Raw genomic sequence first — 85,816 nt, forward strand, 5'->3', positions numbered from 1 at the left:
CATCAGTGCGAAAACGAAGCGTATTGTTGTAGACAAACCGAGCGCAACCGAACGACTGAGCAAGAAGTATTTTCTGCTCAGGTGTCGGATAGAATCGGTATTTATAGGCTCGCTTAGTCATGCTTACGGTTTACAATGAAAGCTGTAAATATAGCAAGTATTTTGCATAGGCAGTCTTTCAGACTGCGAACTATCCATCCCCGAACTAGAAGTACGGGGCTTTCCGCTCAATTTGGTAAGAATGTTCAAGCTCTGTCGACTCACAAAAGCAGAAACCACACCGAACAAAAAACCTGTAACGTGATCGTAATTGCGGAAGATCTCCAGCCCCGCCCCTGCGGGAAGACCTGCAAGAATTCTCAATCTCTGTCGACTCATAAAAGCAGATACCATACCGGGCAACGAATCTGTGTCGAGACAGTGGTTGGGGAAGATGGCCAGCAAAGGCGATGTGGAAGGACCTGCAAAAATATCGTAGCCCTATCGGATCATAAGCGAAGAGAACATTCAGGACAAAAAATCTGTGACTTCACCGTGGTCGGGGAGGATGGACAGCTGCAGCCATGCGGGACAGCCTGCAAGAATGCTCAAGCCCTGACGTACCACAGAAACAGAGAGCACACCGGGCAACAAACCTGTAATTTAAACGTGGTCGGGGAAGATGGCCAGCTGCGGCCATGCGGAAGAGTCTACAAGAATTCCAGATCCCTATGGGATCACAAAAGAAGCATGCACAGCGGGGAAAAAATCTGTGAAGTGACTATGGTCGGGGAGGATGGCCTGCCGCGAGCATGCGGGAAGGTCTGCAAAAATATCAAAGCCCTGCTGGATCACAAAAGAAGGTGCCACACCGGGCAGCAAGCCTGCAACGAGACCGTGGTCACAGAAGATGGCCTGCTGCGGCCATGCGGGAGGGTCTGCAAGAATATCAGGGCCCTGATGGATCACAAAAGAAATCATCGGAAACGCAAGCCTGTTGATGTAAACCAAAAATGATGGCCCCAGTCCTGAAAAAGCTAAATTGAGCAAGTAACAATCTGACCCGGTACGTGACTTCAATGACGTTTTTCCCGGTGCTACCTTCAGTTTTTAGCAAAAGATCTTTGATAGAAAACAGACTTATTTTCTTGATCTATCCTTCCTCTCCATCCACCAAAATGCAAGGATAGAATTATTAGACACTCACTCTTCGCAGCACCGCTGTTGCCGCTAACGCTTTTGCTGATATCGTTGCCAGTTGTCTGTCAGGCCGAACTTTTGACAGAACGCTTTATTGTCGAGTTTGAACACAATGCAGTGTTTTCAAACCAGAACTTTTCTGTAAAGCGCGATCGGCATACACCGACAAAAAAAAACGCCCGATATAGCCAACACAAACGACTATGAAGGATCGGATTCACCGCCCCATGAGAAACGACAGAGACCGGGCGATTATGGGGTAAAAACGACCATTATTGAGTCGATTTCGTGGCAATGGTTTTACGCCACGCGTCTGCTGATGGGTTACGAACTTTTCCTGGCGACCGAAGAAACCCTTTTCAGCTCCAAATCTTATTCATGGCTACCTGTAGAAGTAGTAGTTGTTGTCGTTATCTGGCTTTTGAAAAGTTATTGGAAGCATGACTCACTGTCATTTAAATCGATCAGACAACATTCAGCAGCATCAATGCTGACAAGGGGGGATCACCCGTTTGCTACCATCACTATGGAGCCTGGCTCTGAACACAGCCAGCAACCACATCCGCTATTAGTATCATCCGGCGAGCAAGTCTCGGGAGCAACGACCCAACTCACGGGCACTTTCAACCGCCAGCTGTGTTCTTACTATGGCCGCGGTAACGGAGGCCCTCAACAGCCCCTCAACATACTTTAGGTTTAAATTGTTTCGTCTTTCCCTGTCATGGTGCTTGTGGTTTCCGATCCTCATCCATTAGCAACGAGCCTGATGAATGGACGCTGAATGCTACAGAAAGTTCAACAGACAACTTTACACACTCAATAATTGCAGGGACAGTCTATGCGACTGACCCTGCCGGAACACCCAATTATGATGTAACAATCGAGAGAAATTTGCCAACCAACCCTGATGACTGGGTTATAATCAACGGGTTACTCAAGTTGCATAATCACAGTCACCCCGAAGAAACCGGGATTGCCTCTGCACCTGTTATCCATTTGGAACGTACAATAGGGACTCCGCCTTCGGGCTGTCTTCCTTTGGCAGAAGCTCCCCATAGCCAGCAAGCTCTGTTGGATCCCAGAAGCAGGTGCCATATCAAGCCAAAAATCTGTCAAGTAAACGTAGTCGAAGAGGATGGCCGGTCACGGCCATGCGGCGGGGTCTTCAGGAGTGCAAGAAGCCTGTCGTCTCACAAAAGCAGCCAGCATAGCGGGCAACAAAGCTGTAAGGTGACTGTAGTTGGGCAGGATAGAAAGCCGAGGCCATGCGGGAAGGTCTGCAAGAGTCTCTGCAGCCTGATGGAACACAGATACAGAGATCACACCGGACAACAAACCTGTGACGTGCCTGTGGTCGGGGAGGATGACCAGCTGCAGCCATGCGGGACGGTCTGCATCAATATCAGAGCCCTGTGGAATCACAGAAGCAAAGCGCACACGGGGCAACAAACCTGTGACATAATAGTGGACGGGAGGGATGGTCGACCACGTCCGTGCGGAAAGGTCTATCAGAGTGCTCAAGCCCTGGGGTCTCACAAAAGCAGATACCACACTGGGCAAAAAACCTGTAACGTAACAGTGATTGGAGAAGATGGCCAGCGGCGACCATGTGGGATAGTTCACAAAAACGCTCGAACACTGTCGTATCACAAAACCAGACACCATTCCACGCAACAAACCTGCAACGTAATGGTTATCGGAGAGGATGGCCAACAGCGGCCATGCGGCAAAATATTCAAGACTATTCATACCCTGTCGGATCACAGAAGAGTACATCGAAAGCGTAAGCCTGTTGGTGAGCACCAGAACGATGATCTCAATCCCTGATCTGACAACTGCCCCTTCATAAAGTTTATCCCAGTGCCAGTAAACCCTGACAGATCACAAAAGAAAATACCGAAAACGCAAGCCTGTTGATGCGGATCAGGACGATAACCTCAGTCGTTGATCTGACACCCGCCTTTTCATGAGGTGATCTATCCTTCCTCTCTATAAATTAGAATGCACGGATAGAATGCTTAAAAACTCACCCTTTGAGACACTGCTGTTGCTGATATTATTGTTATCTGTCGTCTGTCAGGCCAAACCGTGGACAGAACGTTTTATTGTCGAGCCTGAACATAAGGCAGTGTTTACAGACCAGAGCTTTTCTATAAAGGATGTCCAGCATACCTTGCCGGTCAACCCGTCAGATATTGTCGATACAAACGGCTGCGCAGCACAGGATTTGCCGCCTGATGATCAATCATTTTACGGGATAAAAGCGACCATTATTGAATCGATTTCGTGGCGATCAATCTACACCACTCATCTGCTTTTAGGTTACGAACTGCCCCTAAACATCGAAGAAGCCCCTCTGAGTAACACGCTTCATTCATGGCTTCCTCTGGAAGTGGTTATCGCTGTCGGTTGGTTTTTAAAAAGCTATTGGCTCCTATATTCCTCGTCGTTTAATACGATTAAACAAAAAGAAGCAACATCTAAGCTGACACAGGGGGATCATCTGTTTGCTACCATCATTATGGTGCCTGGCTCTGGACATAATCAACAACCATACCCGCTATCAGAATCATCCGACGAGCAAGTCTCTGGAGTGACAACTCAACTTGCAGGCACCGTCAGCAGATCCCTGCATTCTGACTCTGGCGGCGGTAACAGAGGCCCTCAACAACCCCCGCATACTTTGGGTTTAAATTGTTTCGTCTTTCCCTGTCGTGGCGTTTGTATCTTTCGATCATCATCTAATAGCAGATGGCCCGCTAAATGGCCGCTGAATTCCGAAGAGAGTTCGGCAGGCAACCTTGCAAATTCAATCAGTTCAGGCACAGTCTACGCAACAGACTCAGCCGGACCCAATTATGCTACGACAATGCACAGGAATTTGCCTATCACCCCTGAAGACTGGATTATAATCGATGGGTTACTCAACCTGCGTAGCTGTAATCTTCCAGAAGCAATCTGGATTTCCTGTTCGGCTACCCATTTCGAACGCCCAGTGGCAACATCAACTCCGGGCTACCTCCCTTCCGAAGGCCCTGGCCATTATCAACAAGCCCACTCGAATCAAAAGAGAAGAGACCATACCGGGCCACAAACCTGTGACGCAAACGTAATCGGGAAGAATGGCCAGCCGCGGCCATGCGGAAGAACCTGCAAAAGTCCTCATGCTCTGTCGGATCACAAAAACAAATACCACAGTGGGCAAAAAATCTGCCAGACAACGACAGTCGGGGAGGATGGCCAGCCGCGACCATGCGGAAAGATTTGCAAAAACACTCAAGTTTTATCCGATCACAGAAGAAGAGACCATAGCGGACAAAAAAGCTGTGACCGCACAGTATTCGGGAAGGATGGCCGGCCGCAGCCATGTGGGAAAATCTACAAGAATGCTAAAGCCCTGTCCGATCACAAAAGAAAGAGCCACAGCGGGCAAAAAATCTGTGACGTGACCGTGGTCAGTGACATTGGTCAGCTGCGGCCATGTGGGGTGGTCTGCATCAGTTCGCAAGCCCTGTTTAATCACAAAAGAAGTCATCGAAAACGCAAGCTTGTTGATACGGATCAGAACGTTGACCTCAGTCATTGATCTGACACCCAATCTTTCTTGAAGTGATCTATCCTTCCTGTCTATAAATCAGAACGCAGGGATAGAACGATTAAACACTCACTCTTTACCGAAATGCTGTTTCTGATATTATTGTCCTCTGTCGTCTGTCAGGCCGAACCGTGGAAAGAATACTTTATTGTCGATTTTGAACAAAAGTCAGTGTTTCCAAACCAGAACTTTTCTATAAAGCTTAGCCAGCATATCTTGCCGGGCAACTCGTCAGACATTGCAGCCACAAGCGGCCAGACAAGACTGGATTCGACGCCTGATGAAACACGAGATTACAGGGCAAAGACAACCATCATTGACTCAATATCATGGCTGTCGCTTTCCGCCACTCATCTGCCCTCGAGCTACGAACTGACCCTCACCACCAAAGACGCCTCTGCGAGTACCAACCCTTATTCATGGTTACCTGCAGAAGTGTTTATCGCAGTCGGTTGGCTTTTAAAAAACTATTGGAGCTATTCACCGTCGTTTAACCCGATCGAACAACAGGAAGTGAGTCAGGATCACCCATTTGCCTCCATCACCGTAGTACCTGGCCCCACAAATAACCAACCATCGTACCAGTCATCAGAATCATCGTGGCAGCAAACCCCGAAAACCACCTCCCAACCTTCAGGCTCTTTCACTAGCCTCCACCAGTGTGCTGGCACTGGCGACGGTAAAAGAGGCCCTCAACAACCTCTGCATAGTCTGGGTTTACATTGTTTCGTCCTTCCCTGTCGTGGCATTTGTGCCTTCCGACCCTTATCCGATAGCAGAGGGCCCACTGAATGGCTGCTGAATTCAGCAGAAAGTTCGGCAAGCAATCCTACACTCTCAATGAGTGCAGAAGCAGTCTTTACAAATGGTCCTACCGAGCTACTCAAGGATAATGTAACAAAGCAAGGGAATGTGCCTTTCACGGCTGACGACTGGTTAATAGTCAATGGGTTACTCAATCTAAGTGGCCAAAGCCTTATCAAAGGAATCGGGATTTCCCCTACACCTACCCATTTGACATGCCCTGTGGAGACTTCACCTTCGGGTTATCTTCCTTCCGGAAGGGCTGCTTATTACCAACACACCCTGACGAGTCACAAAAAAAAAGACCGCATCAGACAAAAAATCTGTGACGTAACCGTGGATGGAAAGGATGGTCAGCAGCGACCATGCGAGAAGGTTTACAAAAGTGTTCGAGCTTTGGAGGATCACAAAAGAAGAGACCACGCCACCGGGCAAAAAACCTGCAACGTCGCAGTGTTCACAGAGAATGGCCAGTTGCGGTCATGCGGGCAGGTCTGCAGGAGTACTAAAGCCCTGTCTGATCACAGAAACAGAGCTCACAGTGGGCAACAAATCTGCGACGTGACCGTGGTCACAGAGGACCACCAGCAGCGACCATGCGGCACGGTCTGCAAGAATACTAAAGCTCTGTGGTCTCACAAAAGCAGAGAACACTCCGGGCAAAAAAACTGTGACGTAACCCTGGTCGGGGAGGATGGCCGGACGCAGCCATGCGGGACGGTCTGCAAAAATGCTCACGCCCTGAGGATTCACAAAAATAAAGTCCACGGTCAACAACAAACCTGTGACGCAACCATCATCGGGGCGGATGGCCAACCGCGGCCATGCGGTAAGGTCTGCAAGAATGCTGAATCCTTCTCGTCTCACAAAAGCAAATACCACAGCGGGCAAAAAACCTGTGATATGTCCGTACTGGGGAAGGATGGTCAGCAGCGTGCGTGCGGAGCGGTTTGCAAGCATGCAAGAGCCCTGTTAACTCACAAAAGGCGTCATCGAAAACGCAAGCCTGTTGATGAGGATCAAAAAGTTGACCTCAGTCGCTGATCTGAAACCCGCCTTTTAATGAGCTGATCTATCCTTCCTCCCTATAAATTAGATTACATGGATAGAATGATTAAACACTCACTCATTGTGGCGCGGATTTTTCCGATATTATTGCTGGCTGTCGTTTGTCAGGGCGAACCGCAGAGAGAACGTTTTATTGTTGAGCTTGAACAGAAGACAGTGTTTCCAAATCAGAGCTTTTTTATAAGGCGTGACCAGCATAGATTGCCAGTCAACCCATCAGGCATCGCAGACACATACGGCTATGCAAGACTGGCTTCACCGCCTGATAAAGAACCTGATTACCGAGCAAAAACAACCATCATTGAGTCAATTTCATGGTGTTTGCTTTACGCCAAACAATTGTACGTGGGCTACGAACTGACCCCGACTTCCAAAGACGCCGCTCTGAGCTCTACCCCTTATTCATGGCTACCTGTAGAAATGGTTATCATAATCGGTTGGCTTTTAAAAAACTATTGCCCCCCCTATTCAGCGTCGTTTAACGCGATCGAACAACAAGAAGTGAGTCAGGATCACCTGTTTGTCTCCATCACTATGGTGCCTGACTCTGGAGATAACCGACCACTTAACCTGCCATCAGAATCATCGGGACAGCGTATCCCGGAAAACGCCTTCCACCTTGCTGGCTCTTTCACTGGCCTCATGTATTCTGGCTCTGGCAGTGGTAACGGAGGCCCTCAACCATCCCTACATACTCTGGGTTTAAATTGTTTCGTCCTTCCCTGTCATGGCTTTTGTACTTTCCGACCTTCATCCGATGACAGAGGAACCACTGAATGGCCGCTGAACCCGGCAGAAAGTTCGACAGGCAAACCTGCACTCTCAATGAGTGCAGAAGCTGGCCCTATCACTGACTCTGCAGAGCGAATCAATAATGATGTGACAGCGCACGGGAATTTGCCTTTCACCGCTAACGACTGGTTTATAGTCAATTGTTTACTCAATCTGCGTGGTCACAGCCTTCCCGAAGAAATGGGGCTTTCCAGTACGCATTCCAATTTGACACGTCCAATGGAGAGTTCATCTTCAGGCTACCCTCCTTCCGAAGGGGCTACCCATTACCAACATGACCTGTCGAATCATAGGAGAAAAAACGACATCGGACGAAAAGACTGTGACGTGAGCCTGGTTAGGGAAGATGGCCTGAAGCGACCATCTGGAAGAGTCTGCAAGAATACTGAAGCCCTATTGGTTCACAAAAGCTCATACCACACCGGGCAAAAAACCTGTGAAGTACCTCTGGTCAGGAATGACGGTCAGCAGCGACGGTGCGGGATCGTCTGTAAGAATGCTAAAACCCTGTGGTATCACAAGAGAAAATTCCACAGCAAGCAACAAAACTGCAACGTAACAGTGGTCAGTGAGGATGGTCAGCTGCGACCTTGCGGGGCGGTCTTCAAAAATGTTCAAGATTTGTCGCTTCACAAAAGCAGAAATCATGCAGGACAAAAATCTTGTGACGTGACCGTGTTTGGAGAGGATGGCCAGCCGCGACCATGCGGGAAGATCAGCAAGAATGCTCAAGCCCTATCGTCTCACAAAAGCGGATACCACTCCGGACAAAAAAACTGTGACATGGCGGTGATAGGAAAGGATGGCCAGCCCCGACCATGCGGGAAGGTCTGTAATAATGCTCAGGCCTTGTCTAATCACAAAAAAAGAGACCATTGCGGGCCACAAACCTGTGACGCAGGAGTGATCGGGGAAGATGGTCTGCTGCGGCCATGCGGAAAGGTCTGCAATGATACCAAATCACTGTCTAGTCACAAAAGAATTCATCGAAAACGCAAGCCTGTTGATGTAACCCGGAATGATGACCCCAGTCCTGAAAAAGCTAAATTGAATAAGTAACGATCTGATCCGGTACGTGACTTCAATGACATTTTTCTCGGTGCCACCTTTGGCTTTTAACAAACGATTTTTGATAGAAAACAGACTTATTTTCTTGATCTATCCTCCCTCTCTAGCCACCAGAATGCATGGATAGAATGATTAGACAGTCACTCTTCGCAACACCGCTGTTGCTGATAATGCTGTTGTTGATATTGTTGCCCGTCGTCTGTCAGGCCGAACCGTTGAGTGAACATTTTATTGTCGAGCTTGAACACAACGCAGTGTTTCTAAACCAGAACTTTTTTATATTACCTGACCGACATACTCTGCCAGGAAAACCGTCAGATACTGGCAACGCAAACGGCTATTCAGAAATGGATTCACTTCATGATGACCAAGCAGTTTACAGGGAAAAAACGAACCTTATTGGGTCGATTTCGTGGCAATGGCTTTATACCACTCATCTGTTGGTGGGTTACGAACAGATCCTGACCACCAAAGACGCCCCTCTGAGCGCCAACTCTTTTTCATGGCTACCTGCAGAAGTGGTTCTTGCCGTTGGCTGGCTCTTAAAAAGTTATATTAAAAAAAAACCAATGTCGTATATTATGATCTGCCAGCAAGAAGCAACATCCATACTGACGCTGGGGGATGAGCCGTTTGCCTGCATCACTATGGTGCTTGGCTCTGGACGCAACCAACAATCACACTCCCTATCAGAATCAACCGGCGAGCAAGTCTCAGGAGCAATGCCACAACTTACAGGCATTTTCACCAGTCTCGTGCACACTGACTCTGGCAGTGGTAACAGAGGCCCTCAACAACCTCAACATACTTTGGATTTAAATTGTTTTGTCTCTCCCTGTCATGGCGTTTGCAATTTCCGACCATCTTCCTATAGCAGAGAATCCGCTGAATGTCCGTTGAACGCCGGAGAATGTTCAACAGGCAACTCTCCGCTCTCAATGAGCGCAAAGGCAGCCTGCACAAATGACTCTGCCGGGCCAATCAACAATGACGTAACAAGCCGCCTGAATTTGCCTGCCACCTCTGATGAGTGGATTATAATCGATGGCTTACTCAATCTGCGTGGCCATCATCGCCCCGAAGAAACTACGATTGCCTGTATGCCTACCCATTTGACACGCCCAATGGAGATTTTACCATCGGATTGTCTTCCTTCCGCAGAGGCTACCCATTGCCATGGAGCCCTGTCGAATCACAAAAAAAGAGACCACATCGAGCAACAAAGCTGTGACGTGACCGTGGTCGGGGAGAATGGCCAGCGGCAACCATGCAGAAAAGTCTGCAGAAATGCTCGGGCCCTATCGGTTCACAAAAGCTCATACCACACCGGGCAAAAAACCTGTGGTTTGACTGTGGTCAGGGAGGATGGTCAGCTACAGCCGTGCGGGATGGTCTTGAAGAATGCTCGATTCCTGGCGGAGCACAAAAGAAAAGTCCACAGCGGGCAAAAAAACTGCGACTTGACCGTGTTCACAAAGGATGGTCAGCAGCGATCATGCGGGAGGATCTGCAAGAATAGTTATGACCTGTTATCTCACAAAAAAAGAGAGCACACTGGACAACAAACCTGTCAGATAACAGTCGTCGGGAAAGATGGTCAGCAACGGCCATGCGGAAAAGTTTCCGGGAATGCTTTAGCCCTGTCGGTTCACAAAAGTTCATACCATACCGGGCAAAAAACCTGCCATGTAACCATGACCGGAGAGGATGGGAAGCAGCGACCGTGCGGGACGGTATACAAGAATGCCCGATTCCTGGCGGATCACAAACGAAAAGCCCATAGCGGGCAACAAACCTGCAATGTGACCGTGGTCACAGAGGATGGTCAACGGCGACCATGCGGGATAATCTGCAAGAGTACCCAAGCCCTGTCGGGTCACAAAAGCAGAGACCACACTGGGCAACAAGCCTGTGACGTAACCGTCGTAGGGGAGGATGGTCAGCCGCGGCCATGCGGGATCTTATGCAAAAATGTTACCACTCTGTCATCTCACAAAAGCGGACAACACAGCGGGCAAAAAACCTGTGACGCAACCGTGATTGGGGAAGATGGCCAGCCGCAGCCATGCGGGAAGATTTGCACAAATGCTCAAGCTTTGTCGAATCACAAAAGAAGCAACCACAGCAAACAACAGACCTGTAGCCGTACCCTGGTTGGGGATGATGGGCTGCAGCGGTCATGTGGGAAGATCTTCAAGAATACTAAAGCCCTGTCGGCTCACAAAAGATGTCATCGAAAACGCAAGCCTGTTGATGTGAACCAGAATAATGACCGCAGTCCTAAAAAAGGTAAATCAAATAATTAACACCCGACTTTTCATGACGTTTTGCCCCGTAGCAACCTTTGGCTTTTTAAGAAGGTCTTTGTCAGGAAAACAGACTGATTATCCTGATCTATCCTTCCTGTCTACCCAACAGAATGCAAGGATAGAATGTTTAGGCACTCACTCTTTACGGCACTGCTGCTGATATTGTTGTTAATACTGTTGCTGTCATTGTTGTTGTCTGTCGTTTGTCAGGCAGAACCCTGGACAGAACATTTTATTGTCGAGATTGAACAGAAGGCAGCTTTTCCAAACCAGAGCTTTTCTATAAAACGGGCCCGGCATACTTTAACGGGCAACCCGTCAGACATTGCAGATCCAAACAACTATGCAGGAATAGATTCGACGCCTGATGATCAATCAGGTTATGGGGTAAAAAAGAACCTTATTGTGTCGATTTCGTGGCAATGGCTTTATGCCACACATCTTCTGATGGGTTACGAACTGATCCTGACTAACAAAGACGCCCCTCTGAGCGCCAAACCTTATTCATGGCTAATTGCTGAAGTGCTTGTCTCTGTCGGCTGGCTTTTAAAAAGCTATTATAAAAATCTACTGTCGTTTAGTTCGTTCGGCCGACAAGAGGCAACATCCATGCTGACACGGAGGGATAATCCTTTTACCTACATCAATATGGTGCTTGGCTCTGGACATAACCAACAATCACAATCGCTATCAGAATCATTCGGCAAGCGAGTCTCAGGGGCAAAACCCCAACTTACAGGCACTTTCATCAGCCCTATGCACTCTGACTCAGCCGATGGTAACAGGAGCCCTCAACAACCTCAGCATACTTTGGATTTAAATTGTTTTATTTCTCCCTGTCGTGGCGTTTGTTGTTTCCGATCACCAATCGTTGACAGAGAGCTCGCTGAATGGCCGCTAAATTCCGAAGAAAGTTCGACAGACAACCCCACACGCTCAATAAGTGCAGAGGCAGTCTATACAACTGAACCACCCGGCCCTCACAATTATGCTGTGACAATGCACAGAAATTTGCCAATCACCTCTGATGACTGGATTATAATCCACGGGTTGCTCAATCTACATAAACAGCGTCTTCCAGAAGAAACAGAAACTTCCTTTTCACATACCCATTTCACACCCATAATGGGGACTTCACCTCTCGTCTGCCTCGCTTCCAGAAGGGGTACCCTTTGCCAAAAAGTCCTGTCGAATCTCAATAGAGGAGGCCACACCGGGGAACAAACCTGTGACGAGAAAGTGGTCGGGGAGGATGGCCAAAAGCAGTCATGTAGCAGGGTCTGCAAGAATGTTAATGCTCTGTTGTATCACAAAAGAAAAGAGCACACCGGGCCACAAACCTGCGACCTGACATTGGTCACAAAGGATGGTCAGCAGCTACCATGCGAGAAGGTTTACAAAAGTGTTCGAGCTTTGGAGGATCACAAAAGAAGAGACCACGCCACCGGGCAAAAAACCTGCAACGTCGCAGTGTTCACAGAGAATGGCCAGTTGCGGTCATGCGGGCAGGTCTGCAGGAGTACTAAAGCCCTGTCTGATCACAGAAACAGAACTCACAGTGGGCAACAAACCTGTGACGTGACCGTGGTCACAGAGGACCACCAGCAGCGACCATGCGGCACGGTCTGCAAGAATACTAAAGCTCTGTGGTCTCACAAAAGCAGAGAACACTCCGGGCAAAAAAACTGTGACATAACCTTGGTCGGGGAGGATGGCCGGACGCAACCATGCGGGACGGTCTGCAAAAGTGCTCACGCCCTGAGGATTCACAAAAATAAAGTCCACGGTCAACAACAGACCTGTAACGCAACCATCATCGGGGCGGATGGCCAACCGCGGCCATGCGGTCAGGTCTGCAACAGCATTCCAAACCTGTCGGTCCACAAAAGCAGATACCACAGCGGACAAAAAATCTGTGACGTAACCGTGGTCGGGGAGGATGGTCTGCAGCGGCCTTGCGGGAAAGTCTGCAACAATGCTCAAGTCCTATACAATCACAAGAGATATCATCAAAAACGCAAGCCTGTTGATGTGGTTCAGGACGATGACTCCGGCCTTTGATCTGATCCCCACTCTTTCACGAGCAGAATATAACGTTCACATGCTGGTTTACTTTGAGCAACATGAAAAGATGGAGTCGGCCATTATCCGCGAAAAACAGCTGGAGAAATGAAGCGTTTACGCCTGGAGTCGATTTCGATACCGCGCCCCATAGTTCGGGCAATACGGGACAGGTTGACTGAATCCATCTGGAAGAGGCCAAAAATGACCAGCGCAACAAGGCCAATACGCTATGGATGCCAGCCAAGAGGTTTTAAGATGCTTTGCCAGTGATTGGGTGATTCCCTGGCTAGTTCGACAGGCAATCCTGCATAACCAATGAGCATGGAAGCATAGGGACTTATGCTTCGGGCTGTCTTTTATCTGCTTGACCTATCATTCCTCTGGATAAACAAGAATGTAAGAATAAAATGATTAAAAAACCACTCTCTTTTGCGCTGCTTTTACTGATATTTTTGTTTTCTGTCATCTGTCAGGCCGAACCGTCGACAGAACGTTTTATTGTCGAGCTTAAACAGAGTGCACTGTTTCCAAACGAGAGCATTTCCATAAAGTATGACCAGCATACACTCCCCAACAACCCGCCAGATATTGCTGATACAGAAGGCTGTGCAAGACAGGATTCGCCGTCTGATGACCAACCAGTTTACGGGTTAAAAACGACCATAATTGAATCGATTTCGTGTCAGTGGCTTTACGACACTTACCTGCTGGTGGGTTACGAACTGATCCTGACCTCCAAAGATAGTCCACTCATTTCCCCCCCTTATTCATTGCAACATTCGAAAGCCGTTGTTACAGTCGGTTGGCTTTTAAAAAGCTTTTGGAACCCTGATTCAACGCCGTTCAAACCGATCGAACAAAAAGAGGTGCATCAGGTTAACCCGTTTGCCATCAACGCTATGAAGCCTGGCTCGGGTAATAACCAGCAGTCACACCAGCCATCAGAATCAACCAGCCAACAAGCCCCTGAAGCCACCCATCAACCTAAAGGTTATTTTACTAACCTCCTGTATTCTGACTATGCCGGAGGTAACGAAGGCCCTCCTCAACTTCTACATACTTTGAGTGAAAATTGTTTCGTCTTTCCCTGTCATGGCGTTTGTAGTTTCCGACCATCATCAGATAACAGGGGAGTCACAGACTGGACGGTGAATTCCCGGGAAAGTTCGACAGCTAACCCTTCACACTCAATGAATGCAGAAGCAGCCTGTGCAACTGCCCCTGCCGGGACAAACAATGATGAAGTACCAATGCAACGGAATTTACCTGTCAGCCCTAACGACTCAGTTATAATCACTGCTTTACTCAGTCTCAGTAGTCACAGTCTTCCCGAAAAGAGCGAGATTTCCTTTACACCTAATCATTTCACTCCTCCATTGGAGACTTCATCTTTGGGTTGTCTCCCCTCCAAAGGGGGTAACCAGCGCCAACAGACCCTGTCGAAGCACAAAAGAAGAGACCACTTCAGCCAAAGAACCTGTGACGTGACCGTGATCGGTAAGGGTGGTCAGCAGCAAACATGCGGAAAAGTCTTCAAGAGTACTAAATCCCTGTCGGATCACAAAAGAGGCACTCACAGCGGACAACAATCCTGTGCCGTGACAGTGGTCGGGAAGGATGGCAAGCCACGGCCATGCGGGGTAGTCTGCAAGAATGCAGGAACCCTTTCGGCACACAAAACCGGATACCACACAGGGCAAAAAAACTGTGACGTAATGGTCAGCTGGGAAGGTGAACAACCGCGGCCGTGCGGGATATTATTTGAGAATGCCAGAGCCCTGTCAGATCACAAAAGAAGAGCGCATACCGTGCAGAAAGCCTGTGACTTAAAAGTGGTCGGGGAGGATGGCGAGCCGCAGCCATGCGGGATGCTCTGCAAGAATGCCGGAGCCCTGTCGGCTCACAAAAGCAAGATCCACAGCAAACCACAAACTTGCGACAAAACAGTGACCGGGGAGGACGGTCAGCCGCGGCCATGTGGGATAGTCTGCAAGAATGCCGGAGTCCTGTCGTCTCACAAAAGCGGATATCATAGGGGGCAAAAAACCTGTAACGCACCGGTGATCGGGGAAGATGGCCAGCCGCGGTCATGCGGGTTGGTGTTTGAGAATGCTGATGCCATTACGAAGCACAAAAGAAAAGCACACAGCGGTCAATGTACCTGTGATTTTCCAGTGATCGAAAAAGATGGTCGGCAGCGGCGATGTGGAAAAGTCTGCTGGAATGCTCATGACCTGACGCAACATAAAAGGATACATCGAAAACGCAAGCATGTTGATATAAACCAGAGCGGTAACCTCGATCCTTGATCTGACACTCGCCTTATCATGAGTTGATCTATTCTTCCTCTCTATAAATTAGAATGCAGGGATAGAATGATTAAACACTCATCCATTGCAGCTCTGATGTTGCTGATATCGATATTGTCTGTCGCCTTTCAGGCCGAAGCGTTAACAGAGCGTTTTATTGTCGAGATTCAAAAGAATGAATTGTTTCCAAAACAGAGCTTTTCTATAAAGCCTGGCTTGCGAATATTGTCGGCCCCGCCAGGCATAGCTAACCCAAACGGATGCACTGATTCAGATTCACCGCCTTATGACAAACGACACCAAGTTAACAGTTACGGGATAAAAACACGCCTTATTGAATCGATTTCATGGCAGCTACTTTACGCCTCTCACCTGCTGGTGGGTTACAAACTGACCCTGAACACCAATGTTAAGCCACTAAAATCCAACCTTTATTCATGGCTACCTTTAGCAGCAGCTATCACTGTCCTTTGGCTTTTTAAAAACTCTCATAACCTCGATTTACCGTTGTTTAACCCAACCGAGCAAAAAGAGATAACTTCTATGCTGGGAGAGGGGTTTGCCATCACTATGGTGGCTGGCTCTGAACATAACCAACAATCACACCAGCCACCAGAATCACCCGGCCAGCAGGCTCCCGAAGTCACCCACGCACCCAGAGGTTATTTTACTAACCTCCTGTATTCTGTTTATGGCGGCGGTGACGGAGAACCTCATTCACTTCTGCATACTTTGGGTTTCAATTGTTTCATCTTTCCCTGTTTTGGCGTTTGTAGTTTCCGACCAGCATCGGATAGCAGGGGAGCCTCAAAAGGGACGATGATTTCCGTGGCAAGTCCAACAGCTAACCCTACACATTCAATGAGTGCAGAAGCAGCCGGTACAACTCACCCCGCCGGGTCACTCAATGAGTGTGTCACAGAGCATCGAAAATTGACTGTCTCCGCTAATGACTCGATTATCGTCCACGGTTTACTCAGCCTGAGTCATCATAACCTTCCAGAAGAAAACGGGACTTCCTCTTCGCACAGCCATTCCAAACGCCCAATAGAGACTTCAGCTTCAGGTTGTCTTCCTTCCGGAGGGGCTATCCATTGCCAACAAGCCCTGTCAAATTACAAAAGAGGAGACCGCGACAGTCAACGAACCTGTGTCGAGACAATGGCCGGGAAGGATGGCCAGGAACGGCAATGCGGGAAGGTCTATAAGAATACCAGGGCCCTTGCTAATCATAAGAGAACCTACCACACTGGGCAAAAAACCTGTGACTTAACAGTGGTTGGGAAGGATGGCCAGCCACGACCATGCAGGAAGGTTTACAAGAACGCTGGAACTCTGTCATATCACAAAAAAAGAGACCACACCGGGCAACAAACTTGTGACGTAACATTAGTTCGAGAGGATGATAGCCAGCTCTGGCCATGCGGGAAGATCTGCAAGAACGCTCAAAGCCTGTCGTATCACAAAATAAGAGACCACACCGCGCAACAAACCTGCGAGATAACAGTAGTTGGAAAGGACGGCCAGCCAAGGCCATGCGGGAAGGTCTGCAAGAATGCTCACGCTCTGACGGATCACAGAAGAATACATCGAAAGCGCAAACCTTTTTAATGAAGAGCGGAACTAAGTCTCAATCCTCTCCTGGGGACATCTTCAGCTGTTTTTCGCGGACAATGGCCGACTCCATCGTTTTATTCTGCTCAAGGTAATCTTCAGCTTGTGTCAATAAGCTTGCAGTTATACCTGCTGGCGAGTACACACTCTCACTTTTATATCAAGATTCGTTACGAAATTGCCCCCTACAGAGGTCTCAACTCTTGAACTGAAAGTCACAAATTCATAGGTTTTACCCGATAAAACCTTTAGTTTTAACAGAAGTTCTCTTACAGAAAACACTGTTATTTTTTTTGCTCTATCCTTCCTTTCTATCGATCAGAATCCAGAGATAAAATGATTAAAAACTCACTATTTTTGGTGCCGCTATTGCTGATACTGTTGTCGACTGTCGTTTGTCAGGCCCAACCCTTGACGGAACGAGATATTGTCGCACTTATACAGTATGTGAATTTTTCAAACCAGAGCTTTTCTATAAAGTCTGGAATGCATACTTTTCCAGGAACCTGGCAAGACATTGCCGACACAAACAGCTATGCAGAACTTGATTCTACGGTTGATGACAAACGACACAGTTTTAACATTTACGGGTTAAAGACGACCATTATTGAATCAAATTTTTGGCGATCGCTCTACGCCAATCATCTGTTGATAGATTACGAACTATTTCTGACCAGTAAAGGACCCCCTCTATGTACCAAGCCTTCTTCATGGCTACCTGTAGAAGTGCTTGTCTCTGTCGGTTGGCTGTTAAAAAGTTATTGGCACCTAAACTCACCGTCGTTTAACACGATTGACCAAAAAGAGGCAACTTCTACTGAGAGACAGGGGGATAATCAGTTTACCACCATGGCTATGACGCATGGCTCTGGAGATGACCAACTACCATACCTGTCATCAAAATCATCAGAGCAGCAAGTCAAGAGAACTACCTCCCAACCCACAAACTGCTTCACCAACCTCATGTATTTTGGCTATGGCGACGGTAGCAGAGACCCTTATCAACCTCTGCATACACTGGGTTTAAATTGTTTCATTTTTCCCTGTTTTGGCGTTTGTTGTTTCCGACCATCACCGGATATCAGGGGCGCCGCAGAATGGACGATGAATTCATTAGAAAATTCAGCAGGCAACCCTACACTCTCAATGAGTGCAGAAGCAGCCTGTGCAACTGTCTCTGCCGGGTCATTCAATGATGATCTGATAATGCACGAAAATTTGACTCTCAACGCTGATGACTCCATTGTAACCAACGAGTTACTCAGTCTGATTAATCATGATCTCCCAGAAGAAAATGGGACTTCACCTCCGGTCTGTTTTACTTCCGGAGGGATCACCCATTACCAACAAGGCCTGTCGAATCACAAGAGAAAAAACAACACCGAACTACGAAACTGTGTCGTAAACGTGGTCGGGAAGGATCGCCTGACGCGGCCATGTGGGAAGGTCTTCAAGAATGCCAAATCTCTGTCATCTCACAAAAGCAAATACCACTCCGGGCAAGAAACCTGCAACGTTATAATGGTCGGTAGGGATGGTCGGCAGTGGTCGTGCGGGACGGTCTGCAAGAGTCTTCGATCTCTGTCAACTCATAAAAGAAGAATCCACTGCGGGCAACAAACCTGTGATGTAACAGTGGTTGGAGAGGACGGTTTGCACCAGCCATGCGGGACGGTGTGCAAGAATCCTAATGCCCTGTCGGAGCACAAAAGCAGAAAACACAGCGGACAAAAAAAATGTAGTGTGACCGTCGCCGGAGAGGATGGCCAGTTGCGGGAATGCGGGAAGGTCTGCAAAGATGCTGAAGCCCTGACAAATCACAAGACAAGAAACCACACCGCACAACGAATCTGTTTGGAAACAGTGGTCGGGGAGGATGGCCAGCTGCGGACATGCGGAAAAGTCTCCAAAAATGCCAGGAACCAGGCGTATCACAAAAGAAGAGAGCACAGTGGGCGACAAATCTGTGACGCAACAGTGGTCGGGGAGAATGGCCTGCCGCGGCCATGCGGGAAAGTCTGCAAGAATGCTGGAAACCTTTCAGTACACAAACGTGGATACCACACAGGGCAAAAAACCTGTGACGTGACGGTGAGTGGGAAAGATGGCCAGCCTCAGCCATGTAAGTTGGTTTGTGAGAATTCAAAAGCCCTGGCTGATCATAGAAGAAGAACCCATACCGGGAAAAAAACCTGTGACGTTACAGTGGTTGGGGAGGATGGTCAGCTGCGACCATGCGGGAAGGTTTTCAAGAACACTGGAACATTGTCTTATCACAAAAGAAGAGAACACACCGGGCAACAAATCTGCTGCATGACATTAGTTGGAGAAGATGGCCGGCCCCGGCCCTGCGGGAAGATCTGCAAGAACGCTCAAACTCTGTACTATCACAAAATAAAAGACCACACCACGCAACAAACCTGTGACCTGACAGTGGTTGGAAAGGATGGCCAGCCTCGGCCATGCGGGAAGATCTGCAAGAATGCACCCGCTATGACGTATCACAGAATAATGCATCGAAAGCGCAAACCTGTTAACAAGGACCGGAACTCAGACCTCAACCCTTGAGCTGACAACTACACGTTCATAAGGTTTTGCCCGATATAATCTTGAGTTTTTTAACAGAAAATTCTCAACTGAAAAAACAGTTATTTTTTTGCTCTATCCTTCCTCCCTATCGCTCAGAACCCAAGGATAGAATGATTAAACACTTACTCGTTATGGCACTGCCATTACAATTATTGTTGCTGCCTGTCATCTCTCAGGCCAAAGCGTTGACAGAACGTTTTATTATCGAACTTCTACAAAATTCGTTTTTTCCAGAACAGGTTTTTTCTATAAAGCCTGGCCTGCCTGCATTACCGATCAGCCCACCAGACATTGCCGACACAAATAGCTATGCAGGACCAAATTCGCCGCCTGATGAAAAAACACACAGACCTGGCCTTTACGGGATAAAAACGCCCCTTATTGAATCGATTTCGTGGCAATTACTTTATGCCACTCACCGGCTGGTTGGCTACGAATTGATCCTGAACACCAAAGATGCCTCTCTACTCTCCAACCCTTATTCATGGCTGCCAGCAGAAGTGGGTTTCGCAGTCGGCTGGCTTTTAAAAAGCTACTGGAACTGCTATTCACCGTCGTTTAACCCCATCGCACAACAAGAAGCAACATCTATGCTGACAGAGGGGTTTGCCACCATCACTATGTTGGCTGGCTCTGAACATAACCAACAACCACACTCTCTATCAGAATCATCCGGCGAGCAAGCTTCAGGAGGAACGACCCAAGTGACAGGTACTTTCACCAGCCCCCTGTATTTTAACTCTGCCGACGGTAACCGAGACCCTCAACAACTTCCGCATACTTTGGATTTAAACTGTTTCGTCCATCCCTGTCGTGGCGTTTGTAAATTTCGATCATCATCCGGTAGCGTAGAGCCCGCTGAATGGCCACTGAATTCCTCAGAATATTTGACAGGTCACACAGGGGCAGCGCCCGGACAAAGCTCATACTCCCACAGGGCTGATGAACACTGCTTTCGTTTCATTGGTCATCTTGATGCTAAAAATGCCAGACTTTCAATATGTCCAGGGGCATTCTATTCAGCTGATTCAGTCGGCCCCGCCAATGATGATCTGACAATGCACGGGAAGTTGCCTACTACCTCTGAAGACTCGATTATAATCGATGGGTTGCTCAAACTACGCGCTCATAATTACCCTGAAGAAACCGGGATTTCCTGTACACCTGAACATTGCCAACAAGTCCTGTCGACTCACTGGGGCAGGGAGCACATCGGGCAACCGGCCTGTGACGCAAGCGTGGTCGGCAGGGACAACCAGCTGCGGTCATCCGGCATGGTCTGTAAGAATGCTCAAGCACTGGCGGATCAAGAAGGAATACACCACACCGAGCAACAAACCTGTGACGTCACAGTGGTCGGGAACGATGGTCAGCAGCGGTCATGCGGAAAGATCTGCAAGAATGCGCAGTCTCTGTCGTCTCACAAAAGCCAATATCACAGCGGACACAGAACCTGTGAAGTGTTGGTAGTCGGGAAGGATGGTCAACAACGACCATGCTGGAGGGCCTGCGAGAATGCTCGCTCCCTATCGGTTCACAAAAGAAGAGAGCACAGTGGACAACAAGTCTGTGACGTGAAAGTGATCGGACAGGATGGCCAGAAGCGTCCATGCGGTACTGTCTGCAAGAATGCTCTGAACCTGTCGTATCACAAAAGCAAATATCACGGCGGACAACATATTTGTAATTTGCCATTGGTCGGGGAGGATGGCCAGCCTCGACCATGCGGAAAGGTCTTCAGGAATGCCAGAGCCCGGTTTGATCACAAGAAAAGGGACCACAGCGGGCAACAAACCTGCGTCGAGGCATTGCTCGGAGAAGATGGTCAGCTTCGGCCATGCGGGAAAGTCTTCAGAAATGATCGAGCCCTGCTTGATCACAAAAGAAAAATCCACAGCGGGCAACGGACCTGTCACATAACCGTAGTGGAGGATAACGAACTGCGGTTATGCAGGAAGGTCTGTAAGAATGCTCGATCCCTGGCGGATCACAAAAAAAGACACCACACCGAACAACAAATCTGTAATGTTATAGTGGTCGGAGAGGATGGTCAGCATCGGTCATGCGGAACGCTCTGCAAGAATGCTCAGTCTCTGTCGTCTCATAAAACCAGATACCACACCGTGCATAAAATCTGTGAAGTGATAGTAGTCGGGGAGGATGGCCAGCAGCGGCCATGCGGTGCTGTCTGCAAAAGTGTTCTGGCTCTGTCAGACCATAGAGGCAGATATCACAGCGAGCAACAAATCTGTAACCTGCCAATAGTCGGGGAAGATGGCCAGTCGCGACCATGCGGGACGGTCTGTAAGAGTCGCAAAGCCCTGTCGGATCACAAAACAAATCATCGAAAACGCAAACGTGCTGATGTGAATCAGTAACGATCTGACCGACGTCATGCTTTGCTCAGTGCCGCCTTTGGTTTTAACAGGAATGTCTTTGACAAAAAAGCTCGCTTATTTTCTTGATCTATCCTTCCTCTCTAACTTACAGAATGCCGGGATAGAATCATTAAAAACTTATTCTTTTGGGCACTGCTGTTGCTGATATTATTATCTGTCTCCAGTCAGGCCGAACCATTAAGAGAACGTTTTATCGTCGAGCTTCAACAAAATTCAGTTTTTCCCAACCAGAGCTTTTCTGTAAAGCGTGTCCTGACTGCCTTAGCGTGCAATCCGCCAGACATTGCCGGCAAAGGCGGCTATGCGGGATCATATTTGCTTCCTGATGAAAAACCACGCAGATCTGAAAATTACGGGGTAAAAACGCCCCTTATTGAATCGATTGTGTGGCAATTGTTTTACGCCACTCAAATGCTGGTTGGCGGCTACGAACTGATCCTGACCACCAAAGTGAGTTATCTGTTCTCCAAACCTTATTCATGGCTTCCTCCTCAAGTGGTTGTCGCTGTATGCTGGCTTGTGAAAAGCTATTGGAACCCTAGTTCACCGTCGTTTAACCCAATCGTACAACAAGAGGCAAACTCTACGCTTAAACAGGGTTTTATCACCATCGCTATGGTACCTGGCTCTGAACATAATCAACCACACCCGCTATCAGAATCATCCGATGGGCATACTTCAGGAGCAACGAACGAACTTACAGGGACTTTCACCAGCCCCCTGTATTCTACGTTTGGCGGCGGTAACCGAGGCCCTCAACAACTTCTGCATACTTTGGGTTTAAATTGCTTTGTCCATCCCTGTCGTGGCGTTTGTATATTTCGATCATCAACCTACAGCAGAGTACCCGCTGAATGGCCGTTGAATTCCGCAGAAAATTCGACAGTCCATACAGGGACAACACCCGGACAAAGCTCACACCCCCACATGGCTAATGGGCTCTGCGTTCGTTGCACCGGTCATTTTGATGCTGATAATGCCAGATTCTCGATAATTGCAGGGGCAGCCTATGCAACTGACCCAGCCGGGCCCGTCAATAATGATGTGACAATGCCCCAAAACTTGCTTGTCACCTCTGATGACTGGATTATAATCAATGGGTTGCTCAAACTACACGATCATACACATCCTGAAGAAACAGGGATTTTCTGTACGCCTTCCCATGACCAACAAGCTCTGTCGAATCACAAAAGAAGAGACCGCACCGGGCAACAGACCTGTGACGAGACAGTGGTTGGGAAGTATGGCCAACAGCGGCCATGCGGTACTGTCTGCAAGAATACTCAAACTCTGTCGTTTCACAAAATCAGAGAGCACTCCGGGCAAAAAACTTGTGATGAGACAGTAGTCGGTGCGGACAGTCAACTGCGGCCATGTGGGAAACTCTATAGGAATGCTAAAGCCCTGTCGGAACACAAAAGAAAGATCCACAGCGGGCAAAAAGTCTGTTACATAACAGTAATCGCGGAGGATGGTCAACCGCGACAATGCAGTGCAGTCTGCAAGAATGCTAAAGGCCTGACGGATCACAAAAGAAAAGTCCACAGCGGGCAACAAACCTGTAATGTAACCGTGATCGGAGAGGATGGTCAGCAGCGCCCGTGCGGCACGGTCTGCGAAAGTGCCTTGGACCTATCTGCTCATAAAAGCAGAGAGCACTCCGGACAACAAATCTGTTACATGACAGTGGTAGGGGAGGATAGTCAGCTGCGGCCATGCGGGACGGTCTGCAAAAATGCTCAAGTTCTGTCATCTCACAAAAGCAGAGAGCACTCCGGACAAAAAACCTGTGAAGTGACCGTGGTCCACGAGGATGGGCAGCTGCGGCCATGCGGGAAGGTCTTTAAAAATGCCAGAGCCCGGTCTGATCATAAAAGAACTGATCACACCGGGCAACAAATCTGCGACGTCGCCGTGGTTGGAGAAGGTGGTCGGCTGCGGCCATGCGGGAAGACCTACAAGAATGTCAAAACCCTGACGGATCACAAAAGAAACCATCGAAAGCGCAAGCATCTTGATGTGAACCAGGATGATGCCCCCTGTCTGAAAAAGGTTAACTGAATAAGTCCCTTCCTTTCATGAGGTTTTCACTGTACCGCCCTTGTTTTTTAACAAAAGGTCTTTGACAGAAAACAGACTTATTTTCTTGATCTATCCTTTCTCCTTACACACTAGAATGCAAGGATAGAATTATTAGACACTCACTCTTGTCAGTACTATTATCGCCGATATTTTTGTTTTCTGTCGTCTGTCAGGCAGTACCATTGACAGAACGCTTTATTGTCGAGCTTAAACAAAATTCGGTTTTTCCAAACCATAGCTTTTCTATAAAGCGACACCTGCCTGTATTTCCTGGACATCTACCGCGCATTACCGACACAAATATCTATGCAGAATCAGATTCGCCGCCATATAACAAACGACACAGGTTTGTCAGTTACAGAGTCAAAAGGAGCATTATAAAATCGATTTCGTGGCAGTTTCTTTACCTCTCTCATTTACTGGCTGGATACGAGCTGACCGTGATCACCAAAGAGCTGTCGCTATGCTCCACCCCTTATTCATGGCTACCTGTAGAAGTAATGTTTGGCTCTGGACATACCCAACAACCGAGTCGGCTATCAGAATCATCCGGCGAGCAAGCCTCAGGCGCAACGAACGAACATACAGGCATGTTCAGAAGCCCCCTGCATTCTGACTCAGGCGATGGTAACAGGGGCCCTCATCAACCTCAGCATACTTTAGATTTAAATTGTTTTATCTCTCCCTGCCTTGGCGTTTGTAGTCTTCGACCATCATCACGCAGCAGAGAGTCTGCTGAATGGCCGTTGAACTTCATTGAAAGTTCAAAAAACCCTTCACACTCAGTAAGTTCAGGGGCAGTCAATGCAACTGATCCAGACGGATCAACCAATTGTGATGAGACCATGCAAAGGAATTTTCCTACCCCTCCTGATGACTGGATTATAATCAATGGACTACTCAAGCTAGCTGGTCATAATCAAGCCAAAGAAACAGGGATTTCCTGTACACCTGCTCATTTGACCAACCCAGCGGGGACTTCATCTTCAGGCTGCCTTCCTTCCGGAGAGGCCACCCATCGCGAAAAAGCCCGGTCGAATCACATGAGAAGAGACCGCACCGGGCCAAAAATCTGCAGTCTGACATTAGTCGGGCAGAATGGTCAGCAACGACCGTGTGGGAAGGCTTGCAAAAATACACGAGCGCTGGCAGACCACAGAAGAATAACCCATAGCAGTGAACAAACCTGTTACACTACCGTGGCCCGAGAGGATAGACGGCAGCGGCAATGCAGGAAGGTCTTTAAGAATTCTAAATCCCTGTCTTCTCACAAAAGCAGAGAGCACTCCGGGCAACAAACCTGTGCTGTAACAGTGATTGGGGATGAAGGCCAGCCGCAACAATGCGGGACGGTCTGCAAGAATGCCAAGGGCCTGTCGTTTCACAAAAGAAGAGAACACTCGGTGCAAAAAACCTGTAGCGTGGCCGTGGTCGGGGAGGATGGTCAGCAGCGGCCATGTGGGAAGGTCTGTAAGAACCCACAATCTCTGTCTTCTCACAAAAGCAGAGAGCACTCCGGACCGCAAATCTGCAACATACCTATAGTTGGGGAGGATGACCAGCCTCTACCATGCAGGACAGTTTGCAAGAATGCCAGTATCCTGTCAGATCACAAAAGAAGAGAGCACAGTGGGCAACAAACCTGTGACCTGAACGTGATCGGGGAGGATGGTCAGCTGCGACCATGCGGGACGGTCCGCAAGAATATCAGATCCTTGGCAGATCACAAAAGAAGGGCCCACAGCGAACAACAAACCTGCGACTTGATCATAGACGGAGAGGATGGACAGCTGCTTCCATGCGGGAAGGTCTGCAAGAATCGCCTAGCCCTGGCGGATCACAAAAGAAGATATCGAAAACACAAGTCTTGTGATCTCACCCAGAGTGGTGACCCAAGCCCTAGAAAAGGTAAATTGAATGACTAAAGATCTGATACTCCTTTCGTGAGTTTTTTCCCGTTGCTACCTTAGGCTTTTATAAAAGGTCTTTGACAGAAAACAGACTCATTATCTTGATCTATCCTTGCTCTCTAGTCACCAGAATACAGGGATAGAATTATTAAATACCCAATCTTTGAGACAACACTGTTTTCGGCATCGCTCTTACTATTGCAGTTTTTTTCTGTCGTTTGTCAAGCCGAACTGTGGACAGAATATGTTATGGTCGAGCTTGAACAAAATGCAGTGTCGCCAGACCAGAGCTTTTCTGTAAAGCGATGTCTGCAAACATTGCCAGGCGACCCGTCAGACATTGCCGACACAAGAGATTATGAAGAACTTGAATCGCTGCCCGATAACAAACGACACATTTTTTACAGTTACGGGGTAAAAATGATCCTTATTGGATCTATTTCGTGGCAGTGGCTTTACACCACTCATATGCAATTGAGTTACGAACTGATCCCGGACACCAAAGACGCTTCTCCCGGCCCTAACTCTTATTCATGGATACCCGTAGAAGTGGTTGTTACCTTCGGCTGGCTTTTAAAAAACTATTGGAATATATATTTTCTGTTGTTTAAACCGATCGAACAACAAAAAGCAACAACTATGCTGACACAGGGAGGGCATCCAGTTGCCTCCTTCACTGTAGTGCCTGGCTCTGGACATAACCAACAACGACACCATCCATCAGAATCATCAAGCCAGCATGCCTCTCAAGCGGGCACCCAGCCTACAGACTCTTTCACCACTATCCCGGATTCTGACTCTGCCGACGGTGACGGAGATCCTCAACAATACCTTCATACTTTGGGTCTAAACTGCTTTGTTCGTCCCTGTCATGGCATTTGCCAATTCCGGCCATCATCTGCCAGCAGAGAGCCAGTTGAATGGCCACCCAGTGATGATGCGCCAATGCATGGGAATGCGCCTTCCACCATTAATGATATTACGGTCATTCATGGGTCACTCGATCCATATACTCTTCAACTCGTTACCAATAACCTTGAGGAAAAAACCGTAATTTCTTTTACGCTTACCCAGACAGGCACAGTACAACCTCCGGTAACACCTAAGAAGGTTGCATTCGGAGCAGCACATGATCAAAAAGCCCTATCAGATCGCAAAGGCAACACCCGACAACAAACTTGTGATACAACACTGATTGGGAGCCAACAGCGACTACTCAGTGAGGTCTTCAAGAATACTAAAGCCCTGCCTGATCAAAGAAGAACAAAGCACACCGGGCCACATGCCTGCAACTCAACAGTGATCGGTGAGGACGGTCAGCCGCGAACATGCGGGAAGATTTACAAGAATGCTCATACCCTGACGTCTCACAAAAGTGGATACCACACAGGACAAAAAACCTGTGTCGAGACAGTGATCGACCCGGATGGTCAGATGCGGCCATATGGGAGCGCCTTCAAGAATGCCCGAGCCCTGTCGCATCATAAAAGTAAATTCCACAGAGTAACACTAGCCCGTGATGCAACCGTGGTCGGGGAGGATGGCCAGCAGCAACCATTTGGAAGGGTCTGCAAGAATGCTCAAGCACAGCAGCATCAGACAAGAAAAGGCCAAACCGCACAACACACTGGTGACGTGACTGTGGCCACAGAGTGTGGCCAACCGCGAGCACGCGGGACAGTCTACAAGAATACTAAAGCCCTGAGGGTTCATAGAAGAAAAAAGCAAACCGGGCCACAAACCTGCAACGCAACAGTGGTCGGTAAGGACGGTCAGCCTCGAACATGCGGAAAGATTTACATGCATGCTCATGCCCTGTCGTCTCACAAAAGTGGATACCACACGGGACCAAAAACCTGTGTCGAGATATTGACCGGCCCGGATGGCCAGCCGCGGCCATGCGGGATCACCTTCAAGAATGCTCGAGCCCTGAATGCTCATAAAAGTAAATTCCACATAGGATCACGAACCCGTGACGCAATCGTGGTCGTAAAGGATGGCCAGCAGCAACCATGCGGAAGCATCTGCAAGGATGCTCAAGCACAACAGAGTCAGATAAGAAGAGACCACACTGCACCACAAATCTGTGACGTGATCATGACTACAGAGCATGGCCAGCAGCGAACATGCGAGACGGTCTGCATGAACTCTCGATCTCTGTCGTCTCATATAAGTAGATACCACACCGAGAATAAAAAATGTGACCTTATGGTAGTCGGGGAGGACGGTCAGCATCAGGCATGCAGTACGCTCTGCGAGAACGCTGAAGCTCTAACAAATCACAAAAGAAACCATCCAAAACGAAAGCCTGTTGATGTGAACCAGAATGATGACCCCGGCTCTAAAAAACTCAAACTAAATAACTGACACTAGCAGCCTGTCGGACTTAAGCGTCCGTAGCGAGGACTGCAAGAAATTGAGGATAAAAATTTCTGCTTCTGAGGAGAATAGCGAGCTATTTGACGAAGAAGCAGGAATTTTTAGACCAATTTATTGCAACCGCAGTAGGACAGCCTTAAGTCCGACAGGCTGCTAGCCCTTTCATAAGTTTTTTCCCGGCACCGCCTTCGGCTTTTATCAAAAGGTCTTTGACAGAAAGCAGACTAATTTTCTTGATCTATCATTGCTCTCTAGTCACCAGGATACAGGGATAGAATTATTAAACACTCACTCTTTGCGACATCACTTTTGCTACCACTTTTGCTACTACCGTTTTTTGTCGTTTGTCAGGCAGAACCGCGGACTGAATATTTTATTGTTGAGCTTCAACAAAATAAAATGCTTTCAAACCAGAGCTTTTCTATAAATCCAGTCCTACGTACACTGTCGTTCAGTTCACCTAAAATTGCCGACACAAGCGATAATAAAGAACTCGGTTCACCACCCGAATTCAAACAACACAAGACTTACAGTTACGGTGTAAAAGAGACTCTTGTTGAATCGATTTCGTGGCCATCGCTTTACGCCATTCATCTGCTGGTGCGTTACGAACTAATCCGGAGCACTATGGACGCCCCTCTACGCTCCAACCCTTATTCATGGCTATCTGTAGAAGTGATTCTTACCGTCGGTTGGCTTTTAAAAAGCTATTGGAATTTCGACTCAATGTCGTTTAAACCAAAAGAACAACCAAGAGCAGCAACTATGGTGATACAGCGGGGGCAGCCATTTGCCTATATCACTGTGGTGCCTGGCTCTGGACATAGCCAACAACCGCACAAGCCATCAGAACCATCAAGACAGCAGGCCGCGGGAGTTCAAAGCGACCTTACAGGCTCTTTCACCAAATCTCTGGATACTGACTCTGCCGACAATAACGGAGGCTCTCAGCAAACTCTGCATACTTTGAGTTTAAATTGTTTCGTCTTTCCCTGTCATGGTGTTTGTAGTTTCCGACCATCATCCAATAGCAGAGAGCCCGCTGAATGGCCGCCGGATTCTGAAGAAAGTTCGACAGGCAACTATGGATACTCAATCAGTGTAGATGCAATCTCTACAAATGACCCAGCCGAACCAGCCAATTGTCATATGACAATGCGCAGGAATCAGCCTGCCAACTCTGATGAATGGATTATCGTCCATGGGTTACTCAATCTGGGAAACCATAGCCTTTCAGAAGAAACCGGGATTAGCAACACGCCTGTCTATTTCACCAATCCAATGGTGATTCCATCTCCGGGCAGCCTACCTTCCGGAGGAGCTACCTATTGCCAACAGCCCCTGTCGGATCATACAGGTAAAATTCACAGAGGGCAGCAACAAACCTGTGACGTAATCATAGTCGGGGAAGAAGCCCAGCCGAGACCATGCGCAAAGGTCTGTAAGAATGCTGTAGCCCTATCGGTTCACAAAAGCTCATACCACACCGGGCAAAAAATCTGTAACGTGACCCTGATCGGGGAGAATGGTCAGCCGCGGCCGTGCGGGAGGGTCTTTAAGAATGCTAAATCACTGTCGGGTCACAAAAGCAGAAAGCACGTCAGGCAGCGACAAACCTGTCACATGACCTTGGTCATGAAGGATGGGGAGCTGCGGCCATGCGGGAAGGTCTTCCCGAATACTAAAGCCCTTTGGAAACACAAAAACAACGTCCACAACGGGAAACAAATCTGTGACGTGACCTTGGTCGGGAAGGATGGCCGGCAGCAACCATGCAGAAAGGTCTTCGAGAATGCCAAAGGCCTGTCGGATCACAAAAGAAAAATCCACAGTGGAGAAAAACTCTGTGACGTTACCGTGGTCGGGGAAGATGCTCAGCCTCGATCATGCGGGACGGTCTGCAAGAATGCTAAAGGCTTTTCGGATCACAAAAAAAAAGTCCACAGCAGGCAACAAACCTGCCACATAACCGTGATCGGGCAGGATGGCCAGCGGCGACCATGCGGTAAGGCCTGCAAGAATGAACAAGCCCTGTCGTCTCACAAAACCAGAGATCACACTGGGCAAAAAACCTGTGACGTAATAGTAGTCGGAGAGGATGACCAGCTGCGGTCATGCGGGATGGTCTGCAAGAATGCTCAAACCTTGTCAGAGCACAAAAGCAGAAACCACACCGGGCAAAAAACCTGTGACGTAATAGTAGTCGGGGAAGATGGCCAGCCACGGCAATGCGGGATGATCTGTAAGAATGCTAAAAGCTTTTCAGATCACAAACGAAAAGTCCATAGCGGGCAACAAACCTGTGTCCTTACCTTGGTCGGGGAAGATGGTCTGCAGCGACCATGCGCAAAGGTCTTCAGAAATGCTCAAGCCCTGTCGTCTCACAAATGCAAAGAGCACTCCGAGCAAAAAACCTGTAACGTAACTGTGATCGGAGAGGATGACCAGCCGCGACCATGCAGGATAGTCTGCAAGAATACTCAAACCCTGTCAGTGCACAAAAGCAGATGCCACAGCGGGCAACAAACCTGTGTCGTGAACGTAACCGGGAAGGATGGCCAGCTGCGGCCATGCGGCAGGATCTGCATAAGTGCTAGAGCCCTTTATGAGCACAAAAGAAGAAACCACTCCGGACCAAAAACTTGTGACCTAATTGTGACCGGGGAGGATGGCCAACCGCAGCCGTGCAGGATGGTCTGCAAAAATGTCAGAGTCCTGTCGTATCATAAAAAAAGCCATCGAAAACGTAAGTCTGTTGATCCGGAACACGATGATGGTCGCAATCCTAAACAGGGTAAACAGAATAAGTAACGATTTGATCCAGTACATGGGATCAATGAGGTTTCTCCCAGTGTCACCTTCAGTTTTTTACAAAAGATCCTCTGTAGGAGGACAGTTTCGAGACAAAGCTTGATATGAAAGGGTGAAATTGCCAGAAGAGTCGTTGACTGGGTGGCGCCCGAAGGGAACTGGGTTGTCTGTCTGGATCGCACCAAACGGGACTTTGGCCAGTTCAAAATCAACATCATGATGGTCGCTAAGTAGGAGGTCGTCATTTTCGCAAAGGAGGGAATCATTTAGCTTGAGTTCATAAGCTTGCAGTTATACCTGCAGGCGAGTACCCACTCTCCCTTTTATAACAGGATTCTTTACGAAATTGTCTCCTGCAGAGCAAAAGGTCTTTGACAGAAAGCAGACTTATTTTCTTGATCTATCCTTGCTCTCTAGTCACCAGAACACAGGGATAGAAATATTAAACACCCATTCTTTGCGGCATCACTGTTGCCGCTAATGTTGCTACTACTTTTTAGATCTGTCGTTTGTCAGGCCGAAGCGTGGACAGAACGTTTTATTCTCGAGTTTGAAGAGAATGAAGTGTTTCCAGACCAAAGCTTTTCTATCAAGCGTGGCCTGCTCGCATCGCCGGGCACCCCTTCAGACCTTGTCAACACAAGGAACTATGCAGGAATCAGTTCATCGCCTGATGACAAACGACACAAATTTAACAGTTACGGGGTAAAAACGCTCCTTATTGAATCGATTTCGTGGCAATGGCTTTATGCCACTCACTTGCAGGTGTACGAGACGATCCTGGCCACCAAGGACGTTCCTCTCAGCTCCACCCCCTATTCATGGCTACCTGTAGAAGTGGTTGTTGCCATCGGTTGGCTTTTAAACAGCTATTGGAACCCCGATTCACTGTCGTTTAAGCCGATCGAACAACAAGCAGCAACCACTATGCTGACACTGGAGGGGCACTCATTTGCCGCCATCACGATGGTGCATGGCTCCGGACATAACCAACAGCCCTTCCAGCCATCAGAACCCTCTGGGCAACCAACCGCGGGAACCCCCTGCCACCTTACAGGCTCTTTCACTAACCCTCTGAATACTGACTCTGCCGACGGTAACGGAGGCTCTCAGCAAACTCTACATACTTTGGGTTTGAATTGTTTCATCTTTCCCTGTCATGGCGTTTGTAGTTTCCGATCATCATCTGATAGCAGAGAACCCGCTGAATGGCCGCTGAATTCAGAAAAAAGTATGACTGACAACTATAGAGGCGGCAACTATAAAGGAAGAAACTATAGATACTCAATAAGTGCAGGGGCAACCACTGCAACAGACCCAACCGAACCTGCCATTTATGATGTGACAATGCACAGGAACCAGCCTGCCAACTCCGATGACTGGATTATCATCCACAGTTTACTCAGTCTCAGAAGGCATAGCCTTCCGGAAAAAACCGGCATTAGCTTTACGCCTTCGCATTGCCAACAATCCCTGCGGGGTCACACAGGCGAAATTCACAGCAGCCAGCAACAAACCTGCGACGTAACCGTGTTCGAGGAGGATGGTCAGCCTCGACCATGTGGGAAGATCTGCAAGAATGCTGCTGCCCTATCGGTTCACAAAAGCTCATACCACACTGGGCAAAAGCTCTGTGACGCGACCTTTGTCGGGGAGGATGGTCAGCCACGGCTATGTGGGAAAGTCTGCAAAAATGCTAAAGGCTTATCAGATCACAAAAGAAAAGCCCATAGTGGGCAACAAACCTGTAACTTGCCCGTGGTCGGGGAGAATGGCCAGCAGCAGCCATGCGGGTGGGTCTGCAAAAATGCCAAAGTCTTGTCGGATCACAAAAGCAGAAGGCACCCCAGTGAGCATCAAATCTGTAACATAACCGTGGCCGGGAATGACGGCCAACTGCGGCCATGCGGGATGGTCTACAAGAATGTTGTAGCCTTGTCGGATCACAAACGCAAAACCCATGCCGGACCACAAACCTGTTACGTAAACGTTCTCGGAGTGGATGGTAAGCAGCGACCATGCGGGGCAGTCTACAAGAATGCTAAATCCCTGTCGGTTCACAAAAGCAGCTTACACTCCGGGCAAAAAACCTGTGTTATGGCCGTGGTCGGGGATAATGGCCAGCTGCGATCGTGCGGCACAGTTTGCAAAAATGCCCAAGCCCTGCGGGATCACAGAAGAAGAGATCACTCTGAGCAACAAACCTGTGACGTAACCGTGACCACAGAATATGGCGACCAACGGTCATGCGGGAAGGTCTGCAAGAATGCTCAATCTTTGGCGTCTCACAAATACATATGCCACACCGGGCAGTATAACTGTGAAGTGACCGTGGCTGGGGAAGATGGTCAGCTGCGGCCATGCGGGAAGGTCTGCAAGAATAAAAGAACTCTTTGGGATCACAAAAGAACACATCGGAAACGCATCTCTTATCCTGTGAATCAGGATGGTGAACCCAGCCCTAAAAAAGTAAATTGAATAAATAACACCTTTCTTTTCATTAGAATTTTTTCGATGCTACCCTTGGCTTTTAACAAAAGATCATTGACAGATAAAAGACTTATTTTCTTGATCTACCCTGGCTCTACAGAGACCAGAATACAGGGACAGAATGATTGAACACTCACTCTCTGCGGCGACAATGTTTCTGCTAGTGTTGCTGTCTGTCGTCTGTCAGGCTGAACCATGGACAGAATGTTTTATTATCAAGCTTGAACAGAAGGCAGTGTTTCCAAACCTGAGCGTCTCTATAGAACGTGACAGGCATACCCTGCCGGACAATCTTTCGGAGGTTTTCGACACAAACGACTATGCAGGACTGGATTTTCGGTCTGATGACAAACCGAACAGACCCGGCAGTTACGGAGTTAGGCTGCCTGTAGAAGTGGTTGTTGCAGCCGGTTGGCTTTTAGAAAGCAATTTGACTAACGATTTCATGCTGTTTAATCCAATCCAACAACAAGAGGCAACATCTACGCAGACACAGGGGGATCAACCGTTTGCTACCATCACTATGATGCTTCGCTCTGTAGATGACCAACAATCACATCAGCCATCAGAATCATCCAGCCAGCAAGCGCCGGGAGCCCCACAATCTACAGGCTATTTCGCTAACCTTCTCTATTCTGACTATGGCGGCGGTAACAGAGGTCCTCAACAAGCTCTGCACACCCTGGGTTTCAATTGTTTCGTCTCTCCCTGTCGTGGCGTTTGCAGTTTCCGATTATCATCCGGTAGCAGAGAATCCGCTGAATGGCCGCTGAATTCCGCAGAAAGTTCTACAGCCAGCTGTAGACATTTAATTGGCCCGGGGGCAGTCTCTACAACAGACTCAGCCGAACCACCCAATTATGATGTGACAATGCTCGGGAATTTGCCTGCCAACTCTGATGACTGGATTATAATCCACGGGTTACTCAATCTTCGAAGCCATATCCCTCCAGAAAAAACCGGGATTAACTGTACGCTTACCCATTTCAAACGCCCCATGGTGACTTCACCTTTGGGCTGCCTTCCTTCCGGAGGGGCTACCCGTTGTCAAAAAGTCCTGTCGGATCACAAAAGCAGAGAGCACTTCGGACAGCCAACCTGTGACGTGATCGTGGTCGGGAAAGATGCCCAACAGCGGCCATGCGGCAAGGTCTACAGGAATGCTAATAGCCTGATAGCACACAAAAGAATATTCCACAGCGGACAAAGAATCTGTGTCCAAACCGTAACCGGAGGGGATGGCCAGCATCGACCATGCGGGAAAACCTGCAAGAATACTCAAGCTTTGTGGGATCACAAATTAAAAGATCACAGCGGGCAAAAGACCTGCTACGAAACAGTGGTCGGTGCAGATGGCCAACCGCGACCATGCGGGGAGGTATGCAAGAATGCTAAAACATTGTCGTCTCATAAAAGAAGCATCCACACTGGACAACAAACCTGCCACGAAAGCGTGGTCAGGAAGGATGGCCAACAGCAGCCATGCGGAAAGGTCTGCAAGAGTGCTAAAGCCCTATCGGATCACAATAGAAAAGAACACACCGGCCAAAAAATCTGCAATGCAACAGTGGCTGGAAGGGATGGCCAGCAGCAATGCGGAAAGGTCTGCAAGAACGCTAAAGCCCTGTCAGATCACAAAAGAAGCAACCATTCCGGGCCACGAACATGCAACGAAACAGTGGTCGGGCGGGATGGTCAAAAGAAATCATGCGGAGCGGTCTGCAAGAGTGTGAATGCCCTGACGGATCACAAAAAAAGAAACCATAGTGGGCAAAAAATCTGTAACGCGATTGTGGTCGGGGACGATGGTCAGGGACGACCATGTGAGCGGGTCTTAAAAAATGCTCGTTCTCTGTCATGTCACAAAAGCAAATATCACAGCGGACAAAAAACCTCTGATAAGACAGTGAACGAGGAGAGTGACCAGCGGCTGCCATGCGGACTGGTCTGCAAAAATGCCAACGCCTTGAAAGATCACAAAAAAAGCATCCACAGCGGGCAACAAATCTGTAACCTGCCAGTGATCGGAGAGGATGGTCAGCAGAGGTTATGCAGGGAGGATGGCCTGCTGCGGCCGTTCGGTAAGGCCTTCCAGAATACCCACGCACTGTCCAGGCACAAAAGAACACACCGAAAGCGCAAGTCTTTTTATCCTAACCAGAATGATGGCTCCAGACCTAAAGAAATTAAAGCAAATAGGTAACAACCTACCTCCCTTTCATTAGGCTTGCCCGTTGTAATCATCCGATAGCAGAGGGCCCGATGAATGGTCGCTGAATTCCGTAGAAAGCTCGACAGTTAGCCCTACACACTCAATGATTGCAGAGGCAGTCTGTACAACTGCCCCTACCGTATCACTTAATGATGATGTGCCAATGAACGGGAATTTGCCTCCCACCTATGATGACTTGACTATAATCGACGGCTTGCTCAGGCTGCATAATTATCGCCTTCCAGAAGAAAGCGGGGCTTCCTTAACACTTATCCGTTTCAAAATCCCAAAGGGGCTTCACCTTCGGATTGTCTTCCTTACGGAGAGGCAGCCCGATGCCAAAAAAAACTGTCAAATCACAAGAGAAGAGAGCACAACGGACAACAAACCTGTGTCGAGACATTAGGCATTGAAGATGGCAAGTATCAGCCATGCGGGAAGGTCTTCAAGAATGCCAGAACCCTGTCAGTTCGCAAAAGCAGATACCACACCGGGCCAAGAACCTTTGATATGACAATAATCGGGGAGGGTGTGCAGCTGCAGCAGTGCGGGAAGGTCTGTAAGAATGCTAAAGCCCACTGGGAGCACAAAAGAAGACATAGAAAACGCAAGCCGGTTGATGTGGACCAGGATGATAACCACAACCCTTGATCTGGCACCCTTTTCATAAAGTTATGCCTGTTGCAGCCTTTGGGGTTTAAAGGAGATTTTTTAACAGAAGTTCTCGGAAAGAAAAGCACGCTTATTTTTTTAAACTATCCTTCTTCTCTGTAAACCAGAACGCAAGGATAGAATCATTAAGCACTCACTCTTTGCGGGACTGATGTTGATGTTGCAGTTGCCGTTACTGACGTTGTCTCTCGTCTGTCAGGGTGAACCGCTGACAAGACGACTTGTTTTAGAGCTTGAACAGAAAACAGTTTTTCCAAACCAGAGTTTTTCTATAAGGACTGACCGCCATACATCGCCTGGAAATCCGTCAGGTATTACTAACAAAAACGGCTATGCAGGATCGAATCCTTCGCCTGAAAAAAAACAACAAAGACCTCATATTTACGAGTTAAAAACAACCATTATTGAATTGATTTCATGGAAGTTGCTTTATTCCACTAACCTGATGGTTGATTTAAAACCAATCCTGACAACCAACGATCCCCCCCTAAGCTCCACCTCTTATCCATGGCTATCCATAGAAGTGGTTGTCGCTGTTGGTTTACTTTTGAAAAGCTATTGGAACCCCGATTCACCCTTGTTTAAGCCGATTCAACAACAAGAGACGAGTCAAAATCACCCCTATTCCATCATTACTATGGTGTTGGGCTCTGGAGATAACCAAACACCATACCAGTCACCAAAATCATCGAGGCAGCGTGCAACAGGGGCTACCACCCAGTCTGCAAGTTCTCTCTCTATCCACCTTTATTCTGGCTCTGGCGGCAGTAACGGAGGCTCTCAACAACACTCACATACTTTGGGTTTTAATTGTTTCGCCCATCCCTGTCATGGCGTTTGTCAATTCCGACCATCATCCGATAGCGTAGAGTCCGTTGAACCACCGCTGAATTCCCTACAAAGCCCATCTTTCGAAAAATTGGATGATCTCTCTGACATTGAACTCCGCTGTGTGTGCGGCGTACCATATCTGCAACAGCCACATGACATTGTTGGCAGCAGATTCATTAGCAGCAACTTTATAAACCGGGTCGCCTCATACAGGATCTCTCCAGACGAAGACTCCACAGACGAAGACTCCACAGACGAAGACTCCACAGACGAAGACTCCACAGACGAAGACTCCACAGACGAAGACTCCTCAGACGAAGACTCTACAGACAATGACTCTTCAGATGAGGAATCCCATGGCTCAATGAATGCAGTGGCCACCTTCAAAACTTATCTTAACGAGCAGCGACTAACCTGTGACTTTACAGTGATCGGTAGGGATGGTCAGCCACGTCTATGCGGGATTATCTCCAAGAGTGCCAAAGCCCTGTCGGTTCACAAAAGCAGATATCACACCGGGCAAAGAATCTGTGACGAGACAGTAATCGGGGGAGATGGCCAGCAGCGACCATGCGGGGAGGTCTGCAAAAATGCTAAAAGTCTTTCAGATCACAGAAGCAAATATCACACCGGTCAAAAAACCTGTGACTTGACAGTGATCGGGGAAGACGGCCAATCACGTCCATGCGAAAAAGTCTTTAAAAATGCCAGAAGCCTTTCAAATCACAAAAGAAAAGACCACAGCATGCAACAAGCCTGTCACTTGACAGTAATCGGGGACGACGGCCAATCACGTCCATGCACGACAGTTTGCAAGAATGCTTTATCTCTATCAGCTCACAGAGCCAGATATCACAGCGGACAGAGAGCCTGCGTCGAAACAGTGGTCTCAGAGGATGGCCGGCTGCGAGTTTGCGGGAAGATCTGCAAGAATGCTCAAGCTCTGTCGGATCACAAAAGAGGAAGCCACTCAGGACAAAAAACCTGTGCTGTCACAGTGGTCGGAGAGGATGGCCAGCAGCGACCCTGCGGGATGGTGTGCAAGAATGCCAAAGTCCTGACAGATCACAAAAGGATAGACCACACGGGGCAAAAAACCTGCGATGTAACACTAGTCGGAGGAGATGGCCAGAAGCGACCATGCGGGATGGTCTATAAGAATGCTAAAGCCCTATCGGATCACAAAAGTAAAGGCCACACCGGGCAAAAAACCTGTGACGTGACTTTGGTCGGTGAGGATGGCAATTCGCGGCCATGCGAGACGGTCTGTAAAAATGCCAGAGCCCTGTCGGCTCACAAAAGAAGAAAACATACCCGGCAACAAACCTGTAACATGACCGTGGTCGGAGAGGATGGTCAGCTGCAGCCATGCGGGACGGTCTTCAAGAATTCCAGAGTCCTGTCAGATCACAAAAGATTACATCGCAAACGTAAGCCTTAGATGGATAGAATTTTTAAACACTCACTCTTTGTAGCACTGCTGTTGTTGCTAATGTCGCTGCCTGTCATCTGCCAGGCCAAACCGTTGACAGGACGATTTATTGTCGAGCCTGAAAAGAGAGCAGTTTTTCCAAACCAGAGCTTTTTTAAGAAGCTTGGCCTGCATACCTTGCCGTATAACCCGTCAGACGTTGCCGACACATACGACCATGCAGGATCATATTCACCGCCTGATGACAAACAACACAACCCGGATAGTTATCGAGAAAGAACGACCCTTATTGAGTGGATTTCGTGGCAATGGCTCTTCGCCTCTCGCCTGCTCGTGGGTTACGAACGGATCCTGATCCCCCAAGACGGCTCTTTGAGCCCCGCCCCTTATTCATGGCTACCCAGGGAAGTAGTTGCAGTTGTTGCTGTCGCCTGGCTTTTAAAAAGCTATTGGAACCACAATCCCCCCCTGTTTAAACCGATTGAAGAACAAAAGACTACATCTATGCTGACACAGTGGGATTATCCATTTGTTACCTTCACAATGATGTTGGACTCCGGACATAACCAACAACCAAACTCGTCATCAGAATCATCGGGGCAAAATACCCCACGTGCAACAACTCACCCTGCAAGTTCTTTCACTAGCCTCCTGCGTTCTGGCTCTGCCGGCGGTAACGGAGGCCCCCAAACACACACACATAATTTAGGTTTAAATTGTTTCGTTTTTCCCTGTAATGGCGTTTGTAGTTTCAGATCATCAACCGACAGCAGAGAACCCACTGAATGGTCACTGAATTCCTCAGAAAGCTCATGCCACCATTCGGCGCATGGACTCTGCCTTGGTTGCACTGCTAATTTGAATCCTTCAGACACTGAAGGCCCTCAACAAAGTCCACCTTTCGATATGTTGGATTATCTCTTTGACATTGAAATTCAATGCGTTTCTGACCAACCATTACAACGACAGTCGCATGGCATTGTTGGCAACACAGTCACTAACAGCAACTCTATAGACGGGATCTTCTCAGACAAGACTTCCTCAGATTCAGTGAGTACAGGGGCAACCTGTAAAACCGGCACTACCGGGCAACTAAGCTGTGACGTGATCATTGTCGGAGAGGATAACCGGACGCGTCGATGCGGAAAAATGTGCAAGAGTACCAAAGCCCTCTCGGCTCACAGAAGCAGATATCATACCGGGCAAAAAATCTGTAACGAGATAGTAACCAGAGAAGATAGCCAACCGCATTACTGCGGGACGCTTTGTAAAAATGCTAAAGTCCTGTCGGATCACAGAAGAAGAAGCCACGCCGTACAACGGATCTGTGACGAGACTGTGATTGGGGAGGATGGCCAGCAGATACCTTGCAGAATGGTCTGCAAGAGTGCCGAAAGCCTGTCAGATCACAAAAGAAAAGACCACAGCGCGCAAAAAGCCTGTGACTTGATAGTGATCGGGGAAGATGGCAAACCACGTCCATGCGAAACAGTCTGCAAGAATGCTTTATCCCTGTCGACTCATAGAAGCAGATACCACACCGGGCAAAAAATCTGTGACGTAACGGTGGTCTCAGAGGATGGCCAGCTGCGAGCATGCGGGAAGATCTGCAAGAATAATCAAGCCCTGTCAGATCACAAAAGAAGAGACCACAGCACGCAAAAAACCTGTGGCTTGACAGTGATCGGGGAGGATGGCAAACCACTTCCATGCGGAAGAGTCTGTAAGAATGATTTATCTCTATCGTCTCACAAAAGCAAATACCACACCGGGCAAAAGACCTGTAACTTACCAGTAGTCTCGGAAGATGGCCAACTGCGAGCATGCAGGAAGATCTGCAAGAATGCCCAAGCCCTGTCGGATCACAAAAGAAGAGACCACTCAGGGCAACAAACCTGCGATGTAACAGTGGTCGGGGTGGATGGCCAGCCGCGACCATGCGGGACGGTCTGTAAGACTGCCGTTGCCCTGTCGAATCACAAAAGAAAAAGCCACACCAAGCAACCAACTTGCGCACTGGAAGTAGTCGGGGGGGATAGCCAGCCGCCGCCATGCGAGAAGGTTTACAAGAATGATCAAGCTTTGGAAAACCACAAAAGAAGACATAGAAAGCGCAAGTATGCCTATGTGAACCAGTGATGATGGCCTCTGTAGAGGGACAATTTCGTAACGAATCTTGATATAAAAGGAAGAGTGAGTACTCGCCATATCATCAAGCTCCATGCCACTGCGGGAGAAGAAGCGCTTGAGACGTTTACGCCCGGAGTCGATCTCGGTACCGCGCCCCATAGTTCGGGCAATACGGGACAGGTTGACTGACCCCAAGAGGATGATGGCTTTAGTCCTCAATAGGGTAAAGTCAATAGTTTGCGTTCCAGCCTTTTCATGGACGCTGCCCAGCGTGCAACCATCGGTTTTTAAAAGAAGTTTTTAAAAGAAAAACACTCTTATTTTCTTAATCTATCCTTCCTCTCTGTAAACATGAACGCAAGTATAGAACGATTAAACACTCTCTCTTTATAGCACTGCTGATATTGCTGCTACTAACGTGTTACTTCGTCTGCCAGGCTCACCCATTAACAAGCCGATTTGTTGTCGAGCTTGACCAGAAAACAGGTTCTCCAAACCAGAGCTTTTCTATAAAGCCTGACCAACATAAATTGCCCTGTAACCCGCCAGATGTTGTCGACACAGACGGCTATTCAAAATCAGCCTCGCTGCCTGAAAATAAGCGACATAAACTTTACAGTTACGGGGTAAAAACAACCATTATCGTATCGATTTCATGGCAGTTGCTTTTCGCCACCCACCTGCTGGTGGGTCACAAACTAATCTTGACTGCCAAAGATACCCCTCTATGCCCCTCCTCCTATTCGTGGCTACTTGTAGAAATGGTTGTCATAGTCGGCTGGCTCTTAAAAAACTATTGGCCCCCGGATTCACCGCTCTTTAATCTGATTGAAGAACAAGTGACAACACCTATTCTGACAAAGTGGGATCATGCGGCCATCACCATCATGTTAAACTCTGCAGCTAACCAACAGTCGCAACAGCCATCAGAATCATCGGGGCTTCAGGCCCCAAAGACAACCCCCTCCCTTATAAGCTCTTTCACTGGCCAACTGTATTCTGACTCTGGCGACGGTAACGAAGGCCCTCAACAACAGTCACATACTTTGGGTTTAAATTGTTTCGTCTTTCCATGCAACGGGGTTTGTAGTTTCAGACCGTCACCCGACAGCATAGAGCTCGCTGAATGGTCACTGAATTCCTTAGAAAGCTCATGCCCCCATCTCGCGTATGGACAATGTCTTCGTTGCATTGCTAATTTCGACCCTTCAGACACTGAAGATTCTCAACAAATGCCTTTCGATATGTTGGATTATCTCTTTGGTATGGAACGCCAGTCTGCTTTTGGCGAATTATTTGAGTCACAGTCGCATGGCATTGATGACAACCCGGCCAATCGCCGCAACGCTGTATGCGGAACGGCCTCAGACGGGGTCGCCTCAGACGGGGTCGCCTCAGACGGGGTTGCCTCAGACTCAATGAGTACAGAGACAACCTGTTCAACTGCACCTACCGGGCAACTAATCTGCGACACAACAGTGATCGGCAAGAATGGCCAGCCGCAACGATCCGGAACCGTCTGCGAGAATGCCACAGTCCTGGCGTTTCACAAAATGCCTGCCCACGGCGGGCAAAAAACCTGTGACATGATAGTGATCGGAAAGGATGGTCAACCTCGGCCATGCGGAGCAGTCTTCATAAGTACCAGAACCCTGTCGGTTCACAAAAGAAACATTCACTCAGGGCAAAAAGTCTGTGATGTAACAGTGGTCGGGGATGATGGCAAGCCGCGGCCATGCGGTAAGGTCTTTAAGGGCTCACAGGCCATATCGGATCACAAAAGAAGAAGCCACACCGGGCCACAAGCCTGTGACATGATTGTGGTCGGGGAGGATCACCAGCGGCGGCCATGCGGGATGATCTGCAAGAATATTCGAGCCCTGTCGGATCACAAAAGAAGACATCGAAAACGCAAGCTTTTGGATGAGAGGCGAAAGGATAACCCGAATCCTTAACGTAAAGTGAATAGATATAGATGCAACCTTTTGAAGGGACTTTGCCCGGATGCCCCTATTTGTGTTTTGACAGAAAAACATACTTATTTTCTTGGTCTATCCTTCCTTTCTGTCAACCATAAAACAAGGAAAGAATTATTAAACACTCACTCTTTGCGATACTGATAATGTTGCTGCTATCTTCGCTGTCTGTCGCTTGTCGGGCTCAAACGTTGACTGAACGTTATGTTGTCGAGTTTGAAAAGAATGGTGTTTCTCCAAACCAGAGATTTTTTAGAAAGCGTGAACGACATATACTGTCGGACAACCCGTCAGACATTATCGACACAAACGGCTATACAGGATCCGTTTCGGTTTCTGATACCAAACGACAGAAACCTTACGGTTACACATTAAAAACGACTATTATTAAATCAATTTCGTGGCAATGGCTTTACGCCACTCAACTATTGGTTGGTTTCGAACTGACCCTGACCATCAGAGACAGCCACCTGAATTCCGGCCCTTATTCATGGATACCTGCAGAAGTTGTGGTCGCTGTCGGCTGGCTTCTAAAAAGCTATTGGAGCTTCTATTTTCCGCTTTTAAACCCGATCGAACAACAAGAGGCATCTATAACGACACAAGGGAAGCAACTGTTTGCGGCGATCACTATGGTGTTGGGCTCTGGGCATAACCAAACACCATACCAGTCATCAAAATCTTCGGAGCAGCAAGCCCAACAAGCCCCTTCCCACCTCACAGGCTCTTTCATTAGTCTCCTGGATTCTGACGCTGGCGATGGTGACAGAGGCTCTCAACAACACAAACATACTTTGGGTTTAAATTGTTTCGTCCACCCCTGTAATGGTGTTTGCAATTTACGACAATCGTCTAATAGAAAAAGAGACACTGTGTCTCTCTTCGAGCAGTCCGATACACTGATAGCGACTTCAGGAACAAAGACAGAAATAGAAACCACCCAACCGGGAGCAATACCCATACAAAGCTCATGCACCGATTTAAAGAATGAAAACTGCCTAAGCTGCATAAGCCATTTTGAGCCTGACAAAGCTACACATTCCCCAGACATTTCACTTTTCGAACCATCGAATGAACTGCAATTCTCATTCAGGTCAGACCCGCTATTTGAACCAAAGTCGTGCACCATTAATGACGACCCAGGCAAGGGCGGCATATATAGAGACGGGGTCGCCTTAGACGGGGTCGCCTTAGACGGGGTCGGCTCAAACCCATTAAGTACAGAGGCCGCCAACATAACTGACACTGTCTGGCCACTTAATGAGGATGAGCCAATGTCTGGGAATTGGTCTTCCATCGCTAATGATTTTGCGGATATTAGTGGGTCACTCGATTCGCGCTGTCTTCTCGAAAAAGCCGCTTTTATCCTCTCACTTAACCATTCAGAAACACAACACACAACCACTCAATCATCTCTATCGAGTCAGAGCCAACCATCGCTTTCCCTGACAGCCGCAATGCAGGTCTCAAACAACAGTGGGCAACTAACCTGTGACTATACAGTGGTCGGAGAGCATGGCCAGCCACAACTTTGCGAAAAGGTCTGCAAGAGTGCCAAAGCCCTGTCGGATGACAAAAGCAGAGTCCACACCACACCAAAAACCTGTGACTTAAAAGTGCCCGGGGAGAATGGCCAGCCGCGGCCATGCGGGATGGTCTTCAAGAATGCTCAACTTCTTTCAAATCACAAAAGAAAAGATCACACCGGGCCAAGAATCTGTGATGTGATAGTGATCGGAAAGGATGGTCACCCGCAGCGATGCGGGGCGGTCTGTAAGAATGTTTCAGCTCTGTCGTCTCACAAAAGCGGACGCCATACAGGGCAACGAACCTGTAACATGATCGTGGTCGGTGAGGATGGCATAGCGCAGCCATGCGGGAGGATTTACAAGAATGCTCAGCTTCTGTCGGCTCACAAGGGCGGATACCACACTGGGAAAAAAACCTGCAACCTGACAGTGGTCGGTGAAGATGACCAACAACGACCATGCGGGACGGTCTGCAAGAATGCTCAATCTCTGTCATCTCATAAAACACAAATCCACACCGGACCAAAAATCTGTGACGTGACCATAGTCGGGGAGAATGGCCATCAGAGGTCATGTGGGAAGTTCTGCGAGAATCTCAGAGTCCTGGTGAATCACAAAAGAACACATCGAAAACGCAAGCCTGACGATGTCGACCAGAATCGTGCACTTCGATTTCTAAAGAATAAAAAGAACAAGTAAAACCCGCCCTGTCATGAGGCTTTGTCTGGTAATTCCTCTAGCAGCCTGTCGGACTTAAGGCTGTCCTACTGCGGTTGCAATAAATTGGTCTAAAAATTCCTGCTTCTTCGTCAAATAGCTCGCTATTCTCCTCAGAAGCAGAAATTTTTATCCTCAATTTCTTGCAATCCTCGCTACGGACGCTTAAGTCCGACAGGCTGCTAGTTTTTAACAGAAAATCTTTGACAGAGAAACACACTTATTTTCTTGATCTATCCTTCGTCTCTATCAACTGGAACGCGCGGCTATAATTATTAAACATTCACTCTTTGCGGCACTGCTTTTGCTGACATGTCCTGTCGCCTGTCAGACCGAACCGTTGACAGGACATTATATTGTCGAGCTTGAACAAACTAGAATATTTCCAAACCAGAGCTTTTTTGTAAAGCGTGTTGGAAACCCTTCAGACACTACCAACACAAAAGACTATGCAGGACCAGATTCATCGCCTGATGACAAACCCCGCAGATCTTGGGGCCACGGAGTAGAAACGACCATTATTGAAGCGATTTCCTGGCAATCGGTTTACGCCACTGGCCTGCTGACCCTGACTATCAAAGACGCTCCTCCGGGTGCCGCCGCTTATTCATGGTTACCATTGGAAGTGCTTGTCGATATCATCTGGCTTTTAAAAAGCCACTTAAACATAAAATCATCGTCGTTTGATCTGATCGAACAACAAGAAGCCAGTCAGGATGACCCGTTTGCAACCATCACTATGGTTCTTGGCTCAGGACATAGTCAACAATCATACCAACCATCAAAATCATCAGGTCAGCATGCCACGGAAGCCGCGGCCGATCCTGCAGACTCTTTCGTTAGCCGTCTGTATTCTGGCTCTGGAAGCGGTAACGGGAATCCCCAACAACACCTGCATACTTTGGGTTTAGATTGTTTCATCCATCCCTGTCGTGGCGTTTGTCAATTCCGCCCATCATCAGATAGCAGAGAGCCCTCTGAGCGGCCGTTAGACTCCGGAAAAAGCTCATGTCCCCATTTGGTCAATGGACACTGCTTTAGATGCATGGGTCATTTTGATCCTGTATACATTACATACCCAATGAATGCTGACGCTGACTATACAACTGATGCTGCCGACCAACTCAATTATAATGTGAATTTTCTCTCCAACGCCGTTGGTGTTTCGACCATCAATGAGCTAATCCTTCCACAAAGTCTTCCCGAAGAAGTCGGAATTTGCGATACGCTCGGCCAGTTAACCTCCCTGTTTGAGACTTCAGAAACACATCAAACAACGATAGAATCATCCCAATTGGGTCAGAGTTCATCTCATCTTTACCATACAGTCACAGAACAAGCCCTGTCGGATCACAAGCTTAAATTCCACAGCGGGCAACTGAGCTGTGAGAAAACAGTGATCGGTAAGAATGGTCAGCAACAGTTATGCGGGAAGGTCTGCAAGAGTTATAAAGCCCTTTGGGAACACAAAAAAAGAGCCCACACCGGGCCACAAACCTGTGACGGAATAGTGGTCAGTGAGGATGGCCAGCAGCCATGCGGCATGGTCTGCAAGAACGCTCAAGCCCTGGTAGAACACAAACGCAAATTCCACAGCGGGCAGCGACCAACCTGTGAGGCAACAGTGGTCGGGAAGGATGGTCAACAGCACTCATGCGGGAAGGTCTTCAACAACAGCAGAGCCCTGTGGGACCACAAAAGAAGAGCCCACACAGGACCACAAGCCTGTAACGAAACAGTGGTCGGCGGGGATGGCCAGCAGCAGCCATGCGGCAAGGTCTGCAAGAATACTCAAGCTCTGTTTGATCACAAACGCCTATTCCACAACAAGCATCAGCCAACCTGTGAGGCGACATTGGTCGGGGAAAATGGTCAGCAGCAGTCATGCGGGAAGGTCTGCAAGAATAATAGAGCCCTGTGGCATCACAAAAGAATAGCCCACAGCGGGCCACAAACCTGTGACTTGACAGTGGTCAGGGAGAATGGCCAGCAACAGCCATGCGGGAAGGTCTGCAAGAATGCTCAAGCTCTGTCGCTTCACAAAAGAAAATCGCATTCCAGGCACAAAAGCAACGCTCACTGCGAGCAACAAACCTGTAACGCGACTCTGGTCGGGGAGGACGGCCAACTGCAGCCATGCAGACAGCTATGCAACAGTGCCACAGCTCTGTCGAAACACAAAAGAAGACACCGAAAGCGGAAGCCTGTTGATGTAGATCAGGATAATCACCTCAGCCGTAATTGACGGAAATACGGACTTATTTTATTGATCTATCCTTCCTCTCTATAAACCAGAACGCAGGGCTAGAATTATCCAATACTCACTCTTTGCGGCAGTGTTGTTGCTGAAATTCTCTGTCACCTGTCAGGCCAAACCGTTAACAGAATGTTTTTTTGTTGAGCTTCAAAAAAATGCGGATTATCCAGACCAGAGCTTTTCTTTAAAGCGTGATCGGCGCACATTTCCAGACATTGCCGACACAAACACTTATCCAGGATCAGCTTCACCATTTGATGACAAACAACAAAGATCGTGCAGTTTCGTGGTAAAAATACCCCCTGCTGAATCGATTTCGCGGCATTTACCATACGCCACTGATCTGCTCGTTGGTTACAAACTAATCCTGACCAACAGAGACGCTCTTCTCGATCTCAACCCTTATTCATGGATACCTATAGAAGTGATTGCCGCTGTGTACTGGCTTTTAAAAAACTATTGGAACCCCAGCTCACCGCCGTTTAACCCAATTGAACAAAAAGAGGCGAATCAGGATCATCCGTTTGCCATCGTAACTATGATGCTTGGCTCTGGAGATGGACAACAATCACACCGGCCATCAGAATCATCCAGGCAGCAAACCCATAAAGCCAACACCCATACTGCTGGCTCTTTCAACAGACCACTGAATACTGACTATGGCGCCGGTAACGATGGTCCTCAGCAAGATCTGCATTCTTTGGATTTAAATTGTTTCGTCTTCCCCTGTTATGGCGTTTGCTGTTTCCGACCATCATCTGATAGCAGAAAGCACGATGAATCGCCGCTGAGCTGGGTACAAAGCTCATGTCGCCATTTAGCGAGAGGACAATGCATTAGTTGCATAGACTATTTTGATCTTTCAAGCGAAAGAAACTACTCGCTTTTCAATGCATTGAATGGCCTCCCTGCCACTCAGCTACAATGCGACTCTGACCAACCATCCAAGACACAGACGAGCAGCTGTGATAGTAGCCCGGAATGTCACTGCAACCTTGCATATATAACGAGCGCAGAGGCTGCCTGTGCAGCTAACATTTCCGGGCAACCGACCTGTGACGTTACCGTGATTCAAAAGAATGGCCAACAACGACCATGCGGGAAGGTCTGCAAAAATGCTAAAGCGCTGTCCGTCCACAGAAGCATGGCCCACAGTGGGAAAAAAACCTGTGGCGTATCCGTGGTCAGGGAAGACGGTCTGCTGCGGCCATGCGGTCAGGTCTGCAAGAACGCTTGCGCACTGTCGGATCACAAAAGAAAAGAGCACACCGGACAACAAACCTGTGATGTCATATTAGTCGGGGAGAATGGCCAGCCGCGTCCATGCGGAATTGTCCTAAAGAATGCTCTATCTCTGTCTAGTCACAAGAGCAAGGTTCACAGCGGTCAACGAGCCTGTAGCATGACCGTGGTTGGCGAGAATGGCCAGCCACGACCATGCGGGACGACCTGGAAGAATGTTCTGGACCTGTTGAGTCACAAAAGACGCACCCACAGCAATAAACAAGCCTGTGAAGTAACCGTCATCGGGAAGGATGGCCTGCAGCGGCCATGCGGGAAAATCTGCAGTAATACTCAAGCCCTGTACGATCACAAAAAAACTCATCGAAAACGCAAGGCTCTTGATCTGGATCGGAATGATGGCCTCAGTTCTAAATAACGGAAAAACACGGTTATTATCATGATCTATCTTTTCTCTCTGTAGGCCAGGATGCAAGGATATAATTATTAAGCACTCACTCTTTGCGATATTTTTACTACTACTGCCGTTTGTTATCTGTCGGGGCGAACCGTTGACAGAACGTTATATTGTCGAGCTCGAACAGACCAACCAGCACTTTTATACAGAGCGTGACTGGCAAAAACTGACGCACGACGCGTCAGACATCGCCGAAGCAAACAGCTATGCAGGAACACATTTCTCCCTTGATGATAAACCACACAGACCTGGCGACTATGGAGTAAAAACGACCATAATTGAATCAACTTTGTGGCAATGGCTTTATACTACCCATCTGCGGGTTGGTTACAAACTGATCCTGACCGGCAAAGACTCTCCTCTAAGCCCCGGCCCTTATTCATCGTTACCTGTAGAAGTGATTGTTGCTGTCGGTTGGGTTTTAAAAAGCTATTTGAACCTTGATTCACTTCTGTTTGGCCTGATTCAACAATTAGAGACAGCATCCACGCAGGCGCAGGAAGGCAAACCGGATTTGGCCATCACTATGATGTTTGGCTCTGGACATCATCGGACACTACCACCATCAGAACCATCCGGCCAGAGACCATCAGGGGCAACCACCCACCCTAAAGCCTCTTTCAACAGCCCACTGAATACTGACTATGGCGACGACAAAAGAGGCCCTCAAGAAGACTTGCATACTCTGGATTTAAATTGTTTTGTCTATCCCTGTCGTGGCATTTGTATACTCAGACAATCATCCGATAGTAGTTGGCTTGCTGAATCGTCACTAAATTCCGGACAAAGCTCATGCCCCCATTTGACGAATGCGCAGTGTCTTCGTTGCATTGGCTATTTTGATCCTCTAAACGCCAGCGATTCCTCGCCTTTAAAAACATTGGATGATTTCCCTGCCAATCAACTTCAATGCGTATTTGACCGACTGGTTTATCCACAGCCGCAAGGCATTGATAGCAACCCTGCCTATGGCAGGAACTTTTCAGACGGGGTCGCCTTAGACGGGGTCGCCTTAGACGGGGTCGCCTCAAAATCAATGGATGCCGGGGCAGACTATAAAACTGAAGCTGTCGGGCAAGCGGCCTGTAAGTTGATTGTGATTGGAGAGCATGGCCAGAGACGACCATGCGAGATTGTTTGCAAGAGTGCTACAGCTTTGTCGGTTCACATAAGAAAAGATCACAGCGGGCAACAAACCTGTGATGTGCCTCTGGTTGGAGAGGATGGCCAGCCACGACCATGCGGAAAAGTCTACAAGAATGCTTTGGTCCTGTCGTCTCATAAAAGTAAAGTCCACAGCGGGCTAAAAGCCTGTGACGTGAGCGTGATCGGGGAGGATGGCCGACTGCAGCCATGCGGGACGGTCTGCCAGAATGCGCTAGCCCTGAGGAATCACAAAGGCAGACTCCATACCGGGCAACAAACCTGTGACATGCTGGTGGTCGGTAACGATGGCCAGTCAGGGCCATGCGGGGAGGTTCTCAGGAATGCTATAGAACTGACTTACCACAAAAACAGAGTCCACTCTAGCCAGCAAATCTGTGGTGTGATGTTGATCGCGAAGGATGGCCAGCAACAACCATGCGGAAAGGTCTGCAAGAATAGCTGGAGGCTGTCGGATCACAAAAGAAAAGAGCACAGCGGACAAAAAACCTGTGACATGATCGTAGTCGGAGAGGATGGTCAGCAGCGGCCATGCGGGAAGCTTTGCAAGAGTTCCAAGGCTCTGACGGATCACAAAAGAAACATCCACGGCGGGCAAAAAACCTGTGACGAGATAATGCTCGGGGAGGATGGCCAGCCACAGCCATGCGGGAAGGTCTGCCAGAATCATCAAGCTCTGTCGAATCACAAAAAAAGACATCGAAAACGCAAACTTGCTGATGCGGCCAAGTACAATGACCTCAGTTCTAAATGACAGAAAAGCTCAATTATATTCTTGATCTATCCTTCCTCTCTGTAAATCAGAAGGCAAGAACACAATTATTAAACACTCACCCTTTACGACACCGCTGTTGCTGCTACTGATGTTTTTTGTCGTCTGTCATGCACAACCGTTTACAGGACGATTTGTTACCGAACTTGAACAGAAAACAGCATCTCCAAAACTGAGCTTTTCCATAAAGCCTGACCGGTGTCCCTTTTCAGACATTGCCGATATAAACGGCTTTACAAAATCATCTTTGCCGACTAATAATATACGACAACATTCGTTCATTTACGGGATAAAAACGACCGTTGAGTTAATCTTCTGGCAATGGCATTACATCACTCACCTGCTGGTGGGTTACGAACTGATCCTGTCCACCCCGGACGCCTCCCTGTACTCCACTCCTTACTCATGGGCACTTGCAGAAGTAGTTGTGGCTGTCGGTTGGCTTTTACAAAGTTATTGGCATCCCAACTCCCCACTGTTTAAGCTGATTGAACAGCAGAAGGCAACGTTTATGCTGACCCAGGGGGATCAGACATTTGTCACCATCACTGTGATTCCGGACTCTGGGCATAGCCAACAACAATACCAGGCTTCACAACCATCGGGCCAACAAGCCCCGGGGGCAACCATCCAGCCTGCTGGCTCTTTCACTGGCTTCCTTTATTCAGGCTCCGGTAGCGGAGACGGAGAACCTCTGCAACACCAACATACTTTGGGTTTAAATTGTTATGTCTTTCCCTGCAATGGCGTTTGTAGTTTCCGAGCATCATCCGACAGCAGAGAGTCCGCTGAATGGCCACTGAATTCCTTAGAAATCTCATGCCCCCATTTTCCGCAAGGGCACTGTCTTGGTTGCATAAGTCATTTGAATCCTTTAAACGTTGGAGATTCTACGCTTTCACAAGCATTGGATGATCTCTTTGACACTCAACTCGAATTCGAGTCTGGCCAACTATTTCAGCGGCAAGCGCATCAGCCACAAGCCGGAGGCATTAGCGACAATACAGACAATCACTGCACAGTGAATGCAGGGATCGTCTATGCAACTGATACCACTTGGCCAGCCAATGATGATGTACCAATTTGTCTTCTTCCCGGAGGAGCGCCTCGCGGAAGAACTGCACATTACCCACAAACCCTGGCAAATCATAAAAGCAGCAACCACACCGGACAACTAAACTGTGACGTGACCACAGTCGTTGAGGATGGCGAGCCTCAACCATGCGGGAAGGTCTTCAAGAGTGCTCAATCTCTGTCATCTCACAAAAGCAAATACCACACCGGACAAAAAACCTGTGATGTGACCGTTGTCAGAGAGGATGGCCAGCAGCGATGCGGGATAGTCTTCAAGAGTGCTCAATCTCTGTCATCCCACAAAAGCAAATACCACAGCGGGCAAAAAATCTGTGATGTGACCATGTTCAGGGAGGATGGCCAGCAGCAGCCATGCGGGACCGTCTGCCAGAATGGCTACGCCCTGTCGAATCACAAAAGAAGATACCACACCGGGAAAAAAGCCTGTGACATGACCGTAGTCGGGGAGGATCGTCAACAGCGGCCTTGCGGAAAGATCTGCCGGAATGCTCTGGCTCTCTCTGATCACAAAAAAACTCAACACGGCGGGGAAAAAACCTGTGACGTGACCGTCGTTGGGGAGGATGGTCAGCAGCGACCATGCGGAAAGGTCTGCCAGAATACTCAAGCTCTAACGAATCACAAAAGAAAACATCGAAAACGCAATCCCGATGATGTGAGCCAGAATAATGACCCCAGCTCTAAAGAAGGTAGAGTAAATAAATAACGAGTCGATCTCTGCAGGGGACAATTTTGTAAAGAATCTTGATATAAAAGGGAGAGTGGGTGCTCGCCAGCAGGTATAACTGCAAGCTTATTAACTCAAGCTGAATGATTGCCGCCTTTGAACTGGTCAAACTCCCGGTTGGTGCGATCCGGACAGACAACCCTGTTTCCTTCGGGTACCATCCAGTCAACGACACTTCTGGCAATATCATCAAGCTCCATGTCACTCCGGGCGAAGAAGCGCTTGAGACGTTCACGCCCGGAGTCGATCCCGGTACCGTGCCCCATAGTTCGGGCCGTACGGGACAGGTTGACTGAACCCATCTGGATAAGGCCAATAATAACCAGCGCAATAAGGTCAATACGGGATTGATGCCAGCCAAGAGAGGTTTTAAGATGCTTTGCCAGTGAATGGGGGGTGTTGCACGAAAGGTGACTGCTTGAGGTAATGGGCTTGCAGAATGCCTGCTGTCGGCCACCTATGCACCCTTTGATATCAAGCTTTGTCTCGAAATTATCCCCTTCAGAGCTCTGATTTTTGACAAAAGGCTTTTGACAGAAAACATTCTCATTTTCTTGATCTATCTTTCCCTTCTGTTAACCAGAATACAAGGATAGAATTATTGAGCACTCACTCTTTGCAACACTAATGTTGCTGCTATTGTCGCTTTCTGTCATCTGCCAGGGTGAAACGTTGACAGAACGTATTTTTGTTGAGATTCAACAAAATTCAAACCGGAGCTTCACTATAAAGCGTGACCAGCGAAAATTGTCTGGCAACCCATCACACATTACCGACACAGGGGGCTGTGCAGGAACAGATTTCCTGCCTGATGAAAAACGACAGAAATCGTATGATTACGGAGCAAAAATGCCCCTTATTGAGTCGATTTCGTGGCAGTTGCTATACGCTACTAATCTACTCGTTGGTTTCGAACTGATCCTGAGCACCATAGATACCCCTTTAAGCTCTAACCCACACTCAGGGATGCTCGCAGAAGTGGTTGTCAGTGTCGGTTGGCTTTTAAAATGCTATTGGAACCCTTATTCACGGCTGTTTAGCCCAATTCAATACCAAGTTGAACAACAAGAGTCGAGTCAGGATCGCCTATTTGCCACCATCACTGTCATGTTTGGCTCTGGATGTAACCAACAATCATATCAGCCAACAAAATCATCCAGTCAGCAAGCTCCGCAAAGAAGTACATACCCTTCAGGCTATTTCGCTAGCCTCCTGCATTCTGACTATGAGGACGGTAACGAAGACCCTCAACAACACCCACATACTTTGGGTTTGAATTGTTTCGTCCATCCCTGTCATGGTACCTGTCAACTCCGACCATCATCTGATAACACAGAGCCCTCTGAATGGCCGATGAATTTCGCAGGAAGCTCATGCCTCCATTTGGCCACTGGGTACTGCTTCAGTTGCGTGGGGCATTTGGATCCTTTACAGGTTACGCACCCCCAACAAACCCTGCCTTTCGAAATACGGGATGATATTCTTGCCATTAAACGCCAATACGATTTTGGTCAACGATTTCCGCCACAGGCGCATGGTACTGATGACAACCCAGCCAATAATGGCAACCCTCAAGGCGGGGTCGCTTTAGACTCAATGAGTGCAGGGGTAGTCTCTAAAGGGCAACGAACCTGTGTCGAGATCGTGATAGGTGAGGATGGCCGGCAGCGGCCATGCGGAAGGATTTGGAAAAGTTCCAGAGCCCTGTCGGATCACAAAAGAAGAGACCACAGTGGGCAACAAACCTGTGACGTGCCCCTGATCGGTCAGGATGGCCAGCCGCGGCCATGCGGAAGTATCTGCAGAGGTTCTAAAGCCCTGTCGGAACATAAAAGAAGAGACCACAGTGGGCAACAAACCTGTATCGTGACCGTGATCGGTGAGGATGGCCACCGGCAGCGATGCGGAAAAGTCTTGAGAAGTGCTATATCTCTTACGGCTCACAAAAGCTCATACCACAGCGGGCAAAAAACCTGTGACATGACGGTGGTCGGGGAGGATGGCCAGCTGCACAAATGCGGGATGCTCTGCATAAATGCCAGAAATCTGGCGAGTCACAAAAGAGTTGCTCACACTGGGCAAAAAACCTGTGGCATAACTGTCGTTGGGAAGGATGGCCAGCCGCGGCCATGCGGGATGCTCTGCAAGAATGCCAGAGACCTGTCGTATCACAGGAGAAAAATACACAGCGGGCCAAAAACCTGTGATATGCCCCTGGTCAGCGAGGATGGTCAGCAGCGGCCATGCGGGTTGGTCTGCAAAAGTGCCCCGGCCCTGACGGATCACAAAAAAAGAGACCACACCGGACAACAAACCTGCAACATGACCGTGGTCGGGGAGAACGGCCAACTTCAACGATGCGGTCAGCTCTGCGACAATGCCAGAGCCCTGTTGAATCACAAAAAAAAACATCGAAAAAGCAAGTTTGTTGATGTGGACCAGAATGGAGGCCTCTTTTCTAAATGACAGACAAATAGATATATGCTCTTGATCTATCCTTTCTCTCTGTAAAACACAATGCAAGGATGGATTTATTAAAAACTCTCTCTTTACGGCACTGCTGTTGTTGCTACTGTTGCTACTGTTGCTACTGTTGCTACTGTTGCTACTAAAGCTGTTGTCTGTCGTCTGTCAGGCCGAGCCGTTGACAGAACGTTTTGTTGTCGAGCTTGAACAGAATGCAGTTTTTACAAACCAGAGCTTTTCTGTAAAGGATTACCAGCATAAATGGCCGGACAGCCCGTCAGACATTACCGATACAAACGGCTATGCAAGATCAGATTTACCGCTTGACGAAAAACGACACAAACTTGTCGGTTACGGGGTAAAAACCACCCTTATTGAATCAATTTCATGGCAATGGCTTTGCGCTACTCATCTGCTGGTTCGTTACAAACTGATCTTGACCACCAAAGACTCTCCTCTGTTTTACACCCCTTATTCATGGGTGCCTGTAGAAGATGTTTGGGTGTGAATTGTTTCATCCACCCCTGTTACGGCGTTTGCCAATTCCGATCATCATCTGATGGCAGAGAGCCCGCTCGATCGCAGCTGGATTCCCTGGAAAATTTGACAAGCCACACAGAAGCTATCACCGGACAAAGCTCACGCACCGATTTGGTCAATAGACACGGCCATAGCTACAAAAGTCATTCTGATACTATGCAGAATATATATTCCAATGAAACGTCGCTTTTCGAAATGTCGTTTACCCTGTCCACACCCCCACCAAGAACCTCAGAAACAGAGCAAACAACAGAATCATTCCAATTGGACCAGACCCAGACTAAGATGTTATTGTCGTCTAACAACAGCGTAAAGCACCATGGTCAACATACCTGTGACGTGACCGTCTTCGGGGAGGATAGTCAACCGCGACTCTGCGAGACAGTCTGCAAGAATGCCAGAGTCCTGTCGGATCACAAAAGAAGATTCCACACCGCACAACAGACCTGTGACGAGATGGTATTCGAAGAAGATTGCCAGCAGCGCCCGTGCGGAAAGACGTGCAAGAATATTCGATCTCTTTCGGTTCACAAAAGCAAATACCACACCGGTCAGGCAACCTGTAACGAAATCTTGGCCGAAGAGGATCGCCGACCGCGGAGATGCGGGACGATTTGCAAGAGTGCTAAAGCCCTGACGGAGCATAGAAGCATGCATCGAAAGCGCAAGCGCGTTCAGGTGCACTTCTCCCAATGAACACTAGTTGCCCTCTTCTGCCTGCTCCCTCTCTCCACTGTCGAGCTCAGATGCCAGCCGATAATCATCCCGTCCGCTTTTCTTGGCCACATACATGGCCTGATCAGCAGCCTTGAGCAGAGCTTCGGCATCAGTGCCGGTATCTTCTGATGTCGCAATTCCGATACTGGTGCCTACGTGTCTGGCTTCGCCATTCAGATCGTGGGGTTCACGGATTGTGGTGAGAATCTTCTCAGCAATCAGTTTGGCGTCCGATGCTTCCGCCACATCATCCAGAATGATGGCAAACTCATCCCCCCCTAACCTGGCAACCAGGTCACCTTCACGCACACATTCCTGCAACCTTTGTGACACACTTCTCAGCAGAAGATCTCCGGCATCGTGCCCAAGGGTATCGTTAATTTCCTTGAAGTGATCCAGATCAAGGTACATGACAGCAGTGCTCTTATTCCGCCTCTGACTCCTGGCTAATGAAGCACCCAGAAACTCTTTGAACAGTGTCCGATTAGCCAGCCCTGTCAAACTGTCGTACTTCGCCATCAGCAACAACTGATTTTCCAGCTTCTTGCGCTCGGTAATGTCTTGAAACAATAAAACGCAACCCTGCACTTCCTGCCTGTCATTAACAATAGCCGCCATATTGTATTCAGCATCAAAGTGGCTTCCGGAAAGTGTCCAAAGTTGTCTATCTGATGTATGAAAGACACCTCCAGCGACCATCGTATTCTCAAGTATTTCTGACTCTTGCCACTTTTCCAGAGCCTCTTCCCCTTTAGCGTCGTATACAAACTGACTGATGTGTTTTCCCAACAGATTTTCTTCTGTTCCTCCAAGCATGGCGCAGGCGGTTGGATTGATGAACGAAATCTTGCCATCGGGATCAAGACCGGCGATGCCTTCACCGGCATTATCCAGCAACAACTTATTCTTTCGGCTGATCCAGCGAAGCTCCCTTGAGACTTGCTCTAGCTCAATCCGCTGTTCTTCCAGCTGCAGAAACACCTTAACCTTGCCCAACAAGATATCCGGATTGATGGGTTTTGGCAGATAATCAACCGCACCCGCCTGATAGCCTTTACTGATGTAGGACTGATCCTTGTTTATGGCGGTGACAAAAATGATAGGAATATTGGCTGTCTGCTTGTTGCTGTGCAGCAAAGTCGCCGTCTCAAAACCGTCCATGCCCGGCATCTGCACATCCAGAAGGATCACCGCAAAATGGTGATGAAGCACTTCTGATAAAGCCGCTTCACCAGAGTCCACTTTATGTATTTCGGCTCCCAACGGCTTGAGAAGCTTGTTCATGGCCAGCAGATTCTCAGGACGATCATCCACGACCAGAATTTTGACTTTCGGCTTGTCATCCATGACCGCCCTCCTGACTCATTCATGTCTCAGGTTTGAAATTCTTGGATTTTAAGCAGACAGCCATATCACTCAAGTCCAGCACATGGTCCACACAACCGGTTGCAATGGCTGATTTGGGCATTGTCGGCACCTCGGCTGTTTCGGGATTCTGGACAATGGTTAATCCGCCTGCCTGTTTAACAGCCCTGACACCCTCTGCCCCATCTTTATTGGCGCCCGTTAACAGGACACCCACCACTTGTGTACCAAAAACATCGGCAGCAGATTGAAAGAGGACATCCACCGAAGGTCTGGAATGGCAGACCGGGGCATCAATGCTCAGGCTCAGGGTTTCCCTATCTTCAACCTGCAAGTGGTAACCACCAGGAGCCAGGTAAACATGATTGTCGACCATCTTCTGCTTGTCATAAGCAATACTGACCGGCAGTGGTGATGTTTTCCCCAGAAATTTTGATAAGCCTTCTTCATCACCGGACGCCAGGTGTTTGGTAATAATAACGGGATACGAAAAACAGCTTCCCAGTTCCAGAAGCAGGGATTCCAGTGCTGAAAGCCCTCCGGCTGAGGCTCCGATCACCAATACCCCGTCGCTCATCAATTACCCTTTCTGTAGATGCGCTGGTCCCGATCAGTGACTTCCAGCTGATTACCGATTGAACTGAAGAGAATATTTTCCCGCTTGCCAACACAGAGCACACCTCTGGAACAGAGACTGTCAAATAGCAGTTGCAACACCCGATCCTGTAGCTCCTGATTGAAATAAATGAGTACATTTCGACAAAGAATCAGGTTCATTTCCCCGAATACACCATCCGTCACCAGATTATGATTAGCAAAGGTAATATGATCAGCCAGTCGTCCATTGAACTTCACGGAGTCATATCCTCTGTGAAAGTAGTCTGATAACTCTTTCTTGCCTCCTGTCTTGCGGTAGTTCTCCTCATAGAGAGCCATCTCGGCTTCCGGATAGATACCGCTTTTGGCATGACGCAATGCCTGATCGTTAAAGTCTGTGGCATAGATCTGACAGCGATCCAGCAGACCCTCTTCATCGAGAAGAATAGCCATGGAGTAGGCTTCCTGACCACTGGCGCAGCCCGCATGCCAGATTTTGATAAACGGATAGGTTTTCAGAATCGGGACTATGTTCTCCCGAAGAGACTTGAAGAAATCCGGGTTCCTGAACATCTCTGTCACAACCACCGACATATCTTTAACAAAAACAGCGAAAGCAGACTCGTCATGAAGAAACAATGGAATCAAGTCACTGATGTGCTGAACGCCCGACATCTTCATGTGTCTTTTGACACGGCGGATTAAAGATGCTCTGGCATAGCTGCCAAACTGGTAACCATACTTTTCCTGAACAGCACTCAGAAGTAGCTTCAGTTCAAAATCCTGATACGAATCCCCGGGTTCTGTCATTTGAATAACCAGACCTTCATCATTTCAACCAGTTTGTCGATCTCCACCGGCTTGGTCATATAGTCATTGGCGCCCGCTTCTATACACTTTGCCTTATCATCGGACATGGCCTTGGCTGTCAGTGCAATGACAGGCATACTCTTAAACCGGTCAACTTCACGCATTTTGGTCATGGCTTCATAGCCGTCCATCACCGGCATCATGATGTCCATCAGCACCAGCTCAATACCCTCTTCTTCATCGAGCTTATCGAGGGCGTTTTGTCCATTATCAGCAATGACCACTTCCAACCCAATTCCCTGCAAGCCCTTGGATAATGCAAAGGTGTTGCGAAGATCATCATCCACCAGCAGAATTTTATGACCTTCAAGGGATTTGTTATTCACCGACTTAGCTGCAGGCCTTAATTCGGCAGGAGCCGACTTTTCGATCGAATGAATGAAAAGGCTGATCTCATCCATCACCCTCTCGGAAGCATAATCCCCCTTCATAACCAGAGCACGGGTATATTTCTGCAGCTCTTTCTGGTCTTCTGCCGACAACTTCTTATCGGTATGAATGATGATCGATGGCATGTTGTCGCCCATCTTTTCCTGAAGCTTCTGTAAAAACGCCAGTCCACTGCTGTCTGGTAAATCGACATCCATCACCAGACACTGCCAGTGATTCTCTGACATTGACTGTTCGGCTTCTTCAGCGGATGAAGCCTCGGCGATATTCATCCCTTTTTCTCTCAGCATTTTCGCCAGGTGTGATCGACTCTCTGCATCAATGTCCAATAACAGAGCATGTTGGATATCTTTTGAGAGAGCCGTTTTAAGCGTGCTGAAAACCTTTTCCAGGTCACCTACCGACACCGGCTTGACCAGATAACCAACAGCCCCCTGTCGCTCTGACTCATCAGGATCACGTCCCGAAACGATGTGAACCGGTATATCTTTTGTCATAGCATTCTTCTGCAACTGCCTGAGCACATCTTCACCATCCATATCTGGCAGGCCAAGATCCAGAATAATGGCCATAGGCTGCTCTTCGATCGCCGTCTGAATCCCTTCCTTACCATTGGCGGCCACCAGACATTGATAACCATGACTGCCGGAAAGCTGTTTGACGATATCCGAGAAATGCTGATCATCTTCAATGATCAGAATATTCTTTCCAGCTGTGGACCTTTTCTTTTTGATCGGAGGCTTATCAGCCACAGGAGCCGAGTCAGCTTTAGCTTTTTTTTCAGCAGGAGCGGAAGCGGCTTTTTGATAACCGTCACTGGTAGCGGGTGAATAACTGTCAGCCGTGACTTTTGCGCCATCAATTGAGCAAACGGCATTATCAGGCAGATAAACCGTAAACGTTGTTCCTTCTCCTTCGGCACTCTCTATGCCGATATGACCACCCAACATAGAAGTCAGTTCACGTGAGATTGCCAAACCTAACCCGGTTCCACCGTACTTTCTGCTGGTTGAACCATCCGCCTGCTGGAATGCCTCAAAGATGGCATCCTGCTTTTCTTCCGGAATGCCTATCCCGGTATCCCTGACTGCAAAGGCAACATAGGTTTCGTAGCCATGACCTGCCTTACGGGTTGAGTTGAATACCCGGATATAGACGCCCCCCTGTTCCGTAAACTTAAAGGCATTAGACAGGAAGTTTTTGATAACCTGCATAACCCTTTGGCTATCGGTGAGAATAACTCTGGTCGTCCCGGGATCTATATCCACAGAGAAATCCAGTCCCTTGTTTTCAGCCAGAGGTTTGAACAAAGTCCGCATACTGGAGCACAGCTCTTCAATATCCATATCTTCCAGATTGACACTCATCTTGCCGGCTTCAACCTTGGACAGATCAAGAATATCATTGATCAAATCGAGAAGTTCCTTCCCACCGCTGTAGATCACTTGTGCGGATTCAATCTGGTCTTCGTTAAGGTTACCTTCATCGTTATCTGCCAACATCTGTGCCAGAAGGAGAAGTGAGTTCAAAGGCGTCCGTAATTCATGGGACATATTGGCCAGGAACTCAGACTTGTATTTACTGGCCTGTTCCAGCTCTTCTGCCTTCTCTTCCAGGGTTTTTCTTGAAAGCTCAATATCCAGATTTTTTCGTTCAATCTCAGCTTTCTGTTGCTGAAGAAGCTCGGTTTTTTCTTCCAGCTCAGCGTTAGACTTCTGCATCTCCTCACTCTGGGCTCTTAGCTCCTCCTGGGACTCTTCCAACACTCTGGCCCGGCTTTCCAATTCATCATTGACAGAACGCAGCTCTTCTTGCTGCTCTTTCATGGCCTCTGATTGCCGCGTGGTCTTTTCGAGCAGCTGATTGACACGGTTACGGTATTGGGCAGAATTAATACCGATAGCGACACTTTCCAGAGCATCTTCGAGAAAGCCCCTCTGTTCATGCGTCAGCTCCCTGATAAGGGCAAACTCCAGAACTCCCTTAACTTCTCCCTCATAAACAAGCGGTACGGTAATAATCACTTTGGGAGACGTATTGCCCAATCCCGATTCAATTTTGATGTAATCTTCGGGAATGCCGGTCAACTCAATGGCCTGCTTCTCCAAAGCCGCCTGACCTACCAGACCTTCCCCGATCTCAAAAATGTTTTTGTTCTGCTGGCGTTTTTGCCAGGCAAAAGATGCCATCAGCTGCAATCGCTTCTCATCATCCATGACATACATGGCACCTGTCTGCATATGCAGGTAGCGGGCAAGGTAGGAGACGATGTTCTTACAGACCTCTGATAGCTCCTGCTCTCCCCTCATGCAGTTATTCAAACCTGCCAGACCTTCCTGCTGCCAGCTCTTGCGATCGTTATCACTGATAACATTTCTCAACTTCTCCGTCATCTCAGAGAAGCTGCGACTAAGGTCACTGATTTCATTGTGACCGCTGAGTACAGCACCCTGAGCATAATCACCCGACGCAACCCGATTAACCCAGGCAGTGATGGTTCTGATCGGTCTGACCAATCTTCGGGTAATGACCAGTGCAATCAGAATGACAATCAGGGCGGTAATCGCTGTGATATAGATCAGGCGATTTCTGAACTCAACAACAGAGACAAAGGCATCTTTCTGGCTCACTTCAGAGATAAGAGCCATAGGTGTGCCGGCGACCTCAATGGCATAAAAGGTTCCCAGAACACTCTCTTGATAGACATTGGTGTAGCTCTTGATATGAAAATGTTGATCGCCTTTATGACTGCCGGAGACATCTGAGTGAAGATCGAGTTCTCCACCAAAAAGTTCATTCAGCTCTGCATCGCTATCAAGACCGTGACTTTGATCATCCATGTTATGATCATGAAGTTCATGGAATACGCCATCGGTATCAACATGAGCCAACCAGTCCTGAGTCAGGATATTATCTGCCTTCAATATCATGGACTGGCTTGAATCCAGATCTGTACCGTAGCGAATGTAGCCATCATCACCAATAAGATAGGATTTCAGAACATCACTAAACTGGTTTTCGCTCTCAAAAATGTTTTGAACGTTATGAGCCAGTATCTGAACCGCCAGAAAGCCGATTGTTTCCTCTTTCTCATCCACCAGCGGCAGAATAAAGAAACTGACCTTCTGATCTCCAATGGGTGGATACGCAGTCACATCAGCATACTTGGGAACTACCTCTTTAAGGCTTTCACGGGCCGCTTTTGCAAGTGAGGTATTGGCAAGAGCCCCAATGAAAAGGTTTTTGCCCAGATCACTGTAGGCATTCACGGTATAAAGAATATTACCTTCAGTATCCCCCAAAATCAGATCGGAGTAATCGTAGTAACGTAAAAAGTCCACAAACTCACTGGAGTACTGATTCAGAATCTGATTATAACTGTCAGAATTAATGAACATTTCCGGTGATTTCTTAAGAGCCTTGCGACTCTCAATCAGATGTGACAGAAACTCCCGGGCCACTCCGGCCTTGATAAACAGGTTGGTGACTACCGAGTCAAAATAATCATTAATTTGCTGACTCAATAGCTGGTTGACAGTACTCAACTGTTCATAACGACTTTGAACGATGGTTTGTTTACCTTGACGGTATTCATTGAAACCAATCACCGTAATAGGTCCCAGCGACAAAACCATGAACCAGACAAAGAGTGTGACCGATAGACCATGCCTGAATTTTCTATCAGATGATTGTTGTGAATCCTGCATTTGTCTGGCCATCCCTGCCACTTAAATCCCAGTATGTAAGGTGTAATGCGCCTACCGCCAGAATTGCGAGACTTCAGCGGTTTATCCCTTATTGCATCGCCTATTTAAGGTAAAGTTTTAGAGCCGGTAAGCAGGAAAATAACACCGGTTATCCAATGGTGCTGGCAGAGCCTTGTCCCACATCACCGGAGGAAAAAGCCCTTTACCGCTGACGGAAGCAGTTTCCACAGATAAGAATACAGAATCGATTAAGAGCCCTTGTCCAAAAAAAAGCTTAAGATCTGATAATGGCTACGGCTCATACCCTGAAGATACAGGCCTCCAAAAGCAAGATATCGCTGCTGAAACAGTAAACAGTGCAATGCCCCGGCAAACCCGCTAGATTAGGTTAAATTCAGGCAATTAATCAGCACAGACAAAGCAGATTAAGGCTATGCAACTCAACCAGATCGTTTACAACCATTTTCATTGTTCTCATTCTAAAGAGTCAAGACTGGCCGTGATCGTGGGTACCAATGGTGCGGGTAAACCGCCTCAATGGAAGGTATCAAAGTTGCCTCGGGCACGTAGGGGCAGAAGCGTCCCGGATTCTGAATCGAATACTCCCTGTTCAACCTCGTCCGGAAAACGATCCAAACACCATTTTGCTTAACGAGTATCTTGATCTGGTTTACGCCGAAAAATGGCAGGAAGCAGAATAAAAGCGAAAAGCGTTGGACGCTATTTTTCAGGGGCAGGAACCGGCCCTGACCTAAGCTGACTTTTATATAAAAACCTTCAAATGGGGGCCCATATGAGACATCAAGCAATACAAATCATGGATACCGTGACAGAAGACGAGTACTTGAATTACGAAAGTACTTCAACGATTCGTCATGAATACTACAGTGGCTATGTGGTCGCTATGGCAGGCGACACGGCAAACCATAATAAGATCACTTTGAATCTGGCAACTCTTCTACATAGCAAACTGCCAGAAGGTTGTGAATTGTATTCATCGGATATGCGTTTAAAGGTCAAGGGACAGAAGGAAGTCAGTTACCGCTACCCTGACGTGTGGGTACGTTGTGGCAATGAATCATTGACCACTGAGACGACAGGTGAGGATGCCTGCCTGATCATTGAAGTTATGAGCCATGGAACCCGAACCGTCGATGAGACTTATAAAGTGACTGAGTATGCAGAAGCATTGAAACACTGCAATGGCGAGTATTTAATGGTCGATTCTGAGCGCCATTATGTGATATTGAAAGGCTGGGTAAATGGCAGGTTTATTACCAGGAGGAAGCTGACATCCACCGGATTGATTTATTTTGAATCTATAAAATCACAGTTTTCTGTCGAGGATATCTACCAGAAAATCCTGTTAAACTGAGCCCCATCCGGCATAAATCTGTGTTCATAATGTTGGCGTCAGATAAGCCGGTGGGTCTCACAACAGGCCCAAGCCAGATCGGAAAGATCGACTTCTCAGCCAATCAATGAATCATCTTGACCAACCATAACATGGTGCCGATCAGGCTGTATAAAGAGCAGGTTAAAAGGGCAATTTCCTGACGGGACAGTCGATCATTCGCAGCTTTCATAATGCTTACCTCGTACTTCATAATCGCTATTCAAACATTACACTTTCCAGTGTAGCGATCAGAGTCGGCGTCCAAATGGCTGGCAAAACATCAAAAACCTGATGCCCGCGGGTGTCGAGCCTGTTTTCGTCATTTGGGGGTCCATAAGCAGGAATAGATGAGCGGTCTTTTGATGATCCAGACTACCTGATTGGCTGTTTTTCGCCAGAAAAGCGTCAGGCTCCCAGATAAGCTTTCCGGACAGCATCATCCGCCAACAATTCATCACCGCCACCCTGTAACACGATACGACCGTTTTCCAGAACATAGCCCCGGTCTGCCAGTCTCAGAGCCTGGTTGGCATTCTGCTCCACCAGAAAAACCGTAACACCTTCTTCCCGGAGACGTTCGATAATTTCAAAAATCTGTTGGATAACAATCGGTGCCAGTCCGAGACTGGGCTCATCCAGTAACAGCAATTCCGGGCTGCTCATCAGGGCTCTTGCGATCGCCAGCATCTGTTGCTCTCCTCCGGACATAGTACCACCTCTCTGGTACAGCCGCTCTTTCAGACGGGGGAAGAGCTCCAGCACATGTTCATAGTTTTTCCGGAAAGGCTCACCATCGACAAAAAAACCGCCCATAGTCAGGTTTTCTTCAACAGACAATCTGGAGAAAATTCTTCGTCCTTCCGGGACAACAGCAATGCCTGAACGCATAATTTCGGAGGTAGGACGACCCGAGAACTCCTGACCCTTGAAGAGTATGGAACCCGATTCAGCCCGGGGTTCACCACAAATGGTCATCAGTAATGAAGACTTGCCAGCACCATTGGCGCCTATCAGAGTAACGATCTCACCTGCCGAGATATCCACACTGACGTCATCCAGAGCCTGGATCTTTCCATAGAAGGTAGACACGTTTCGAATGCTAAGAAGTGGTTCAGGTGCTGACATACTGCTACTGCCCTTTATTTATTCTGATTGTTATTTATTTTGACCGTTATTAAGAGTCATCGAAGATAACAGAAATACGTTTGCAAGACAGCCCGAAACTCACGGCTATCCCTCACCCAAATAAGCCCTGATCACCTCAGGGTTGTTGCGAATATCCTCCGGCACACCTGACGCCAGTGGACGTCCCTGATTGATGACATAAATCCGGTCAGAGATATCCATAACCAGCTTCATATCATGTTCAATCAATAACACAGTAACGCCATGATCCCGTCGCAGATCTGAAATCAGCTGATCCAGCTCTGCCGTCTCATTGGGATTGAGACCTGCTGCAGGTTCATCCAACATCAATAACTCGGGCTGAGTCACCATACAACGGGCAATCTCCAGTCTGCGTTGCTGTCCATAAGCCAGGTTACCCGCTTCACGATTGGCAAATTCGGTCAGACCCACTTTATCCAACCAGAACTCAGACCTCGCCATCGCTTTTTCTTCACTACGCCGATAGCCGGGGGTTTTAAACAATCCCGCCAACAACCCTGTATTCAGATGTCGGTGCTGAGCAACCAGAAGGTTTTCCAACACGGTCATGCCCTTAAACAGACGCACATTCTGGAAGGTTCTCACGATACCAAGCCGGGCTATTTTATAGCCCGGTACCTTCTCGATAGCCTGACCTTTATATTGAACAGAACCACCTGTCGCCTGATAAAAGCCCGTAAGGCAGTTAAAAACGGTCGTTTTGCCGGCACCATTGGGTCCAATCATGGAAACGATTTCACCCGGACGGATTTTCAGCGCCATCTGATCAACAGCCAGTAGTCCGCCAAAGCGCATACTCAGATCAGAAACGTCCAGTAAACATTCACTCATTCTGATTCCTCCATTTATACGCTTTCGGCCAATGATGCTGTCTTGACCGGACTGCCCGACTCAGACCTGCTCGATTTAGTCTTGATATGAGGCCGCTTCATGGGCATCAGCCCTTCAGGGCGCCATACCATCATACAGACCATCATTAACCCGAACATCAGCATCCGGTATTCTTGGAATTCACGGGCAAACTCAGGCAAAACGGTCATAATCACAGCGGCAAGAATGACACCGACCTGAGACCCCATTCCGCCCAGTACGACAATGGCCAGAATGATGGCGGACTCAATAAAGGTGAACGACTCTGGACTAATAAAACCTTGACGGGCAGCAAAGAAGGTGCCTGCAAAGCCGGCAAACGCAGCCCCTATGGTGAATGCAGACAGTTTGATGGCCGTAGGATTTAATCCCAGTGAACGACAGGCAATATCGTCTTCACGCAACGCTTCCCAGGCTCTGCCAATGGGCATTCTGAGCAGTCGATTGATCACAAAAAGCGTGGCAATCACCAGCAAAACCGCCAGTATGTACAGAAAAATCACCTTGTACTCACTGCTGTAATCAATGCCAAAGTATTCGTGGAAAGGAACATTCCCTTCTTCCTTCGCCCTGCGTCCAAATTCAAGACCAAAAAGAGTCGGTTTCGGAATCTGACTGATACCGTTGGGACCACCGGTTAATGTCGTCCAATTGTTGAGCAGGATTCGAATGATTTCACCAAAGCCCAGAGTCACAATGGCCAGATAATCACCCCGAAGCCTGAGCACCGGGAAACCCAGAATAAACCCAAAGAAAGCAGCCAGAAAACCGCCCAACACCAGACTGCTCCAGAAATCGAGGCCCAGATATTGATTCAATAAGGCATAACTGTAGGCACCGACGGCATAAAAGCCGACATAACCCAGGTCAAGAAGACCAGCCAGCCCCACCACAATGTTCAGACCCAGTCCCAGCATGACGTAAATCAGAGCCAGAGTTGCCAGATCCACAGCGCCCCTGGAAACAAAGAATGGCCAGATCATCAATCCTGCTACTGCAAAGCAGATTAAAAGAGTTTTAGCCTCTTTTTTCTCAGTTGCTTTGATCAGCTTTGCTGCATTAATAGATGGCAACTGTTGTTTTATTCCTGAAAGCCCCTGATCGATTGGCGCTCTGAATAACTGAAAGAAGAAAACAACAGCCACACCTGCTGCTATCCAGAAGAGGGAAGAAGGATCAGCTAATGAAACCTTCAGCCCAACACCCGAGGGCTCAAGACGAACCCCCATCATCAGGCTGGTTAAAACCAGCAAAACGACTGCCGAGAGCACTGCCGGAGTATAGCGTAATGATTTCATACTTTTTCAACCTCCGGCTTGCCCAGAATACCTGAGGGTCTGAACAGAAGAATCAGAACAAGAAGACTAAAGGCGACAACGTCCTTATATTCCGTACTGAAGTAACCCGCAGTGAAGGCCTCCGTGACGCCGAGAATCAAACCACCCAACACAGCTCCGGGTATACTTCCGATTCCTCCCAGCACGGCAGCAGTGAACGCTTTAAGACCTGCCATAAAACCGATGTGAGGATTGATTACCCCGTAATACATACCAAGCAATACACCCGCTACCGCGGCAAGAGCCGCTCCGATAACAAAAGTGATCGAAATAATCTGATGCGTGTTGATTCCCAGCAGCCCGGTCATTCCAAGATCTTCAGCACAGGCTCTGCAGGCCCGCCCCATTTTTGACCTGGAGATGAACAGAGTCAGAGCCGTCATGGCAATAAACGTCACCGCAAAGATGATTAACTGCATGTACGACACAGTTGCGTGAAAACCCTCTTCAGGACCAAAAGTCCAGCCACCACTGATCATGCCAGGCATAGCTATATCCCTTGACCCCTGGGCAAGACGGACATAGTTCTGCAGGAAAATAGACATACCAATGGCAGAAATAAGGGCAATCAGCCGGTTGCTGTTTCTCAAGGGCCGATAGGCAACCCTTTCAACAGCATAACCATAGGTACTGGTGATAATGATGCTGATGACAAAGGCGGAAACCAGCATCAGTGAAACACTGTCTATTCCCATCATCGCTAACGCGGCCAGTACCGCAAAAGCGATGTAACTGCCAATCATGTAGATCTCACCATGAGCAAAATTGATCATGCCAATAATGCCGTACACCATGGTATAACCGATAGCGATCAGAGCGTACGTACTACCTATCGTCAAACCGTTAAGTAGTTGCTGAATAAGGTAAAAACCTGAATCCCCCATTCCACGACCTCGTTTTTTTATTCTTGTAAACGTTGTTTTTTCTACTATTTTTTACTTTTCTTCAGAGGGTTTGCTCTGACTCAGCCACAAGAAAGTCTGCGAAATATCATCCTCGACCTATCTGGGTCAAAACCCATATGTCAGGGCTGAAGATCTATAAAAAACCCCTCAATGTCGGGCCGATTCTCTCACACGACAAAGGCTCTTGGTAGGGATGGAACAAAAAAATAGCTGGCGGAAAATTCCCCATTAATCAGGGCCGTATTGCAACTGAATTCAGCCGTATTACACGAGATTCACTCATGAATAAGCAAAACCAAACCATTAACCTGAGCCTCAATAAAGAATATAAAGACTGGCTGAAAGCTCTGAAACAGAAGGTACTGTCGACTCAGCTCAAAGCAGCGGTTCAAGTAAATTCGACCTTACTGGCTTTTTACTGGGAATTGGGGGAGGACATTGTTCGTAGACAGGCTCAGGCTAACTGGGGCGACGGATTCCTGAAACAACTTAGTAAAGACTTGATGACAGAATTTGATGTACTCTAGCAGCATCAATGTCAATCAAATCGTCACTTTTGCTGACTCTCCTGCCAGCCAAAAGTCCAATCTGGTCAAGATATGCCCAACACCCAAACCTCTAACAACCTTGCCGCCTTCATCTGGTCCGTAGCTGACCTCCTGCGGGGCGATTTCAAGCAGTCCCAGTACGGGCGCATCATCCTGCCGTTTACCCTGCTACGCCGTCTGGAATGTGTTCTGGAGCCCACCAAGGAAGCAGTGGTTGCCCAGCACGAAAAAGTGAAGGCTATGAACCTGCCTGAAGAGGGTATGGAGAAGATGCTGCTGCGTGCTTCTGGATTGTCGTTTTTCAATACTTCACCCATGAACCTGTCGAAGATGGGTCAGGGTGACATCAAGGACAACCTGGAAAACTACGTTCTGTCGTTCTCCAAAGATGCCCGTGAAATTTTTGAGCATTTCAAGTTCGATGAGTTTGTCGGCAGCCTGAACGAAGCCAATTTGCTGTTTAAGGTAGTGGGAAAGTTTGCCACCATCGACCTGAGCCCGAAGGCCATCAGTAACCACGAAATGGGCCTGGTATTTGAAGAGCTGATCCGCCGCTTTGCTGAATCCTCCAACGAAACGGCCGGTGAACACTTCACCCCAAGGGACATTGTTGAACTCACCACCTCCCTGGTGTTTATGGAAGACGACGATGCCCTGAACAAGGAAGGCATTATCCGCACTATTTACGACCCTACGGCAGGTACAGGCGGCTTTCTGTCGTCTGGCATGGAATATGTGTACGAGCACAATAAAGATGCTGTAATGCGAGCCTTTGGCCAGGAGTTGAACCCTGAATCCTACGCCATCTGCAAAGCCGATATGCTGATCAAGGGGCAAGATGTCAGCCGCATCAAACTGGGCAACACCCTGTCGAACGATCACCTCAGTGGCAACCAGTTTGACTACATGCTGTCTAATCCGCCATTCGGGGTGGACTGGAAGAAGATCGAAGGCACCATTAAAGATGAGCATGAACACAAAGGCTACGACGGTCGCTTTGGCCCCGGCCTGCCAAGAGTGTCCGATGGTTCGCTGCTGTTCCTGATGCACCTGATCAGCAAGTTCAGGGACATCACGCCAGAGAACCAGAACCCCAGCCGCATCGGCATTATCCTCAACGGTTCGCCGCTGTTTACCGGCAGTGCAGGCAGTGGTGAAAGCGAGATTCGCCGTTATATTCTCGAAGCCGACCTGCTCGAAGCCATTGTCTCCCTGCCTACAGACATGTTCTACAACACCGGTATCGCTACCTATGTGTGGGTGCTGAGCAATAAAAAGTCCGATGAACGCAAAGGTAAAGTGCAGCTGATTAACGGCGTAAACCTGTGCGGCAAGATGCGTAAGTCCCTGGGCTCCAAGCGAAACATAATGAGCGAAGCTGACCGTCGCATCATTACCCAAAACTTTGGAGCCTTTACAGAAGCATCCGAAGAAAACTTTGCCGCCAAAATTTTCGACAGTCATGAATTCGGCTACCGTCGTATTACCGTGGAACGCCCACTTCGCCTGTCCGCCCAGATTACTGATGACGCTGTAACGGGTCTACGCTATGCACCCAAGCCGTATAACGCCGTTATGCGCTGGATGGTTGAGGAATTCGGCACAGAATGTCATACAACACTGACAGACAACGAAGAAACCATTCGCACCAAGATCAAAAAAGACTTCAAAGAACTGAAAGAGAAGCAGATTAAAGAGGTACTGAACGACAAACTCTGGCTATTCCAGCGGGGGCTGATGGAGAAAGCCCAAACTCTGCAAAATACAGTCGGAACGGTACTGTCCAACGACTTTAACCAGTTCGATAAAGACCTGAAAGCCGCCCTCAAAGCCGCCAACCTGAAGCTGGATGCCAAAGAGAAAAAGCAGTTCCTCGTTGCCGTCACCTTCAAGAACCCCGAAGCCGAGCCAGTCATCAAAAAGGTGCTGAAGGAAGAAGCCCAACCACTCTACGGCGCATTTGAATACAAAGGCAAAATCGTCGAATTCCAGACCGATGGCGACCTGCGGGATAACGAGAACATTCCTCTTGACCCATCAATGCCCACCCACATCCTGATCGAAACCTACTTCAACCGGGAAGTGGCTCCCCATGTACCGGATGCCTGGATCAATGCCGACAAGTGCGATGCCCAGGATGGTGAAGTTGGAATTGTGGGTTACGAGATTCCTTTTAACCGACACTTCTATGTGTATCAGCCGCCCCGTGCGCTGGAAGCCATTGATGCTGATCTGGATGCGGTGAGTGCTAGAATCATGAACCTGTTGAAAGAGGTTCATTCATGAGCAAGCCAAAAAACAACATTAACCTGAGCCTGAATAAGGAATACAAAAGCTGGCTGAAAAACCTTAAACAGAAGGTGCTGGCAACCCAACTCAAGGCAGCCGTTCAGGTGAACTCCACTCTGCTGAATTTTTACTGGGAACTGGGGGAAGACATTGTTCGGCGGCAGGTTGAAGCAAATTGGGGTGATGGTTTTTTAAAGCAGCTGAATAAGGATTTAAGCAGCGAATTCCCTGATATTAAAGGCTTTTCCCTCAGCAACATCAAATACATCCGTCAGTGGCATCTGTTCTACCGGGATGAGGTTGAAAAAAGCCAACAGCTTGTTGGCCAATTAACGTCGATTCCCTGGGGGCATAACCTGAAGATAATCAGCAAGTGCCAAACAACGGCTGAAGCTCTGTATTACGTGGGCAAAACCATAGAACATGGCTGGAGCCGAAACGTCCTCACTCACCAGATTGAAAGTGGACTTTGGCAGCGGAAGGGACAAGCGCCCAACAACTTCAATGCAACGCTGCCTGCCGTCCAGTCCGACCTTGCACAGCAAACCCTGAAAGACCCCTATATGTTTGACTTTCTTGCCTTCACTGATAATTACACAGAGCGAGAGCTGGAGCAGGGATTGATTAAGCATATCACTCAGTTTCTACTGGAATTGGGATCAGGTTTTGCCTACATGGGCAAGCAGTTTCATATACAGGTAGGACCGCAGGATTTTTATATTGACCTCTTATTTTATCATGCACACCTGCATTGCTACGTAGTCATTGAACTGAAAGCGGGTGACTTCAGGCCGGAACATGCAGGCAAACTGAATTTTTATATCAAAGCGGTAGATGAACTGGTACGCAGGGAGGGCGATGCGCCGACTATCGGCATTCTGCTGTGTAAGAACAAGAACAAACTCGTGGCGGAATACGCCCTCAGCGATATTCAAAAGCCTATTGGTGTTTCGGAATACCAACTGACCCAATCACTGCCAGAAAATCTGCAATCGCAACTGCCCAGTATTGAAGAAATTGAGCAGGGACTGGGGGGTGAGTTGTGATGGATGGTAACAGCCTTGAGCGCAAAAGATATGCGGCTTATCCGGAATATATGGATTCTGGGGTTGAGTGGTTGGGTGATGTTCCAAAAGACTGGAGTGTCATTCCCGTAAAATACTTGGCTGAACTGACTCCGAAAAAATCCGCCATTGATCCTTCAGTAATGGACAAAGAATGCAGCTTCCTTCCAATGGAAAAGCTAAAGCTGAACTCCATCACTCTGGATGAAACACGCAAAATCAGTGATGTGTATGACGGATATACATACTTTGAAAATGGCGATGTTCTCATAGCAAAAGTAACACCATGCTTTGAGAACAAGAATATGGCTGTAGCTGCTGGCCTTACCAATGGAATTGGTTTTGGTTCATCAGAAATATATGTTCTTCGATCTAACGGCAGAGTAAATAACCGATTCCTGTATTATCGCCTTCAAGAAGACAGCTTCATGGATATCGCAACTGCGGCCATGACTGGAGCTGGAGGCTTGAAGCGTGTTCCAGGCGAAGTCGTTAATACATATTCATTTGCAACCCCTGAGTATGCTGAACAAACCCATATTGCCAACTTCCTCGACCACGAAACCGCCAAAATCGACACCCTGATCGAAGAACAGCAATCCCTGATCCGGCTGTTGAAAGAAAAACGACAGGCGGTGATCAGTCATGCTGTCACCAAGGGGCTGAACCCGGATGCACCGATGAAGGATTCCGGTGTAGAGTGGCTTGGGGAAGTGCCGGAGCATTGGAAAGTTGTTTCTTTAAAACATTTGGTATCTACGCCAATTATTGACGGTCCCCATGAATCCCCAACTCGACAAGATGAAGGGGTTCCGTTTATCTCGGCAGAAGCTATATCAGGCGGAACAATCAATTTTGATAAAAAATGGGGCTACATTTCTGCTGAAAATCATGAGCGTTATTCCAAGCGTTATTCTCCACAGTATGGCGATATATTAATGGTCAAATTGGGCGCAACTACAGGTCGAGTTGCGCTCGTTACAACAGATGAAATGTTCAATATATGGGTTCCCTTGGCAATAGTACGAACCAAGGCAGCCGCATTATCGAAGTTTGTATTCTATTTGTTCCAATCATCCGAAGTGCAAGATGCGATTCAGTTATCTTGGACGTATGGAACTCAGCAGACACTGGGTTTAAAGACTTTAGGGAATTTAAGCGTCCCAGCACCTTCTGATGAAGAGGCTGTAGCCATTGTTGAGCATATTGAATCTATAATTTCCGCTTTTGATCTTTCTCTGCAAGAAAGTCAACATTCGATTGAGCTTCTCCAAGAACGCCGCACAGCCCTAATCTCCGCTGTCGTCACCGGCAAAATTGACGTGCGTGACTGGCAACCAGAAGCACAACAACAAGAACAACCCACAGAGGCCACCGCATGAGCAAAACACCCGATTCATCAAAAGAGCCAGGTAACCTGTTCGGCGACATCAAGGACCTGATACAAAGAGCCAAACAACGGGCAGCGGTGGCCATCAATGCCGAGCTGACCCTCCTGTACTGGCAGGTGGGGCAGCGCATTCATACTGAGGTGCTGAAAGGTGAAAGAGCCGATTACGGCAAGCAAATTATCACTGATCTGGCTAAAAAACTGACAGCAGCCTTTGGCAGGGGATGGAGCAACAAACAACTCCATCATTGTCTCCGCTTTGCGGAGACTTTTCCCGATCCTGAGATTGTCTCCGCAGTGCGGAGACAATTGAGCTGGACCCATATAAAAGCACTGATTTATATCGAAGACGACCTGAAAAGAGAGTTCTACTACCTGATGGCAGCTCAGGAAGGCTGGTCAACCCGAACCCTGCAAAATCGCATGGGCAGCTTGATGTACGAGCGCACAATGCTGTCCAGAAAGCCAGAAACAACCATAGAGCACGACCTGAACCAATTGCGGGAAAAAGGCAGGATCAATGAAAGTTTTGTATTGAAAGAGCCTTACCTTCTCGACTTCCTCGACCTGAATGACACCTTCGTGGAAAAAGACCTTGAAGACGCCATTCTGCGAGAAATGCAGCAATTCCTGCTAGAAATGGGTATGGGCTTTACGTTTGTTGCCCGCCAGCACCGGGTTCTGATCGATGATGACGACTTTTATATTGATCTGCTGTTCTATAACAGAGACCTGAACCGTCTGGTGGCTATTGAACTGAAAAAAGATAATTTCAAGGCAGAATACAAAGGTCAGATGGAACTATACCTGCGTTGGCTTGATAAATACGATCGCCGACCCGGTGAAGAATCGCCTGTTGGTATCATACTTTGTGCAGGTAAAAAGCAAGAACAGATTGAGTTACTGGGACTACATGAAGGTGATATCCATGTTGCAGATTATCTCACCAAAATGCCACCCAAAGAACTATTGGAAGAACGCTTCCAGCAAGCTGTCCGCAACGCCCGAAAACGTATTGAGAATAAAACTGAATAGTGGAATCCTCGAATTGTCTCCGCAGTGTGGAGACAATTCAGACAGATTGATACATTGTGCAGACACTGTCTGCACAATGCCTGAAGAGTCCCATATCGAGACCTTTAGGTACCATTTTGAGACCGTGAAATATGGATAGCACCACCGAATCGATATTCCAAAACGATATGATCGCCCGCCTGCAAGCCAAAGGCTGGCTGCTGGGCAGTGGTGACCAGTACGACCGGGAAACGGCGTTGTATACCAGCGATGTGCTGGATTTTGTGAAGAACACCCAGCCGAAGGAATGGCAGAAATTCTGCAAAAGCTTCCCGATGGATTCGGAACAGCATTTTATCAGCCATCTGGTCAACCAGTTAAAGAAAGCCGACGCTAATGCCATTGATAAGGAGCTTCGCAGCTTTGGCACACTGGGCGTATTGCGTCATGGTTTGAAGATTCGCAATGCCCGGTTCTCCCTGTGCCAGTTTATGCCGGAACATACCCTGAACCCGGATACGCTGGCCCGCTATAAAGAAAACCGTTGTCGTGTGGTGCCGGAGCTTGTTTATTCGCCTTATGTCAATCTTGTCCCCCCATCCCAACCTTCCCCCGAGGGGGAAGGCGTCGACGCACATCTGGCAGAAACCGGTAAAAAAGCCAAGGCATGGCGCATTGATCTGGTGTTGTTTATCAACGGTTTGCCCGTGGCAACGCTGGAGCTGAAATCGGAATTCAAACAGGCCATCGAAAACGCTAAACGACAATATCAAAAGACCCGTCTGCCCAAAGACCCGGAAACCGGCAAGCCGGAACCGTTGCTGACTTTTAAACGGGGTGCGCTGGTGCATTTCGCCGTGAGTCAGTACGAAGTGTATATGGCGACTAAACTGGCGGGCAGCGATACCTTCTTTCTGCCGTTTAACAAAGGCACGGCGGAAGGCGGTGCTGGCAATGATACACCAGAAGACAAGAATGAATACGCCACCGAATACCTGTGGAACGAGGTACTGCTGCCCGATAACCTGCTGAATATTATCGGTCGGTTTGTGCATTTGCAGATCGAAGAGAAGGAAGACTGGGAAGGCCGCAAGTCGAAAAAGGAAACCCTGATCTTTCCCCGTTATCACCAGTGGGATGTAGTCACCAAGCTGATTGCAGCGGCCAGGGCGGAAGGCACAGGCAACAAGTATCTGGTGCAGCACAGTGCCGGTTCCGGTAAATCCAACTCCATTGCCTGGACTGCCCACCAGCTTTCCACTCTTTATGATGACGAAGGCAATAAGCAGTTCCATTCGGTGATAGTCATTACCGACCGAACCGTGCTGGACGATCAGCTACAAGACACCATTTACCAGTTTGAACACGCCGACGGTGTAGTGGGGCGTATCAACAAAAAAGAAGGCGATGGCTCCAAGTCGGAGAAGCTGGCAGCGGCCCTGGAGAGTGCTCAACCGATTATTATTGTCACCATCCAAACCTTCCCTTATGTATTGGCGGCCATTGAGAACAGTACCAGACTGAAGGAACGCCGTTACGCCGTGATTGCCGACGAAGCTCATTCGTCACAAACCGGCTCCACCGCCCGCAAGCTGAAAGAAGTGTTGATGGTGGAGGGTGTCTCTTCTGATAAAGAGTATGGGGATGAGGACAAAGAACTGTCTTCAGAAGATATGCTGGACGCAACCATTGCCTCACGCCGGGGCAGCAGCAACCTGAATTACTATGCGTTCACTGCGACACCCAAGGCGAAAACTCTGGAGTTGTTTGGTCGCCTGCCCAAGCCCAATGAGCCTGCTTCCAAGAAGAACCTGCCCGAAGCCTTCCATGTGTACTCCATGCGCCAGGCCATTGAGGAAGGCTTTATTCTCGACGTGCTGAAAAACTACACCAACTACAAGGTGGCTTATCAGCTGGCCCAAAAAATAGAGGCCAAGGACGAAGAGGTAGACAGCAAAAAAGCCAAGGTGAAACTCAACCGCTGGGTGCGGCTCCATGAGTACAATATTTCCCAAAAAGTAAAAGTCATCATCGAGCACTACAAAGAGCATGTCATGGGCTTGCTGGGTGGTCAGGCCAAGGCGATGGTGGTCACCAGTTCCCGTAAGGAAGCAGTGCGTTATAAGTTGGCGTTTGATAAATATCTTTCAGAGCACAACAGTTCGATCGCCGTGATGATTGCCTTCTCCGGCGAGGTGGAATTTCACAAAGACGACCCGGACAGCGCTGCTCTGCTGGACCAAAAATTTACTGAAACCGCTATGAACCCTGCGCTAAAAGGCCGGGACATGCGTAAAGCCTTCGACACCGACGACTACCAGATTATGCTGGTCGCCAACAAATTCCAGACCGGCTTTGACCAACCCAAGCTCTGCGCCATGTATGTGGACAAACCTCTGGGGGGAGTTGAATGTGTGCAAACCCTGTCCCGCCTGAACCGTACTTACCCCGGGAAAGCCGAGTGCGGCACTTTTGTGTTGGATTTCGTCAATGAGCCGGAAGAGATTCTGGACGCGTTTCAGCCGTATTACCAAATCGCTGAACTGGCGGATGTGACAGACCCGGATAAGGTATTCGACCTTTACGAAAAGCTCCGTGCCAGCGGCATTTTCACCTGGAACGAAGTCGAACAGTTCTGCGAGGCTTTTCTTTCCAAGAGCAAAAGCAATGCAGCGGTGAGCAATATCTGCAAGCCCGCTGTGGATCGCTGGCAGAAACGGTACAGTTCCGCCGTAGAGGCTTATGTTTGTGCCAAGGAGATGTTTGAACGCACCAAGAAGACCAAAGATGCCGTGTTAATCGCTAATGCTGAAAACAGCTTCAAAGAGTGCAAGCTGGAAAAAGATCGGCTGGAAATCTTCAAGAAGGATTTAGGCACCTTCACCCGTTTCTACGAGTTTATGTCCCAGATTGTGGACTACGACGACAAGGATCTGGAAAAACTCAGCCTCTTCGCCCGCTACCTGCGCCCATTGCTCCGTGAAAAAATCATCGAGGAAGATGACATCGACCTGGATAACGTGGTGATGAGCCATTACCGGTTGTCCAGGATTCGACAGCAGGCCATTTCTTTAAAAGAGAGGGAACTGAAGGAAGACGCTGAGGGCTATAAACTGGAACCCTCCAGCGATGTTGGTTCAGCCAAACCCAAGAACAAGAAAGAAGAGTTCTTATCCCAGATTGTGGCACGGCTGAATGAGATGTTTATTACCGACAACCTCACCGATGCGGATCTGATCAGTTATGCCTTCACCGTTCGGGACAAACTGGCCGAAAACGAAACCGTGATGAAGCAGATTGAGAACAATACCGCTGAACAAGCACTGCTCGGTGACTTCCCACAAGCCATTGATGACGCTGTAATGGACAGCAACGAAGCCCAACAGGAAATGATGTTGCAGTATCTTTCCAACCCTGAATTGGCTCGGGGCTTTGCCAGGGTTGTGTTTGATATGTTGAAGGGGTGAGTGAGTGCCCTGCACTGGGCTTCATTGCTGAAGTGCAGGGTAAGATTTCCATATTTGTTCTGACTCAAAGGACTTCAGCACCAGGAATAAATCCACCAGCTAGCGCGATCTGTGTTTTGATAGATTCTTCTGGACTGTTAGCCGCGCCAACCCACTTTCTGATTTTCTCGATATCTGAAAATAAATCCTTCCAATGTATTTTTCGTATGATGATATCCCGTTCATCTGCCATCTGAGGAGAATCACTATATTGATAATCTCTGGCCAGCTTAATCCATAGGTGATATTCCATTGACTCATTCATAAATAACTTGAGATGGGTTATTGGCCAGTAGTCGGGTTTTGAATTGATTTTGGATTGTGGATCAATACTTACTTCCGGATGAACATATCTCCCAAGATAAGGCACATGACCCAACTTTTCGTATCTGCTGTATTGAGTGGATACCTCGCTGGCCTTGTGAAGATTGATATCTCGAACCTTTTCAGTCTGATGGGTGTCATCCATTATTACACGCCCAGTAAGAACAATCTGTTTCATCTGATGAGTTTTCACATCAAAAGGAAAACCAAACTTGAACTCAGGCATATGGTATTTTAATAGCCACAGCCAATAAAAGGTGTTCCGAAACTCTTCTTTATGAATATCCCTTCCTTTAGGAAAAGAAAATAATTTCCTCTCGCTATCAATAAAACCTTTCAGCAGATCATTTTCTAGCTCAGAAGAAAAATCTGGTAAAGGTTCAGGCGGATCATCATAGCTTTTATGAGAATTACAAGCGGGGTTTTCAACACCATAAATATACGAACTTACTTTCTTCCCCCACTCTACAAAGCGATCATCGTTTAAAATACCATTGATCATCTTAATTTTCAGATCGCGCTTTTCTGAAGCGCTTACATTATCAACCAAGCAATAGAATAAACCACAAGCAATTTCCTGATAGTCCGACCTACTGAACGTCTTAGCTAAGCGACTTAAGTGCCTATCCAAACTGGATTGCTCATAGTTGCATATGAACTCATCGAGACTGTCATAAACCTCACCTTTGACATAAACACCTTTTCCAGGTCTTGGCATACCAAAATGTTCAATAATCATTTGCTTAGCGGATGGGGTAATAGAGTATCTACCATTTTTTGCTTCGCTAAGCCGAGTCTCTTCAATCCCCAACAACTTAGCTAACTGTTTCTGGTTCCCACCTGAACTTTTTACAGATTCCAGTGCATGATGAATAAACAGTTTCGACTCATACCTCGATACTTCAGTCATAGCTCAATGCCTCATATATCCTAGGTTAAAGAGCATAGAACAGATAGGGTTATATGTAATTACAAAAAAAGTGTAATTTATCCGTAAAAATTACAATCAAAGCTTGGAACCATTAATTCCATTGGGATTAAGGCCGAATAAAAACGTAATAACTCGTTAGGCTCCTGTTCAGTAGTTCCAACTGTTCAGGTGAATTCGACCTTACTGGCTTTTTATTGGGAACTGGGGGAGGACATTGTTCGTCGACAGTCCAAAGCTAATTGGGGCGACGGCTTCCTGAAACAGCTCAGTAAGGATTTAATGGCGGAATTTCCTGAAATCAAAGGGTTTTCTCGTCGAAATCTTGAGTTGATCAGACAATGGTATACGTTCTGGTCTGAAGATAGGTCAATTGCGCAACAGCCTGTTGCACAATTAACCCAAATACCTTGGGGGCATAATCAACTGATTATTAATAAATGCCAAAGTAAGCAGGAAGCCCTGTATTACGTGCAGAACACTATCAAATACGGTTGGAGCCGGAGTGTTCTGACTCACCAGATAGAAAGTAGCCTCTGGCAGCGTGAGGGGCAGGCCGTCAGTAACTTTAGTACCACCCTGCCAGCCATACAATCTGATCTGGCACAAGAGACCCTGAAAGACCCCTATGTGTTTGATTTCCTGAGCTTGACCCAAAACTACAACGAGCGTGAGTTTGAGCAGGGTTTGACCGAGCATATCACCCAGTTTTTGCTGGAATTAGGGGCTGGCTTTGCTTATATGGGCAAGCAGTATCATATACAGGTAGGACAACGGGATTTTTATATCGACCTGCTGTTTTACCATGCCCAGCTGCATTGTTATGTGGTGATTGAGCTAAAGACGGTTGATTTTGAACCAGAACACGCAGGCAAACTGAACTTTTACATCAGGGCCGTGGACGAACAGCTGCGTAAAGAGGGCGATGCGCCCACCATTGGCATCCTGCTATGCAAGAACAAAGACAAGCTGGTAGCAGAGTATTCCCTCAGCGATATGCAAAAGCCCATTGGCGTCTCGGAATACCAGCTCACTCAGTCACTGCCGGAAAATCTGCAATCGCAGTTGCCCAGTGTGGAAGAGATTGAACAGGGATTGAGAGGTGGGAGATGAGTTACAAACAGGCCGACAACTGAACATTTCAATGTCGGCCTGAGCAGACCACTCCCTTTAATGAAAATACCAACACAGTTATAGTCGATGGTATTTTCCGGTCGGGCTCTTATTTTGAAGCTTCAGATTTAGTTCCGTCAGCATGCCATTCGTAGACGACAAAGCTGAAGTCTTTCAGGTCTCCCTTGCCATCGAAGGCCAGGTTACCTGTTGGCGTACTGAAGGTATTTGAACGCAAAACTTCGGCTACTTCGTCCGGGTCTTCACTCTTGGTCAGCTCCATGCCTTCAGCCATAACCTGAACGGCAGAATAGGAAGGGAATACGAAAGGACCGGATGAATCTTCACCTTTTGCTCTGAAAGCAGCTACCAGTGTGGCATTGGCAGGATCCTGATCAAAACTCTTCGGCAATGTCACCAGCAGACCTTCTGAAGCAGGACCGGCAATGGCTGAAATATCTTTGTTGCCAACACCTTCAGGCCCCATGAATTTAGCCTTCAGACCCTTTTCCGCACTCTGACGCAGAATCAGACCTAGCTCAGGATGGTAGCCACCGTAGTAAACAAAATCGACATCTTCTTTCTTCAACTTGGCAATCAGTGCCGAAAAGTCTTTGTCTCCTGATGTGACACCTTCAAAGACAGCTACATCAATACCGGCTTTTTCAACCGTGTTCTTAACGGCTGTTGCAATGCCCTCACCGTACTGCTGCTTGTCATGAATGACCGCCATGCGCTTGGGCTTGATGCTTTCTACGATGTAGTTACCTGCAGTAGGTCCTTGCAGACTGTCGAGTCCAATGGTGCGGAATATCAATTCATACCCACGACTGGTGATATCCGGGCTGGTGGAGGCGGGGGTGATCATCAGGATGCCTTCATCTTCATAGATGTCGGTAGTAGGCTGGGTGGAAGAAGAACACAGGTGCCCCACTACAAAGCGGATATCGTCATTAACGATCTTGTTGGCAACCGCTACAGCCTGTTTGGGATCACAGGCATCGTCATAGACCACCGCTTCCAGCTGCTTGCCATTGACGCCCCCCTGTTTATTGATCTGCTCGACAGCCATCTTTGCACCACTGAACTGCATATCACCATACTGGGCTACAGGACCTGTGACCGGGCCAGCCAAAGCGATTTTTATAGTGTCGGCGGCCTGAGCCAAGCCGGAAGCGCCTGCTACGGCGGCAGATACCGCCAGAGCGGCCAGAGTTTTGTTCATTTTTCTTATCATGCTGTTGTTCTCTTGGAAAGGACCTAATTCCATTTTCTGATTATTTAAATCCTTCTTTCTCTCGAAAAGTTATATTAAGGATTTTTTTCAGTCATAGCAGCTTTTTTTTCCAAACTTTTTTCTTCGACTTAAGTCTAAATATCTACCAACGTCGTAAGGCGGCAGAACTATTACAGACCTAGAGTGTAAATATCCAGCAAGGGAATGCTCATAACAAGATGTAGGGAGAAGCAGTATGGATACAAAACAACACAATACTCAGGATCATGAACTGAACACCGGCGAACTGATTATACTGTCACTTTCTTTGGGCAGCGTCCTGGCTTCACTTCACTTTTTTTTGAATTCCATTTTCTAACAGCTACGAGTCAAGAAAACATTATTTATCAGTGCCTGTGATGAATAACTTTTCATGCTGAGATGTCAGGAAAAATGGCCGGGTTTGCACCCGGCTCGCGTTACTCAGCGCTTGATGGTCTTAACCCCTTCAGCAGTACCCAGCAGTAGCACGTCAGCGGGTCTCGCCGCAAACAAACCGTTGGTCACGACTCCCACAATCTGGTTGATTTTTTCTTCCAGACCTATGGCGTCAGTAATCTTCAGATTCCATACATCCAGAATAATATTGCCGTTATCCGTCATAACCCCTTCCCGGTAAGCGGGGTCACCGCCCAGCTTAACCAACTCTCGGGCAACATGGCTGCGAGCCATAGGAATAACCTCAACAGGTAGCGGAAATTCGCCCAGCACGTCTACCAGCTTGCTCTCGTCTGCAATACAGATAAACTCTTTCGCCACTGCAGCCACAATTTTTTCCCTTGTCAGGGCCGCTCCTCCGCCTTTGATCAGATGCAGGTGATCACTGGACTCATCGGCCCCGTCAATATAAAAGCGCAGTTCACCGATACTGTTCAGGTCATAAACTGGAATGCCGTGCTGTTTCAAACGATCGGCAGAAGCCTCTGAACTGGCTACGCAACCATCAAAACTGTTTCGGTGCTCTGCCAGAGCATCAATAAAGAAATTGGCCGTGGACCCCGTGCCAATACCGATGATCATATCATCTTCCAGATGAGGGAGAATCCGCTGCAATGCAGCCTCGGCAGTCGCCTTCTTCAGCTCGTCCTGGGTCATGTCTCTACCTTGCGGTCATATACAATGAAGCGGGGATTATACCCCCAGAAATACGCCCCCGCTGAACTAAATACCTTAAATTCCGTATAACCTTTTATTATCTGAACACGATTAAAGATTGTTTCTTGCGTACATGGCTGTTTAGAATCAGTCCAACCAAGATAAGTTATTAAGAAAGTGAAGTCCCATGCCTCATCAGTACATAAGAATGATACTCGAAGCCAAAGTTTATGATGTGGCGATTGAGACTCCTGTTCATGAGGCTCCTTTTCTCAGCAAGCGTTTGAATAATCAGGTTTTTCTGAAGCGTGAAGACCTGCAACCCGTATTCTCATTTAAAATCCGGGGCGCTTACAACAAGATGGCCCAGTTAACCGCCGAGGAAAAAGCCCGCGGGGTGACCTGTGCTTCTGCCGGTAATCATGCCCAGGGCGTGGCTATGGCAGCCAAAACCATGGGTATCGAAGCCGTTATCGTGATGCCCGGCACTACTCCTGAAATAAAGTACAAAGCTTGCGAAGCCAGAGGAGCCAAGGTCATCCTTCATGGCGATACCTTTGATCAGGCACTGGCTTACTCCATGAAACTCGTTGAGGAGCGGGGCTATACCTTCATTCATCCTTATGATGACCCATACACGATTGCCGGTCAGGGCACGATCGGCATGGAGATTCTCCGTCAGCATTCTGGACAGCTCGATGCGGTTTTTGTCCCTGTCGGTGGAGGCGGTTTGGCAGCGGGTATAGCGACCTATATCAAATATCTGCGTCCCGATATCAAGGTCATCGGCGTTGAGTATGAAGAATCTGCCTGCCTGAAAGCAGCTCTGGAAGCTGATGAGCGGGTAACATTGCCTCATGTGGGGATTTTTGCCGACGGTATTGCCGTAGCACAGATCGGTGAAGAAACCTTCAAGCTCTGTCGGCAATACATTGATAAAGTGATCACGGTCAGCTCTGATGAAATCTGCGCATCCATCAAGGATATCTTTGATGATACCCGCTCGGTTTGTGAGCCTGCCGGTGCAGCTAGTGTGGCTGGCCTCAAAAAGTATGTCAGTGAGACAGGTGCCAGTCATCAAAAACTGATGGCTATAGCCAGTGGCGCCAATATAAATTTTGATCGTCTGCGCTATGTTTCTGAACGTGCAGAATTGGGTGAGAAGCGCGAAGCGATCATCGCTGTCACCATCCCTGAGCAACCAGGCAGCTTCAAACAGTTCTGTGAAACCCTCGGTAAAAGGAACATCACCGAATTCAACTACCGCTTCCATGATCCCAAAAATGCCCGAATCTTTGTAGGTGTCCAAGTTCATCCTGATCAGATGCCTATCGATAATCTGATCGATGAATTGAAAGAGAAAGGTTATCCGGTAGAGAACCTTAGTGAAAACGAGATGGCCAAGTTGCATATCCGCCATATGGTGGGCGGCCACAGTAAAGCAGTGAAGGATGAGGTGGTTTATTGTTTTGAATTTCCGGAACGTCCGGGAGCCCTGCTCAACTTCCTGGATAAACTGGGTGCCCGATGGAACATCAGTATGTTCCATTACCGAAACCATGGTGCTGCCTATGGCCGCGTCGCCGTAGGTCTGGAAGTACCAGAAACAGAGAGACAGCACATAGCCAAATTTCTGGCTGACTTAGAATACAACTATTGCGAGGAGACGAATAATAAGGCTTATCAGGCGTTTCTTGGATAATTACTCCATGATACCCGAAACCCCGGACTTCTTGTCTGGGGCTTACCTACTGCACAAACAAAGCATGAACAAACAAAAACCCCGGTCGATCACTCAACTGGGGTTCTGCTTTATTCAATGCCTGGCGATGACCCACTCTCACATGGGGAAGCCCCACACTACCATCGGTGGGGGCCGCCCAGGTATGTGTCGTTTCACTGGCCTCAACGCAAAAACCCCAGCCGATCACTCAACTGGGGTTTTGCTTTATTCAATGCCTGGCGATGACCTACTCTCACATGGGGAAGCCCCACACTACCATCGGTGGGGGCCGCCCAGGTATGTGTCGTTTCACTTCCGAGCGCGACCACCAGGGATGGTGGAAGTGTCGTTTATGCAGGAGCAATCAACGACCCTGCGGCGATGAAAAGCGGATGGGATCGGGTGGTTCCAACACACAACAAAAACCCCAGCCGATCACTCAACTGGGGTTTTGCTTTATTCAATGCCTGGCGATGACCTACTCTCACATGGGGAAACCCCACACTACCATCGGCGATCTGTCGTTTCACTTCCGAGTTCGGGA

The 85,816-nt window shown here is 48.2% G+C and carries 55 protein-coding genes; 41 read left to right on the plus strand and 14 right to left on the minus strand.

The genetic code is table 11. The annotated features are described in order from the left end of the window. Positions 1 to 121 (minus strand): helix-turn-helix domain-containing protein (locus KBW69_RS15585; protein WP_257281476.1); only part of this gene is annotated, 121 nt, incomplete at its 3' end. A 14-nt stretch (positions 122 to 135) separates the two neighbouring features. Between KBW69_RS15585 and KBW69_RS15590 the strand changes: the two genes are divergently transcribed. From KBW69_RS15590 to KBW69_RS15725, 28 genes are all read left to right on the plus strand, one after another. Beyond that, positions 136 to 996: a hypothetical protein gene (locus tag KBW69_RS15590; RefSeq protein WP_257281449.1), complete on the plus strand. Its 861-nt coding sequence runs from the start codon at positions 136 to 138 to the stop codon at positions 994 to 996. A gap of 502 nt (positions 997 to 1,498) precedes the next feature. Then, on the plus strand, positions 1,499 to 1,873 hold the full coding sequence (locus KBW69_RS15595; protein ID WP_257274582.1) for a hypothetical protein: 375 nt from the start codon (positions 1,499 to 1,501) through the stop codon (positions 1,871 to 1,873). A 197-nt stretch (positions 1,874 to 2,070) separates the two neighbouring features. After that, positions 2,071 to 3,006 carry a hypothetical protein gene (locus tag KBW69_RS15600; protein ID WP_257274583.1) on the plus strand — a complete coding sequence of 312 codons (936 nt, stop codon included), beginning with the start codon at positions 2,071 to 2,073 and terminating at the stop codon, positions 3,004 to 3,006. A gap of 187 nt (positions 3,007 to 3,193) precedes the next feature. After that, a complete protein-coding gene (locus KBW69_RS15605; protein WP_257281450.1) occupies positions 3,194 to 4,765 on the plus strand; it encodes a hypothetical protein in 1,572 nt (523 codons plus the stop codon). A gap of 93 nt (positions 4,766 to 4,858) precedes the next feature. Further along, positions 4,859 to 6,622 carry a hypothetical protein gene (locus tag KBW69_RS15610; RefSeq protein WP_257281451.1) on the plus strand — a complete coding sequence of 588 codons (1,764 nt, stop codon included), beginning with the start codon at positions 4,859 to 4,861 and terminating at the stop codon, positions 6,620 to 6,622. A 66-nt stretch (positions 6,623 to 6,688) separates the two neighbouring features. Then, on the plus strand, positions 6,689 to 8,497 hold the full coding sequence (locus tag KBW69_RS15615) for a hypothetical protein (protein WP_257281452.1): 1,809 nt from the start codon (positions 6,689 to 6,691) through the stop codon (positions 8,495 to 8,497). A gap of 128 nt (positions 8,498 to 8,625) precedes the next feature. Continuing rightward, positions 8,626 to 10,812 (plus strand): hypothetical protein, encoded by a 2,187-nt coding sequence (locus KBW69_RS15620; RefSeq protein WP_257281453.1) that lies wholly within the window; start codon positions 8,626 to 8,628, stop codon positions 10,810 to 10,812. A gap of 126 nt (positions 10,813 to 10,938) precedes the next feature. Continuing rightward, positions 10,939 to 12,876 carry a hypothetical protein gene (locus KBW69_RS15625; protein ID WP_257281454.1) on the plus strand — a complete coding sequence of 646 codons (1,938 nt, stop codon included), beginning with the start codon at positions 10,939 to 10,941 and terminating at the stop codon, positions 12,874 to 12,876. Positions 12,877 to 13,286: 410 nt separating this feature from the next. Further along, a complete protein-coding gene (locus KBW69_RS15630) occupies positions 13,287 to 15,188 on the plus strand; it encodes a hypothetical protein (protein WP_257281455.1) in 1,902 nt (633 codons plus the stop codon). Between the two features lie 66 nt (positions 15,189 to 15,254). Next, on the plus strand, positions 15,255 to 16,799 hold the full coding sequence (locus KBW69_RS15635; protein WP_257253555.1) for a hypothetical protein: 1,545 nt from the start codon (positions 15,255 to 15,257) through the stop codon (positions 16,797 to 16,799). Between the two features lie 339 nt (positions 16,800 to 17,138). Beyond that, positions 17,139 to 19,370 carry a hypothetical protein gene (locus KBW69_RS15640; protein ID WP_257253556.1) on the plus strand — a complete coding sequence of 744 codons (2,232 nt, stop codon included), beginning with the start codon at positions 17,139 to 17,141 and terminating at the stop codon, positions 19,368 to 19,370. A 131-nt stretch (positions 19,371 to 19,501) separates the two neighbouring features. Then, positions 19,502 to 21,769 (plus strand): hypothetical protein, encoded by a 2,268-nt coding sequence (locus KBW69_RS15645; protein ID WP_257274254.1) that lies wholly within the window; start codon positions 19,502 to 19,504, stop codon positions 21,767 to 21,769. Between the two features lie 159 nt (positions 21,770 to 21,928). After that, entirely contained in the window at positions 21,929 to 23,851 is a 1,923-nt protein-coding gene (locus KBW69_RS15650; protein ID WP_257274253.1) for a hypothetical protein, read from the plus strand. 203 nt (positions 23,852 to 24,054) lie between these two features. Further along, entirely contained in the window at positions 24,055 to 25,797 is a 1,743-nt protein-coding gene (locus tag KBW69_RS15655) for a hypothetical protein (RefSeq protein WP_257281456.1), read from the plus strand. A gap of 234 nt (positions 25,798 to 26,031) precedes the next feature. Beyond that, complete coding sequence (locus tag KBW69_RS15660; protein ID WP_257281457.1) at positions 26,032 to 28,149, plus strand: hypothetical protein; 2,118 nt, start codon at positions 26,032 to 26,034, stop codon at positions 28,147 to 28,149. 321 nt (positions 28,150 to 28,470) lie between these two features. Then, on the plus strand, positions 28,471 to 30,972 hold the full coding sequence (locus tag KBW69_RS15665; RefSeq protein ID WP_257281458.1) for a hypothetical protein: 2,502 nt from the start codon (positions 28,471 to 28,473) through the stop codon (positions 30,970 to 30,972). A gap of 480 nt (positions 30,973 to 31,452) precedes the next feature. Continuing rightward, a complete protein-coding gene (locus KBW69_RS15670; protein WP_257255048.1) occupies positions 31,453 to 33,450 on the plus strand; it encodes a hypothetical protein in 1,998 nt (665 codons plus the stop codon). A 133-nt stretch (positions 33,451 to 33,583) separates the two neighbouring features. Next, on the plus strand, positions 33,584 to 35,665 hold the full coding sequence (locus KBW69_RS15675; RefSeq protein WP_257274167.1) for a hypothetical protein: 2,082 nt from the start codon (positions 33,584 to 33,586) through the stop codon (positions 35,663 to 35,665). 519 nt (positions 35,666 to 36,184) lie between these two features. Further along, entirely contained in the window at positions 36,185 to 36,325 is a 141-nt protein-coding gene (locus tag KBW69_RS15680; protein WP_257255157.1) for a hypothetical protein, read from the plus strand. Between the two features lie 178 nt (positions 36,326 to 36,503). Continuing rightward, positions 36,504 to 38,618, plus strand: coding sequence for a hypothetical protein (locus tag KBW69_RS15685; RefSeq protein ID WP_257281459.1), 2,115 nt, complete (start codon positions 36,504 to 36,506; stop codon positions 38,616 to 38,618). Further along, positions 38,619 to 40,748 carry a hypothetical protein gene (locus tag KBW69_RS15690; RefSeq protein WP_257281460.1) on the plus strand — a complete coding sequence of 710 codons (2,130 nt, stop codon included), beginning with the start codon at positions 38,619 to 38,621 and terminating at the stop codon, positions 40,746 to 40,748. It abuts the gene before it with no gap. Positions 40,749 to 40,802: 54 nt separating this feature from the next. Then, the gene (locus tag KBW69_RS15695; protein ID WP_257281461.1) at positions 40,803 to 40,928 is read left to right on the plus strand and encodes a hypothetical protein; all 126 of its coding nucleotides are present in this window, start codon (positions 40,803 to 40,805) and stop codon (positions 40,926 to 40,928) included. A gap of 215 nt (positions 40,929 to 41,143) precedes the next feature. Continuing rightward, a complete protein-coding gene (locus KBW69_RS15700) occupies positions 41,144 to 42,694 on the plus strand; it encodes a hypothetical protein (protein ID WP_257281462.1) in 1,551 nt (516 codons plus the stop codon). A 212-nt stretch (positions 42,695 to 42,906) separates the two neighbouring features. Beyond that, positions 42,907 to 44,943, plus strand: coding sequence for a hypothetical protein (locus tag KBW69_RS15705; protein WP_257275367.1), 2,037 nt, complete (start codon positions 42,907 to 42,909; stop codon positions 44,941 to 44,943). A gap of 358 nt (positions 44,944 to 45,301) precedes the next feature. After that, positions 45,302 to 47,206, plus strand: coding sequence for a hypothetical protein (locus KBW69_RS15710; protein WP_257281463.1), 1,905 nt, complete (start codon positions 45,302 to 45,304; stop codon positions 47,204 to 47,206). A 97-nt stretch (positions 47,207 to 47,303) separates the two neighbouring features. Next, on the plus strand, positions 47,304 to 48,878 hold the full coding sequence (locus KBW69_RS15715; RefSeq protein WP_257281464.1) for a hypothetical protein: 1,575 nt from the start codon (positions 47,304 to 47,306) through the stop codon (positions 48,876 to 48,878). Between the two features lie 133 nt (positions 48,879 to 49,011). Then, positions 49,012 to 50,835 (plus strand): hypothetical protein, encoded by a 1,824-nt coding sequence (locus KBW69_RS15720; protein ID WP_257276157.1) that lies wholly within the window; start codon positions 49,012 to 49,014, stop codon positions 50,833 to 50,835. Between the two features lie 109 nt (positions 50,836 to 50,944). Continuing rightward, a complete protein-coding gene (locus KBW69_RS15725; RefSeq protein ID WP_257281465.1) occupies positions 50,945 to 52,654 on the plus strand; it encodes a hypothetical protein in 1,710 nt (569 codons plus the stop codon). Between the two features lie 95 nt (positions 52,655 to 52,749). Here the strand turns inward: KBW69_RS15725 and KBW69_RS15730 are convergent, their stop codons facing one another. Further along, entirely contained in the window at positions 52,750 to 52,977 is a 228-nt protein-coding gene (locus KBW69_RS15730; protein WP_257255110.1) for a hypothetical protein, read from the minus strand. Positions 52,978 to 53,347: 370 nt separating this feature from the next. On the opposite strand from KBW69_RS15730, the gene KBW69_RS15735 reads away from it, so the two are divergent. From KBW69_RS15735 to KBW69_RS15745, 3 genes are all read left to right on the plus strand, one after another. Further along, complete coding sequence (locus KBW69_RS15735; protein WP_257255109.1) at positions 53,348 to 55,141, plus strand: hypothetical protein; 1,794 nt, start codon at positions 53,348 to 53,350, stop codon at positions 55,139 to 55,141. Positions 55,142 to 55,241: 100 nt separating this feature from the next. Then, complete coding sequence (locus KBW69_RS15740) at positions 55,242 to 55,649, plus strand: hypothetical protein (protein WP_257281466.1); 408 nt, start codon at positions 55,242 to 55,244, stop codon at positions 55,647 to 55,649. Continuing rightward, positions 55,646 to 56,377 (plus strand): hypothetical protein, encoded by a 732-nt coding sequence (locus KBW69_RS15745; RefSeq protein ID WP_257276161.1) that lies wholly within the window; start codon positions 55,646 to 55,648, stop codon positions 56,375 to 56,377. Before KBW69_RS15740 ends, KBW69_RS15745 begins: the two co-directional genes overlap by 4 nt. Positions 56,378 to 56,380: 3 nt before the next feature. Here KBW69_RS15745 and KBW69_RS15750 read toward each other — a convergent pair whose 3' ends face one another. The 4 genes from KBW69_RS15750 to KBW69_RS15765 are packed head-to-tail and all read right to left on the minus strand — an operon-like array spanning position 56,381 to position 63,327. Then, complete coding sequence (locus KBW69_RS15750) at positions 56,381 to 57,745, minus strand: diguanylate cyclase domain-containing protein (RefSeq protein WP_257255104.1); 1,365 nt, start codon at positions 57,743 to 57,745, stop codon at positions 56,381 to 56,383. A gap of 19 nt (positions 57,746 to 57,764) precedes the next feature. Then, positions 57,765 to 58,340, minus strand: coding sequence for a chemotaxis protein CheB (locus tag KBW69_RS15755; RefSeq protein WP_257255102.1), 576 nt, complete (start codon positions 58,338 to 58,340; stop codon positions 57,765 to 57,767). Further along, a complete protein-coding gene (locus tag KBW69_RS15760; protein ID WP_257255101.1) occupies positions 58,340 to 59,170 on the minus strand; it encodes a protein-glutamate O-methyltransferase CheR in 831 nt (276 codons plus the stop codon). Before KBW69_RS15760 ends, KBW69_RS15755 begins: the two co-directional genes overlap by 1 nt. Beyond that, entirely contained in the window at positions 59,167 to 63,327 is a 4,161-nt protein-coding gene (locus tag KBW69_RS15765) for a response regulator (protein WP_257281467.1), read from the minus strand. The genes KBW69_RS15760 and KBW69_RS15765 overlap by 4 nt, the downstream gene beginning before the upstream one ends. A 433-nt stretch (positions 63,328 to 63,760) precedes the next feature. Between KBW69_RS15765 and KBW69_RS15770 the strand changes: the two genes are divergently transcribed. Beyond that, complete coding sequence (locus KBW69_RS15770; protein ID WP_257276163.1) at positions 63,761 to 63,979, plus strand: hypothetical protein; 219 nt, start codon at positions 63,761 to 63,763, stop codon at positions 63,977 to 63,979. A gap of 141 nt (positions 63,980 to 64,120) precedes the next feature. Continuing rightward, entirely contained in the window at positions 64,121 to 64,702 is a 582-nt protein-coding gene (locus tag KBW69_RS15775) for a Uma2 family endonuclease (protein WP_257281468.1), read from the plus strand. Positions 64,703 to 65,128: 426 nt separating this feature from the next. Here the strand turns inward: KBW69_RS15775 and KBW69_RS15780 are convergent, their stop codons facing one another. The 4 genes from KBW69_RS15780 to livH form a co-directional block, all read right to left on the minus strand. Then, a complete protein-coding gene (locus tag KBW69_RS15780) occupies positions 65,129 to 65,848 on the minus strand; it encodes an ABC transporter ATP-binding protein (protein WP_257281469.1) in 720 nt (239 codons plus the stop codon). A 105-nt stretch (positions 65,849 to 65,953) separates the two neighbouring features. After that, positions 65,954 to 66,721, minus strand: coding sequence for a high-affinity branched-chain amino acid ABC transporter ATP-binding protein LivG (gene livG, locus KBW69_RS15785; RefSeq protein WP_257255095.1), 768 nt, complete (start codon positions 66,719 to 66,721; stop codon positions 65,954 to 65,956). A gap of 14 nt (positions 66,722 to 66,735) precedes the next feature. Beyond that, on the minus strand, positions 66,736 to 68,058 hold the full coding sequence (locus KBW69_RS15790; protein WP_257255093.1) for a high-affinity branched-chain amino acid ABC transporter permease LivM: 1,323 nt from the start codon (positions 68,056 to 68,058) through the stop codon (positions 66,736 to 66,738). Then, positions 68,055 to 68,981 carry a high-affinity branched-chain amino acid ABC transporter permease LivH gene (livH, locus tag KBW69_RS15795; protein WP_257255091.1) on the minus strand — a complete coding sequence of 309 codons (927 nt, stop codon included), beginning with the start codon at positions 68,979 to 68,981 and terminating at the stop codon, positions 68,055 to 68,057. The genes KBW69_RS15790 and livH overlap by 4 nt, the downstream gene beginning before the upstream one ends. 302 nt (positions 68,982 to 69,283) lie before the next feature. Here livH and KBW69_RS15800 point away from each other — a divergent pair, with 302 nt between their 5' ends. The 6 genes from KBW69_RS15800 to KBW69_RS15825 all read left to right on the plus strand — a co-directional run bounded on the left by KBW69_RS15800 (position 69,284) and on the right by KBW69_RS15825 (position 78,774). Continuing rightward, positions 69,284 to 69,529 carry a DUF1016 N-terminal domain-containing protein gene (locus KBW69_RS15800; protein ID WP_257276165.1) on the plus strand — a complete coding sequence of 82 codons (246 nt, stop codon included), beginning with the start codon at positions 69,284 to 69,286 and terminating at the stop codon, positions 69,527 to 69,529. 72 nt (positions 69,530 to 69,601) lie between these two features. Beyond that, positions 69,602 to 71,836 (plus strand): class I SAM-dependent DNA methyltransferase, encoded by a 2,235-nt coding sequence (locus KBW69_RS15805; protein ID WP_257281470.1) that lies wholly within the window; start codon positions 69,602 to 69,604, stop codon positions 71,834 to 71,836. Further along, positions 71,833 to 72,885 (plus strand): YhcG family protein, encoded by a 1,053-nt coding sequence (locus tag KBW69_RS15810; RefSeq protein WP_257281471.1) that lies wholly within the window; start codon positions 71,833 to 71,835, stop codon positions 72,883 to 72,885. Before KBW69_RS15805 ends, KBW69_RS15810 begins: the two co-directional genes overlap by 4 nt. Next, positions 72,885 to 74,285 carry a restriction endonuclease subunit S gene (locus KBW69_RS15815; protein WP_257281472.1) on the plus strand — a complete coding sequence of 467 codons (1,401 nt, stop codon included), beginning with the start codon at positions 72,885 to 72,887 and terminating at the stop codon, positions 74,283 to 74,285. Before KBW69_RS15810 ends, KBW69_RS15815 begins: the two co-directional genes overlap by 1 nt. Further along, positions 74,282 to 75,328 (plus strand): YhcG family protein, encoded by a 1,047-nt coding sequence (locus KBW69_RS15820; protein WP_257281473.1) that lies wholly within the window; start codon positions 74,282 to 74,284, stop codon positions 75,326 to 75,328. The genes KBW69_RS15815 and KBW69_RS15820 overlap by 4 nt, the downstream gene beginning before the upstream one ends. Before the next feature lie 131 nt (positions 75,329 to 75,459). Then, positions 75,460 to 78,774: a type I restriction endonuclease subunit R gene (locus KBW69_RS15825; RefSeq protein WP_257281474.1), complete on the plus strand. Its 3,315-nt coding sequence runs from the start codon at positions 75,460 to 75,462 to the stop codon at positions 78,772 to 78,774. 64 nt (positions 78,775 to 78,838) lie between these two features. Here the strand turns inward: KBW69_RS15825 and KBW69_RS15830 are convergent, their stop codons facing one another. Beyond that, positions 78,839 to 80,047 carry a helix-turn-helix transcriptional regulator gene (locus tag KBW69_RS15830; protein WP_257255084.1) on the minus strand — a complete coding sequence of 403 codons (1,209 nt, stop codon included), beginning with the start codon at positions 80,045 to 80,047 and terminating at the stop codon, positions 78,839 to 78,841. Between the two features lie 189 nt (positions 80,048 to 80,236). On the opposite strand from KBW69_RS15830, the gene KBW69_RS23845 reads away from it, so the two are divergent. Continuing rightward, the gene (locus KBW69_RS23845) at positions 80,237 to 81,178 is read left to right on the plus strand and encodes a PDDEXK nuclease domain-containing protein (RefSeq protein ID WP_257274499.1); all 942 of its coding nucleotides are present in this window, start codon (positions 80,237 to 80,239) and stop codon (positions 81,176 to 81,178) included. Positions 81,179 to 81,287: 109 nt separating this feature from the next. Here the strand turns inward: KBW69_RS23845 and KBW69_RS15840 are convergent, their stop codons facing one another. Then, positions 81,288 to 82,415, minus strand: a complete 1,128-nt coding sequence (locus KBW69_RS15840) for a branched-chain amino acid ABC transporter substrate-binding protein (RefSeq protein ID WP_306670695.1) — start codon at positions 82,413 to 82,415, stop codon at positions 81,288 to 81,290. Positions 82,416 to 82,877: 462 nt separating this feature from the next. Next, the gene (gene rpiA / locus KBW69_RS15845; RefSeq protein ID WP_257255080.1) at positions 82,878 to 83,549 is read right to left on the minus strand and encodes a ribose-5-phosphate isomerase RpiA; all 672 of its coding nucleotides are present in this window, start codon (positions 83,547 to 83,549) and stop codon (positions 82,878 to 82,880) included. 187 nt (positions 83,550 to 83,736) lie between these two features. Between rpiA and ilvA the strand changes: the two genes are divergently transcribed. Further along, on the plus strand, positions 83,737 to 85,251 hold the full coding sequence (ilvA, locus tag KBW69_RS15850; protein ID WP_257274498.1) for a threonine ammonia-lyase, biosynthetic: 1,515 nt from the start codon (positions 83,737 to 83,739) through the stop codon (positions 85,249 to 85,251). A 371-nt stretch (positions 85,252 to 85,622) separates the two neighbouring features. Here ilvA and KBW69_RS15855 read toward each other — a convergent pair. After that, the coding region (locus KBW69_RS15855) for a hypothetical protein (protein WP_257281475.1) at positions 85,623 to 85,816 on the minus strand (194 nt) is incomplete at its 5' end.

Origin of the sequence: Endozoicomonas sp. ISHI1 (assembly GCF_024606225.1) — a bacterium.
Classification (GTDB): domain Bacteria; phylum Pseudomonadota; class Gammaproteobacteria; order Pseudomonadales; family Endozoicomonadaceae; genus Endozoicomonas_A.

Excerpts from the sequence above, each read along its gene's own strand:
- KBW69_RS15750 (WP_257255104.1), bottom strand. The coding sequence starts at position 57,745 with ATGGATGACAAGCCGAAAGTCAAAATTCTGGTCGTGGATGATCGTCCT.
- KBW69_RS15625 (WP_257281454.1), top strand. The coding sequence starts at position 10,939 with ATGTTTAGGCACTCACTCTTTACGGCACTGCTGCTGATATTGTTGTTA.
- KBW69_RS15630 (WP_257281455.1), top strand. The coding sequence starts at position 13,287 with ATGATTAAAAAACCACTCTCTTTTGCGCTGCTTTTACTGATATTTTTG.
- KBW69_RS15800 (WP_257276165.1), top strand. The coding sequence starts at position 69,284 with ATGAATAAGCAAAACCAAACCATTAACCTGAGCCTCAATAAAGAATAT.
- KBW69_RS15640 (WP_257253556.1), top strand. The coding sequence starts at position 17,139 with ATGATTAAAAACTCACTATTTTTGGTGCCGCTATTGCTGATACTGTTG.
- KBW69_RS15765 (WP_257281467.1), bottom strand. The coding sequence starts at position 63,327 with ATGCAGGATTCACAACAATCATCTGATAGAAAATTCAGGCATGGTCTA.
- KBW69_RS15590 (WP_257281449.1), top strand. The coding sequence starts at position 136 with ATGAAAGCTGTAAATATAGCAAGTATTTTGCATAGGCAGTCTTTCAGA.
- KBW69_RS15675 (WP_257274167.1), top strand. The coding sequence starts at position 33,584 with ATGATTGAACACTCACTCTCTGCGGCGACAATGTTTCTGCTAGTGTTG.
- KBW69_RS15690 (WP_257281460.1), top strand. The coding sequence starts at position 38,619 with ATGGATAGAATTTTTAAACACTCACTCTTTGTAGCACTGCTGTTGTTG.
- KBW69_RS15790 (WP_257255093.1), bottom strand. The coding sequence starts at position 68,058 with ATGAAATCATTACGCTATACTCCGGCAGTGCTCTCGGCAGTCGTTTTG.
- livG (WP_257255095.1), bottom strand. The coding sequence starts at position 66,721 with ATGAGTGAATGTTTACTGGACGTTTCTGATCTGAGTATGCGCTTTGGC.
- KBW69_RS15645 (WP_257274254.1), top strand. The coding sequence starts at position 19,502 with ATGATTAAACACTTACTCGTTATGGCACTGCCATTACAATTATTGTTG.
- KBW69_RS15820 (WP_257281473.1), top strand. The coding sequence starts at position 74,282 with ATGAGCAAAACACCCGATTCATCAAAAGAGCCAGGTAACCTGTTCGGC.
- KBW69_RS15840 (WP_306670695.1), bottom strand. The coding sequence starts at position 82,415 with ATGATAAGAAAAATGAACAAAACTCTGGCCGCTCTGGCGGTATCTGCC.
- KBW69_RS15775 (WP_257281468.1), top strand. The coding sequence starts at position 64,121 with ATGAGACATCAAGCAATACAAATCATGGATACCGTGACAGAAGACGAG.
- KBW69_RS15830 (WP_257255084.1), bottom strand. The coding sequence starts at position 80,047 with ATGACTGAAGTATCGAGGTATGAGTCGAAACTGTTTATTCATCATGCA.
- KBW69_RS15730 (WP_257255110.1), bottom strand. The coding sequence starts at position 52,977 with ATGGGTTCAGTCAACCTGTCCCGTACGGCCCGAACTATGGGGCACGGT.
- KBW69_RS15660 (WP_257281457.1), top strand. The coding sequence starts at position 26,032 with ATGGTCGAGCTTGAACAAAATGCAGTGTCGCCAGACCAGAGCTTTTCT.
- KBW69_RS15605 (WP_257281450.1), top strand. The coding sequence starts at position 3,194 with ATGCTTAAAAACTCACCCTTTGAGACACTGCTGTTGCTGATATTATTG.
- KBW69_RS15685 (WP_257281459.1), top strand. The coding sequence starts at position 36,504 with ATGTTGCAGTTGCCGTTACTGACGTTGTCTCTCGTCTGTCAGGGTGAA.
- KBW69_RS15680 (WP_257255157.1), top strand. The coding sequence starts at position 36,185 with ATGACAATAATCGGGGAGGGTGTGCAGCTGCAGCAGTGCGGGAAGGTC.
- KBW69_RS15670 (WP_257255048.1), top strand. The coding sequence starts at position 31,453 with ATGTTGCTACTACTTTTTAGATCTGTCGTTTGTCAGGCCGAAGCGTGG.
- KBW69_RS15620 (WP_257281453.1), top strand. The coding sequence starts at position 8,626 with ATGGATAGAATGATTAGACAGTCACTCTTCGCAACACCGCTGTTGCTG.
- KBW69_RS15805 (WP_257281470.1), top strand. The coding sequence starts at position 69,602 with ATGCCCAACACCCAAACCTCTAACAACCTTGCCGCCTTCATCTGGTCC.
- KBW69_RS15780 (WP_257281469.1), bottom strand. The coding sequence starts at position 65,848 with ATGTCAGCACCTGAACCACTTCTTAGCATTCGAAACGTGTCTACCTTC.
- KBW69_RS15810 (WP_257281471.1), top strand. The coding sequence starts at position 71,833 with ATGAGCAAGCCAAAAAACAACATTAACCTGAGCCTGAATAAGGAATAC.
- KBW69_RS15815 (WP_257281472.1), top strand. The coding sequence starts at position 72,885 with ATGGATGGTAACAGCCTTGAGCGCAAAAGATATGCGGCTTATCCGGAA.
- KBW69_RS15825 (WP_257281474.1), top strand. The coding sequence starts at position 75,460 with ATGGATAGCACCACCGAATCGATATTCCAAAACGATATGATCGCCCGC.
- KBW69_RS15615 (WP_257281452.1), top strand. The coding sequence starts at position 6,689 with ATGATTAAACACTCACTCATTGTGGCGCGGATTTTTCCGATATTATTG.
- KBW69_RS15610 (WP_257281451.1), top strand. The coding sequence starts at position 4,859 with ATGCTGTTTCTGATATTATTGTCCTCTGTCGTCTGTCAGGCCGAACCG.
- KBW69_RS15635 (WP_257253555.1), top strand. The coding sequence starts at position 15,255 with ATGATTAAACACTCATCCATTGCAGCTCTGATGTTGCTGATATCGATA.
- KBW69_RS15725 (WP_257281465.1), top strand. The coding sequence starts at position 50,945 with ATGTTTTTTGTCGTCTGTCATGCACAACCGTTTACAGGACGATTTGTT.
- KBW69_RS15755 (WP_257255102.1), bottom strand. The coding sequence starts at position 58,340 with ATGAGCGACGGGGTATTGGTGATCGGAGCCTCAGCCGGAGGGCTTTCA.
- ilvA (WP_257274498.1), top strand. The coding sequence starts at position 83,737 with ATGCCTCATCAGTACATAAGAATGATACTCGAAGCCAAAGTTTATGAT.
- rpiA (WP_257255080.1), bottom strand. The coding sequence starts at position 83,549 with ATGACCCAGGACGAGCTGAAGAAGGCGACTGCCGAGGCTGCATTGCAG.
- livH (WP_257255091.1), bottom strand. The coding sequence starts at position 68,981 with ATGGGGGATTCAGGTTTTTACCTTATTCAGCAACTACTTAACGGTTTG.
- KBW69_RS15595 (WP_257274582.1), top strand. The coding sequence starts at position 1,499 with ATGGGTTACGAACTTTTCCTGGCGACCGAAGAAACCCTTTTCAGCTCC.
- KBW69_RS15760 (WP_257255101.1), bottom strand. The coding sequence starts at position 59,170 with ATGACAGAACCCGGGGATTCGTATCAGGATTTTGAACTGAAGCTACTT.
- KBW69_RS15770 (WP_257276163.1), top strand. The coding sequence starts at position 63,761 with ATGCAACTCAACCAGATCGTTTACAACCATTTTCATTGTTCTCATTCT.